Source organism: Catenulispora subtropica (assembly GCF_039531675.1).
Lineage (GTDB): Bacteria > Actinomycetota > Actinomycetes > Streptomycetales > Catenulisporaceae > Catenulispora > Catenulispora subtropica.
In genome coordinates this window covers 1-114,433 of record NZ_BAAAQM010000018.1, presented here as the reverse complement: position 1 = coordinate 114,433, position 114,433 = coordinate 1, and the positions used below count along the sequence as shown (strand labels likewise).

Here is a 114,433-nt window from a genome sequence, read left to right as displayed (position 1 = left end):
GTGCCGGCCGAGCCGACGCTGATCAAGACGGTGCGCGGCGTCGGCTACCGCCTGGATCCGCCCCGTGCTTAGGCCGAAGCCGCCGCGGGCGGCGAGACGGGCGGAGCTGCCGCGGCGGGCGGAGCGCGAGCGGCAGCGGCACCGGCGGCCGCTGCGCCTGACCGGGCTGCGGATGCGGCTCCTGGCGGCGTTCGCGGCGGTGGCCCTGCTGACGTCGGCGGCCGTGACCGGGGTGTCGTACGTGCTGACGCGGCAGTCGCTGATGGTCCGCATCAACGAGACGTCGGTGCAGCAGTTCGACGCCGCGGTCAACCAGTACAAGCAGCAGATCGACGGCTCCGAGACCACCTCCAGCGAGCTGCAGGACCTGGCGATCGACCTGCAGTCCTCGGGCGGCAACAACTGGGTCCTGTTCAAGGACCAGGTGCGTCCGGCCACGACCAACGACACGCTCACCTACGAGGCGGTCCCGGCCGGTTTGCGCGCCAAGGCGCGCACGGGGGCGGTGGCCTGGCAGCGCACGAAGGTGAACGGCCAGCCCTTCCTGATCCTCGCCAGTTCGGTCCAGCCCCGGAACGTCGAGGTCTACGACTTCGTGAGCCTGCAGCCGCAGCAGGAGGACCTGAACCGGCTGGCGCAGAACTCGGGCATCGCCTCGGCGGTCGCCATCGCCATATCGCTGGCGCTGGGCCTGCTGGCCTCCCGCGGGGTGCTGCTCCCGCTGCGGCGCCTGGGGATCGCCGCCCGCCGCCTGGGCTCGGGCAAGCTCGACACCCGGGTCGAGGTGCGCGGCAACGACGAGGTCGCGGACGTCTCACGCACCTTCAACGAGACCGCCGACGCCCTGGAGCGCTCGATCGCCGAGCTGCGGTCGCTGGAGGCCTCCTCGCGGCGCTTCGTCGCCGACGTCTCGCACGAGCTGCGCACGCCCCTGACCGCGATGACCGCCGTGACGGACATGCTGGAGGAGGCGACCGACGTCGGCGACGAGAGCGCGCCGGCCGCGCAGCTCATCGTCGCCGAGACCCGGCGGCTGGCCCGCCTGGTGGAGGACCTGATGGAGGTCTCCCGGTTCGACGCCGGCACCGCGGAGCTCCGGCGCGAGGAGGTGGACCTGGTCGCCCTGGTCCACGGCTGCCTGGCCGCCCGCGGCTGGACCGGGAGGGTGGCCCTGAACGTCCCCGAGAGCATGCCGGTCGCCGTCGACCAGCGGAGGATCGACGTGATCGTGGCCAACATGGTGGGCAACGCCGTCAAACACGGCGGCGACGGCCCGGTGGAGCTGTCCATCGGGGTGCACCACCAGAACCTGCTGCTCCAGGTGCGCGACCACGGGCCCGGCATCCCGCCGGACGCCCTGGAGCACATCTTCGAGCGCTTCTACAAGGCCGACAAGGCCCGTGGCCGGTCCGAGGGCAGCGGGCTGGGCCTGTCGATCGCCTACGAGAACGCGCACATCCACGGCGGCGAGCTCAGCGGCGGCAACCACCCCGAGGGGGGCGCGGTGTTCACGCTCCGCCTGCCCCTGCGGGAACCGGGAGACCTGACATGAGGCGACGATGGCAGACGGCGGCGGTACCGGCCGCCGTCGTGGCACTGACGGCGGGCGCGTGCGGCGTGCAGCCGACCGGGGTGAACGTGGCCAGCACGCCGCTGTTCAGCGTCTCCCACACCTCGGACTCGCCCCCGGCGTCGTCGGCCGGCGGGAACGAGAAGGTGACCCTTTTCCTGGTGCCGAGGGACAACGCCAGCGTGTACCGGGTCACGCGCTTCGTCGCCAAGAAGCCGAGACAGGCCCCCGATCTGCTGCAGTACCTGTCGACGGTGACCGAGGACGAACAGGCCAGCAACCTCGACACCTCCGTGCCGCCGGACGTCGAGCTCATGGCGACCGACAGCGCCCATGAGTTCGTGGTCCTCAACCCGCCGAAGCTCGGCTCCGTCGCGTTGAAGCAGATGGCGTGCACCTTCGACGCGTTCTGGCGCCAGCAGCAGCCCTACGACGGCCAGAAGTACTCGACCCAGTTCATCTTCCCCAGCGGCTCGAAGTACGACTGGGACGACTGTCCCTCGGTCTTCCAGGACAACAGCCCGGGTCCGACCGCGCCCCCGGCCAGGGGGACCAAGCCGGTCGGCTCCCCCAGCCCGTTCGGCAACTGAGCACAGCGCGACGGCCGCGCGACCCCCGATGCGGGAGTCGGCGCGGCCGCCGGAAAAAGTCACCTATCGTAACCGGCCGTTCGCCGGAGTATGTCCGTGCCCTGATCGCACGGGTGGCATCCAAGCCGCCGGTCTTCACTGTCTGCGGCCCGGGTTCGGCGTTCAGTGGAGCGTGGGGTGCGGCCGGCGGAGCGTCCGCCGGCCGCCTTCGGGTGCCGGTTCCGGGAACCGGTCCGGGGCTAGCCCAGCGGCAGGCCGCCGAGGCCGCCCCCGCCGCCCAGCAGCGGCAGGCCGCCGGCCAGGCCGCCGATCACCGGCAGGCTCTTGACCGGGAGGGCGTCGGTGACGTTCGACAGCGGGCCCTTCGCCGCCGGGGGCGAGGCCGCCGGCTGCGGGGTCGCGGCGGGCGGCGGGACCGCGCCCGGCGCAGCGGGGGCGGCGGGGGCGCCGGGGGCGGCGGGAACGGGCATGGTGGCGGCGGTCTGGGCGGCCTTCGCCGCGGAGGCCGCGTGGGCCGCGCTCTGGTGGTCGTCGTCGACCTTGCGGCTGCGGGTCTCGGCCGACGGCGCCCCGAAGCCGAGGCTGGACAGGCCCGGGATCGCCTGCACGCCCGGCCCGGCGGCGTCCATCGCGTCGGAGAGCTGGCTCAGCCCCGGCAGCCCGGCGATCGGCACCCCGGCGATCTGGCCGGGGTTGTGGGACAGCAGACCCTTCACGGCCGACAGGGCGTTGGTGGACAGCGGGAGGCCGCCACCGCCGAGCCCCGACAGACCGGGCACGGCGGCACCGGCCGGAGCGGCCGCGACCGCCGCCCCGACGGCGGCCAGGCCGACGGTGCCGGCGGCGACGCTCAGACCGCGGAGCGCGCTGGGGGTGACCTTCGACATCGGTGATACCTCACGAACTGACGCAGTGGACCGCGACCGCGGTGTGCGATGCGGCGAATACGCAAGGTACCGAAACGACAAGGCGGATCCAACACGTCCTCCGCCGAAAAGGTGAGTTCCCTTCTCACATAACAGAACGGTTTCCGCGGTTCTCCGGGACGGTTCCGGCGGACCGTCCAGCCTTAAGCAGGGTTCGAAGACACCTCGTCGCGCAGCGCTTCGTACGCCGGCTTCACCACGCCGTTGATCAGCTCCAGGCGCTGGTCGAAGGGCAGGAACGCCGACTTCAGAGCGTTTATCGTGAACCACCGCATGTCGTCCAGGCCGTAGCCGAGGGCCTTGTGCAGTTCGGCGAACTCACGCGTCATCGAGGTCGAACTCATCAGCCGGTTGTCGGTGTTCACCGTCACCCGGAAGTGCAATTCCCGGAGCAGCCCGATCGGGTGGGTCTCGTACGAGACGGCCGCTCCGGTCTGGAGATTGGACGTCGGGCACATCTCCAGCGGGATCCGCTTGTCGCGCACGTACGCCGCCAGCCGCCCGAGCGTCGCCCGGCCCTCGGCGTCCACCAGGATGTCGTCCATGATGGTGTTGCCGTGCCCGAGCCGGTCCGCGCCGCACCACTGCAGCGCCTCCCAGATCGAGGGCAGCCCGAACGCCTCGCCGGCGTGGATCGTGAAGTGGAAGTTCTCGCGCCGCAGGTACTCGAAGGCGTCCAGGTGCCGGGTGGGCGGGTAGCCGGCCTCGGCCCCGGCGATGTCGAACCCTGACACGCCCCGGTCCCGGTGCCGCACCGCGAGTTCGGCGATCTCCTTCGAGCGCGCGGCGTGCCGCATCGCGGTGAGGATCGTGGTGACCTTGATCGGGCGGCCGGCGGCCGCGGCCCGCCGCTCCCCCTCGCGGAAGCCGGCGTCCACCGCCTCCACGACCTCGTCCAGGCCCAGCCCGGCTTCCAGGTGCTGTTCGGGCGCGTACCGCGACTCGGCGTACACGACGCCGTCGGCGGCGAGGTCCTCGGCGCACTCGGCGGCCACCCGGAACAGCGCGTCGGCGTGCTGCATGACGCCGACCGTGTGCTGGAAGGTCTCCAGATACCGGGGCAGCGACCCGGAGTCGGCGGCCTCGGCGAACCAGCGCCCGAGGCCCTCGGCGGTGCCGTCGTGGTCCGGCAGGCCGGCGTATCCGTACTGGTCGGCCAGTTCGATGACCGTCTGCGGGCGCAGACCACCGTCGAGGTGGTCGTGCAGCAGGGCCTTCGGAGCCCTGCGGATCAGCTCTTCATCCATGACCAGACATTACCTGGTCGAGGCGACCACGCGGTCCAGCACAAGCGGCTGCCGCGTGAACTCCGTGCCCACGGCGGCGATGTCGGCCGCGCCCGCGAGGCTCTCCAGGGCGGAGTCGAACATCTCCGGGGTGTCGGTGTGCAGGGTGAACAGCGGCTGGCCGGCGGCGACCGCGTCACCGGGCACCGCGTGCCACTGCACGCCGGCCCCGGCCTGGACCGCGTCCTCCTTGCGGGCCCGGCCCGCACCGAGGCGCCAGGCCGCGACGCCGACCTTGTACGAGTCCAGGCCGACCAGCACACCGTCGCGGTCGGCGGTGACCACGTGGGTCTCCTTCGCCGTCGGCAGCTCGGCGTCCGGGTCGCCGCCCTGGGCGCCGATCATGCGCTTCCAGGCGTCCATCGCCGAGCCGTCGTCGAGCTTGGCGGCCGGGTCGACGTCGCCCAGGCCGGCCGCGTCGAGCATCTCGCGGGCCAGCGCCAGCGTCAGCTCGCGGACGTCCGCCGGACCGCCGCCGGCCAGCACCTCCACCGACTCGCGCACCTCCAGCGCGTTGCCGGCGGTGCGGCCCAGCGGGTTGTCCATCGCGGTGATCAGGGCACTGGTCCGCACGCCGTGATCGGTGCCGAGCGCGACCATCGTCTCGGCCAGCTCGCGGGCGTGCGCGAAGTCCTTCATGAACGCGCCGCTGCCGCACTTCACGTCCAGCACCAGCGCGCCGGTGCCCTCGGCGATCTTCTTCGACATGATCGAGGAGGCGATCAGCGGTATCGACTCGACGGTGCCGGTCACGTCGCGCAGCGCGTAGAGCTTGCGGTCCGCCGGGGCCAGACCCTCACCGGCCGCGCAGACCACGGCGCCGGCGTCTTCCAGCACGGCCAGCATCTCGGCGGTCGACAGCCAGGCCCGCCAGCCCGGGATCGACTCCAGCTTGTCCAGGGTGCCGCCGGTGTGGCCCAGCCCGCGCCCGGACAACTGCGGCACGGCGGCCCCGCACGCGGCGACCAGCGGCGCCAGCGGCAGCGTGATCTTGTCGCCGACCCCGCCGGTGGAGTGCTTGTCGACGGTGGGCCGGGACAGCATGGAGAAGTCCATCCGCTCGCCGGAGGAGATCATCGCCTGCGTCCAGCGCGCGATCTCCCGGCGGTTCATGCCGTTCAGCAGGATGGCCATCGCCAGCGCGGCCATCTGCTCGTCGGCCACCCGGCCGTCGGTGTAGGCGGCGAGGATCCAGTCGATCTGCTCGTCGGTGAGCTCCGCGCGGTCGCGCTTGGCACGGATGACGGTGATGGCGTCCATGAACTGTCCCTAGCTGAGGTTGTCCGGCCCGAAGGCCAGCGGAAGGAGGTCCGACATCGTCGTCGGCTCCGCATCGGGTCCCAGGTCCACCAGCAGACCGGGCCCGCCGAACTCGAAGAGGAGCTGCCGGCAGCGGCCGCACGGCATCAGCGCCGCGCCGGCGCCGTCGACACAGGCGAAGGCCACGAGCCGCCCGCCGCCGGAGGCGTGGAGCGCGGACACCAGCCCGCACTCCGCGCACAACGTGAGGCCGTAGGAGGCGTTCTCCACGTTGCATCCCGAGACGATCCGGCCGTCGTCCACCAATGCCGCCGCGCCCACCGGGAACTTCGAGTACGGCGCGTAGGCGTGCGCCATCGCCTCACGTGCCGCGGTGCGCAGGGCGGGCCAGTCGATCTCCATGGCGGTCAGCGTAACCGCTAACCCTTGATGTAGGGCTTGCCATCGGCGGCGGGTGCGCGCACCCGGCCGATGAGTCCTGCCACCGCGAACAGCGTCGCCACATACGGCAGCGTGCTCAACAGGTCCGAGGGGATCGGCAGCTGCAGCGACGAGGTCTGGTCCGCCAGGGCGGCCGTGAAGCCGAACAGCCCCGCGGCGGCCAGCGCGCCGAACGGCGACCAGCGGCCGAAGATCACCGCGGCCAGGGCGATGAACCCCTTGCCGTTGGTCATCGACTCGGTGAAGTTGCCGACGTTGCCGACCAGCCAGGCGCCGCCGAGGCCGGCGAACGCGCCGCCCAGCATCACGTTGCGGTAGCGCAGGCGCAGCACCTTGACGCCGACGGTGTCGGCGGCGGCCGGGTGCTCGCCGACCGCGCGGGTGCGCAGGCCCCAGCGGGTGCGGAACAGCCCGAGGTGCACCAGCACCACCAGGATCACCGTCACGTAGATGACCAGCGGCTGGTCGAACAGCACCGGGCCGACGACCCAGATCGAGGCCAGGCCCGGAATCCGGAAGGAGTCGAACTGCGTGACGCTGTTGTACGAGCTCTGGTTGGTCTGCATCAGCGACTTGTAGAGGAAGCCGGTGACGCCCAGGGCCAGCAGGTTCAGCACCACGCCGAGCACGACCTGCTCGATCAGGTAGCGGATCGCCAGCACCGCCAGCAGCAGGCCCATCAGCGCGCCGGCCAGCGTCCCGGCGATCACGCCGATGAACAGGTTGTGGGTGGCCGAGCCGACCAGCGCGGTCATGAAGCCGCCGAACAGCAGCTGGCCCTCGATGGCCACGTTGACCACGCCGGAGCGCTCGCCGACCACGCCGCCCAGGGCGCCCAGGACCAGCGGGACCGCGGCCACCACCATCGAGTTCAGCAGCGACGGGATGATCAGCCGCTCGCCGCCCTTGGGGTCGGCGGCGCTCCAGGCCATGAAGGCGAAGGTGAAGCAGAACAGCACCAGCGAGGTCGAGGCCAGGCGCCAGAGGCGGGGCAGCTCGACGGCCAGGCGGGCGATCCCGGCCAGGACGCAGACCAGGGCCAGCGCCACGATCACCGGACGGGCCGGGAAGACCCAGTCCGGCACGTGGGTGCCCTGCTTCGAGATCAGCGTCATCCCGAAGGTGGTGTCGGCGCCGTGGGCGGTGCGCGAGCCCAGCCCGAAGGCGAACAGCGCCACCACGCCCATCACGATCTGCGCGGCGCCGGCGGCGCGCCGCCGGGCGTCCGCCTCGGGGGCGGCCAGGGCCGCGGGGGCGGCGATCGTCGCGACGGCCATCAGCGAACCTCCACCTTCGAGGCCGGGTCGGCCGTCCTCATCACGTACGTCAACGCGCGCTCAGAACGCATTCAGACCACCGGCTCCACCGCGGAGTCGACGGCCGCCGGCGGGGCCGCCGAGGGCGCCGCGCCGCCGCGGGTGCGCCGCACGTCGCGCAGCCGGAAGATCTCCTGCACCAGCATCGGCGCCGCGACGAAGACCACGATGACGGCCTGCAGCACGGTCACCACGTCGTGCGGCACCGTGGGCTGGGTCGAGGCCTCCATCACCCGGCCGCCGGCGTTCAGCGCGCCGAACAGCAGCGCCGCCAGCGCCACGCCGACCGGCTTGCCCCGGCCCAGCAGCGCCACCGTGATGCCGGTGAAGCCGATGCCGTTGTCCAGGGTGTTGGTCATCGCGTGCGAGGCCGACAGCGTGCCGGTCACCTGGGTCACCGCCACCAGGCCCATCAGGGCCCCCGCGATCAGCATCGCGTAGACCTGGGTGCGGGCCACCGAGATGCCGGCGGTGTTCGCCGCGTCCGGGTTCGAGCCCACGGCCCGCAGCCGGAACCCGAGCGTGGAGCGGGACATCAGCCACCACACCAGGACCACGGCGACGATCGCGAGCAGCGTGGACAGGTTCACCTCGGGGCTGCTGCCGTGGATGTGCGGCAGCAGCGCGGAGTCCTTGACCGGCTTGCTGATCGCGTCCTGGCGCTTGGGGTCGTGGAACGCCTTGGTGCTGATCAGCCAGGCCAGGACGCCCAGGGCGATGTTGTTCAGCATGATCGAGCTGATCACCTCGTGCGCCCCGAAGCGCGCCTTGAGCAGCCCGATCAGCCCGCCGACCAGTCCGCCGCAGAGCATGCCGACGACGATCGCCAGCAGCACGTGCAGCGGCAGCGGCAGCGAGACGGTGAAACCGATCCAGGTGGCGCCCACCGCGCCGATGATCAGCTGGCTCTGGCCGCCGATGTTGAACAGGCCGGCGCGGAACGGCACGGCCACCGCCAGGCCGGCGAAGACCAGCGGAGTGGCGTTGACGATGGTGTTCTCGATCGGCCGCAGGGCCTGCGGGGCGTCCGGGTCGTAGACCGCGCCCTTGAACATGTCGGCGTAGCCGCCGGAGACCTTGTCCCAGGAGTCGCGGAAGGCGTCGCCCGGGACGCTGGTGACGTAGCCCCACTCGTGCAGCAGGTGCTGGTCCGACACGATCATCAGGATCCCGCCGATCACCAGCGCCAGCGCGAACGCCAGCACCGTGACGGTGACGGTGTTGGCCGTGGTGATCCCGACGAGAATTCGCTTCAGCCGGTTACTCATCGGCGGTCTCGCTGCTCTCTTCGGCGCTGTCTGCCGCGCTCATTTCGGCGGGGGCTTCCTCGGACGCCGCGCGCGGCGCCGGCACGTCGGCCTCGGCCTCGGACTGGGCCTCGGACTGGGCCTCAGGCTCGGTCTCGGCCTCAGGCTCGGCCTCAAGCTCGGCCGCGTCCTGGCCGGACCCGTCCTCGCCGACGCTGCCGGCCATCAGCAGGCCGAGCTCCTCGTTCGACGTGTCCGGCGGGACGATGCCCACGATCCGGCCCCGGTACATCACCGCGATCCGGTCCGACAGCGCGGTGATCTCGTCCAGCTCGGTGGACACGATCAGCACCGGCTTGCCGGCGTCGCGCTGCTCGATGATCCGCTTGTGGATGAACTCCATGGCGCCGACGTCCACCCCGCGGGTCGGCTGCGAGGCGACCAGCAGGCTGGGGTCGCGCTGCAGCGCACGGGCCACCACGACCTTCTGCTGGTTGCCTCCGGACAGCGACGACGCCGGGGTCTGCGCGGACTCGGCCCGGATGTCGAACTCGGCGAGCCGGTCGGCGCCGTTCTTCGCGATCGCGTCCAGGTCCAGCATCAGCGCGTTCCCGAAGGGGGCCCGGTCGGCCTCGTCCAGGACCAGGTTCTCGGCGATCGAGAAGTCCGGCACCAGACCGTCGTGCTGGCGGTCCTCCGGAACGTGCCCGAGGCCCTGGCGCAGCACCTGCCGCGGCGTGGCGCCGACCAGCTCGCGGCCGCGCAGCAGCGCCGACCCCTCGGCCGGGCGCAGGCCGGTGATCGCCTCGACCAGCTCGGTCTGCCCGTTGCCCTGCACCCCGGCGATCCCGAGGACCTCCCCGGCGTGCAGGTCGAAGGAGACGTCGTCGACGGCCAGGAAGCCGCGGTCGTCGCGGACCTTCAGGCCCTGCACCCGCAGCGCCACCTCGCCGGGCTCGCGCGGCTCCTTCTCCACGACCAGCCGCACGTCGCGGCCGACCATCAGGGAGGCCAGCTCGCGCGCGGTCGCGGTGGGCTCGGCGTCGCCGACCACCTTCCCGCGGCGGATGACGGTGATCCGGTCGGCGACCGCCCGGACCTCGTTCAGCTTGTGGGTGATGAACACGACCGACTTGCCGGCCGCCTTCAGCCCGCGCATGACCGTGAACAGCTCCTCGGTCTCCTGCGGGGTGAGCACCGCGGTGGGCTCGTCGAGGATCAGCACCTCGGCGTCCCGCATCAGGGCCTTGACGATCTCGACCCGCTGCTGCACGCCCACCGGCAGGTCCTCGACCAGCGCGTCGGGGTCCACCGGCAGGCCATAGCGGGCCGAGACCTCCTTCACGTCCTGGCGGGCCTTGCGGCGGTCCAGCCAGCCCAGCGGGCCGCCGCGGCTCTCCTCGTGGCCCAGCACCAGGTTCTCGGCGACGGTGAAGACCGGGACCAGCATGAAGTGCTGGTGCACCATGCCGATCCCGGCCGCGATCGCGTCGCGCGGCGACTTGAACTCACGTGCCTCCCCGTCCACCACGATCTCCCCGGAGTCCGGGGTCAGCAGACCGTAGAGGATGTTCATCAGGGTCGACTTGCCGGCCCCGTTCTCGCCCAACAGGCAGTGGATCTCACCGGGTTCGACGGTCAGGTCGATGGCGGAGTTCGCCGCCACCGACCCGAACGTCTTGGTGATGCCACGGAGTTCCAGTCGCATCAGGTTCTGTCGCTTCCCGAGGGGGTTACTTCGGCTGGCTCGGCGAGTTGATCTTGACGGCGCCGGAGGTGATCTGGCCCTTCAGCGCGGTGATCTCGGCCTGCAGGTCGCTCGGGATCGAGGAGCCCAGGGTCTTGCCGTAGACCAGATCGGTGCCGCCGTTGGAGAGGTCCAGGACGTCCTGGCTGCCGCCCTTGAAGTTGCCGGCCGCGGCGTCCTCGACGACCTTCTTCACCGCAGTGTCGATGCCCTTGGTGACCGAGGCCAGGAACACGCCGCAGTCGTCGGCGTCCGAGACGCAGCCGTCGGTGTCGACCCAGATCACCTTGGCCTTGCCGCCCTTGGCCGCCGCGGTGGCGCCGCGGCCGGCACCGCCGGCGACCGCGAAGACGATGTCGGCGCCCTGGTTGATGAACCCGTCGGTCAGGGACTTGCCGACGTTGGTGTCGGTGAACGACTTGGAGAACGAGCCGCCGCTGGGGCTGGTCTCGTCCCAGCCCAGGACCTTGACGCTCTTGCCCTTGACCTTGTTGTAGTACTGGACGCCCTCCCAGAAGCCGTCCATGTAGATGGTCACCGGCGGAATGTTCAGGCCGCCCCAGGTGGCCACCACGCCGGACTTGGAGGTGCCGGCGGCCAGGTAGCCGGCCAGGAACGCGCCCTGGGCGGTGTTGAACTGCAGGCCGTGCACGTTCGGCTCGGGCTTGTTGGTCTTGTCGTTCGCCGAGCTGTGGTCCACGATCGCGAAGTTCTGCGAGGTCTTGGCCTCGGCCTGGGCGTTGGTGGCGTCCGCCATCAGGCCGCCGACCGTGACGATCAGGTTGCAGTTCTTGCCCTCGAGCGCGGTGATGTTCGGGACGTAGTCGTTCTCGCTGGTCGACTGCAGGTACTGGACCTTCGCCTTCCCGTCCTTCTCGGCGGCCTGCATGCCGGCCCACGCCGAGGCGTTGAACGAGCGGTCGTCGATGCCGCCGGTGTCGGTCACCATGCACGCGGAGAAGTTCGCGTTCGAGGTGCCGCCGGAGCTCGACGACGTGGCGGACGAGGCGGACGAGGAAGCCGAGCTCGGCGCCGAGCCGGTGGAGCTCGACGAACCCGAAGCAGCGGGCGTGGACTTCGAACCGCAGCCCGCGGCGGCCAGGGCCACCACGGCCGCGGCGGAAGCGATCCTGGTCATGTTGGTGGTGCGCACGGCTCCCCCTCCAGATCTTTTCGATAACACAGCCACGATGTGGACGACGGTAGACAGCGTAAGCAGGCGCGACCTACCGGTCAGTCAGTTCAGCGGTTGCGGAGCCACATCGCAATACACCTGTGATCCCGGAACGTGAGATCGTTTTCGGCAAGATCGCACGACGCTTCCGAGCGATTACGGGGCGCACTCGCCTGTCACCGGCGAAGGCGGGTGAAAGGGGCGCGGGGTGACAACCCGTGGTCGTCGGGGGAAGAACGGGCATCACCGGCGGGGTGCTCCCGCCGCGCCCCCGTCACCTTCCCGTCGTGGTGCGGTCGCCGGGGCGTTCCCAGGGTCCGCTCAGCCGATCCAGTCCGCTCAGCCGGTCCGGTCCGCTCAGCCGATCCAGTCCACCAGGGCCGCGGTGGCCAGCATCCGCACCCCGGCCGCGATCGCGCCCTCGTCGGCCAGGAACGTGCCCTGGTGCAGGTCGCGCACCGCCTTGTCGCCGGGGGTGCGCACGCCCAGCCGGGCCATCGCGCCCGGCACCCGCTGCAGGTACCAGGCGAAGTCCTCGCCGCCGAGCGACTGCGGAGTGCTGACCACGGCCTCGGCGCCGAGCGAGCGGGAGGCGGCGGTGCGCAACAGGGCCACCGACTCGGCCTCGTTCACCACCGGCGGCACACCCTGCACGTAGTCCAGGGTGTGCTTGACGCCGAACTTCGCGGCGATCGCGTCGATCAGCTCGTGGACCACGTCCGGCGCCTGGTTCCAGGCGTCCTGGTCCAGGGTGCGGATGGTGCCCCGGGCGGTGCCGCTGCTGGGGATGGCGTTGGCCGCGCTGCCGGCCGAGATCTGGCCCCACACCAGGGACAGGCCGGCCCGCGGGTCGATGCGCCGGGACAGCGCGGCCGGCACCTCGGCGACGATCGAGGCCAGGGCGTAGACCAGGTCGGCGGTCAGGTGCGGGCGGGAGGTGTGGCCGCCGGGGCCGTCCAGGGTCAGCGAGACCATGTCGCAGGCCGCGGTCAGCGGGCCGGTGCGCAGTCCGACGTGGCCGACGTCCAGCCGCGGGTCGCAGTGGATGGACAGGATCTTGCTGACCCCGTACAGCGCGCCCTCGGCGACCATGTCCAGGGCGCCGCCGGGCATCGACTCCTCGGCCGGCTGGAAGATCAGCCGCACCGGGCGCCGCAGGTGGCCGGCGCGGGCCAGTTCGGCCAGGGTCAGGCCGGTGCCCAGCACCACGGCGGTGTGCACGTCGTGGCCGCACGCGTGCATCACGCCGGGCACCCGCGAGCGGAACTCCAGCTCGTTGTTCTCCTCGATCGGCAGCGCGTCGATGTCGGCGCGGAAGGCCAGGTACGGCAGCTTCTCGGTGCCCGGCGGGACGATGTCGCAGACCAGGCCGCTGCCCACGCCGCGCACCCGCGGGCTCAGGCCAGCCCGCTCCAGTTTGGCCGCGATGGCCGCGGTGGTGCGGAACTCGGCCCGGCTCAGTTCCGGGTTGGCGTGCAGGTCGCGGCGGAAGAGGACCAGCTCGGGTACGAGGTGTCCGGCGATGTCCAGGACGTGCGTGTGCTGATCCGGTGCCGGAGTCGGTGCCGGATGCAGTGACGGTGCCGAGTCGCTCGCGACCGGCGCTTCGTGGGCCAGGTCCATTGGCCAAGGGTAGGCCCGTCCCCTCGTGCCGCGCTGCAAGTCAGTCAAATGATGCGCTGATCGGGTGAAGAAGATCACGGTTTTCTGACCCGATCGGAGGATTGCGGTATGGCCCGAGTGGGTAGGAAGGGCACTCGCCGCGTTCCGCGTGCCAGGGTTGCCGATTGTGAAGACCCGCCGGCCCGCCCTCCCGCCGCTGTCGCTGCCGCTGCCGTTGCCGCTGTCCGGCACCCGCCGCCGCGCCGGCGCGGTGCGCGCGGTCCAGGCCTACGCCTCGTCCCCGAGCGCCCCGGCCGGCGGCACCATGGAGTTCCGCGTCTCGGTGCCGAGCCGGGCCGCGTGCTCGGTGGCGGTGCGGCGGATCGGGACGCCCGTTCCGACCCCGGCGGTGCGCTTCGCCGGCGAGGACCAGGACGGCGCCTCGGTGGCGTGGGTCCGGGTCGGGTCCGGGGCCGCCGCGCCCCCGCTCGCCGACGGCGTGGGCGTCCCGCTGACGTGGTGCGACTGGGAACCGTCGCTGCTGCTGGACATCCCGGAGTCGTGGCCGCCGGGCCTGTACGTCGCACGCTTCAGCGTCGAGGCGCCGCTGCTGTCGGCCGTGGCGCTGCGGGGCCGGAGCGCCTACGTGCCCTTCGTGGTGCGGGCCCCGCTGGCCGCCGGGTTCCCGACGCTCGTGATCCTGCCGTTCGCGGAGTACGCGGCGGCGAACCCGTGGCCGACTCCGGAGGTGCGGCGGGCGCGGGCGGTGTCGCTGGACCGGCCGTTCGCCGGGAACGGCCTGCCGCAGGCGTTCGCCGCCGACGCGGCCTACGTGGAGGCGATGGTGGACACCGACTTCGCGACCAGCCTCGACCTGCACGCCGGGTTCGTGGACCCGGGCGCGTATCGCAGGATCCTGTTCCGCTCCGACGTGTGGTCGCCGGAGATGCGCGCGGCCGTCACGAAGGCGTCGCTCGGCGGCACGGACGTCGGCGGACTGGACGGAGTGCCGCCGACGTCGGTGGACTTCGTGCCGGGTCCGGACGGACGCCGCGACAGGGTCCTCATCCGCTACTGAACCAGCATCCGCGCCAGCAGGTTCGCGGTGGCGCGCTGGATGCGCGAATCCGCGATCCCGTGCGCGGACAAGCCTTTCGCCCAGTGGAACGTGCCGCCGTCGAAGACCAGTCCGCCGGCTGGCGTGCGGTGCAGGACAGTGTGCTGAATTCGCGGCCGGCCCTGTCCGGTGTAGGGGGAGGCGGCGAGGATCTCGACGCCGTCCGGACTCCGCACCCAGGGCTGCACCTGATCGCACTCGCCCCACAGCAGTTCGGGGATCCGCTCGCCGTCGCGCACGCCGGTGCCCTCCCAGAACCAGTGCCCCGCGTTGTCGACGACGAGCGGAGCGGTGCCCTTCAGCGTCGAGACGTACTGCGCGCCGAGGACGGCCTGCTCGGGGCGGCCGATCTGGCGCCACTGGGCGGTGCGCTCGTTCGCCGAGGCGGCACCGGGGTCGGGGCGGTTCTTGTAGCAGACGACGGTACGGCCGCCGTCTTCGAGGCGGATACGCCAGTACACGTTGTTGGCGGCCAGAAACGCGACGTGGGTGCCGTTCGCGATGGCCTTGTCGAGCGCGTCGCGCATCGGAGCCGACCAGTACTCGTCGTGGCCGGGGAAGATCAGGGCCCTGTGGCGGGTCGGGTCCACCGTGCCGTCGTGCAGGTCCGCACTGTCGGCGTACCCGACGGTCTTGCCGTTGGCGTCGGCCCAGATCTCGATCCACTTGGCGAAGGCGGTGTCCAGGTCGAAGTTCGCCGGCAACCCGGTGACGTGGTACGGCCGGTCGTGGCTGACCTTGGTGGCGGCTTTGCCCTCGGTGTAGATCTTGCCGTCTTCCCAGGCGTAGTAGAGGCTCGCGCCGGTCTTCTTGTCCTTGGGGTACTCGTTGTAAGCCTGGTAGGTGGGGAACGGCAGACCGACGAGGATGTCGTGCGCGGTCGCGTCGTCGCGGACCACGAAGGGGACGCAGGTCTGGAGGCCGTCCTCGGTCCGGAGCTTGGCCACGTGGATGCCGCTGCGCCAGTCGGCGGGGACGTCCAGGTGCCAGGTCGGGGTCCAGGAGCAGGTGATGGTGCGGGTGGACAGGTCCAGCCGGGACCAGTCCTGGGTCGCGCCTTCCAAGGACTCTGTTTTCAGAACGCTGAGATCTTCTGCGCCGACCCGGAACACCTCGACGGTGAACGGCTGGGGCGGGTTCACCGAGACCATGAAATCGACACCGTCGCCGCGGTTCACGCTGGTGGCCGAGGCGTAGGCACGGATCCGGCCCTCGACGTCGCTGCTCGCGCAGGTGCCGCCGGACTTGGGCGACCAGACCGGCTCACCGGCCGGGCTCACGTGCTCGGCGGGAGCGACCTCGCGGGGGGCCGGGACGGGGTGTCCGGGATCGTGCGGCTTGGCCCGGAACAAGCCGGTGACCTCCCGCTTGGCCTTCGCCGCGACGCGTCGGCCGTACTTGCCGATCCCCATGTTGACACCCATTGACGCCGCCGATCGGTGTGGCCTGATCCCTGTTGCCCGCTGATCTGTCTGCCCAGATCTGCGACCATGGTAGTCGCGGTCTCAGGCCAGTCGAGTTGGCCTGAGACCGCGCTGGGCGTGTCACATCACGAGCCGGCCACCGGCCCGGCCGGATCGATCACGTCGACGACGTGTCCGGCGGCGTCGCGCAGCGTGAGGGTGTAACGGCCGGCGCCGTCGATGACGGACCGGTCCACGAGGAAGACGTAGTAGCCGTAGTCCTCACCGCTCACGCGGGTGATCGGCTGCGGAGCGGTGCCCCGATCGCCGACGGTGAGGGTGACCGTCGCCACCTTCGTGCCGTCGACACGGCCGGCCAGTTCCGTCAGGGTCCCGCCGACGGTCGTCGAAGGGTTCTCGACGAGCGTGCCGGGTCCGGACACCTGGTCGAAGGTGCCGCAGGTCATGGGGCTCGAGGCATCCGGGAACGTGCCGGGCGCCCGGTCGCCCCACTGCAGACCCAGCGCCTCGCAACTGGCCGTGCCGGCGTGGCCCTGCTGGGACTGCGGGAGGTGGTTGTTCGGCTCCCCCGGGCTGGACGGGCGTTCGTCCTTCGGGTAGACGAACCGGTCGCGGACCAGGCGCCAGTGCCGGCCGTTGAGGGTTCCGGAGGCCACCACCCGGTAGTCGTCGTGGGGGTTCGGGGCGACGACCGGCCCTTCCCGGTCCTCGAAGGTCCCGGTGGGGGCCATGATGGGCTTGGTCGGGCTGGTCGGGCTCGTCGGGCTGGTCGGGCTCGTCGGGCTCGTCGGGCTCGTCGGGCTCGTCGAGTGGGTCGGGCTGGTCGCGGCCCCGGCGGCGGCATGGGCCTGCCCCTCGCCGGAGCGAGCGGTACCGGCGCCCCCGGCGAACACCGCCACCGCGGCCACCGGCAGTACCGCCAGCGCGGCCACGCCCGAGGTCAGTGCGAGCCGGCGGCGGTGACGCACCGCGGTGCCGTGCCGCATCACGGCCTCGATCGGCGAGGCCGTGATCACCAGCTGCTCGACCTGCTCGCCGAGGGCGGCGTGCAGGTCATCGTGCTCTGATACGTGGTTCATTCCCCATCCTTCCTCATGGTGGGAACCTTGACGGGGTCGCTCACACCGTGGCCGAAGCCGCCACCGAGCGCCGGGTCGGTCCGCAGCTTCGCGAGCGCCCTGGCCGCCTGGCTCTTGACCGTGCCCTGCGAGCAGCCGAGCACCGCGGCGACCTCCCGTTCGGACAAGTCCTCCCAGTAGCGCAGCACCACCACCGCCCGCTGCCGTGCGGGCAGCGTGCCCAGCGCCGTCATCAGCGCCGACCGCTGCGCGATCCCCTCGTGGGGCTCGTATCCCCGCGCGTCGTGCGGCGCGGCCACGAGGTGCTCGGGCACCCTCCGTTTCCGGAACCGCCCGGCGTTGGTGTTGACGAGCACGCGCCGCACGTAGGCGTCGACGTCGTCGGCCCTGCGCACCCGGCGCCACGACGCGTAGACCTTGGTCAGCGCGGTCTGCGCCACGTCTTCGGCGAGGAACTGGTCCCCAGTCAGCAGGAACGCGGTCCGCACCAGCCCGGGCCACCGTGCCGCCATGAAGGCCTGGAACTCCGCGTCGGCATCGGCCCCGGTCCCGGCGCTCTCTTTCGCGCCGCCCGGTTGTTTTCGCATTCGCGACCCCCTTCCGCCCTACCAGAGCACGAGGGGGTCGGGATGGGTTGCCTGCCCGCGTGCGGGAACGGCGAAGGCCCCGGCGCCTTCTGAGCGGCCAGGGCCTTCGCCGGGTTGTGGGCGGCGGTTAGAACGCGTCCGCCGGCACGTACGTCCCCCACACGTCGCGCAGCGCGTGGCTGACCTCGCCGCCGGTGGCCCGCGCGGCGAGGGCCTCCCGCATCGGGTACAGGACGTTCTCGGTGTCGGTCTCGGCGGCGCGCTTCATCTCGTCGAGGGCCTTGGTGACGGCGACGTTGTCGCGCTCGGCGCGCAGCTTGGTGAGGCGCGCGGCCTGCTGGGCCTCGATCGCGGGGTCGACGCGGAGCGGCTCGTAGGGCTCCTCGACGTCGATCGTGTACTTGTTGACGCCGACGACCGTGCGCTTGCCGCTGTCGATCTCCTGGGCGATCTGGTAGGCGGAGCGCTCGATCTCCTGCTTCTGGAAGCCGGCCTCGATGCCGGCGACGGCGCCGCCGAAGTCCTCGACGCGGGCCATCAGCTCCAGCGCGGCGGTCTCGACCTCGTCGGTGAGGGCCTCGATGGCATAGGAGCCGGCGAACGGGTCGACGGTCTTGGTGACGTCGGACTCGTAGGCGATGACCTGCTGGGTGCGCAGGGCGAGGCGGGCCGCCTTCTCGGTGGGGAGGGCGATGGCCTCGTCGAAGGAGTTGGTGTGCAGCGACTGGGTTCCGCCGAGCACCGCCCCGAGGCCCTGGAGGGCGACGCGGACCAGATTCACCTCGGGCTGCTGGGCGGTGAGCTGCACCCCGGCGGTCTGGGTGTGGAAGCGCAGCATCATCGACTTGGGGTTCTCGGCCCCGAACTCGTCCCGCATCACCCGCGCCCAGATCCGCCGGGCCGCGCGGAACTTCGCCACCTCCTCCAGCAGCGTGGTGCGCGCCACGAAGAAGAAGGACAGGCGCGGCGCGAAGTCGTCGACGTCCAGCCCGGACGCGACGGCGGCGCGCACGTACTCGATGCCGTTGGCCAGCGTGAACGCGATCTCCTGCGCGGGCGTGGCCCCGGCCTCGGCCATGTGGTAGCCGCTGATGGAGATGGTGTTCCACTTGGGGATCTCACGGTGGCAGTACTGGAAGACGTTCGACACCAGCCGCAGCGACGGCTTCGGCGGGAAGATGTACGTCCCGCGCGCGATGTACTCCTTCAGGATGTCGTTCTGGATGGTGCCGGTGAGCTTGCCGCTCGGCACCCCCTGCTCCTCGCCCACCAGCTGGTACATCAGCAGCAGCACGGACCCCGGGGCGTTGATCGTCATCGACGTCGACACCTCCCCCAGCGGAATGCCGTCGAACAGCACCCGCATGTCCTCCACCGAGTCGATGGCGACCCCGACCTTGCCCACCTCCCCGGCGGCTATCGCCTCATCCGAGTCGTATCCCATCTGCGTGGGCAGGTCGAAGGCCACCGAGAGCCCCATCGTCCCGGCGTTGATCAGCTGGTGGTACCGCCGATTCGACTCGGCCGCCGTCCCGAACCCGGCGTACTGCCGCATCGTCCACGGCTTCCCGGTGTACATCGACGGATACACACCCCGCGTGAAGGGAAAGCCCCCCGGCTCCCCCAGCTTCTCCGCCGGATCCCAACCGCTCAGCGCGGACGGGCCGTACACAGGCTCGATCGGCAGGCCGGACTCGCTCAGCGATGACACGTTCGGGCTCCTTAAAGGCTCCGGGGCTCGCGGCAGAGGGGTACGCGGCCTCCTGTCCGCAGGGTATTCCGTCCGCCTTGAAGCCACCAACGGGCTGGGTTGAGGCGTGCGTCACTCGGCGTGACGAGCGAAGTCCCGACGCCGCACTCCTTCGGCGAACCGCGGGACGGACTTCGCCAGTACGGTCAACAGCCCGTCCAGTGTCCTCGGCTCCCGACGGTGCTGCTCGACCTTCGCGGTCAGAGTCTCCAAGACCACGCCTGGAGATGTCTCCAGCAGCTCCACCAGGTACTCGTCCGGGTGCAGCACTCGTGCTCCGGTCTCGGGAACCAGCCTCGGGAAGTCCTTCAGGTTGGTCGTGACCAGGACTTCGGCTTCGGAATGGACGGTGGCGGCGAGAACGTGCCGGTCCTTCCAGTGGTTGGCCATATCGCCGACCCGGTGCTCGAAGCCGACGACGACGGAGTCACCGAACGCCCCTCGCAGAGCCGACAGCAACCGGCCGGCTGATTCTCGTCCGACCACCGGTTCGAGATTGCGACGCAGTTCGTCCAGAACCAGCTCCGACCACAGCGGACCGAACACGTCGGCCTCGGCCAGCCGCAGCAGCACGTCTCGCAACGTCGCGGGGTACAGGACGCAGGTGTCCAAGAACGCGGTCTGCATGATGTCAGCGCAGGTGCTTCATCGGGTGGTCGTCCGTCGACGCCCCGGCCTCCTCGTCTATGCGCAGCATCTCTTCGATCCCGGCACGCCGCTTCTGTCCACGCCGCTCGCGGTAGGCGAGGACGGACTCCCGGGAGACCCGGCGGTGCACTGAGGGACGTGTGTATTCGATCTCGCCGTCCTCGGCGAGCCTGACCACCGTGGGGCGGGAGATCCCCAGCAGCTCAGCAGCCTCTCCGGTGGACAGGTCCTTGGGCAGCGAGGCGATCACGACCGCGCCGGTGTCGCGCATTATCCCCAGGACCGACCGTAGCGCGGCGTTCACTTCGGACGGCAGTTCGGACGGCAGCGGCTCCCCTGCGTCGAGCAGCGCCGCCAGGGCTCGCAACGCCTCGCCGTGGTCGGGCTCCGGGAAAACCGTGGTGCGCTCCAGCATTTCGGTCACACCTCCATCATGCTTCGTTTTCGTTTGAAACGAAACACTCGGAGCCGCTTCCTACGCCATACCAGTGACGGCCCACCCCTACCGATACCGCACCGGCAGCGACTTGATCCCGTTGATCCACGCCGACCGCAGCCGCCGCACGTCACCGTCCGGCGCCAGGCCCGGGGCGAGCTCGGCCAGGGTGTCGAACATCAGGTTGATCTCCATCTTCGCCAGGTTCGCGCCCAGGCAGTAGTGCGGGCCGCCGCCGCCGAAGCCCAGGTGGGGGTTCGGGTCGCGGCTGATGTCGAACGTGTGCGGGTCGGGGATCACGGTCTCGTCGTAGTTCGCCGAGGAGTACAGCATCACGACGCGCTGGCCGGCCTTCACCTCGACGTCGCCGACGGAGGTGTCGGCCAGGGCCGTGCGCTGGAAGGAGATGATCGGGGTCGCCCAGCGGACGATCTCGTCGGCGGCGGTCTTCGGGCGGGACGTCTTGTACAGCTCCCACTGGGCCGGGTTGTCGAAGAAGGCGCGCATGCCGTGGGTGATGGCGTTGCGGGTGGTCTCGTTGCCGGCGACGACGAGCATCAGGACGAAGAAGCCGAACTCGTCGTCGTTCAGCTTGCCGAAGCCGTCGCCGCGGTCGGCCTCGATGAGCTTCGTGACGATGTCGTCCTCGGGGTGCTCGCGGCGTTGGGCGGCCAGGCCCATCGCGTACATCAGCAGCTCGATGGAGGCGTTCTTGCCGTCCTCCTCGCTGACGTTCAGGTCCGGGTCGTCGTAGCCGGTCATGGTGTTCGACCAGGTGAACAGCTTCCAGCGGTCCTCCTGGGGCACGCCGATCAGGTCCGCGATCGCCTGCAGCGGGAGCTCGCCGGCCAGGTCGGTGACGAAGTCGCCGCCGCCCTTGGCGACCGCCTCGGCGACGATGCGGCGGGTGCGGTCCTTCAGGACCGACTCCAGGGCGTTGATCGACCGGGGCGTGAAGCCGCGCTGGACGATGTTCCGCATCTTGGTGTGGTCCGGGGCGTCGGCGTTCAGCATGATGACCTTCTGCATGTCCAGGTCGGCACGCGTCACCTGCGGCCCGTAGCGGACCAGCGCCGTGTTCGGGGAGGAGCCGAACAGCTCGGGGTGGGTCGAGACGTACTTCACGTCCGCGTGGCGCGAGGCCACCCAGTACCCCTCGTCGCCGAACGGCTGCCGGGAGCCGGGGGTGGCGCACCACCACAGCCTCGCGGTGCGGCGCAGCTCGGCGAACTCCTCGAACGGCATCCGCTCCTCGTAGAGGTCCGGATCGGTGAAGTCCCGGTCGACCGGGATCGCGGGCTTGGTCGAGACAGACATGCGGCGCCTCCCGGCCGTGGGTTCTGACGGACTGTCAGCTACGGATCGAAGGGCACGGTAATAACGCGTTCTAGTTTTCGCAATAGCCATCCGCGGCGAGCCGCCCGCTCCCAGCCCGCCCTCTGCCGCGCGCCGCTGACCGGCGAATTTAAGCCAACGAATTCGTTGGCAAATCCCTCACGAGGGCGAACGCGCCCCCTTCGGCGCCGGAGCCCTGAGGAGTTGGTCACACTCGGCTTGCGAGTCCGTTTTGTCCACTTGATGATCGTTAGCATGACCGCTGGCACCGAAGCCTGTCCGCATGTCAAGACGGCGCACGGTAACGGTAGCCGTCTCGTCAGCTACTTCTCCTGAGAGGCTGGGCATGGCAAGCGGAGCAAAGGGCGCCAGGGGCACCCTCTACCGCGGCCGGGAAGGCATGTGGAGCTGGGTGGCGCAGCGCGTCACGGGCGTCCTGGTGTTCTTCTTCCTGTTCGCACACGTGCTCGACACGGCCCTGGTCCGCGTCAGTCCGCATACCTACGACCAGGTCATCGGCACCTACAAGAACCCGATCGTGAACCTCCTCGAGGTCGGGCTGGTCGGCGCCGTCATGTTCCACGCGTTCAACGGCCTGCGGCTGATCGCCGTGGACTTCTGGAGCAAGGGGCCGAAGTACCAGCGGCAGCTGCTCTGGATCGTCGTCGGCGTCTGGGCCGTGCTGATGATCGGCTTCCTGGAGCCGATGATGCAGCACACCTTCCACGAGTGGTTCGGGTGGTGATCCGCTAAATGTCCTCGCACGTCGCACTCGAGCCGCCGCGCACCGGCAATCCGGGCCGTTCGCAGCGCGTCCGCACCCGCAAGGGCCCGGGCAAGGTCACCCGGGGCAACTTCGAGCTCTACTCCTGGCTGTTCATGCGGGCCTCCGGCGTCCTGCTGGTCTTCCTGGTCCTCGGCCACCTGTTCATCATGATGGTGACCGACGGCGGCGTGGAGAAGATCGGCTTCGCCTTCGTCGCCGGCCGCTGGGCCTCGCCGTGGTGGCAGTTCTGGGACCTGCTCCAGCTCTGGCTGGCCATGCTGCACGGCACCAACGGCATGCGCACGGTCATCAACGACTACGCCGACAAGGACCGCACCCGCGCGATCCTCAAGGGGCTGCTCTACACGGCGGCCGTGCTGACGGTCTTCCTCGGCACCCTGGTCATCTTCACGTTCGACCCGAACATCAAGGGCTAGGCACGCGCATGGCACCCCAGATCCACACTTACGACACGATCATCGTCGGCGCCGGCGGCGCGGGCATGCGCGCGGCCCTGGAGGCCTCCAAGCGCAGCCGGACGGCCGTGCTGACGAAGCTCTACCCGACCCGCTCCCACACCGGCGCGGCGCAGGGCGGCATGTGCGCCGCCCTGGCCAACGTCGAGGACGACAACTGGGAGTGGCACACCTACGACACGGTCAAGGGCGGCGACTACCTGGTCGACCAGGACGCCGCCGAGATCATGTGCAAGGAGGCGATCGACGCCGTCCTGGACCTGGAGAAGATGGGCCTGCCCTTCTCCCGGACCCCCGAGGGCAAGATCGACCAGCGGCGCTTCGGCGGGCACACCAAGGAGCACGGCAAGGCTCCGGTGCACCGCTCCTGCTACGCCGCCGACCGCACCGGCCACATGATCCTGCAGACGCTGTACCAGAACTGCGTCAAGCAGGACGTCGAGTTCTACAACGAGTTCTACGTCCTGGACCTGCTCCTGCACACGGACGCGGACGGCACCAAGCACGCGGCCGGCGTCGTGGCCCTGGAGCTGGCCACCGGTGAGATCCACATCTTCCGCGGCAAGGCGGTCATCCTGGCCACCGGCGGCTTCGGCAAGGTCTTCAAGACCACCTCGAACGCCCACACCCTGACCGGCGACGGCATGGGCATCGTGTGGCGCCGCGGGCTGCCGCTGGAGGACATGGAGTTCTACCAGTTCCACCCGACCGGCCTGGCGGGCCTGGGCATCCTGCTCACCGAGGGCGCCCGCGGCGAGGGCGGCATCCTGCGCAACGCCGACGGCGAGCGCTTCATGGAGCGCTACGCCCCGACCATCAAGGACCTGGCGCCCCGCGACATCGTCGCGCGCTCCATGGTGCTGGAGGTCCGCGACGGGCGTGGCGCGGGCCCCAACAAGGACTACGTCTACCTGGACCTGACGCACCTGCCGGCCGAGCAGATCGAGGAGAAGCTGCCGGACATCACCGAGTTCGCCCGCACCTACCTCGGCGTGGAGCCGACCACGGAGCTGGTGCCGGTGTACCCGACGGCGCACTACGCGATGGGCGGCGTGCCGACCAACGTCGCCGGCGAGGTGCTCGCCGACAACGACACCGTCGTCAAGGGCCTGTACGCGGCCGGCGAGGTGGCCTGCGTGTCGGTGCACGGCTCCAACCGCCTGGGCACCAACTCGCTGCTGGACATCAACGTCTTCGGGCGCCGGGCCGGCATCAACGCCGCCGAGTACACCGAGCACGCCGAGCTCCAGCCGCTGCCGCCGGAGCCCGAGCAGGCCGTGGTCTCGATGGTCGAGGGGCTCCGCACCTCCACCGGCCACGAGCGGGTCGCCCAGCTCCGGGCCGAGCTGCAGACCACGATGGACCAGAACGCCGGCGTGTACCGCAACGACGAGACGCTCGCGCAGGCCGAGAAGGACGTCAAGGAACTGCAGCGCCGGTACCAGAACGTCGCGGTCCAGGACAAGGGCAAGCGGTTCAACACCGACCTGCTGGAGGCCGTCGAGCTGGGCTTCCTGCTGGACCTGGCCGAGATCCTCGTGCTCGGCGCCCGCAACCGCACCGAGTCCCGCGGCGCCCAGGCCCGCGAGGACTACCCGACGCGGGACGACGTGAACTGGCAGAAGCACACGATGGCCTACCGGGAGAAGGACGGAAAGGGCGGGTACCAGATCCGCCTGGACTACAAGCCCGTCATCGTCACCCGTTACCAGCCGACGGAGCGTAAGTACTGATGAGCACCGCGACAGTGCAAGACAAGGTGGCGACCTCGGCCTCGGGCAAGGCCGGCGTGGAGCTGATGACCATCACGGTCCGCATCAAGCGCTACAACCCGGAGGTCGACAGCGAGCCGCGCTGGGTCGACTACCAGGTCACCGCCGACCCCACGGCGCGCATCCTGGACTCGCTGCACGCGATCAAGTGGGAGCAGGACGGCTCGCTGACCTTCCGCCGCTCCTGCGCCCACGGCGTGTGCGGCTCGGACGCGATGCGGATCAACGGCAAGAACCGGCTGGCGTGCAAGGCCCTGGTGAAGGACCTGAACCCGGCCAAGCCGATCACCGTCGAGCCGATCCAGGGCCTGCCGGTGCTCAAGGACCTCGTGGTCGACATGGAGCCGTTCTTCCAGGCCTACCGCGACGTCAAGCCGTTCCTGATCGCGCACGGCAACGAGCCCACGCGCGAGCGCATCCAGTCGCAGAAGGACCGCGACCGCTTCGACGACACCACCAAGTGCATCCTGTGCGCCGCGTGCACCACGTCGTGCCCGGTGTTCTGGACCGACGGGCAGTACTTCGGCCCGGCGGCGATCGTCAACGCACACCGGTTCATCTTCGACTCCCGCGACGACGCGGCGAACGAGCGCCTGGAGATCCTCAACGACCGCGAGGGCGTGTGGCGCTGCCGGACCACGTTCAACTGCACCGAGGCGTGCCCGCGCGGGATCCAGATCACGCAGGCGATCGCCGAGGTGAAGCGGGCGCTGATCACCCGCAGGGTGATCTGACGCGGGCGGTGATCTGACCCGAATGGTGGTGCGGCGGCCCGCTGGAGGTGACTCCGGCGGGCCGTCCGCCGTTAGGGCGGCATGACTATCTCTATCGTGCGCCGTGCCGGAGCCGCCGCGGCCGCCGCGCTGCTGTCCGGGGCCGTGGCGGCCGCCGGAGCTCCGAGCGCCGCGGCCGCTTCCTTCCACGTCATCGGCGGCTTCCACCTGAAGCGGGTGCAGAGCATCGACGGCAGGACGGAGACCGCACTGCTGCTGTGCGAGTCCAGCTCCTTCGGCGCCAGGCCGGGGAGGATCCACGGGTTCGGGAATCTGAAGGACCCGACCGCGGCCTGTGCGGAGCTGGCCGCGGCGCACGGCGACTTCGCGGCGCTGGACGTCCACCCGACCTGGCTGGCGCCGATGCTGATGGCCCCGGTGCACGTCGAGGCGCACGGGACGTGGAAGGGCGCCGAGGTCCACTACGCCCACGACTTCCCCAACAACGGCGCCCTGGCCAAGCAGTCCGGAGACGTGTTCGCGTTCTGACCCGCGGGGCGGCGTCAGCCCCGCCGCTTCCCGATCCGCTCGTTCTCCTCGGCGATCGCCCGCTCGACGGCGGCGCGGTCGTCGGGGTCCAGCGGGCTGAACACCACGGCCGCGCCCGGGAGCGCGCTGTTGCCGGGCGCGGCCCGCAGGCCGTCGAGCAGGATGGCGACCAGGCGGTCGGTCAGCAGGTCCGGGTCGACGGTCGGCGGGTAGTTCGGGCGGCTCATCGAGAGCATGCCCGCGAGCATCTGGATCTCCAGGAAGCCGACGTCGCCGCGCAGCTCCCCCGCGTCCTGGGCGGCCTGGTAGACGCCCTCGACGGCGGTGACGGCCGCGCGCATCGCGGCGGCGACGCCCGGCTCGTCGATCAGGTCCAGCCGCTCCCGGAAGATGACCGGCAGCGCGGGGCCGATGCCGAGGCCGGCGACCGCCCGGACGAGGCGCTCCCAGGCCGGCCGGGCTCCGTGGGCGGCCTCGTCCGCCGCCTCGGCGGTGCGCACCGCGTCGGTCATGCTCTCGAAGATGTCGACGATGACGCCGCGCAGCAGCGCGTCCCGGTCCGGGAAGCGCCGGTACAACGTGCCGATGCCGACGCCCGCCCGCTTGGCGATCTTGTCGAGGGCGACGGACGTGCCCTCCTCGACGAAGACCTCGCGCGCCGCCTCCAGCAGCGCGCGGCGGTTGTCCTCTGCATCGGCTCGCATGGCGCGCAGCGTAGTGCCCGGGACGGAAGGGACGAAAATCCACGCGGCCCCGCGCCGCGGCCGCTTCGCCGGAAGGAGGGCCGCCGGCCCGGCGTCAGAGCCAGCCGCGCTGCTGCGCCGCCTGGACCGCCTCGGTGCGGTTCCGGGCGGCGGTCTTCTGGATGCAGGCCGACAGGTAGTTGCGGACCGTGCCCTCCGAGAGGTGCAGGCGGCCGGCGATGTCGGCGATGGTGGAGCCGTCGGCGGAGGCGGCGAGGACGTCGCGCTCGCGCGGGGTCAGCGGGTTCTCCCCGGCGGCCAGCGCGGCGGCGGCCAGGTCCGGGTCGATGACGCGCTCACCGCGCAGCACCTTGCGGATCGCGGCGACCAGCTCGGCCACCGGCGCGTCCTTGACCAGGAACGCCGACGCCCCCGATTCCATCGCTCGCCGCAGGAACCCGGGCCGGCCGAAGGTGGTGAGGATGACGATCTTCACGTCCGGCAGGGCCCGGTGCAGCGCGTCGGCCGCTTCCAGCCCGGTCATCCCCGGCATCTCGATGTCCAGGAGCGCGACCCGCACGCCGGCGGACTTCGCGGCGGCCACCACCTCGTCGCCGCGGCCCACCTCGGCGACCACGGCGAGGTCGTCCTCGAGGTTGAGCAGCGCCGCCAGGGCGCCGCGCACCATGGCCTGGTCCTCGGCCAGCAGCAGGCGCACGACGGGCGGCTCGGGCGGCTGGGGCGACTCGGGCGGCTGGGGCGACTCGGTCATGCGGGCCAACCTATCGTCGCCGGACGACGCCGCGCACGAGGAGACCGGCGCTGACCGGCCCGGAGCAGGGCGCCGAGTTCGACGGCGGATATCAGCGATCGATCAGGATCCGAGTGCGGGCCCGGCCCGGCCCACCGCGGGTTCGCCGGCCCGTCAGACTCCGCCGCGGCCGGTACGCAGCGCGGCGCCGTGCGCCCGCTCCAGCCGGGCCGCGGTCGGGCCGCGGCCAGTCAGACTGGCGCCGCGGCCACCAACCGGAAGTCCCCGTCCGGCCCTCCGACCGCCAGCCGCCCCCCGACCGCGTCGAGCCGCTCCCGCAGGCCCGCCAGCCCGTTCCCCCCGAACTCCTCCACCGTTCCGGCCGTGGCGGCCAGCCCTCGCCCGTTGTTCCGCACGGTGAGCACCGCCTCCCCTCGCGCGCGCTCCAGCGCCACGCTGACGCGCGTCGCGCCGCTGTGGCGGATCACGTTCGTGACCGCCTCGCGCAGGCTCCACGCCAGGGCGGCCTCGCAATCCGGGTCGAACTCGCCGGTGGCGGCGGCGACCGCCTGGTCGGCCTCCAGCTTGATGCCCGCCGCCTCCAGCGCGGTGGCGGCCGACGCCACCTCGACGGCCAGGGTCGCGCGGCGGTAGCCGCTGACCGCCTCACGGATGTCCGTGAGCGTCTGCCGGGAGACCTGTTCGATCTCCTCGACCTCCTTCAGCGCGGCGTCCAGGCGCGGGAGCGGGGTGTCGGCGGCCGCCTCGCGGACCTTGTGCATCATGCGCTGGGCCAGCTCGGCCTTCAGTGTGATCATCGACAGCGAGTGGCCTGTCAGGTCGTGCAGGTCGCGGGCCATGCGCAGCCGCTCCTCGCTGACGGCCAGGTGGGCCACCGCCGCGCGGGCCTCCCGCAGCTGGCCGATGACCAGGGCCAGCTGGCGGATGCCGATGGTGGACATGCCGGCGAAGAACGTCGGCAGGGCCAGCTCCAGCCAGTCGGTGGAGGTGGCGCCCGGGGCCAGCACCACGCACAGCGTCATCAGGGCGAACACGATCAGCACGCCCCGGAGCGCTCTTCTCCCCTCCAGTGGAAGAGCCAGTCCGGTGCCGGTGCCGACGTAGACCCACATCCCGGCCAGGTCGGAGTTGATGCAGGTGCAGGTGACGAACGCGATCACGCCCATCCCGAACAGCACCGGCCGCGCCATCCGCGGCGTCCGCATCGGCGTGCCCAGCTCGCCGTACCGCGGGTAGACCGCGTACGACAGCAGTCCGTAGCACCCGACGAACACCCCGGCGACCACGTAGTTCAGCAGCTTCCACTGCGGTGTGTGGGTTGAGTGGACCACTTTCACCAGCGGATCCACCATGTAGACCAGCCAGATCGCTGCGAACAGCCACTTGTAACGCCCCGGCTGGCCCACCTTCGGCGTCGTCATGTCGATGGCCGGGTCCAAGAACTCCGTCCGCGCGCCCACGTCCACCGCCTCCTCGCCTCAGGCCCGGTCCGTCACCGATCCCCCGCCCCTGATCGCGGGGACGGGGGATCCGCCGATCATGTCACTGTTCCTTGGCCGACCGGTACGACAGGACGGCGAGTCCGGCGAACAGCGCGCCCCAGGCCAGCACGATCCCGACCGAGGTCATCGAGACCTTGCCGGTGGCGATGATGTCGGTGCCGAGCTTGTGCGCCTGGTAGGTCGGGAACCACTTCCCGATCTTGTCCAGCAGGCCCTCCAGCGGGAACCACAGGCCGCCGAGGATGGCCATCGGGAAGAACACCAGCATCACGGCCGGCTGCGCGGTCTCCGGGTCGAAGCGGTAGCCGATCGCCACCGCCAGCGAGACGAACACCACCGAGGCGGCCCACAGCAGCACCGCGATGGCGGGCCACTTCCAGGCGTCCATGTGCACGTGGAACAGCGTGGCGCCGAGCAGGAACACCACCAGCACCGACGGGATGGTGGTGACCAGCGAGGTCACGATCTTGCTGAACACGTAGCCCCCGCCCGGCAGCGGGGTCAGGCGCAGCTGCCGCGTCCACCCGGTCTTGCGCTCGGTGGCGATCCGGATCGAGTTGTTCATCAGCGCGCCGGCCATCGCCCCGTACGTGGCCATGGCCAGCATGTAGTAGGCCTTGAACTCGACCCCGGAGGTGTCCTTGGTGCTGTTGCCGACCGCCAGATACAGCACCGCCGGCATGGCGATCGCGAAGATCAGGAACCGGGTGTTGCGGATCACCCGCAGCACGTCCAGCTTCGTCAGCGTCATGGTCGCGCTCATCGGGCCGCCTCCAGGCTCTGCGTCTCGGTGCCCCCGGCGACGCCGCCGGCGTGGCCGTTGTCCTCGGCGGTGATCGCCAGGAACGCCTGCTCCAGGCCCAGCGCCTGGATCTCGATGTCAGCCGGCCGGTACCCGGCGTCCAGCAGCGCGTACAGCGTGGCGTCCGAGTCGGACGTCTGCAGCCGCACGATGTCCGCCTGCCGTTCCACGTGCACCAGGTTCGGCAGCCGGTGCAGCACCGCGTCCTGCACCCCCGGCAGCCGGAACGACAACCGCTTGGCGCCGGCGCTGGCCTTGATCTCCGCGGCCGTGCCGTCGGCCAGCAGCCGCCCCTTGTTGATGACGATGACCCGCTCGGCGAACTGGTCCGCCTCGTCGAGGTAGTGGGTGGCGAACAGCACGGTCTTGCCCTCCAGCGCCCGCTCCCGCATGGTCGCCCAGAACGCCTGCCGGTTCTCCACGTCCATACCGGTCGTCGGCTCGTCCAGCACGATCAGCGGACTGTCCCCGATGATCGCCATCGCGAACTGCACCCGCTGCTGCTGCCCCCCGGACAGCTTGTCCACCCGGCGGTCGGCCAGATCGGCGATGTTGGCCCGCTTCAGCGCCTCGGACACCGGGATCGGCCGCGGGTGCAGCTTCGCCCACAGCTGCACCTGCTCCCGGACCGTCACCTCGCTCATCAGCCCGCCGGACTGGAGCATCGCCCCGACCCGGCCGTGCTTGATGGCCTGGGCCGCGGTCCCGCCGAACAGCGCCACCCGCCCCGAGTCGGGCCGGCTCAGCCCCAGCAGCATGTTCAGCGAGGTGGACTTCCCTGCGCCGTTCGGCCCCAGGAAGGCGATGGTCTGCCCGGCGCCCATCGTCATGGTGAGGCCGTTCACGGCGTGCACCGGGCCCTGCGGCGAGGCGAAGGTCTTGCTCACGTTCTCGAACTCGACTACCGCCCCGTCCGGGCTTCGAGTGTCTCGTGGCATCTCAGGTGTTCCTTCTGGTGTGGTCGATCGTTCCCCTTCGTCATCCATGACACCAGCGCGACCTGCGCCGGAACCATTGCGAAACCTCGTGAACCGGGCATGACACCTGTCATGCCCGGGGACGTGACTACTGCGCGAGCACCGCCCGGTACAGCTCGCTGACGTGCGCGGCCTGCTCGGCGACCCCGTACCGCTCCAGCGTGCCCGGCGGCGTCGACCGGTCCACCGGGCTCAGCCCCGCGGCCTCGCGGATGGCGGCGGCGAACGCGTCCGGCCGCGAGGGCACCCGCGCGGCCCGCTGCCCCAGGCCGGCTAAACCGTCCAGGGCCGGCGAGTCGGCGTACACCGCCGGCAGCCCGCAGGCCACGGCCTCCAACGGCGCCAGCCCGAACGTCTCCGACGGCGACGGCGAGGCGAACACGTCCATCGCCGAGAGCAGGTCCCGGATCTCCAGCACCCCGCCGCCGACGTCCCCGGCGAAGTGCGCGCGCCCGGGCAGCAGGGCGGCGGCCAGCCGCTGCAGCCGCGCCCGGTCCGGCCCGGCGCCGACGATCAGCAGGATCGCGCCCTCGATCCGGCTGGCGGCGTCGATCAGCACCTCGAAGTGCTTGTCCGGGTCCAGCCGCCCGACGCCGCCGATCACGAACGCCTCGGAGTCCACCCCGAGCATCTTGCGGACCAGGATCCGGGCGTCGGCGTCGAACCGGAACTCCCGGGCGTCGATGCCGTTCTCGATCACCTCGACCCGGTCGATCCGCCAGGCCCGCAGGTAGTCCGCGACCGCCTGCGACACGGCGATCGTCACCCGCCCCATGCGCTCGGAGGCGCGGTAGAGCGCCCGGACGCTCAGCAGGTCCTTGGGCTTGCCCTCGATCTTGGTGCGGCCCAGCGAGTGCTCGGTGGCGACGATGGCCCGCACGCCGGCCATCCGCGCGGCCAGCCGGCCGTACAGGTGCGCCCGGTACAGGTGGGTGTGCACGAGGTCGAAGCCGCCCTCGCGGATCAGTGTGACCAGGTGCATCAGCGACGCCATGTCCCGGTTCGACGGCATGCGCAGGTCGTGGACCCGGAACCCGTCGGCGCGGATCCGCTCGCCGACGAGCCCGCCCTCGGTCAGGCACGCCACCTCGCAGTCCTCGGGCAGATGAGGCAGCAGCGTGGCCAGCTGGCGCTCCGCGCCGCCGGAGGCCAGGCCGGTGATGACGTGCAGGACTTTGGTCATGCGGGACCGCCTTCCTTCTCCCGCACGCCGGGTGCGCGGATCCGGCGGCCGGCCCGGGTCCGCCGTCGCGGGCGCCGACGCGGGGACGGGCCGAGGTCGTGGGTCCGGGCCGCAGGATCCGGGGATGCGGGGGCGCGTGCCGCCGCACGCGCAGGAGGGGCTCGCGGGGCCGTCGCGGGCTCGCCGATGGTGCGAACATCCGGGTCCGGGGCGCCGGTTGAACGCGGCCCGGCAGCGGGGTTCGCCGGAGGCTGGTCGGGGGCAGGACAGGGGGCCCGGTTAAGCCGGGCTCGCTGCCGTGCGCACACGCCGAATCGTCGAGCAATGCCCTCGGTTCCCCCCAGGATCCGCCGTCGGCCGTCCCCATAGCGGGATACTAAGAGCCCTCTTTTAATGTGACAACGGCCCCGGCGGGCGACAGGGCCGCTTCGTCCGTTGTTCTGCCCATGTCAACCGATCCACACCGGCCGCGACCGGCTTCGGAGCAGGTGGCGCGGGCCGCCCGCCGGACCACGCCGGGGCGCCGGCCGAGCCGCCCGCGACCGCCGCTCATCCCGGTCTCAGTGCTTTGACGCCGGAGCGCCCAGCAGACCGCCCAGCAGCGATCCGTCCCAGCCGGCCGACGGTGTCGTCGTCGGACCGCCCGAGGTCGCGCCGCCGGTCGGCGTCCCGCCCCGGGTCGGCACGGGGCTGCCGGGCCCCCCGGCCGTCCCGCCGGCCTGGCTTCCGGTGGGCTGGTTCGGCACCGACGTCCCGCCGCCGGTCTGCGCGCCGCCGGCCGTCCCCCCGGCCGGCGCCGAGCCGGTCGGGGCACCGCCCGCGCCGGTGCCGCAGACCACCCGGTCCTGCGCGGCGTAGGAGGTGTGGAAGACCTGGCGGACCGGGTCCTGGCCGGCCTTGCCGAGGATGCGCGTGACGTCGACCTGGAAGCCGGGGACGCCGTCGTTCGGGACGCAGGACGCGCCCGAGCCGGTCGTCGTCCGCGGCGGTACCGGCGCGTAGTGCGGCGACATCTCGGTCTGCACCGAGTCATAGGCCTTCTGTCCCAGGACCGCGACCGTCACGGCGTTGTCGGTGGTGCTGGTCCACAGGTACAGCGGGGCGCCGGAGTCGTTCTGGAACTTCAGGTCCACGTCCGGGAACGCCACCGCGGCCTCCATCCCGGGCGGGAAGTGGTCGGCGACCGTGGCGTGCGGGTGGTGCTCGACGTCCTTCAGCCCGGCCAGGTACTCCGCGTTGAACAGCGCGGTGGCGACGAGCGAGGTGCCGGCGCCGGCGTCCTGGGATCCGGCGGTTCCGGCGGTTCCAGCGGTTCCAGCGGTGCCAGTCGGCGCCTCGCTCCGGTCCGTCACCGCCGGCACGAAGCCGTTGGCCACTGTGCGCGGGCCGAGCACCTGGTTCAGGCTGAAGGTCTGGCCGGGCTGTACGATCCGGCCGCGCAGCAGGTCGGCGGCGTGCTTGACGTTGGCGGTGCGCGGCGCGGCGGCGGCGAAGGGCGCGGTGTAGGTGCCCATCACGTCCCGGATCCCCAGCGCCCGCGCGGCGTCCGTGGTCAGCGCGGGCGGCAGCGGCCCGATCGGCACCGCGGCCACCCGCTGCGCGGCGGAGGTCTTGGTCAGCACCGGGATCACGGCGTTCTGGATCGCCAGGGGTGCGAAGCCGACGCCGTTCTTGCCGGGGATCAGGACCGGCTTGCCGCCGCTCACGGTGAACGCCGCCTCGGTCGGCGGCTGCTCCAGTCTGGCCAGCGCGTCGTGGTCGATCTCGCCGCGCATCGCGGCGCCGTCCAGCTTGGGGATGAGGCCGCCGCGGCCGTCGGGCACGATCGCGAGGTAGCGGCCCAGCACGGCCGGCTTGTAGGTGGTCTTGATGCCGCCCGTGACCAAGGTGACCGGCCCGGACATGGCGGGCCGCGCCAGGTCCTGCATGGCCTGCGCGACCACGGCCGGGGTGACGGTCGGCTGGACGTCGTGCACGATCAGGGCGACCGGCGCCGCGGGGAAGCCGCCGGAAGTCCGGGGCCTGGCGACAGGACTCTGATGCGCTCCGGCCGGCCCCGGTCCGCTCCGGTCCGGGATCGCGTCACCGACCAAGGCCATCGCCGGACCGGTCGCGTCCGAGGCGCCGAGCGCCGACGGCGGACCGCCGCGCCCCAGCGCCGCCACGTGCAGCGAGGCCACCCCGTCGTCGAAGGCGTCGGCGACCGCGGACACCGCCGCGTCCAGGTCCACCTGCCGTCCGGGGCGCGGCGCGATCGGCGTCGGCACCCCGCCGGGGAACGTCACGGCGCCGTCGATCATCGCCTTGTCGAAGCCGGCGGTGACCGTGGCGAGCGCGGCGCGCAGCGTGGCACGGTCCACCGTCACCCGCAGCGGCACGTCGCGGCTCCTGCCGACGAGCGCCGACAGCGCCACCGCCGGGTCGTCCCGGCCGGACGCGGCGGCGGCCACGGTCCCGGCGTAGTCGACGTGCAGGCCGGAGGATTCCGGCGCCAGCTGGAACGTGACGCCGTCGGCGGTCAGGGTCATCGGCGCGGACAGCTTCGGGGCCAGCGCCGCGGCCAGCTTCGCCTCGGCGGTGGCGCGCGACAGCCCGCCGATGGCGACGCCGTCCACGACCGTCCCCTTGGGCACCTGGCCCTCCAGCGCGAGCGCGGCCGCGTACACGCCGCCGCACGCCAGCGCGCCGACCACCGCCGACACCAGCAGCAGGCGGCCGCGGCGACGGCCGGCGAGCCGGGTGCGGTGGTGGTCGGGATGGTGGTCGGCCCAGTGCTCGGTGGGCAGGACCGCGGTGTCGTCGTCACGCGGCGGGGCCTGGCGCGGCACCGTCCCGGAGGCGGGCGCGTGGGTCGCAGCGCTCTGCCGCGGCGGCGGCGCGGTCTGCGGGCCGGTCCGCGGCGGCGGCACGGGCCGGGGCGTCACCCCCGAAGTCGCGATGCGGCGGAAGTCGGCCGCCGAGAAGGCCGCGGCGCCCATCGGCACCAGCGACTCGGTCGCCGGGTCGTAGAACGACGACTCGCCGGAGGAGTCGTGGAAGATGCCGCCGAGGTAGCGCATCCCGACCGGGCTGCGGCGCGCGGCGTCGTAACCGGGGAACTGCGTCGGCACGCCGTACCGGCCGGCCGGCGGCGCGGACGCGGCGTGCTGGCCGGGAACCGCACCGGCCTGCGGCGCCTCGGCGCGGGGTGCGGCGCCCGCCGGCGCGGCACCGGTCGCGCGCTGCGCCTCCAGCTCGCGGCCGATGGCGTCGAAGTCCCCGAAGAACTGCTCGACGGTGTCGGACAGCAGGTCCGCCTCAGCCCGGCTGGCCAGGTCCGGCGGCACCGAGGCGGTGAGCCGCGCGGAGCGCTGCGCGACCAGCCCGCCGCCGAACGCCGCCCCGGGCATCGGCACGACCATGGTCGCCGTGGTCAGGGCCAGCACGTCCCCGGGCAGCGCGTTCGGCCGCGCCTTGCTCACCTTGTGCAGCATCTGCGACGCCTCGACGACCGTCTCGATCGGCGCGTCCGAGCGCAGGGTGGTGGCCGGGACCGGTGGCGAGTCCGGAAGCTTGATCCGCAACAGGGCGCTGGCCTGCTCGGCCGGGACGACACGCAGCGGTCCCTCGGTCGGCCCCCACTGCGGTTCGCCCCCAGGGCCCCCGGGACCGCCGGGGTTGCCAGGGTTGCCGGGATTACCAGGGTTGCCACGGCTACCGGAACGCCCGGGACGGCTCGGGCCCCCCGCTCCACCCGGAGCTCCCGCGCCACCGCCTTCCGATCCGGGGCCGGAAGCGCCGCGGGGCCCGAGCCCGGCCGCCTCCCGGCCGTCCGAGTAGCGCGGCCCCGGCACCCCGCCGCCCCCGCCGAATCCCCCCGGCTCCCCGAAGCCGCCCTGCGCGATCCCCGTGCCGTAGTCGAGTCCGGCGCCGTAGCCGAGCCCGGTGCCGGCGTCCCGGAAAGCGGACGCGTCGTGGGCGCCGGTCGAGCCCGGCGCGGTGGCGGCGCCGAACGCCGGCTCGCCGGCGACCGGCGGCACCTCGTCGCGGAACAGCGGCTCACCGCCGAATCCGTAGTCGGGGGCCTGGTCGGGATCGACGTCCCGCGCCGGGCGTCGGAGAAACTCGTCGTTCAAAATCGGTCGCCTCTGTCAAGGTCGGTCGCGCAGGGCCATCGGGCAGGGCCTACTAGCTGTGCCATCTAGCAGCGCGCCACCGGCCACCGAGAGTGTTGCTCTGATCACAGTACTGTGATCTGCGGTGGTCACAGGGGCGTACGGGTGACATTGCCATGGCCATGCGGCGCTGACCCGCCGGAATCCGGGCAGGCTTCACCCGATCGAGCGAGGTGTGTTCCGCTTGAGTTCCGGTGCCGTCCCCGGATCAGGGGACGGAGATCAGCGCACCCGGTCCACCGGCCGGTTCGCCGCGGCGCGGGCGATCCGGTCGGTCAGCTGCCACTGGTAGACGACCACGCCGACGCCGAAGGCGACGACCAATCCGCCGTAGACGAAGATCTGGGCCGCGGTGTCGTTCGCGAGGATCACGTCCCCGGCGTTGCCGGCGCCGAACATCAGCAGCCCCACCACGGCCAGCCAGCCGCCCGCCGCGGCGCCCACCGCCCGCGGCCGGCGCAGCACCTTCCCCGCGACCAGCAGCAGTGCGGCGAACAGCGCGAGGCCGATCACGGCGCCCAGCGGGAACGCGAAGCCCGCCGAGCCGCCGGTGCCGGAAAGCGGGTCCCCGGCGTCCAGCAGCTTCGGCCCGGACCCGCCGATGCGGACGGTGTAGCCCTGGACCATCGTGCCGATCAGGCCGACGATCAGGCCCGCCCCGCCGAGCCCGCAGAGCAGGAGCACACGGCCCGGACCGCCGGGACCGTCGGCACCGCCGGAACCGTCGGCACCGCCGGAACCGCCGGAACCGCCGGAACCGCCGGCTCCAGGCCCGTCCCCGCCGACGCCGAACCGTCCGGCCAAGACCAGTCCGACCGCACCGACCAGGCCGGCGAGCACGATGATCCCGCCGACCCAGGCCTCCACGACACCCGACACGTCCATCGCCCCGATCAGCCCTGCCCGGTCTCGAGACCGGCGAACAGGTCCTTCTCGAGTTCGCTGTCGGACCGCTCGGCGTCACCCTTCACGATCTGGAAGTACTCGTGCGCCATGAACTCCATGCCGATGGCGTTCGACAGCGCGAAGAAGCCCTCCTCCATGGAGATCTGCGTCGGGTAGGCCCGCATCCCCTCGCGCTTGTTCTCGGTGTGGGCGCTGCCGTCGATGCACGTCGTCACCAGCGCGTCGTCGGTGCCGAAGGGCAGGTCGTCGACGGAGTCCACGGCCAGGAAGCCACTGGTGTCACCGGCCTCCTTCATCATCCGGATGCCCTCGGCCAGCACGCGCTTGGGCACCGCGGTCCAGTAGATCTTCGCGATCTCCCAGGCGGCGCCGAGCTCCGGCGCGTGGGCGGGGTCGGCGGCGAGCTCCGCGGCGCGCATCGCCACGCGGTGCGCCTGGATGTGGTCGGGGTGGCCGTAACCGCCGTTCTCGTCGTAAGTGACCAGCACCTGCGGCCGGATCTCGCGCACCACCGCCACCAGGTGCGCGGCGGCCTCGTCGAGGTCGGCGTTCCAGAAGGCGCGCGGCTTGTCGTTGGCCGGCGTGCCCATCATCCCGGAGTCCCGGTACCGGCCGACGCCGCCGAGGAACCGGTGGTCGTCCACCCCGAGCGCGGTCATCGCGTTGGCCAGCTCGACCACCCGCACGTCGGCCAGCCGGTCCTCGCGGTCGGCGGCCAGGTGCGCCAGCTCCGGCACCAGGATCTCGCCCTCCTCGCCCGCGGTACAGGTGACCACGGTGACGTGCGCGCCCTCGGCGGCGTAGGCGGCCATCGTGGCGCCGGTGCCGATGACCTCGTCGTCCGGGTGGGCGTGGACCAGCAGCAGGCGCCGGGCCGCGGTGGGGGTCGCGGGCGGCGGGGACGCCTCCGACGGTGCAGTGGGGTTCGCGCTCATGACGTCAAGGGTACGCACTCCTCCCCCGCCGCTCCTGGAACAGCCCGGTAAGGGGCGATACGCATAGCATGACTGGCATGGCAGACACCCCCTCGTTCCCGCGGCACTCGGCCCGCACCCAGCGCTTCACCCTCGGCGTGCCGCGCGCGTTCAGCATCGCCCCGGACGGCTCCCGCATCGCGTTCCTGCGCGGCAAGCACGGCACGGACACCGCGACGTGCCTGTGGGTGCTGGACCCGGCCACCGGCGAGGAGCGGCTCGTCGCGGACCCGGTCGCGCTGCTCGGCGGGGCCGGCGAGGAGCTGACCGACGAGGAGAAGGCGCGGCGGGAGCGGTCGCGGCAGGGCGCGGCGGGCATCGTCGGCTTCGCCGTCGACACCGAGGTGCGGACCGCGGCGTTCGCGCTGTCCGGCCGGCTGTTCGTGGCCGACCTGACCGGCGGGACCGCGCCGGCGGTGCGCGAGCTGCCCGTCCCGGCCGGGGTGGCCGACCCGCGCCCGAACCCGGCGGGGACCCACGTGGCTTATGTGGCCGGGGGCGCGATGCGCGTCGTCGGGGTGGACGGCGGCGACGACCGCGCTCTGGCCGAGCCGGAGTCGGACACCGTCACCTACGGGCTGGCCGAGTTCATCGCCGCCGAGGAGATGGACCGGTTCCGCGGCTACTGGTGGGCGCCGGAGGGGGACCGGCTGTTCGCCGAGCGGGCCGACTCGGCGCCGATCCAGAGCTGGTACATCGCCGACCCGGCGAACCCCGGCCGGACGCCGGCGGAGGTGCGGTACCCGGCGGCGGGGACGGACAACGCGAAGGTCTCGGGCGTGGTGCTGGGGCTGGACGGCTCGCGGCAGGACGTGCACTGGGAGGCCGCGTCGCCGTACCTGACGGCGGTCCACTGGTCGTCCGCCGGGGATCCGGTGCTGGGGCTGATGAACCGCGAGCAGACGCGCGTCACCTACGCGCTGCTCGACCCGGACAGCGGCATGGTCACCATGCACAGCGAGGAGTCGGACCCGCGGTGGGTGGACATCTTCCCGGGCGTTCCGGCGTGGATCTCGGGACCGGACGACGGCGACGTGGAGTACTCGGCGTCGCTGGTCACGATCGGCGCGCGCGAGGGCGCGAACCGGCTCCTGCTCGACGGCGAGCCGCTGACGCCGCCGGAGCTGCAGGTCCGCGCGGTGCTGTCGGTGGGCGAGCACGGCGTGCAGTTCACCGCCTCCGCCGACGACCCGGCCGAGGTGCACGTGTTCCTGGCCTCCCGGGACGGCGTGGTGCGTCAGCTCACTGAGACGTTCGGCGTGCACTCCGCGGTGTTCGGGGCCGACCTGGCGGTGGTCAGCTCGGTGGTGTTCGCCGAGCCCGGCACCGTGTCCCGGGTGGTGCGGCTGGACGAGGACGGCGACCTGAAGGACCTGTGCACGGTGCGCAACGTCGCCGACGTGCCGGAGCTGAAGCTGAACGCGACGATGGTGCGGCTCGGAGGGCGGGCGCTGCGCGGCGTGCTGGTGCTGCCGAACGGGCACGTGGCGGGCACGAAGCTGCCGGTGCTGCTGGACCCGTATGGCGGCCCGCACGCGCAGCGCGCACTGGCCGCCCACAACAGCCACCTGGCCTCGCAGTGGCTGGCCGACCAGGGCTTCGCGGTGCTGGTGGTGGACGGCCGCGGCACCCCGGGCCGGGGCCCGGAGTGGGACCGCGCGATCCACCACGACTTCGCCGGGCCGACGCTGCAGGACCAGGTCGACGCGCTGCAAGCGGCCGCCGCCGAGAACGCCGACCTGGACCTGTCGCGGGTGGCGATCCGGGGCTGGTCCTACGGCGGCTACCTGTCGGCGCTGGCCGCGCTGCGCCGCCCGGACGTGTTCCACGCCGCGGTGGTCGGCGCGCCGGTGACCGACTGGCGCCTGTACGACACCTGCTACACCGAGCGCTACCTGGGGCACCCCGACTTCGAGGAGGAGGTGTACCGGCGGAACTCGATCGTGGTCGGGACCGAGCCCAGCGACTGGGCGCCGCAGCACCGGCCGATGATGGTGATCCACGGGCTGGCCGACGACAACGTAGTGGCCGCGCACACGCTGCGGCTGTCGTCCGCCCTGCTGGCGGCGGGGCGGCCGCACGAGATGCTGCCGCTGTCGGGGGTCACGCACATGACGCCGCAGGAAGTGGTGGCGGAGAACCTGATGCTGCTGCAGGTGGACTTCCTGAAGCGGACGCTGGGGTAGTCGCGGAGTGATCTCCGCCTAGCCCTCGCGGGGTAAACCCCGATGCGCCGCACCGGCTCGATAACGACTGGTGCGGCGCGTCTGCGCCGTCGGTAGCCTGGCGCTGATACCCACCGGGCGGGTGGAACAGAGGCTGGGGGCACCCATGGCAGACGGCGTACTCGACGGCCGCTACCGCTTGCGCACGTTGCTGGGCCGGGGCGGCATGGGCGAGGTCTGGCGCGCCCACGACACCCGCATCGGCCGCGAGGTGGCGGTGAAGATCGTGACCCGCGGCGGCCTCAGCGACGAGGCCCTGGCCCGCTTCGACCGCGAGGCCCGCATCGCCGGCAACGTCTCGGGCCCGTCCATCGTCACCGTGCACGACTACGGCCACGACGAGTACGGCGGCGAGACGGTGCCGTACCTGGTGATGGAACTGGTCGCCGGCCGCACCATCGCCGAACGCGTCCGCGCCGACGGGCCCCCGTCCCCCCGGACCGCCCTCACCTGGACCCTCCAGGTCTGCGAAGCCCTGACGATCGCCCACGCCGCCAACATCGTCCACCGCGACATCAAGCCGAGCAACGTGATGGTGACCGACTCCGGCGCCGTGAAGGTCCTCGACTTCGGCATAGCCCGCTTCATGGAGCACCAGCAGACCCGCACCGGCCTCACCGCCGCCGGCATGGTGATCGGCAGCGCGGAGTACATGTCCCCGGAGCAGGCGCAGGGCCACCGCGTCGATGCCCGGTCGGACCTGTACTCCCTGGGCTGTCTGCTCTTCTACACCCTGACGGGCCGCGCGCCGTTCGAAGCCGACTCCCCGGTGGGCCTGGCGTACCAGCACGTGAACAAGCAGGCCGAACCGCCGAGCCGGTACCGCATCGGCATCCCGCCCGGCGTCGACGGCCTGGCGCTGGAGCTGATGGCGAAGGACCCGGACGTACGTCCGGCCGACGCGCAGTCCGTGGGCGACCGGATCCGGCGGCTGCTGACGGCGGAGGAGAAGGCGGAACAGGCTCCGGGTGGCGGCGGCGCTGCCGCGGCGGCTGGGGCTGGGGCGGCGGGGATGGCGGCGGGGATGGCGGCGGGGGCGGGTGCCGGGCCGAGCGGGACTCTGGTCGGGCCGCCCGCGACGGGACAGACCGTGCCCGGGCAGCCGACCGGACAGACGCCCGTCGGCCAGACCGGCGCGACGCCCACGGGGCAACCGACTGGGCGAACCGGACCCGCTTCTGCAGGGCAGCCGGTCGGCGCCACCGGTTCGAGCGCCGCCGGGCAAACGGGAGCGGCTTCCACCGGGCAGCCGGTCGGCGCCACCGGGTCGACCGGCGCCGGGCAACCCATCGGCCAGCCCGGCCAGCCCGCTCCGGGTCAAACGGGCTCGACCGCCGCCGGTGCCTTCTCCGGATCGCCCGTCGCTCAGGCCGGCTCCCCGACCTCTGGCGCCCCCTCTGGTGGCCCGGCCAGCCGCGACACCGACTTCTGGATGCCCGGCCAGGACACCCAGGTCACCCAGGTCCGTCACTACCCCGGCGAGAGCGGGGGCCGCCCTCCGGGGCCACCTGTCTCCGCGACCGCCGGTCCGCCGGCCGAGGCGCCCCACTCGCGGCGCTGGTTCATCGCGGGGGCGACCGCCGTGGCGGTCAGCGGCGCGGGCGTCGGGGCGTGGCTGGCTCTCGGGGGGAAGTCGTCCGACAAGAACAACAGCGTCGGATTCAGTCAGGTCTCCGGCAACTCCTCCTCCGCGCCGCCGCCCAGCGGTTCGGCTTCCGCTTCCGACAAGGCGAGCGCTCCCAGCTCCAGCGCTGGCGGCTCCAGCTCCGCCGCCGCCAGTCCGAGCTCCAGCGCGTCGGGTGCCAGCAGCAGTACATCTTCGGCGCCGCACAACCCCACGCCCGTCTCCTCGCTCACCGGCCATGGCGACGACGTCCCCCACGTCGTCTTCCGTGCGGACAGTCAGCTGCTCGCCAGTTGCTCCTTCGACCACACCGCCAAGTTGTGGGACGTCTCCGATCCGACGAAGCCGCGGCTGCTCGGGACCTGCAAGAAGCACACCGACCAGGTGTGGAACGTCGCGATCAGCCCGGACGGCCACACGCTGGCGACGAGTTCGATGGACCAGACCGTGGTGCTGTGGGACATCCGGGATCCGAGCGCGCCGCAGGTCTCCGCGCAGGTGAACCTCGGCAACAAGCTGAACGGGGTCGCCTTCAGCCCCGATGGCGGGTACCTGGCCGTCGGGACGTGGGGAGGTACCACGCGGCTGATCGACCTGAGCCGGCCGACGGATCCGAAGGGCCAGTACACGCTGTCCGGGCACACCGGCCTGGTGTACGGCGTCGCCTACAGTCCCGACGGGGCCACGCTGGCGACGGGCTCGTTCGACAAGTCGGTGCGGTTGTGGGACGTGAGCACCCCTTCCGCGGCCAAGCCGCTCGGCTCGTCCACCGCCCACAAGGACCGCGTCTTCGATCTCGCGTTCCACCCCTCCAAACCCCTGCTGGCCGTCGGTTCGGCCGATCACTCGCTGATCCTGTTCGACACGTCGGACCTGATGAATCCGGTCGTGGTGAAGAACCTCGGCGAGGATGAAGAAGTCACCGGCGTCGCCTTCAGCCCGGACGGCGACACGGTCGCCAACGGCACTGGCAAGAGCGCGCAGATCCTCCTGGCCGACGTCACCACGCCCGCCGCGCCCCACGTTTTCGATCCGCTCACGGGGCATAAGGGCTACACCTACGGCGTGGCGTTCAGCCCGGACGGCCGACTGCTCGCCAGCGGCTCGGAGGACCACACCATCCGCTTGTGGCGGTTCTGACGGCGGTTCAACCTGTCCGGGTGACCGCGCGTCTACCTGACGTCATCACCCGGGAAGGTGGGTCGCATGAACCGTATTTCCGCATTGACCGTAGCCGGAGCCCTCGCAGCCGTCGCCTTGGCGGCCGGGTGTTCGAGCGCTGCGAGCAAGAACGCGCCCGGATCGCAGGGTTCGACGACGTCCGTCGGCAGCACCAGCGCCTCCGACACGACCGGCACAGCGGGCGCCACCGGCACCCCGGGCTCGCCGACGTCCTCCACGCCCGCCAACCCCGGCAGCACGACCTCGAGCGCCCCCGCCTCCTCCCCCGGCGCCGCCCCGACCCACGCGGCGGGCACCAAGTGCACGGCCACCGAGATGCCCTCCGGCACCTGGAAGCTGGTCGAGGGCGGTAACGGCGCGGGCCACGTCGCCGCCGACATCGCCCTCCAGAACACCTCGACGCACTCCTGCACCGTCGCCGGCTACCCGGCGATCTCGATGCTCGCCTCCGACGAGCACCCGCTCCCGACCAACGTGGTCCACTTCCCGGCCGCGGTCACCACGCTGACCGTCGCGCCCGGCGGCTGGATCCACTCGGAGATCCGCTACTCCCCGAACGTCCCCGGCCCAGGCGAGCCCACCACCGGCAACTGCGAACCGGAGACCGTGCACGCGCTGGCCCAGTTGCCGGGCGACTCGGCGTGGGCGAAGGTGACGCTCCCCGATCCGACGACCGTGTGCGAGAAGGGCACGCTGCAGGCGAAGCCGTTCATGAGCGGCCCGTCGAGCCCGGTCGGAGGCTGACCAGGCGGAGCCGCGCCGGCACCGACACCGACACCGGCACCGGCACCGGCACCGGCCAGCGGAACAGGCGGAAGGGGCGCCGCGGAGACTTCCCGCGGCGGCCCTTCCGCCGTTCACATCCCGAGAGCCCGGGCGCTCAGCCCTTCGCCTTCGCCGCGCTGCCCCGCGAACGCCCGCGGATCTGCGCGCTCAGCTCCACCTTGCGGATCCGCACGGTGTCCGGCGTGACCTCCACGCACTCGTCCTCGCGGATGAACTCCAGCGCCTGCTCCAGCGACAGCTGCCGCGGCGGGATCAGCGTCTCCGTCACGTCCGAGGTGGACGAGCGCATGTTCGTGAGCTTCTTCTCCTTGGTGATGTTCACGTCCATGTCGTCGGAACGCGAGTTCTCACCGATGATCATTCCCTCGTAGACCTCGGTGGTGGGCTGCACGAACATCGTGCCGCGCTCCTGGAGGTTCATCATCGCGAACGGCGTGGCGTTGCCGGCGCGGTCCGCCACCAGCGAGCCCGAGGTGCGGGTGCGCAGCTCGCCGTACCAGGGCTCGTAGCCCTCGAACACCGCGTGCGCGATGCCGGTGCCGCGGGTCAGGGTCAGGAACTCGGTGCGGAAGCCGATCAGGCCGCGGGAGGGGACGACGAACTCCATGCGGACCCAGCCGGTGCCGTGGTTCGTCATGGTCTCCATGCGGCCCTTGCGGTTGCCCTGGATCAGCTGCGTCACCGCGCCCAGGAACTCCTCGGGGGCGTCGATGGTGAGGCGCTCGACCGGCTCGTTCAGCTTGCCGTCGATGGTCTTGGTGACCACCTGCGGCTTGCCGACGGTCAGCTCGAAGCCCTCCCGGCGCATGGTCTCCACCAGGATGGCCAGCGCCAGCTCGCCGCGGCCCTGCACCTCCCAGGCGTCCGGGCGCTCGGTGGGCAGCACCCGCAGCGAGACGTTGCCGACAAGTTCGCGGTCCAGGCGGTCCTTCACCAGGCGCGCGGTCACCTTGGTGCCCTTGGTCGGGCCCCGGCCCACCAGCGGCGAGGTGTTGGTGCCGATGGTCATCGAGATGGCCGGCTCGTCCACGGTGATCAGCGGGAGCGGGCGCGGGTCCTCGGGGTCGGCCAGGGTGTCGCCGATCATGATCTCCGGGATGCCGGCGATCGCGATGATGTCGCCGGGGCCGGCCTGCTCGGCCGGCTTGCGCTCCAGCGCCTCGGTCATCAGCAGCTCGGTGATCTTGACCTTCTCGATCGTGCCGTCGTGCCGGCACCAGGCCACCTGCTGGCCCTTGCGGATCTCGCCCTGGTGCACCCGGCACAGCGCGATGCGGCCCAGGAAGTTGGACGCGTCCAGGTTGGTGACGTGCGCCTGCAGCGGCGCACCCTCGGTGTAGGCCGGCGCCGGGATGGTCTCCAGGATGGTCTTGAACAGCGGCAGCAGGTTGTCCGAGTCCAGCTCGCCGCCCTGGCCGTTGCCGGAGGAGCCGGGCACGGGCCGGGTCAGCGAGGCCTTGCCGTCGCGGGCGATGGCGTAGACGATCGGGAACTCGATCTGCTCCTCGGTGGCGTCCAGGTCCATGAACAGCTCGTAGGTCTCGTCCACCACCTCGGCGATGCGCGAGTCGGGGCGGTCCACCTTGTTGATGACCAGGATCACCGGCATCTTCGCGGCCAGCGCCTTGCGCAGCACGAACCGGGTCTGCGGCAGCGGGCCCTCGGAGGCGTCCACCAGCAGCACCACGCCGTCGACCATGGACAGGCCGCGCTCCACCTCGCCGCCGAAGTCGGCGTGCCCGGGGGTGTCGATGATGTTGATCACCACGTCCTCGCCCTCGGGGCCGCGGTAGTGCACCGCGGTGTTCTTGGCGAGGATCGTGATGCCCTTCTCACGTTCCAGGTCGTTGGAGTCCATGGCGCGCTCGTCGACGTGCTGGTGCTCGCCGAACGCGCCCGACTGCCACAGCATCGCGTCGACCAGCGTCGTCTTGCCGTGGTCGACGTGCGCGACGATCGCCACGTTCCGGATGTTGTCGCGTGTGGGCATGCGGGAGCGCTCCTTGGCAGAAGGGGATACCTACCCATGGTACGGGGTCGGGAATCCTCCCGCTCACCCTCAGTGCGCGGCCCTGTGTGGCGCTGGTCGCACCGGCGGCGTGACGGCGGTCACGTCCCGGCCACCGGGAGCGCCGTCATCGTGGTCTGGGTGCTGGTCAGGACGCCGCCGGGCACCGCGAGCCAGCACGCGTCCAGCCCGTTGGAGAAACTCGGGTCGTCGTATTTCCAGCGCACCCTGCCGGTGGCGATGTCGACGGCGTAGAGCGTCCCGTTGCTGGTCATCCCGTACGCGTGGCCGTCCGCGGTCTGCAACGGCAGGGCGCCGAAATTGTCGAAGGTGTTGCCGGTCCCCGTCGGCGGCAGGACCGCCCACAGCATCTTCTGGGTCTTGGCGTCCGCCGCGTACATCCCGTGGCGGCCCAGCCCCAGCACGATGTCGCCGCCCGGCCCGGTGAGGACGGCCAGCAGCGTGTCGGGCACGCCCCCGCTTTTCGGCAGGTGCACCTCCCAGGCCAACTCGCCACTGGTGGGGTAGACGCCGAAGAAGCTGGGAGTCATCGAATTCTGCATGAACACATAGCGGTCGGCGGCGTAGCAGACCTGTTCCGGGTGATCAACCTCGTAGTCGCTGCCGTTCTCGGTGTGGTGCTTCCACACTTGGGAACCGTCCTTGAGCGCGAGGGTGTAGACGGTGAAGTCCGGGTTGTCCGCGGCCCCGCCCACGACCATCACCTGGGTGCCGATGCTCGGGATCAGCAGATTCTTGTACTCCGGGCCGGTCTGGGACCACAGGGTCTTGCCGGTGGCCCGGTCCAGGGCCCACACGAAGTCCGCGTTTTTCCCCATGTCGGCGCTGCCGACCACGAACACCGCCGAGCCGAGGACCCCACGGATCGACGGGGCCAGCCATTTCTTGTCCGGCAGCGGCACATTCCACTTGGTTTTGCCGGTCGTGGTGTCCAGCGCCGCGATGTTCGAGATGGTGTCTTCTCCCCCCACCACCAGGAAGACCAGGCCGTCGGCGGTGGCGCCCAGCCCCGCCCCGGCCCCGCCGATCAGGTCCTTGTTCTGCCACACCTGTTTGCCCGCGCGGTCCACGGCGACGATTCCCGTGTCGACCTTGCCGAGGATCGCCAAGCCGTTCGCGTACGCCATGGTGTTGACTCTGTCTGAGCCGTCGACTGGCTGGGTCCACAGCGGCTGGGCGGCCGGACCGTCCAGGACGCCCGGTTTCCCGGCCGGCGCCGGGAGCGGGCCCGGCGGGACCCAGGGCTTGGTGACACCGGTCACGGTCGACGGCGTGGTCTCGGCCGGCAGGCTCGGGGTTTCGAAGGCTGTGTCGGAGGGGGTAGCCGAGGCACCGTCGGTGGCACTCGTCCCCGACGACGAGGCGTCGCCCGGGGTCGCGGCGGCGCCGGACGCCGTGGCGGAGCCCGAGGGCGACGGCGAGGTCGGCCCGGACCCGCCCGGATCGGCCGAGGGGTGCTTGCCGCCGCCGGAAAGGGCGGCCGCGATACCGCCGCCGGCCACGACCACCGCTGCGCCGCCGGCCAGGGCGAGCAGGACTTTGCGACGGCCGGGGTCGGCCAGGGTCGGATCCGGCACCGTAGGTACGGCAGGCACCGTAGGCGCCGGGATGTCCGAGGGCGCCGGGAATCCCGGGGCCGCCGGAGACCCCGGCGGAACTCCCATCGGAAGGGGCGTCGCGGCGGTCGACGGATACGGGTCCGCCGGCCCCGAACCCGAACCGGACACCGAACCGGACGCCGAGCCAGGCCCCGACCCCGGCCACACCGGCGTCGCCACCGGCAGCGCCGCCGTCGGCCCGTTCGGATCGCCGTCGCCGCCGGCACCCGTGGTGATCACCGCTGCGGCCGCGTCGACGCCGGCCAGCACCGCCGCCGGCAACCACGCGCCGCCCTCGGTGGGCGGCGCCGTCCGCGCCACGAAGTCGATGATCTGCTGGGGCGTGGCCCGCGCCGCCGGGTCCTTGGCGAAGCAGGCCGCGACCATCTCCATCAGCGCCGCGGGCACTCCGCTCAGATCCGGCGTGCCGCTCGCGACCCGCTGCACCTGCTCCGGCGCCGGGCCCGAGCCGAACGGCGCGCGCCCCGTGGCCGCGTAGACCAAGGTGCCGCCGAGGGAGAACACGTCGCTGGCCGGCGTGACCTGCCGGCCCAGGGCCTGTTCCGGGGACATGAACGCGGGCGAGCCGACGATGGTCCCGGTCGCGGTGAGGCCGGCGGCGGCAGCGGCGTCGACGGCCGAGGCGATGCCGAAGTCGATGACGTGCGGCCCGTCGGCGGCCAGCAGCACGTTGCCCGGCTTCAGGTCGCGGTGGACCAGTCCGGCGGCGTGCACGCTCACCAGCGCTTCGGCGATCCCGGCGGCGAGCACGGACACCGTGCGCTCCGGCAGGGGCCCGTACGCCGCGACGGCCGCGGACAGCGGCACGCCGGGCACGAACGCGGTGGCCATCCACGGCGGGTCGGCGTCCGGGTCGGCGTCCACGACCGGCGCGGTGAAGGCCCCGCGGACCGATCGGGCCGCGGCCACCTCGGCGCGGAACCGCGCGCGGAAGCCGTCGTCGCGGGCCAGCTCCGCGATCACCACCTTCACCGCGACGGTCCGGCCGGCGCCCGACCGTCCCAGGTAGACCGCTCCCATCCCGCCGGCTCCGAGCCGGCCCAGGAGCGTGTACGGGCCGACTCGTTCCGGGTCGCCGGGTATGAGCTTTTCCATGGTGTGCCCCCATGTACTTCGGTAATAGTGCGATTCGGAGCGGATTCGCGGCGGAGGGTCACCTACCGGCCGCGTTCACGGCCGTGACCAGGCGGCCGGCCACCGCGTACAGCCGACCCCCGCCGGCGTCGAACATCAGCTGGCTGCCGGCTTGCCGCGGGTCGCTGTACTTCCAGCGAGCCTGTCCGGTGTCGGCTGCCAACGCCCAGATGTTCTGTCCGGTGTCGCCGACATAGACGTTCCCGTCGGCGGTCTTCATCGGGCTGGTGGTGCTGAAGGACTGGTTCGAGGCGGTCAGCTGGGCGATCCAGCGCGGCGTGCCGTTGGAGGCGTCGAGGGCGTACAGGTGTGAGAACCCTGCGACGTACACCGTCCGGCCGTCCGGCGAGGCGAGCGGCGCTCCGAACCGTTCGTCCGCCACGGCGCTCTTGAAGGTCCAGGCGTGGGCGCCGGTCTGGACGTCGGCGGCGATCAGCTGGTCGCTCCCATAGAAGAACTTGCCGGAGGCGTAGGCGAACTCAGTAGTGCCCGACGACAGGAACCCGTCGGTCTTCACCGTGTCCTTCCATCCGGCCGCGCCCTTCGCGGCCGCGTCGTGGACCTGGACTTGGAGGGTGGAGTCGTCCGGCTGGCTGCCCGCCAGCCAGTGCGTGCCGGTGGTCGGCACCAGGACGTTCACGATGTCCCGGCCGGCCACGCGCCAGAGCTGATTGCGCTTGGCGTCCAGGGCGGTCACGAAGCCGTGCCGGTCCGCGCCGGTCTCAGTACCTTCCATGCCGCTGAGATAAACGCCGTCGCCGACCGCCCACACCGTGTCCGTCAGACCGTCGGAGTCGGCCGGGGCGAAAGTCCAAGCGGCCTTGCCGACGGACGTGTCGATCGCCACGACCTCCGCGGCGAGGCTGCCCGCCGGGATCAGCACCGTGTAGACCATGCTCCCGCTCACCGTCGGCTGCGCGGCGGTGCCGAGCGTCGAGAAGTTCAGCGTGGCGAAGCGGGACTTGCCGTCCGGGCCGAGGAAGGTCACCTCGCTGCCGATGCAGACCGCGGTCTGCCCGGCGATCGCCAGCGACGCCACCTGGCTGGGCGCGGTGTGCGTCCACGCCGGCGCCGCGCTCGGCGCTTTCGCGACGTCCAGGACGGTGGTCGGCGGCGCGGCCGACGAGGAGGACGCCCCGGAGACGGGCTGGACCCCGGGCCCGGACGACGACCCGTGGCCGCCCGGTCCGCCGCTGGAACCGCTGGAACCGCTGCCGGCCAGCGCCGCCCAGGCCGCCGCCCCGCCGCCGAGCACCACGGCCGCCGCACCCGCCGCACCGAACACCACCCTGCGGCGCGCGATGCCGCCGGCGACGGTCCCCTGATCCGACACGGCGGATCGCGGATCCGCCATCGGCACGGTCGGATCGAGGGATCGGGCGGCGTCGCCGATCTCCCGGCTCCGGTCCCCGGGCACGGCACCCGCACCGGCGGCGCCCGGGTCCGGCACCGCGGCCGGAACCGGCAGAGCGTGGATCGCCTGCCCCGCGGCGACGATGTCCGCGGTGAGCGCCGGCGGCAGCCAGCTCCCGGCGGCCACCGCCGAGGCGCGCCGTTCGAGCTCCTCGACCAGCTGCCGCGGGGTCGGGCGGGCGCCGGGGTCCTTGGCCACGCAGGCCGTCACCAGGTCCGTGAGCGAGCCCGGCAGGGCGCTGAGGTCCGGCTCGGTGTTCGCCACCCGGTACAGCAGCACCGCCGGGCTGCCCTCGCCGAACGGCCCGCGGCCGCCGGCGGCGTAGACCAGCGTGGCGCCGAGGGAGAAGACGTCGGAGGCGGGGGTCAGCCGGTGCCCGAGGGCCTGCTCCGGCGACATGTAGCCGGGCGAGCCGATCACCGCGCCGGTCGCGGTCAGCCCCGACGTGCCCTCCACGGCCCGGGAGATGCCGAAGTCGATGACGTGCGGCCCGGTCGCGGCCAGCAGCACGTTCGCGGGCTTGAGGTCGCGGTGGATCAGCCCGGCCGCGTGGATCCCGGCCAGAGCCTCGGCGATCCCGGCCGCCAGCATCCGCAGCGCGGGCTCCGGCAACGGCCCCCGGCTCGCCACCGCCCGGTGCAGCGACACCCCGGGCACGAACGCGGTGGCCATCCACGGCATCGCGCCGTCCGGGTCGGCGTCCACCACCGGTGCGGTGAACGCCCCCGAGACCGCGCGCGCCGCGGCGACCTCCGAGCGGAAGCGGTCGCGGAACTCGCCGTCACGGGCCAGATCCGGCCGCACCACCTTGATCGCGACAGTGCGTCCGCCGACCGAGCGGCCCAGGTACACCGCGCCCATGCCGCCCGAGCCCAGACGGCCGAACAGCAGGTACGGCCCGGCCCGGCGCGGATCGGCGTCGTCGAGTGGTTCCACGCGTGTTCCTCCCCCGTGCCCACACCACCGTAGCTCGCAGAATCCTGTCAGGGCCCTGGCAAGTGCGCCAGTGCCCGTCACGCGGCGGGTGGGCACGGCCGGCGATCGCGCCGGTCACACCGCAGGTCACACGGCGGCAGCCGTGGCCGCCGTCTGCGCCGCGATGTCGGCGATCAGCACCGGCGGCAGCCACCCTTCGGCCAGCGGGCCCGGGCCGCGCCGGTCGATGAAGTCCAGCACCTGGCGCGCGGTGGCGCGGGCGTTGGGGTCCTTGGCCAGGCACCCGCCGATCAGTTCGGCCAGCGCCGGCGGCAGGAAGCCCAGGACCGGCGAGGCCTTCGCGAGCCGGCCCGCCATCTCGGCCGCGGGGCCGTCCCCGAAGGGCGGACGGCCGGTGGCGGCATAGTAGAGCGTGGAGCCGAGCGCGAACAGGTCGGCGGCGGAGGTCACGCTGCGGGCCTGCGTCTGCTCGGGGGCCAGGAACGCGGACGAAGCCGGAGCGTCCAGCGCGCGGGCCACGACGCTGCGCTCCATCAAGTGCAGCCGGTCCGGGGCCAGCAGCATCTTGCCGGGCGCCACCCCGCGGTGGACCATGCGGGCGCCGTGCACGATCAGCAGCGACACGGCGATCTCCCGGGCGACCGCGAACAGCACCGGCTCGGGCAGGGGGCCGCACTCGGCCACGGCCCGGGACAGCGGCACGCCGGCCACGAACGCGGTCGCCACCCACGGCGGCTCACCGTCCGGATCGGCGTTCAGGACCGGCGTGGTGGACATCCACGAGTACAGGCGGGCGCTGGCGACCTCGGCCCGGAGCCGCGCCCGGAAGGCGGGGTCCCCGGCCGGCTCGCCGCGCACCAGCTTCAGCGCCACCGAGCGGCCGGCCTCCGAGCGGGCCAGGTAGACGCTCCCCGTCGCCCCGTCGCCCAGCCTGGCCTGGAGGGCATAGCCGGCCACATGGCGCGGATCGTCGTCGCTCAGGTTCTCCATGGTCGTGCCCCGTTCCCCGTTCGGTGTCCCTCTTTCAGTGGAAACACCATCCCCGTCGGCGTTGTGAGGAGCATGATGCCAGGACCCTGCCGGTGGAGGGCAGCCCCGCGGAGCAGGCCTCGATCAGCCGCCGATAGGATGTGACGTAGATCACGTTTCCGCTACTCCGGGTGACGCGTTCTATGGAATCTGATGCGCAGTCCACTAGAGTTCGCGCAGCTCCACAGAGCTCTGCCAAGCCGGAAAACGCTCCACATCACCACAAGAGTTCCAAGACATCGCAAGACATCACAGTGTAAGAACATTGCCCGTCTGGGAGACGACAAGTCGATGGCGACTGACACCATCGCGCCCGGCCCCGAGGCCCCCGCCCCGCTGAGCCCGGCGCGCGCAAAGATCGAACAGAGGACGCTGCGCACAGACCGGTGGTGGCTCAGTCCGCTGCTGACGATGCTGGTGCTGGTCGCGTTCATCTTCTACGCAACATTCCGCGCGTTCCAGAACGCGGATTACTACGCGGACGGCCTCATCTCGCCGTTCTACAGCCCCTGCATCTCCACCAACTGCGTCCCGGACTCCCCGCTGGGCGGGTTCACGCCGTTCGGCGACTGGTGGAAGCTCTCGCCGGCGCTGCTCATCCTGATCTTCCCACTGGGCTTCCGGATGACGTGCTACTACTACCGCAAGGCCTACTACCGCGCCTTCTGGCAGTCGCCGCCGGCCTGCGCCGTGGCCGAGCCGCACGGGAAGTACAGCGGCGAGACCCGGTTCCCGCTGATCCTGAACAACGCGCACCGGTACTTCTTCTACGCGGGCCTGATCTTCAACGTGATCCTGACCTGGGACGGGATCCTGGCCTTCCGGAACGCCGACGGCGAGTGGGGCCACATGAGCCTCGGGACGCTGGTGCTGCTGGCGAACGCGACGCTGCTGTGGCTGTACTCGCTGTCGTGCCACTCGTGCCGCCACGCCATCGGCGGGCGGTTGAAGCACTTCTCCAAGCACCCCCTGCGCTACAAGGGGTGGACCCTGGTGTCGAAGCTGAACCACAAGCACATGCTCTTCGCGTGGATCTCGCTGTTCGGCGTGGCACTGACCGACGCCTACGTCGCGCTCGTCGCGAACGGCACGTTCAGCAACCCGACGTTCTTCTAAGGATCAGCGCAAATGACTGAGAACATCGAGCGCCACTCCTACGACGTGGTGGTGATCGGCGCCGGCGGTGCGGGGCTGCGGGCCGCGATCGAGGCCCGCCAGGCCGGCAAGCGCGTGGCCGTCATCAGCAAGTCGCTGTTCGGCAAGGCGCACACCGTGATGGCCGAGGGCGGCGCGGCCGCCGCCATGGGCAACGTGAACCCCAAGGACAACTGGCAGGTCCACTTCCGCGACACGATGCGCGGCGGGAAGTTCCTGAACCACTTCCGGATGGCCGAGCTGCACGCCAAGGAGGCTCCGGACCGGATCTGGGAGCTGGAGACCTGGGGCGCGCTGTTCGACCGCACCAAGGAAGGCAAGATCAGCCAGCGGAACTTCGGCGGGCACGAGTACCCGCGGCTGGCGCACGTCGGCGACCGGACCGGGCTGGAGCTGATCCGCACGCTGCAGCAGCGCGTGGTCGCGTTGCAGCAGGAGGACAAGGCACAGAACGGCGACTACGAGTCGCATCTTCGGGTGTTCGCCGAGACGACGATCGTCCGGCTGCTGAAGGACGCGCAGGGGCGGATCGCCGGCGCGATCGGCTACTACCGGGAGACCGGCCGGTTCGTCCTCTTCGAGGCCCCGGCGGTGATCCTGGCGACCGGCGGCATCGGCCGCAGCTACACGGTCACGTCGAACTCGTGGGAGTACACCGGCGACGGCCACGCGCTGGCCCTGCTCGCCGGCGCGACGCTGGTGAACATGGAGTTCATCCAGTTCCACCCGACCGGCATGGTCTGGCCGCCCTCGGTGAAGGGGATCCTGGTCACCGAGTCGGTGCGCGGTGACGGCGGGGTGCTGCGGAACTCCGAGGGCAAGCGCTTCATGTTCGACTACGTGCCGGACGTGTTCCGCAAGCAGTACGCGGAGACGGAAGAGGAAGCCGACCGCTGGTACACCGACCAGGAGAACAACCGGCGCCCTCCGGAGCTGCTGCCGCGGGACGAGGTCGCGCGGTCGATCAACGCCGAGGTCAAGGCCGGCCGCGGGACGCCCAACGGAGGTGTCTACCTGGACGTCTCCTCCCGCCTCCCGGCTGAGGAGATCCGGCGCCGGCTGCCCTCGATGTACCACCAGTTCAAGGAGCTGGCGGACGTCGACATCACGGCCCAGCCGATGGAGGTCGGGCCGACGTGTCACTACGTGATGGGTGGCGTCGAGGTCGATCCGGACACGCAGGGGACGAAGGTTCCCGGGCTGTACGCGGCCGGTGAGTGTGCGGGCGGGATGCACGGCTCCAACCGGCTCGGCGGCAACTCGCTGTCCGACCTGCTGGTGTTCGGCCGTCGCGCCGGCCTGCACGCCGCGGAGTACGTCGACTCCCTCGAAGCCCCGCCGGCGATCGTCGAAGCCGACGTCGACGCCGCGGTGGACGAGGCGCTGGCCCCGCTGAACAACTCCGACGGCGAGAACCCGTACACGCTGCACCACGACCTGCAGGTCACGATGAACACGCTGGTCGGCATCATCCGGAAGCCGGGCGAGGTCAGCGAGGCGCTGACCAAGCTCGAGGAGTTCAAGCCGCGGCATCACAAGGTGGGGTCGACTGGTGGACGGCGGTTCAATCCGGGATGGCACGTCGCTCTGGACCTGCGGAACATGCTGATCGTCAGCGAGTGCGTGGCGAAGGCGGCGCTGGAGCGCGAGGAGTCCCGGGGCGGGCACACCCGGGACGATTTCCCGACGATGTCCGCGAAGTGGCGGCAGGTGAACCTGATCTGCTCGCTGAACGAGGACGGGACCGGTGTGGATCTGAAGCACCAGCCGATTCCCACGGTGCGGCAGGACCTGCTGGAGCTGTTCGAGATCTCGGAGCTCAAGAAGTACTTCACAGACGAGGAGCTCGCGGGGCTAGGCGGCGGTGGGGACGCCGCGGCCGCCGAGGCTGAGGTCGTCGAGACTGAGGTCGTCGAGACTGAGGTCGTCGAGGGTGAGGCGGAGACCGCCGAGGTCAAGGCTGAGACCGGCGAAGCCGCAGCCGAGGCCGGTGAGGCCGCAGCTGAAGCGGGCGACACCGAGGCCGATGCTGAGGCTGAGGCTGAGGCTGAAGCTGAGTCCGAGCCGGCGATCCCCGAGCAGAAGTCCGAGTCCGCCGAGACCGCCGCCGAGGAGAAGTGACATGGGGTACAAGGGGAAGTTCAAGGTATGGCGCGGCGACGCCTCGGGCGGGGATCTGAATGACTTCGAGGTCGAGGTCAACGAGGGCGAGGTCGTCCTCGACGTGATCCACCGGCTCCAGGCCACCCAGGCCCCGGACATGGCGTGCCGGTGGAACTGCAAGGCCGGCAAGTGCGGGTCGTGCTCGGCGGAGATCAACGGGAAGCCGCGCCTGATGTGCATGACGCGGATGTCGACGTTCGAGGAGGACGAGACCGTCACGGTCACGCCGCTGCGGACGTTCCCGGTGATCAAGGACCTGGTCACAGACGTCGGCTTCAACTACGCCAAGGCCCGCGAGGTGAAGTCGTTCACCCCGCCGGCGGACCTCAAGCCCGGCGAGTACCGCATGCAGCAGGTCGACGTCGACCGGTCGCAGGAGTTCCGCAAGTGCATCGAGTGCTACCTGTGCCAGAACACCTGCCACGCGGTGCGCGACCACGAGGAGAACAAGGAGAACTTCGCCGGTCCGCGCTACCTGATGCGGGTCGCGGAGCTCGACATGCACCCGCTGGACACCGCCGACCGGCAGAAGGCCGCCCAGGAGGATCACGGGCTCGGGTACTGCAACATCACGAAGTGCTGCACCGAGGTCTGCCCCGAGCACATCCACATCACGGACAACGCGCTGATCCCGATGAAGGAGCGCGTGGTGGACCGGAAGTACGACCCGCTGGTGTGGCTGGGATCGAAGATCCGGCGGCGGTCGTCTTCGGATGCGTGAGCGGCTGAAGAACTGAAGTGAAGCGCATGGTGCCGCGGTCCTAGGACCGTGGCACCATGCGCTTGAGTGACGAGTCTGCGATAAAGGACTTATGTCTTCGACCCCCCAGAGGCTGCACCCGGAGCAAGTCGTCTCCTACCTTGAGCGGATCGGTGTGACCGGGCCCCTCGAGCCCGACGCGGAGTCCTTGCGCCGCTTGCACAGCGCACATCTGCACACGGTTCCCTTCGAGAACCTGAGCATCCATCTGGGCGAGGACATGTCGCTGGACGTCGGAGCGCTGTACGAGAAGATCGTGACGCGGCGCCGGGGCGGGTTCTGTTACGAGCTCAACGGGTTGTTCGCGGTGCTGCTGGAGTCCCTGGGCTATCGGGTGCGGCGGATGTCGGTGCGGACGTTCAGTCCGGACCACGGCTTCAGCCCGCCGGCCGACCACCTGGCCCTCCATGTCACGGACCAGGACGGCACCGCCTGGCTCACCGATGTCGGTTTCGGCCGCCACACCGAATATCCGCTCCGGTTCGACGACCGCGGCGAGCAGGCGGATCCCGGCGGCCTCTTCCGGATCACGGAGTACGAGGACGGCGAGCTCGACGTGCTGCGGGTGGGCGAACAGCAGTACCGGATCGATCCGCGGGCGCTGGCACTGAGCGATTTCAAGGTCGCGATGTGGTGGCAACGCACGTCGCCCGAGGCGCTGTTCACGCGGAACCTGATCTGCTCGGTGCTGACGGACGACGGCGGGCGGGTGTCGCTGAGCGGGCGGAGGCTGGTGACGACCGCCGCCGATCCGGCCGACCGGACCGAGAAGGAACTCGGGACCGACGGCGAGGTGCTGGCCGCGTACCGGGAGCTGTTCGGGATCGAGCTGGATCGCGTGCCCGAGGTCCGCAAGTCCACGTGATCCGCCAGGGCGGGTCAGGGTCTAGGCGAGCTCGAACCACACGATCTTGCCCCGCCCCGTGGTACGGGTCCCCCAACGGTTCGCCAGTTGGTTGACCAGCTGCAGGCCGCGTCCGCCCTCGTCGGTCTCCTGGGCGCGACGGACTTGGGGCACGACGTCCAGGCCGTCGCCGACCTCCACCAGGAGGCGGTCCGTCTTGAACATGTCGAGTGAGACCGGGGAGCGACCGTACCGCTGGGCGTTCGTCACCAGCTCGCTGACCAGCAACTCTGCCGTGTCACTGAGACTGGCCATGTTCCATTCGGTGAGTTTTTCCCGGACTTTGCGGCGGGCTTCCGAGACGGAGGACGGATGGACGTCCAGGTGCCAGTGGACCTTGCGGTCCGCGGGGATGGACTGGACCTGGGCCAGCAGGAGGGTCGCGTCGTCGGACGTGTCGCCCGTGATGCCCAGGACGTCCGTCACCGCGTCGCAGCACTCTTCCAAGGAGTCCGGCGGACAGTTCGCCAGCAAGGCCGCCATCACCCCGATTCCCTCGTCGATGTCGCGGCCCTTGTCCTCGACCATGCCGTCCGTGTAGAAGGCCAGGCGGGAGCCGTCGGGGATGTCGAATTCCTTGGTCTCGAAGACCCAGCTGCGGTAGGCGCCGCCGCCGACGCCCAGGGGCGGGGAGGGCGGCACGTCGAGCCCGCCCACGGTGCCGTCGGGAGCCATGAGCAGGGGGGGCGGATGGCCCGCGCGGGAGACGGCGAGTCTGCCGATGGCCGGGTCGTACACGGCGTAGATGCAGGTCGCCAGATGGTTCTCGGAGAGGGAGGCGCCGAGTTCGTCCAGTTGGTGCAGGACCTGGGCCGGTGAGAGGTCCAGGCCGGCGAGCGTGCGGGCGGCGGTGCGGAACTGTCCCATGATGCCCGCGGCGCGGACGCCGACGCCCATCACGTCGCCCACCACCAGGGCCACACGCGCTCCGGACAGCTGGATCACGTCGAACCAGTCGCCGCCCACCTCGGCGCCGACGGAGCCCGGGAGGTAGCGGTAGGCCACCTGGACGCCGGGCAGGCTCGGTATGCGCTGCGGCAGCAGGGCCCGCTGGAGCATCAGGGCCGTGGTGCGCTCCCGGAAGTACAGGCGGCCGTTGTCCATGGAGACGGCGGCGCGGGTGGTGATCTCCTCGGCGACTTCGATGTCCTCCGGTTCGAAGGGCGCGCTGTCAGGGTGGCGGTGGAAGTGCACCACGCCGAGGAGCGCTTCGCGGGCCCAGAGCGGCACCAGGATCGAGTCGCCGCCGGCGGGCTGCCAGAGCAGGGTGCCGTCGGTGGCGCGGATCGGCTCCTTCGCCACGGCGCTGATGCCGGCGGCCGAGTGCCAGGCCGCGCCGCCGAGCATGCGGTCGCTGATGTCCGGGTCGGTGGACCAGGCGCTGAAGCCTTCGGCGCGGACCGGATCGGTGATCGGGTCACGGCCCTGGTACACCAGCACGCGGCGGCGGCGGACGGGGGCCAGCCAGACCGGGCCGACGGGGCCGATGCGTTCGTCGAAGACCTCTTCCTTGATCTCGATCACGATCGCGTCGGCGAAGTCCGGGACCGCGACGTCGGCGAGTTCGCGGGCGGTCCGTTCCACGTCCAGGGCGGTGCCCATGCGGGAGCCGGCCTTGTTCACCAGGGCCAGGCGGCGGCGGGCGCCGGCGGCCGCGGCGGCGGCGCGGTGACGGTCGGTCACGTCCAGGATCAGGCCGGACAGCCCGATGACCTCGCCGTCCGGGCCGTGGAGGCGGTTGTAGCTGACGGACCAGACCCGTTCCTCTTCGGAGGCCGGGGTGAAACCGCCGTACTGCTCGTCGACGACCGGGACGCCGGTCTCCAGGACCTGGTCGGGGATCTCCTCCAGGCGGGGGTCGAGCTCCGGGAGGACTTCGCTGATGCGCTTGCCGATGTGCTCGGAGACCGGGACGCCGTTGATCCGCTCCAGCGCGCGGTTCAGGCGGATGTAGCGGCCCTCCTCGTCGAAGACCACCACGCCGACCGGGAACTGCTCGAACAGCGAGTCCAGGACGGCGCGGTCGCGGGTGATGCGGACCAGGTCCTCGGCCGAGTTGGCGTAGCCGAACACCAGGATGTGGTGCTGGTCGTCGCGCAGTCCCATGAGGTGCACGTCCACCGGGACGCCGGTGCCGTCCGGGGTGATCGCCTCCAGCTCGCCGCGGGCGTCGTCGCCGGAGCGGATGGCCTCGACCATGGCGTCGGCGGCTTCGGCGTCCTCGGGACGGAACATCGCGCGAAACGGCTTGCCGAGCATGGCGGTGCGGTCCCAGCCGAGCAGCTCCTCGGCGTTGAGGCGGTACTCGCGGATGGCGCCGTCGCCGTCGAGCATGAAGGTGGCCGAGCGGATGCGTTCGATGACACCGGCCATGCGGCCCAGATGGCGCTGCGCGTCGCCTTCGGAACCCTGCTCGAAGACCGAGGTGGTCATGGCCCAGCCGCCGCTGCGCCAGCCGGGGTTGTCCAGCCGCTCCCGGTGGGGCTGCTGCTCCTGCGGCTGGTCGGGCATGGACGGGTGTCGATTCTGTCGAAGGGGCCGGGTGACGGGCCCGGTTCTTCCGTGATCCTTCCCGGAAAGCCGCTTCCTCAAGCAGTTGATCCGACTTTCACACTATGAGAGCAGTCACAGCGTCCGCCGGGTTTGACCTGCTCACCAAGCGGTGGCGGCGAGCTCTTCGACGACGGGGATGTCGGGGGTCAGCCAGTCCAGATCCAGCAGGTTCCCGCGGGGCACCCAGGACAGCAGATCGTGGTCCTCCAGCGGACGGGGATCCGGCTGGTCCGGGAGCAGACGGGCCAGGTAGACGCGCAGAACCAGCCGGTCGTCGATGCGCGCGTCGGCGCCGACCCGGGCGCCGACCGCCACCTCGACGCCGAGCTCCTCCCGGCATTCGCGGACCACGGCCTCCGAATCGGTCTCGCCGGGCTCGACCTTGCCGCCGGGGAACTCCCACTTCCCGGCCAGACGGGGCGGGGCGGAACGGCGGGCGCAGAGCACGGTGTCGGCGCGGACGACGGCCGCGCCGACGACGATCACGCTGGTCTCGGTGGTCATTGTGCCGAGTCTAGGCGCGCTTGCGGGCCCAGCGGCCGGCGGACCGGGACAATGGGGGCATGCGTATTCTCGAGCAGGAGGAGATCCACCGGCGGCTCGCGGATCTGCCGGAGTGGACGGGCGGGGCCGAGGAGCTGACCCGGGTCTTCGCCGCCGGGGACTTCCCGGCGGCGATCGGGCTGGTGGACCGGGTGGCGGTGGCCGCCGAGGAGATGAACCACCACCCCGACATCGACATCCGCTGGCGGACGGTGCGGTTCCGGCTCTCCACGCACTCCGCCGGCGGCGTCACCGAGCTGGACCTGGAACTCGCCGGACGGATCGAGGCGCTGATCGGCGGGACGGCCGCGGCCGCCGCCGGCTAGCCGAAGATCGCGTTCGCGATCCACCACACCGCGGCGGCGCAGGCGCCGGCGCAGGGCAGCGTGAAGACCCAGGCGAAACCGATGTTGCGGGCCACGCCCCAGCGCACCGCCGAGCGGCGCTTCGTCGCGCCCACGCCCATGATCGACCCGGTGATGATCTGGGTGGTGGAGACCGGGGCCTTCCACACGAAGGCGGTGAAGTACAGGACGCCGGCCGCCACCGTCTCGGCCGCGAAGCCGCGCGGGGGGTCCAGTTCGATGACCTTGCGGCCCAGCGTGCGCATGATGCGCCAGCCGCCGGAGTAGGTGCCCAGCGAGATGGCCGCGGCGCTGCTGAACAGCACCCAGTTCGGGACGCCGGACTTGCTGGTGGCGTGACCGCCGGCGATCAGCGCCATCATGATCACGCCGATCGTCTTCTGCGCGTCCTGGATACCGTGGCCCAGGGCCATGGCGGCGGCGGACAGGGTCTGCGCCATCCGGAAGCCGCGGGAGACCCGGCCCGGGTGCGCCCGGCGGAAGGCCCACAGCAGGCCCACCATCAGGAAGTACGCCAGGACGAAGCCGACCACCGGGGAGGTGAACATCGGCAGGATGACCTTTTCCCAGACCCCGTGCCACTCCACGGTGATGCCGGCGGCCAGGCCGGCGCCGATCATGCCGCCGATCAGGGCGTGCGAGGAGGACGAGGGCAGGCCCAGCCACCAGGTCACCAGGTTCCACACCACCGCGCCGACCAGCAGCGAGAACACGATCACCAGACCGTCGGTGCCGGTCGGGGTCTTGATGATGCCCTTGGTGATGGTGGACGCCACGCCGCCGCCCAGCCGCAGACCGATGTAGGAGCCCAGGAGGTTCATCACCGCGGCCATGATCAGCGCGATCCGCGGGGTCAGCGCCCGGGTGGACACCGAGGTGGCGATGGCGTTCGCCGAGTCGTGGAAGCCGTTCGTGTAACTGAAGCCCAGGGCGACGACGATGACCGTCGCCAGGCCGAGCCAGGCCACTCAGGACTCCTTGACGACGATGGACTCGACCGTGTTCGCGACGTGCTCGAAGGCGTCGGCGGCGGCCTCCAGCGAGTCCACCACCTCCTTGAGCTTGAGCACGGTCAGCGCGTCGTACTCGCCGGAGAACAGGTGCGCCAGCAGCTTGCGGTAGGACTGGTCGGCGGCGTTCTCCAGCCGGTTGACCTCGATCCAGTACTCGGACAGGTCCTTCATGCCGCGCAGCTTGCGCATCGCCTGCGCGGTCAGCTCCGAGGCCCGCACCAGGGTGTCGACCTGCTCGGCCACGCCGCTCGGCAGGGTCTCGACGCCGTACAGGTTGACCAGGTCGACCGCTTCTTCCATCTCGTCCATGACGTCGTCCAGGGACGAGGCCAGGGCGTAGATGTCCTCCCGGTCGAAGGGCGTGATGAACGAGGAGTTCAGGGTGTTGTAGATCTTGTGCGTCGTCTCGTCGGCCACGTGCTCGGCGGCGCGCATCCGCTCGGCGATCTTGGAGCGCTCGCCGGCCGCGGACGGTCCCATCGCCCCGAGGAGCTCGGTCAGCAGGTTGGCGCCGACCACGAGATTGTCCGCCTGCTCGGCAAAAAGGTCGTAGAAGCTGGTCTCCCTGGGGGTCAGACGCAGTTTCACAGGAAGTCTCCGGGTCTTCAGTCGCCGTTAATCCGGCCGGGGGCTGATCGTCTTGGCTTGTTCGCCGCAAAGATGCTAGGTGCTCAACCTACCCAGCGCACAACCGGGCCACTAGCGTGGCCGCCGTGGCCGGGCCCGTTTCCCGCTCAGCGACGATCTCCACGCCCGAAGATGTGATCTTCGCCATCCTCGCCGGCCCCCTCCGACCCGTCGCGATCGACGGGTCCGGGACCGTTCAGCGCGCGCTGTCCGCGCCGGATCGGCCGGCGCTCGGAGCGCGGTTCGGGATGGCGATGAGATCCGGGCCGCCATACCGGATCCGGAGCATGGTTCGTCGAGTTCGGCGCTACGAGTTCGGCGCTACGAGTTCGGCGCTACGAGTCCGGCGCTACGGGTTCGGCGCTACGAGCCGGAGTCTCGAACCCGTTGCGGACGGTTCGCCGCGGACCGAGGTCACCGAGACCTGCGACCCGCGCCCGGCGCCGACACCGTGGCTGTCGGTGCGGACCGGTTTCCGCGCCGTGACGCGGCGGCTGCTAGGGAGCGGACTCTCCAGCGCCTGCGCTCGGCCGCCGAGTCGCAGGCCTGGCGGCCGGGCCGTTCTTGCCGGGCGTCAGGCCCAGCGCCTGGTCGATGACCGCCCAGTCCAGACGCTTGCCGGCGGTCGGGTGCGCGGCCACGGCCTGCAGCAGGTCTCCGTAGAGGGTGATCTCGTCCAGTGCCGTGGAGTCGATGGCGGTGGGCACGGCGCCGTAGCGGCCGTACGCCGAACCAGAGTCCTGCCGGTTGAGCATCATGGCTGAAATCACCGCCCGCCTCGGTCGTCGCGGCCCTTGGGTCCCCGACGGTGGAGCCTATTCCGCGACCGCGCGGCAGGGTATGGCCCAACAGGACTATTTGTGAGTGCCCGAAGGGCTAGAGGGGCGGGCCGACGGCGTGGGGGCGGCCGGGGCGACGGTCGGCGTGGCGACCGTGACCGGCGTCCCGAAGCCGAACAGCTCGGTGGCGGAGGTCACCTGCGCGACGGCCTTGGCCGGGCCGGGCATCGTGAAGGAGAACACGGCGACGAAGCGCCGCAGCCGGCCCTGCTCGTCGAGGTAGGCGTCGAACGGGACCTTCGTGGTGGTGAACGCGCGCGCGGCGTTGGCCAGCGCCTTCTTCGCGGCGGCCACGTCGGCGGCCGGGACGGCTTGTGCGGCGGGAGCCGCGGGGAGGGCCTGGCCGGCGGGCCGGGCGGGGGCCGCCGCCGGAGCGCCGGCCGGGGTCGGCGTCGACGCCGCCTGCTTCAGGTCCAGCGTGCCCTGGTAGTGCGCGACCGGGACGCCGCGGACCTGGTCCTGGCCGACGAACTTCACCCCGGGCTGGACGCCGGCCAGCATCGCGAACTCCAGCGCCGGGTCGGTGACGCCGCCGGAGACCAGGTTGCCGTCGGAGGACTTGGCGGCGTCGACCCGCGACCAGGGCTTGGCCGGCGTCGCGGCGTTCGAGGGGACCGAGCGCATGTAGAGCACGCCCGGGGTCAGCACCTCCTCCAGCCCGCCGTTGGCCAGCGTCAGGTCGATCTTGCCGGTCTGCCGGCCGAAGTCGTACTGGCCGGTGCCGTGCATCGTCGCGGTCTGCGCGGGCTGGGCCGGGGTCTTGCCCTGCGCGGGCGTCGCCGGGGTGGCCATGGTGAGCAGGGAGTCGACCTGCGCGGTGCCGGCCCGGTCGGTGGCGGGGCCGGCCGCGGTGACGGCGGCGACGGGCGTGGTGTGCAGATCCACTGTGCTGTGGCCCCGGCCGCCCGCGGCACCACCCGACGAGAACATGTTCATGGCGCTCACGGCGATCACGGCGAGTCCGCTGACCGAGGAGACCCCGATGGCGATACGGCGACGGTTCACGGATTCCCCCTGGCTGGGTCGCGAGGCGTGCGGTTCTCGGCTGCCCAACGAGCCCGGCCAGGACGGGTTACGTGAATCGGCGTGCGCGCCACCGGAATGGGCGACTCCCCCGCCGGGCGGAGGCTAGCGCGCGGCGTACTCCCGCAACGCCTCGGCGGTCTCCTCGTCCGCCGGGAAGAACGTCTCCAGCGTCAGCTCGGCCAGCGTCAGGTCGACCGCGGAGCCGAACACCGCGGTGGTGCTGAAGAAGCTCAGAACCCGGCCGTCGCGCCGGAAGCGGAACGGCACGACCACGCCGGCGTAGATGTCCGGCTCGGGGTCCGGCTCGGGGTGCGGATACGCCACACACTCCTTGAGCAGCTTGGTGAGTTCGGCGTCCCCGGAGGCCGCGGCGCGCCGGCTCAGCGCGCGCAGGAGGCGGTCCCGGGCCTCCCCGTGGTTCACGAGATGCGGGGCCAGGCCCTCCGGGTGCAGCGTGATCCGCACGGTGTTGCCGCCGCCGGCCAACAGCTGCGGGGAAACCATGTCGGTGAAAATCCCGACGGTCTTGTTGGCCTCGATGATGTTGGAGTGCTGGTCCAGCATCAGGGCCGGATACGGCAGGTGGCCGGTGAGCACGACGTCGATCGCGCGGCGCGCGGCCGCCATCTCCGGACTGGCCAGCGGCCGGGCCTTGAACTCCGGGGCGTAGCCGGCGGCCACCAACAGCTTGTTCCGGTCGCGCATCGGGATCTCCAGCTCGTCGGCCAGGCGCAGCACCATGTCGCGGCTGGGCTTGGCGCGGCCGGTCTCCATGAAGCTCAGGTGGCGCGTGGAGACGCCGCTGGCCGAGGACAGGTCGAGCTGGCTGACGTTGCGGGTGCGGCGCCAGGCCTTCAGCATCGTGCCGAAGTCGGCCGCCGGGGAACCCTTGACGGCGGGGCGGGGCGCGGCGAGGGTCGCGGTGCTCATGAACACCAATGTACGGAGCGCGGGCCCACTGTTCGATTGCCGCCGGGGCCGGACAGGACGATGCTTGGGGGATGGCGGCCAGGGGGGATGCGCGGCCGGCGGCCTCGGGAACGGTGCTGCACGGACGCGGACACGAGCTCGATACCATCAGGACCTTGATAGCGGCGGCGCGCGCCGGCACCGGCGGCGTGCTGGTCGTCGAGGGTGAGCCGGGCGCGGGCAAGAGCGCGCTGCTGGAGGCGGCCGCCGCGGTGGCGGCGGACTTCGAAGTGCTGCGCACGCGCGGGATCCAGTCGGAGGCGGAGCTCGCCTTCACCGGTCTGACCGAGCTGCTGGCCCCGCTGACGGAGCTGGCCGGCGGCCTGCCGCCGGAGCAGCACCGCACGCTGCGCACGGCGCTCGACGCCCGCGGCACCGCCGCGGTCGGACAGCTGCCGCTGGCGACGGCGGTGCTGGCGCTGCTGACCGCGGCCGAGCGCCGGCGCCCGGTGCTGGCGCTGGTCGACGACGCGCACTGGCTCGACGGCTCGTCGCTGGCGGCGGTGGGCTTCGTCGCGCGCCGGCTGGCGACGGCGCCGATCGCCCTGCTGGTGGCGCGGCGCGGCGCGGAGCCGAAGATCGGCGCGGCCGACGCGGTCGAGGTGCGGCTGCGCGGACTCGGCGCGGAGGCCGCGCGCGGGCTGCTGGCGGATCTCGGCGTGGAGGCGCGCGCCGGGGCCGCGAACCTCAGCGACCTCAGCGTCGAAGAGGAACCGCGGGACGACCCCGACGAGCGGCGCGAGGCGTCGAGTTCCCCGTCCTCCCCCCGCGAGCCGTGGCCGGCCGCGGCGCACCTGCGGCTCGCGGCGGACGAGTTCGACCGCCTGCTGGCCGAGACCCGCGGCAATCCGCTGGCGCTGATCGAGATGGCGCGGCTGGCGGCGTCCGGGGTGCTGGACCTGGCGACGCTGGCGGGCGGGCGCGAGCCGCTGCCGTCCGGCGTGCAACTGGCCGGGCTCTACCACGACCAGGTGACGACGCTGCCGGAACGGACCCGCCGCGCGCTGCTGACGGCCGCGGCGTCCTTCACCGGCGACGCGGCGCCGATCCAGGCCGCGCTGTTCGCGGCGCGCCTGGATCTCGGGGATCTGGCGCCGGCCGAGCAGGCGGGGTTCGTCGAGCTGACCGACGGCACGGTGCGCTTCGCGCATCCGCTGCTGCGCTCGGCGGTCTACCACGGGGCGGCCGACGCGGACGTGCGCGACGCCCACGACCGCTTGGCCGCCGCCCTGGCCGCCGCCGCGGGCCCCGCGGCACGCGAGCAGCGTGCCTGGCACCGCAGCTACGCCACCGACGGGCCGGACGCGGCGGCCGCGACCGCCCTCGCCGAGGTGGCCGCCGCCGCCGCCCGGCGCGGCGCTCCGACCGCGGCCCGGCAGGCGTATCAGCGGGCCGCGACCATCGCGCCGGACCCGACGCCGTATCTGATCGAGGCGGCGGTGTGCGCACGGGTGGAGGGCGACGTCGACGCGGCGCTCGACCTGCTGGACGCCGCCGAGGCGACCCTGGAGAAACAGACATCTGATATAGAGGTGCCGGCCGGACCGTCCGGCGCGCCGGCGACCGGTTCCGGCGTCCTCCACACGCGCATCCGCACCGAGCGGTCCCGTGTCGACCTCTCCCGCACCGACCCGGCGCGCCTCATGACCGATCTCGCCGCGGCCGCGGAGACCGCGCCCGATCCCGCGCACGCCGCCGACCTCACCGTCGCCGCCACCGCGGCCGCCGTCCTCGGCGCGCACTACGGCCAGGCACGCGCCCTGGCCGCGCTCGCCGTCGAGCGGGCCGTCCTGCCCGCCACGAAGGCCGCGGCCGCCGCCGTGTCCGAGCACGTGGCCCTCCTGCTCGGCGAGCCCGCGCCCGACGAGCAGGCGCCGCTGCCCGATCCCACCGACCTCGACATGCCGCTGGAGACGATCGTCTACCCGGCCTGGACCGCGGCCCTGCGCGGCGTCCCGCACCCGCGGCTCGCCCTGGCGCTCAAGGCCGCCCACGACGCCGGCGCCCGCTCCCGCCTGCCCGCGCTGCTGACCATGGCGGCCGAGCTGGACCAGCGCGCCGGGCACTGGGACGTGGCCCGCGGCCGGGCGCTGGCCGCCGCGGACCTCGGCGCCGACCTCGGCCAGCCGCTGTGGCCCGCGCTGGCGCTCGCCGTGGCCGCGCGGATCGCCGCCTACCGGGGCGACCGCGCGGATTTCGCCGATCTCGAGGCCCGCCTCGCCGCGCTCCCGCCGGTCCCCGCGGACCATCCCGCCGAGTTGGCCTTCCGCCACGCCCGCACCGTCCTGGTCCTCGACGAGGACCGCGAGGCGGCCGCTACGGAACTGCAAGCCATCGAGGACACACTCCACACCCACGGTGTCCGCCACCCGGCCTTCATCCCGGTCCGCGCCGACCTGGACGAGCTCCTCAACCGTGATCCCGAGCAGGATCGGCAGACGCCCGACCCGTTCCAGTCAGCGCGTCGCGACCTTCAGGCCGCACGCCGGCTCCGCGATCGCCGCCACCACGCCGAGGCACGGGCGCTGCTCGAACCGGCGCACGACACCTTCCGCCGTCTGCGGGCCCGCCGGTGGGAGGCGCTGTGCGAGGAAGAGCTCACGCACCTCGTCGCGGCCAAGACCCCGGAGCCCAAGGGCCTCACGCCGTACGAGACGCAGGTGGCGCGGCACGTCGGCGCCGGACGCACCAACAACGAGACCGCGGCCGCGCTGTACATCTCTCCGAAGACCGTGGAGTACCACCTGCGCAACCTCTACAAGAAGCTCGGCATCCGCTCCCGGACCGAGCTGGCGCGCATCGTCGCCACCTGGGAGGGCGACACCCGGTAGCTACATGGCCACCAGCGACACCCCGATGAAGTGCAGGGAGAACGCCGCGATCGTGAGCGTGTGGAACACCTCGTGGAACCCGAACCACCGCGGCGAGAAGTCCGGGCGCTTGGTGCCGTAGACCAGGGCGCCGAGCGAGTACAGCACGCCGCCGACGATCATCATCACCAGGATCGCGACGCCGCCGGCGTGCAGGAACTGCGGCAGGAAGAACACCGCGGCCCAGCCCAGTGCCACGTAGCACGGCGTGTAGATCCACCGTGGCGCCCCGAGCCAGAACACCCGGAACGCGATCCCCACCAGGGCGCCGCCCCAGACCACGGAGAGCAGGGCACGCTCAGCCGTCCCGTGCAGGAGCAGCACGGTGAAGGGCGTGTACGTCCCGGCGATGATCAGGAAGATGTTGGCGTGGTCCAGGCGCCGCAGGATCGCCTCGCCTCTCTGGCCCCAGTTGCCGCGGTGGTAGAGCGCCGAGGTGCCGAACAGCATCACGGCGGAGAACGCGAAGACGGCTGAGGCGATCCGGGCCCGGCCGCTGTCGGCCAGCGCTATCAGCACGATTCCGGCGGCCAGCGCCAGGGGCGCGGCGAACAGGTGCAGCCAGCCGCGCAGCTTCGGCTTCACCGGGGCGACGGCGTTCGATACGGCTTCGGCAAACGACGGCGGCGTCATGTCACCGGAGAGTAACTTACGGGACCGTAGGTTTGGAAGGGCCGTCCGAGGACTGGGAGGAATCGGTCCAGAAGCGCCAGGCGGGCGCTCGGAAGGCGCCGGAGGGGCGCTCGGGTCCCGGGACGCCGCGGCGCTCCGAGTGTGACGAACTAGCCATTGCCGACTATCCACCATGTGGACTGCCGTGGGTACACTCCCAAATACCCTCATCATTTCGACCGGGCCGCTACCAGTGCGGATGGGACGTGGACCCGGTGCCTTAGGAGCGCGCCATGACTGACGTGTCCAGCAAAACCATGCCCGCGAACGGGCCCGCCTCGGCGATACCGGGCTTGGACGACGCCCCGACCGGCCACGCGGCCCTGAAGGCGTGGGTCGCCGAGATCGCGGAACTGACCCAGCCCGACGCCGTCGTGTGGTGCGACGGCTCCGACGCCGAGTGGGACCGCCTGACCGCGCTGCTCGTCGAGCAGGGCACCTTCACCCGGCTGAACGAGGCCAAGCGCCCGAACAGCTTCTACGCCAAGTCCGACCCCAGCGACGTCGCGCGCGTCGAGGGCCGGACCTACATCTGCTCCGAGCACGAGGCCGACGCCGGCCCCACCAACAACTGGATGGCCCCGGCGGAGATGAAGGGCATCCTGGACGGCCTGTTCGCCGGCGCGATGCGCGGCCGCACGATGTACGTCGTGCCGTTCTCGATGGGCCCGATCGGCTCGCCGCTGTCGGCGATCGGCGTGGAGCTGACCGACTCCCCGTACGTGGTGGTCTCGATGCGCGTGATGACCCGGATGGGCCGCGCGGTGCTGGACGAGCTCGGCCCGGACGGCGAGTTCGTCAAGGCCGCGCACACCGTCGGCGCGCCGCTGGAGCCCGGCCAGGCCGACGTGCCGTGGCCGTGCAACGAGACGAAGTACATCACGCACTTCCCGGAGACCCGCGAGATCTGGTCCTACGGCTCCGGCTACGGCGGCAACGCCCTGCTCGGCAAGAAGTGCTACGCGCTGCGCATCGCCTCGGTGATGGCCCGCGACGAGGGCTGGCTGGCCGAGCACATGCTGATCCTGAAGCTGACGCCGCCGAGCGGCGAGGCCAAGTACGTCGCCGCGGCGTTCCCGAGCGCCTGCGGCAAGACCAACCTGGCGATGCTCACCCCGACCATCCCGGGCTGGAAGGTCGAGACCGTCGGCGACGACATCGCCTGGATGCGCTTCGGCGACGACGGCCGGCTGTACGCGATCAACCCGGAGGCCGGCTTCTTCGGCGTCGCCCCGGGCACCGGCCGCGCGACCAACGCCAACGCGATCGACACGCTCTACGCGAACTCGGTGTTCACCAACGTCGCCCTGACCGACGACGGCGACGTGTGGTGGGAGGGCCTCACCGAGGACAAGCCGGCGCACCTGACCGACTGGAAGGGCCGGGACTGGACCCCGGACAGCGCCGAGCCGGCCGCGCACCCCAACGCCCGGTTCTGCGTCCCGGCGGCGCAGTGCCCGACCATCGCCCCGGAGTGGGAGGACACCAAGGGCGTCCCGATCTCGGCGATCCTGTTCGGCGGCCGCCGTGCCACCGCCGTCCCGCTGGTGACCGAGTCCTTCTCCTGGCAGCACGGCGTCTTCCTGGGCGCCAACGTGGCCAGCGAGAAGACCGCCGCGGCCGAGGGCACCGCCGGCGAGCTGCGGCACGACCCGTTCGCCATGCTGCCGTTCTGCGGCTACAACATGGGCGACTACTTCGGCCACTGGCTGAACATCGGCCAGAAGGCCGAGGCCGAGAAGCTGCCGAAGATCTACTACGTCAACTGGTTCCGCAAGGGCGAGGGCGGCAAGTTCCTGTGGCCCGGCTTCGGTGAGAACAGCCGCGTCCTGAAGTGGATCGTGGAGCGGCTGGAAGGCACCGCGGCCGGGACCGAGACCCCGATCGGCGTGCTGCCCACCAAGGACGCGCTGGACCTGTCCGGCCTGGACGTGACGGACGCCGACCTGGACGTGCTGCTCAGCGTCGACAAGGAGACCTGGAAGCAGGAGGCGGCCCAGATCCCGGCGCACTTCGGCCGGTTCGGCGACCACCTGCCGACCGAGCTGAACGCCGAGTACGAGGCGCTGCTGGAGCGCCTGGAGGCGTAGTCCCGGCCCGTTCCCGGAAAGCCCCGGGAGACCCCGGCCCCGCTTCGGTTTTCGGAGCGGGGCCGACTCGTGCGTACCCTGGACGGACACGGTGTCTTCACGAAACCCGCACTGAGCGGTTCGCCCAAGCCCGTGTCGGGACGTACCACGTCTCCGATAGCCTCGGTGCGTCCATCCAGCCCCTGGTAAGAAAGGCGCCTTGCTGTGAGCCTGCGAGACGTCGCCTACAGCGTCTACGAACGGCGCCTGGCGGCTCGCCTGCACTCCGACGTCCAGCGCGGCAAGAAGAAGGTCCCGCGGCACATCGGCGTCATCATGGACGGCAACCGCCGCTGGGCCAAGCAGATGGGCGAGCAGATCGCCACCGGCCACCAGCGCGGAGCGGACAAGATCCACGAGGTGCTGGACTGGGCCGAGGAGGCCGGGGTCGAGACGGTCACGCTGTGGCTGTTCTCCACCGACAACTTCAACCGGCCCGCCGATGAACTCGCCGACCTGCTGCGGATCATCGAGGGCTCGGTGCGCTCGCTGGCCGACACCGGCCGCTGGCGGGTGCACCCGCTGGGCGCGCTGGACCTGATGCCGGCCGACTTCGCCCGGCACCTGAAGGAGATCGAGGAGCAGACCCGGGACAACCCGGGGATCCACGTGAACGTCGCCATCGGCTACGGCGGGCGGCGGGAGATCGCCGACGCGGTGCGCTCACTGCTCGCCGACGCCGCGGCCCGCGGGACCTCGATCGAGGACCTGGTGCAGGTGCTGGACGTGGAGCACATCACAGAGCACCTTTACACGCACGGGCAGCCGGACCCGGACCTGATCATCCGAACCTCCGGGGAACAGCGGCTGAGCGGGTTCATGCTCTGGCAGAGCGCACACAGTGAGTTCTACTTCTGCGAGGCGTACTGGCCGGCGTTCCGGAAGGTCGATTTCCTGCGGGCGTTGCGCGACTATGCGAACCGGCACCGGCGTTACGGAGTCTGAAGAGGCGGCGTCGCGAAGCGACTCCTCGACGGGCGGTGGCTGGCGAGGAGTGGGCGAAACCTCTTCTCCTGCCTCTCTAGTGGTGTGTTCGAACCGCGAGACAGCGCCCTCATTCTGTTACGTAGCGTCATCATCACAGCTCAGAACCGTGACGAGAGGTGACCGCTGGTTTAGCCCCAACAGGTGACGGGAACTTCCACATCGTGCCGGAGGAGCAAGGTCGACTCACACAGATGGCTGTGACGGGTCTGCTCCCCGGCGTTTGTCACTTCTGGGGAGACAGACAACAGTGGCAGCTACCCCTCGCCGCCGCGCCTCCACCAAGGCCCGGCGCCGCACCCACGTCCTCGACACCAGCGTCCTGCTCGCCGATCCGTCGGCACTGACCAGGTTCGCCGAACACGAGGTCGTCGTCCCGGTCGTCGTCGTGACCGAACTCGAGGCGAAACGGCACCACCCCGAGCTCGGCTACTTCGCCCGCAACGCGCTGCGGATCCTGGACGAACTGCGCATCCAGCACGGGCGCCTGGACGCCCCCATCCCGGTCGGCACCGCGGGCGGCAGCCTGCGGGTCGAGCTCAACCACACCGATCCGACCGGCCTGCCGCCGGGCTTCCGGCTCGGCGACAACGACTCCCGGATCCTGGCCGTGGCCTGCAACCTGCAGGCCGAGGGCCTGGACGTGGTGCTGGTCAGCAAGGACCTGCCGATGCGGGTCAAGGCCAGCGCCGTGGGGCTGGCGGCCGAGGAGTACCGCGCGGAGATCGCGCTGGAGGCCACCTCGGGCTGGACCGGCATGGCCGAGCTGGACATCCCGGCCGACGCGGTGGACGAGCTGTTCTCGTCCGGGACCGCGGACGTCGCCGAGGCGGCCGAACTGCCCTGCCACACCGGCCTGGTGCTGCTGTCCGAACGCGGCAAGGCGCTGGGCCGGGTGACCGCCGACAAGAAGGTGCGGCTGGTGCGCGGCGACCGCGACGTCTTCGGGCTGCACGGCCGCTCGGCCGAACAGCGCGTGGCGCTGGACCTGCTGCTGGACCCGGACGTCGGCATCGTCTCGCTCGGCGGGCGGGCCGGCACCGGCAAGTCGGCGCTGGCGCTGTGCGCGGGCCTGGAGTCGGTGATGGAGCGCCGCCTGCACCGCAAGGTCGTGGTGTTCCGGCCGCTGTACGCGGTCGGCGGCCAGGAACTGGGCTACCTGCCCGGCACCGAGAACGAGAAGATGTCGCCCTGGGGCCAGGCCGTGTTCGACACGCTGTCCGCGCTGACGTCCCAGGCCGTCATCGACGAGATCGTGGACCGGGGAATGCTGGAAGTGCTCCCGCTCACACATATCCGGGGCCGCTCCCTGCACGACTCCTTCGTCATCGTCGACGAAGCGCAATCCCTCGAACGCAATGTGCTACTGACCGTGTTGTCCCGGATCGGTACGGGATCGCGTGTCGTTCTCACCCACGATGTAGCGCAGCGTGACAATCTGCGTGTGGGGCGTTACGACGGAATCGTGTCGGTCGTGGAAAAGCTCAAGGGACACCCCTTGTTCGCCCATGTAACTCTCACCAGAAGTGAGCGGTCGCCGATCGCAGCTTTGGTGACAGAGTTGCTGGAGGAACTGGCGGTCTGAGTGCGGACCCCCGCCGTGCTGGGGTTATCACGCTGCGTTCACCGTGACGCAGGACACGCAGGAACAGGTTGAAATCGGGCGAATGGCCCTGCATCGTCGAATGCGTAAGACCCCGCGTCTGGCAATCGCAATCGACGATCCAGGGCCATAGGCCGCCGGCGCCGTAGGGATGGAAGTGGGATTTTCGCCCACTCCGTCCCGACGCATTCGACGCAATCAGTGATTGCATTGTCACTATCCGTCACGGATAGAAAGTCGAGCCGCAGCGGGGTGAACCCACTTCGGAAGGCTCCCTTTGTTCTCCGTGCGGAAATCTGTCTCCGGCCTGCGCATGTCCCGAACCAAGGCGCTCGCCGTCACCGGCGCCCTCGCCGTGACCGGTGCGTTCATCGCCACCGGCGTGGCGGCGCACGCCTCCTCCAACGACAACCACAAGGTCACCGCGGCCGTCTCCACCGCCAAGGCGGGCCAGGACAAGGCCGCCGCGGACCTCATCGCCCAGCGCGCCGCCGCCGACGCCGTCGCGAACCGTGACGCCAGCCGCGCCCCGGTCGACGCCGCCGCTGACAAGGCCGCCGCTGACAAGGCCGCCGCTGACAAGGCCGCCGCCGACAAGGCTGCCGCCGACGCCGCCGCCAAGGCCGCCGCGGACAAGGCTGCCGCGGACAAGGCCGCTGCCGACAAGGCCGCCGCGGACAAGGCCGCCGCCGCGAAGGCCGCCGCTGACAAGGCCGCCGCCGACGCCGCCGCGAAGAAGGCCGCGGACGCCGCCGCCGCGAAGAAGGCGGCCGACGCCGCCGCCGCTGCCAAGGCCGCGACCCCCGTCTACGCGAACAACCTGGACGGCTGGATCAAGCAGGCGGTCGCGATCCTGAACGCCAACGGCACCCCGACCTCGTACAACGCGATCTACCAGGCCGCGATGCACGAGTCCGCGGGCAACCCGAACGCCGTCAACGGCTGGGACTCCAACGCCGCCAAGGGCACCCCGTCCATCGGCCTGCTGCAGGTCATCCAGCCCACCTTCAACGCGTACATGCTGAAGGGCCACGGCAACATCTACAACCCGGTCGACAACATCATCGCCGGCGCCCGCTACGCCGCCGACCGCTACGGTTCGCTGGACAACGTGGTGGCCGCGCGCTGCGGTGGCTCCTGCTGGTTCGGTTACTGAGCCGAATCAGGCCATCATCCTCCGTCACCGTCTCGCACGGTGACGGAACCACAACTCAGTGCACTGTGATATTCCCGACCCTCTCCCGGCTTGTCTTCGATCAGGCTTCCGGGAGAGGGTCGATTTCTGGAAGACCCCGCGCTCGGGCTCGCGGGAGATACGTCCACGCGGGATGTTGATCCACCGGGGGGTGGATTGGCGGCGATGCGGCCGCCACTTCGATGCCCATGCGCCGCTCCGTTTCAGGGAGCCGGCCAGCTTCCCACACGCCACGGATGGGTCCGTGCTGTGCGGAAACGGCCGCGAAAAGGGGTGAGGCACTGCGAAAGGCACTGTTTTGTCCGGCCATACCGGCACTGAGCACGACCACCAGCACCACACCCCGGGGGACTCCTCGGACTCCCCGAAGCACCGTTTCGGGGACACCGCTTCGACGGTCGCGGGCAAGACCGTCTCGCTGATCACGGCGAAGCTCCCCACCAAGGCCTCCCGAATAGTCGCCGCCGCGACGGTCGGGACCCTGGTCCTGGGCGGCGCGGGCACCGCGTACGCGGTGCACCAGAACGACGTGACGAGCCACGACAAGCAGGTCACCGCCGAGGCCGCCGCCGTGAAGCTGGCCGCGGACCAGAAGGCGGCCGCCGACAAGGCCGCCGCGGACGCCGCCGCCAAGGAGGCCGCCGACGAGGCGGCTGCGGACGCCGCCGCGAAGGCGGCCGCCGACAAGGCCGCCGCGGACGCCGCCGCCAAGGCCGCTGCCGACAAGGCCGCCGCGGACAAGCTCGCCGCCGACCGTGCGGCAGCCGCGGCCGCCGCGAACCGGGACGCGCAGCGCCAGCAGTTGCCGTCCAGCGCGCCGAGCACCACCAGCGCGCCGAAGCCGACCGCCACGCCCAAGCCGACGACCTCGACGCCGAAGCCGCCGGTGGCCTACGGCTCGGCGTACGACATCGCGAAGTCGATGGTCCCGGCGAGCCAGTTCGGCTGCTTCGCCAACATCATCCAGCGCGAGTCCGGATGGAACGTGCACGCCACCAACCCGGGCTCCGGCGCGTACGGCCTCGGGCAGGCGCTGCCGGGCAGCAAGATGGCCTCGGCCGGCTCGGACTGGCGGGACAACCCGGCGACGCAGATCAAGTGGGTGCTGTCGTACATGGACTCCCGCTACGGCTCCCCGTGCGGCGCGTGGTCCTTCTGGCAGTCCCACAACTGGTACTGATCCGCTGACCGGTAGCACTCCCTGACCCGGAACACCGGTTTTCGTACGACAGATCCCCTGATGCCCCGTTCGGCGCAGACACCCTGCGCGCGCACGGGGCATCACTGCTTTTTAATGCAGGTATGCCGTCCTCGCCGATCGCCCTGATCCGACCGATACTGCTGCGCGACCCGCACGAGGAGGGGCGCACCGCGACCACCCTCGAGCTGTTCTTCGACCTGGTCTTCGTGGTCACCATCAGCGCCATCGCCACGGAGTGGCACCACGCGGTGATCGGCGGTCACCTGGAGCACGGCGTGGTGTCCCTGGTCGAGATGGTGTTCGGCGTCTGGTGGGCGTGGATGGGTTTCACCTGGTTCGCGAACTTCTTCGACCCGGACGACGTGCCCTACCGGCTGATGGTGCTGGTGCAGCTGCTGGCGTCGCTGGGCCTGGCGTCCGGCATCCCGGACGTGTTCGAGCACGACGACTTCCGCATCGTCGTGGGCTGCTATGTGGTGATCCGCCTGGTGATGGCGACCCAGTGGCTGCGCGCCGGCCGGGCCAACCCCGAGCTGCGCCGCTACTGCCGGCGCTGGGCGGTCGGCATCTGCGTGGTCCAGGTGGGCTGGGTGGCCTTCGGCTTCGGCCTGCACGACCTGACCCCCTTGCAGACCCTGCCGTTCTTCCTGCTCGGCGCCATCGTGGAGCTGGCCGTGCCGATAATCGCGCAGCTGGTGGAGACGGCACCGATCCCGCACCCCGAACACGCCGAGGAACGCTACGGCCTGTTCACGATCATCATCCTGGGCGAGATGGTCCTGGTCGCCTCCGACACCTTCAACACCGCCCTGCAGGACCACACCCACCTGGCGACCCTCCTGCTCGGCGCGGTGAGCGCGGGCATCCTGGCCTTCTGCCTCTGGTGGCTGTACTTCGACTTCCTCGGCGACTACGACCTGCGGAACATCCGCACGGCGTTCATCTGGGGCTACGGCCACTACTTCATCTTCGGCGCCCTCACCACGGTGGGCGGCTCGATGGCGGCCCTGCTGGAACAGGTGACGAACCCCGGCGAGGGTCCCGGCCGCACGACGATGGCCCTGATCCTGACCATCCCGATCGCCCTGTTCCTCGCGACGGTGGCCCTCCTGCGCCGGGTGAGCGAGACGGCGTTCTGCCGCCGCTGGCTGACCGCCGCGGCGGCCGTCCTGGCGGTCGGCACCACCGCGGGCGCGGCCTGGGGCCCCACGGCGACCCTGGTGTCCGTATGCGCCACGACCGCCGCCTTCCTCGCCTCGGAGATCGTCACGAAGGGGAAGGCGGCGGCCCGGACGCCGGTCAAGCAGGGTGCTGCTTAAGCCAGCGAGTCTTCGGCCTCGAGCGTCACGGCGACACTGTTGACGATGGCAGCGATCTTAACCGCTTCCTGCACCGTCTCGCGCGAGGCACCGGCCTTCACGAGCACCTGCTCATGGGACTCCAGACACCGCTGGCAGCCGTTGATCGCCGAAACAGCCAACGACCACAACTCGAAGTCCAGCTTGTCCACCCCATGACTGGCCATGAGATTCATCCGCAACCCGGCCCGCAGGTTCTGGTACTCGGGATCCCCGAGCAGATGCATACCCCGGTAGTAGACGTTGTTCATCGCCATCATCGCCGCAGCCCCCTTGGCGGCGACATAAGCGACATCCGACAGACGCCCCTTCGCCTCCGCCGACAACTCCGCGATGACCTTCGGATTCCGCGACGCGATCGCGGTCGCCACAATCGCCCCCCACAGCTGCTGCTCAGTCAACTTCGAGGTGTTCACCATCGAGCTGAGGTTCAGCTTGACGTCCTTGGCATACTCCGGCAGATCTTCCTTCAGGACTTCGTAGCCCATGGCAGCGACCCCTCAGGCGTTCAGAAGCTCACGAACACTGAGCGTCTCGTCGCCCGCCTTCCAGTTGCACGGGCACAGCTCATCCGTCTGCAGCGCGTCCAGCACCCGCAGCACCTCGTCCACGTTCCGCCCCACCGACCCGGCCGTCACCATGACGAACTGAATCTCGTTGTTCGGGTCGATGATGAACGTGGCCCGGTCAGCGACACCGTCCTTGTTCAGCACCCCGGCAGCAGCCGAAAGCTCACGCTTCACGTCCGCCATCATCGGGAACGGCAGTTCCCGCAGGTCCTTATGGTCCAACCGCCACGCCCGGTGCACGAACTCGTTGTCGACGGAGACACCGAGCACCTGGGTGTCCCGGTCCTGGAACTCCCCATTGAGCTTGCCGAACGCGGCGATCTCGGTCGGACAGACGAACGTGAAGTCCTTGGGCCAGAAGAAGACGACCCTCCACTTGCCCTCGTAGGACTTGTCCGTGATCTGCACGAACGCGTCCTCCGGGTTCGCCTGGTCGATGTCGACCACCGAGGTCAGGTTGTAGGACGGGAACTGGTCACCGATGGTCAGCACGGCCACGGGAATCTCCTTGCAGTGAGGGGTTGCCTTGAAGCGCGCTCAAGCGGGCCGGGAGCCGGCGAACGCGACGTGACCAGGCTGTCAGATCGGGATTGATCAGTGAAATAGGCGCGAGCGCGATTTGCGATAGGAAGATCCGATCAATCGCTCGCATCTGGACTGCCACCTGCGGCAGTGCTGTCACACTGGGAGCAGCGACACTCCGCAGTGTGAACCACCTTCCGTCATCTGACGAATCCCCGCCAAGATGCGAGACTCGATCCCGCCCAGCCTGCGAAGCAGCGATCAGCTGATCTGCGGCCATTCTGTGTCCGGGATGCAGCTCTCGGAGCTGTCCCAAAACATGTGATCCCACTCGCGTCCGACGAAGACAGGTCGGCTTACGACGACATCGCCAGCCCGTTGCGCACGCAACACCACGCCGAGACCTACGGCCGCGGGATCGTTGCTCACGGAGTAGCGTGCGCCAGCGTCATGCGCGGTGGCGTAGTCGATGAACTCCGCTTCGAGCTCGGAAGGCACCCGGCCCACAAGCCGTATGCCGCCCAGCGCTACTTGGGGACCGCTGCGGCCGTTGACCGCCACACAGAAGACCTGATCAGAAACAGTGGAGTACACATCAGCGGCATAGAGCCTTGGCCCAGTCCGCACGAACTCAAGCGTCCGACCCGTTACGCCATGAGGCAGGTGGTGCCGACGGAAGACTCTCAGGTCATGACCGATAGCCACTTCGAGATCGGCGCAACTCATTCCGAATCGGATCGGACCTACACTCTCGAAGGGAACGAAGCTCCACTGCAAGCGGCAAGCTTCGTCGAGGACGTCGCGGACTGTCACGGCACCTAACTCCCGCGCACATCATCAGGGCTCACGGCGCCCTCCACCAGTACGGTTTGATCTAATGCCACTGCGACACCCAACGCAACGACCGGCCTAACGACTCGTAACAAAATGAGCGCGGCTCGGCTGCGTGCGGTACTTGTGCGGCCACGTCGACAGGGCGAAATACCTGTGGCCCCGCAAGACCGAGTTGGGCAGACTGTCGGGGTGGACGATCAAGAATCCAACGTCGACACCAGCGCTGTCCAGGATGTTGCCGTGGTTGCCGATCGATGATGGCTGACACAGTACGCGCGGCTCGCCGGATGTCGTTCAACGCCGATGCACTGACCTACAAACGGGGCAGGCCACGCTACCCGGACGCGATCTTCGAGTTGCTGACAGATCGATGCGGACTACGGCCCGGCGCGCGGGTGCTAGAGATCGGTGCCGGAACGGGCCTGGCGACCGAGCCGTTGTTAGCGGCCGGCGCGCACGTGGTCGCGGTCGAGCCCGGCGAGAGCCTGGCCGCGATCCTCGCCGCCGATCACGCGTGCGACCGGCTGGAGATCACTGTCAGCGACTTTGAGGCCGCAGATCTGCCAGGCGGGTTCGACCTCGCGGTGGCGGCGACAGCGCTGCATTGGCTCGACCCGGCCACCTCGACCGCGAAGATCGCCGGGCTGGTGCGTCCGGGCGGCTGGCTGGCGGCGTGGTGGAACGAGTTCGGCGACCCCAAGCGGCCGACTCTCTTCCGCGACCGGCTCGATGAGGTCTACCACGATCTGCTGCCCGGCAGGACCGGCTACCGGGACAGCCGCTCTCACGTGCTCGACACCGACCGGTGGCGCGGGCAGTTGACCGCGGGCGGCTACTTCGGCGACGTCTCCGTCGAGATCATCGAATGGAGTCAGATCCTGACCGCTCAGAGTGCGCGGGACCAGTGGTCCACGTTCCCGAACATCGCAGAACTCGCCCCGCCGAACCGCGCAGAGTTTCTCACTCGCCTCGGTTCGCTCGTCGACGAGCTCGGCGGCCAGGTCGCAGACCCGCGCCTGACGGTCATCTACACCGCTCAACGCGTCCATGGCTCGCCATAACCCACGTCCGCAGCTGTCCAGCAGAGCACCCCGACTTCCGCGAAGATCTACGGCTACAGCGGCCGGAGTCACAGCAACGGTTTCAGCCGTCGCCAGCAGATGACGGCACAGCCGAGTGTGACGAAGGCATGGTGGATGTCGCGGCCTGGAACGGCGGCGGCAACCTGTGGCTCGCCCACGGCACCGGCACCACCATCACCGGCCAGCCAGCCGACCCCGACACCCTCGGTGTGTCCGCGGGCACGAATCCCGTGCTGACCGCACTCAGCAACGGCGACATCCAAGCAGCCTGGCACGGCGCGGACACCCAGAACCCCGACGGCAGCCTCTGGCTGGCTCAGATCACCGGTGACACCACGATCCTCGGGCAGCCCGCCGACCCCGACGTCCTCGGCATGGCCGCAGGCACCAGCCCGTCCATCGTCACCCGCACAGACGGCTCGTGGGAGGTGGCCTGGAACGGCGGCGGCAACCTTTGGCTGGCCCACGGCACCGGCACCACCATCATCGGCCAGCCAGCCGACCCCGACACCCTCGGCATTGTGTAGTCGCCTGGTCACTTGACGAAAGGCATCGTCAAAGTTTTGTGATCGAAGCCCTGTGGCTGCGGCTCTGGACTGGGTCGCAGCCACAGGGCTTCACCATGTTCACCACGATTCGCCAGCGTCGTCACAGCACCCCACAAACACCTTCGGTATAAGAGGACAGATGGCCTGCAAAAACTCGCGTGAGCTACAGAGCCGCACCCATTAGCATCTGCCGACCAGCAATCACAAAGGAGGCGGGACCATGAGCAAGTTCCGGATCAACGTCTGTCTGCCGGCCTCCGCGACTGCCGACGTCGAAGTAGCGCTCACCACAGCCATGGCACCGTTCGACATGAACTTGAGCGCCGACTACAACCCTGACGGCATGTGGGACTGGTGGCGCATCGACGCCGGCGAGGACCAGCGGTTCGTCGTCAAGCCCGAACACGACGGCGACCCCCGACTCATCCATAGTGATCCGGACGCCGTCGGATACCAGCGGCAACCGCTTCGCTGTGATGGCGGCCCCCGTGGGCTGCTCGACTTCAACGCATCCCGCCGCGAAGCCCTTGCCCAGGCGCTATCCCAATGGGAAGCCGAGCAACAAGACTTCCAGCGCCTCGTAGCCGACCATCCTCCGGCGCATCCGCTGACTGAGTTCCTGGCCCGCCACGCGGCCGATCCCGACATCTATCCCCGCGAACAGGCTGTCGCAGACCACCACACGCAGCCCCTCGTACAAGCGCTCAACCACGGTTCTGCCTGGGACCGCTACCCAAACCTCGGCCTCTGGGTGCTCGGCCCCAACAGCGATCCGATCAGTAGCTTCACGCAAGACCCACAACCCGGCTTCGCACACGCAGAAGCGTGGGCCATCATGGCGACCGCCTTGCTCACCCTCAACGGGGAGTGGATCGAGTCCGACCAGCTAGGATCTTTCACTGACGTTCGCACCGGCGAAGACAAGTATGACGCGTATGCCCGGCAGGCCACTGACTACCTTGCCGCTCTAGACGACGACTGCATCATCGTCCGGCTGCTCTGTCACTGCTAGAGAGATGCCTCCACAGCACAACCCAAGAGCGAATGCCCTGGTCCGGAAGAAGACCACTCGCCACAGGAAGAATATCCGTGGTGAAGAAGGCTCTACCGCCCCAGGCAGCTTTCGACGCATGAGGCGGTCCGAGGGCGAGGCCGACCAAAACCTGACCCCGCGGCTAAGACCCGGGACGCCACATCGGTCGTTGCCGCCAAGGCACGCAGCTCCGGCCGGGTGTCGATCGCCGAGCTGGGACGCGGTCAGACGCAGGTCGCGGACGCGGCATTGGTATTTCTTCGGCTCGGCATCCTGAATGTGGCGTCAGCCCGTGAAGACGTACCACCCGGCGTAGGGGCCCGCAACGTGCTGGCAGTCCCAGTGGCCGAGCATCCCTTGTTCCCTGACGTAATTGAAGCACCAGCTGGAGGCTGTGTAGGGGCCGTAGTTGTTGTCGTCGCCGGTGATCGCGTACCAGCCGCCGTGAGGCCCGTTCACCCACTCGCAGTCCCAGACGCCTATTTCGCCGGCCACCTGGACGGCGCGGACGCACTTGCTGGAGTTGACGTACGGGCCCCACGGTCCGCCGGTCTGCGCACGGGCTGTGGTAGCGGTACCGGCCAGCGCGGCCATGGCCAGCGTCCCGATCGAGGCGAATGCGGCGATCCTACTCTTCATTGACAGCCTCCTGGCATATAAGGAACTGATGGGTCAGGATTTACTGTGCAGCCTGTTAGGCATGGTGCGGCGTGAGGCTGCTGCCATCAATGATTGGTCGACGCCCCTGGTGGCGCACGGATCCCGTCCGTTCCCGTCCGTGCCCTGCCGTAATGCCGAGGTGCGGGTGCCGCCTGACACGGCGTGAAGATCTGGCGCGCCTGAGCAAACTCAAGGGGTCGCTAGCCCGCAATTCGAGATGCGGAAAAGGGACAAGGCGTCCGGTGAACGAGTCACACAGGAGGCCTTGTCCCTACTCAAGGTTCAGCTGCTCCAGACAAGCCCGGTACGTTCCTAAGCGAGCTGCGACCACGCCTTGTCCGTCAACGCCGCCGCATCGGCCGGGGAGTGCCACGCGTCGCCGCTGGCGAAGCGTAGCCGGACGGTCAGGTGGGCCGAGGTACGTTCGCAGGTCATGACGAGGACCTGGTCCGGGGGCTCCGGCTGGCCCTGGGCCACGGGCGTGTAGTGGACCAGGCAGTTCACCTGGCCGAAGGTCTCGACGTCCTGGTCGGGCTTGGCCATGCCGATCTGGGCCGGGTCGACGTAGGGGTAGTACGGCTTGGGGGATTCGGCGCGGACGGCTTCGAGGGTGACCCAGTTCTGCAGGCTTGCGTCAGTATATTGACGCACCACCGCGGTGGCGCCGCCGTAGGCGTCGGAGAGGTTCTTGGTGCTGGTCGTCTCGGTGGTGGTGATGCGCTTGATCGTGGCCGGGTCGACCTTGTTGTTCTTCGCCGCTGGGGTGTAATCGGCCAGCGCGGCCGGCGCGGACAGGGACTCGTGGCTGGCGCCGAGGCCGCCGCTGCCGCCGTCGCTGCTGCGGGTCAGCAGCAGGGGGATGCCGGCGACGAGGGCGCCGACGACCGCGCCCACCAGGCCGACCATCCACGGGCTCGGCACGCGTGGGCTCGGGGACGACGGCGCGGCGGGTATCTGGGGGCCCGGCAGGGTGGGATCGGCCATGGGAGTCCTCCGGTGGTCAATCGGCCGGGTGGCCGCGGTGGAAGAGGTCTTGGATCTCATACCGTAGCGACCCGCTCCCCCAAGGCCACCCATCGCCGTGGCACTGGATCCCAACGTCAGTAACGAATTACGTACTTTTACGCACGTCGTACGTATGGCGCGGCGACACCGGACGCCCAGGACGAGTCAGGCCTTTGCGTCAGCGACCAAGGTAGCGAACTCCTTGCCCCAGTCCGGCAGCCCGCCGTGGGCGTCATAGATCTCGAAGGTCTTCCCCGTAGCCTCCGCCGATCCGAGCGCCGCGACCGCCGCAGCGGCCACCGAAGCCCGGCTGGTCTGCCCGTCCCCGGTGTCCCCCTGCTCCAGCCGCACCCCGGCGGCGGGGCCCGACGTCAGCCACCCCGGCCTCACGATCGTGTACCGCGCACCGCTGGTCCGCAGCGCCTCCTCACCACGCGCCCGCGCGGTGATGATGCCAGCCATCGCAGGGTACTCATCCGCCCGCGTGATGTAGATCTGCGAGACGAGGACCACGTGGGCGCCGGTGGCGGCCGCGGCGTCGCCGACCGCCGCCACGCCCCGGTGCATCACCGCCTCCGAGCCACGGTCGTCCGTCGGCGGTTCGACCGACACCACCACGCCCGCGTACCCGGCGAGCTGCGCGGGCGTGAAGCCGTCGGACAGGTCCACGACCGCGCTGTCGGCTCCGGAGGGAACGTTGTGCGGGCGGCGGCCGGCGACCGTGACGCCCGCTCCCCGTTCCAGGAGGGACGCCACGACCAGCCGGCCGGTGCGGCCGGAGCCGCCGATCACCAGGTAGGTCGCGCCGGCAAGGGAATCAGCAGAGCTCATGGCGCCATTCTCTGATCATTCCCGCGTCTATGGCGGGATCTAGTGCTGGATCGCGACTTCCGGATACGCCGCCGAGTTCCCGTCGAGCAGCGGCTCGGGGCAGCCCTTCAGGGTCTTTTCGAAGAAGGCTGCGACGTAAGCGCGAGTGATCTGCACGCCTCGGAGAGCGTCCAGCGGATATCCCGGCAGCGGGATCCCCGCCTGCTGCGCCAAGAGCGGGACGTCGGTGAACGCCGCGTGTGATGCCCCGGCCACCGCGAACCACCGCTTGTAGCCGTCCAGGTCGGCCCACGTGTCGCTCCAGCTGCTGTCGCTGCCTCCGGCGGTGTGGTCCTCGTCCCGGCCGAGCATCATGAACGCCCGTCCACCCAGGGCGCCGGACGGCACCACGGGGTAGAACGTCCCGTCCATGTTCACCCCGGCGCTGATGCGCGGGTCGTCCTCCATCGCCGCGGGCGCCGCAGCGCCGCCGATCGAGTGGCCCGCCATCCCGATCGCGTGCCGGTCGATGAGGTGACTCAGCTTCCAGACACGCCCGCCGAGGAGCTGGTCGATGAGGAACTTCACATCCACCCCGCGGTTGGCGGTGATCTGCTCCGGCGTCGGCTTACCCGGACCGCCGCCGCAGGTCACACATGGCGAGATGCTGCCGTCGGCCAACTGTTCGCCGCTGTCCTCCCCCGGGTGGCCGACCAGTGCCACCACGAAGCCGCGGCTGGCGAGATCGGTCGCCAGCGCGGTCAGGGTGGCACGCGGGTTCTCCAGCCCCGGCGAGAGCACCACCAGCGGGAACTTGCCCGGCGCGGCCTTGGCGCCGGTGAACGCCCCGGTCTGGACCGAGGCCACCTCCTCGGCCGTGACCCCGAAGCCCGGAGGGACCCGGTCCTGCACGAAGCCCTGTGCCTCGCCCAGGCTCATGTACGGCGCCGGCTGCCCGGTCCCCTGGCGCGCCGGGTAGAACATCGAGACGGTCAGCTGCCGATACCCGGATGCGGGCACCCACGGGTCGAGTCGGCTGGTGTCGGTCAGGTGCAGCACCTCCTCACCGGCCGCATACGGACCCGTCGACGCGGGCAGCGAGAACTGCAGCGCGGCCGGCGCGACCGCTGCGGCAGCCGCAGAGGACGCGGAGGACGCGGCGGGGGCGGCGTACGCGGCACCGGACGCGGCGACCGTGGCGACGGAGACGGACAGTGCGACGATCGCGGAGGCCGCCAAGCGGCGTCGTGAAGTAGCCATGGCTCGAAGTTACGAGACGGCCGCGTACCACCGAATCAGCCCACAGATGTGCGTTTCGAAGCCGTCATCCCCGGGATGCAAAGCACGTCATCCCACGGAGGTAGTACCTCAGCCGACGACCGCCTGCGCGTCGATCTCGACCAGCATCGGCTCCTGCGGCAGCTCCACGAAGACCGTCGTCCGGCAGGGCTTCACCGAGTCGGCGCCGATGTTCGCGGCGATGAACTCCGCATACGCCTCGTTCATCGCGGCGAAGTGCTCCCGCGTCGTCAGGTACACGCGGAACATGACCACGTCCTCGATCGTCCCGCCGCCGGCCTCGATGATCGCCTTCACGTTCTCCAGCGTGCGCGTCGTCTGCGCCTTCACGTCCCCGCGGAACAGGTACTCGCCGGTGGCCGGATCCTGCGGCCCCTGGCCGGAGACCTGCAGGATCGGGCCCTTGCGCACGCCCTGCGAGAAGCTCCAGGCCGGGGCCGGCGCGCCGTCGGTGCGGATCTCGGTCTTCGCGGAGTTCATCAGGCTGCTCACTTTCTTTCGGTGGGTGAGGAGGGGAGACGGTCCTCGGGCGCCCCGGCGTCCGCCGAGACGGCCCGCGCCGTCTCCAACAACTGCGGCAGCAGTTCCAGTACCTGCTCGTACGGCGCCACCACGTCCGGCACCGAGATCGACACGGCGGCCACCGCCCGTCCGGACGCGTCCCGCACCGGCGCGCCGATGCAGTTGATGAACGTCTCGTGCTCGGCGTGGTCCTGGGCCCAGCCCTGCGCCGCCACCGTCTCCAGCTCCGCGAGCAGCTGCTGCGGTCCGGTGATGGTGTGGGGGGTGTGCGGCGTGAAATCGATGCCTGCGACGGCCCGGCGCCGCTCGGACAGCGGCAGGTCCGCGAGCAGCACCTTGGCCACGGCCGTGTTGTGCAGCCCGGCCCGCAGACCGACGCGGGAGTACATGCGCACCTTGTGCCGCGAGTCGTACTTGTCGATGTAGACGACCTCGCCGCCCTCGTACGCCGCCAGGTGCACGGTCTGTCCGGTCGCGGCGTTCAGCGCGGCCAGGTGCGGCGCCGCGATGCGCCGGATCCCCCGCTGCTCCATCGCCAAGCTGGCCAGCGCGAACAGGCCGGCGCCGAGGTGGTAGCGGTAGTCGGCGTCGCGGTAGACGAAGCGCTCGTCCTCCAGCGACTGCATTAGCCGCAACGCGGTCGTCTTGTGCACGCCGAGCACCTCGGCGAGCTGGTCCAGGGAGCGTTCGCCCTCGCCGAGTTCGGTGAGCAGGCGCAGGGCCCGAGTGACGGTCTGGCTCATGACGCGGCCTCCGCTTCCGTGACGCCGTCGACGGTGATCCGGGTGGCGCTCCATCGCGCGGCGGGCGCGTCGAGCAGCGCGAGGCGGGTGATGTCGCCGAGTTCGCCGACGTCGCCGTGGGCGACCAGCGCGGAGGCGGCCGCCAGGTGGCCGAGCCTCAGGCGCCGCCGCTGGTCGAACCCGTGCAGCGTGCCCGCCAGGTACCCGGCGGCGAAGGCGTCCCCGGCGCCGGTCGGTTCGACGACGTCGACCGCGAGCGCCGCCTCGGACACCGTCCCGCCGTCGGAGGTCGACGCGGTCACCCCGCGTCCGGCGTCCTTCACGACGATCGTGCCCGGCCGGGGAAACAGAGCTCTGATTTCGCCGGGCTCGCCGGTGCCGAAGGCCTCCTCGGCTTCGTCCGCGCCGAGGAAGACGACGTCGGCGGCGTTCACGAACTCCCGCAGCACCGCCGGGTCGCGATCCCGCCACAGCGTCGGGCGCCAGTTCAGGTCGAAGCTGACGAGTCGTCCCGCGCGCGGTGCCGCCAGAAGTTCCCGCACCATGGCCGAGCAGGTCTCGGACAGGGCCGGCGTGATCCCGCTCAGGTGCACGAGCCGGGCACCGCTCAGCAACCGGGCGGTGCCCGGCTCGCCCAGCGTCGCCGCCGACATCGCGGACGCGGCCGATCCCCTGCGGTAGTAATGCAGCCTGCTGCGACCCGCGACGCCGATCTCCTTGAAGTACAAGCCCGTCGGCAGCACCGGATCGACGATCACGCCGGAGGTGTCCACGCCCCGCGAGGCCAACTCGCCCGTCAGCCGCCGCCCGAACCCGTCATCCCCGACCCGGCTGACCCAGGCGCTCGGCACTCCCAGGGCATGCAGGGCGCACGCCACGTTGGACTCGGCCCCGCCGACCGACACGGTGAACGACCCGACGCCTTCCAGCGGTCCGGGCACGTCCGGCAACAGCGCGGCCATCGATTCGCCGACGCACACCGCCCACGGAGTCCCCTCCCGCACCGGCCTCACCCGCCCCTCGTCACGATCCCGCGGCGTTGACCGCCGTTCCGCCCGAATGCTAGAACCGAAGCACAGCATACGCAACGAGCGTTGCGAATAATGCAATCACCCAGGCAGCGGAGGTACCGCATGGCCCACTCGACGTTCGGCAGCCGCACCGAGGCCGCGGGGGCCGACCGCTCGCGGGTGGACGCGCTGGCCGACGAGCGGCTGGACTGGCGGTTCAAGGCCCTGCCACCGGAGTCCTGGGGCAGGACGGTGCAGGCCTACCTCGCCTCCGAGCCGCGCCTGGCCGATCTCGGCACCCCGCTGCTGACCCTCGACGCCGGCGCTCTGGACCACAACCTGCGCACCATGGCCGCGTGGTGCCGGGACGCCGGAGTCACCCTCGCCCCGCACGGCAAGACCACGATGGCCCCGGCGCTGTGGCTGGCGCAGCTGGACGCGGGCGCGGTCGGCGTGACTCTGGCGAACCTGCCGCAGCTGCACGTGGCGCGGGCGTTCGGCGTGCAGCGGCTGATGCTCGCCAACGCTTTGGCCGACCCGGCGGGGCTGGCCTGGATCGCGGGAGAACTCGCGACGGATCCGGACTTCGCGTTCGCGGCGTGGGCCGACTCCGTCGAGACGGTCGCGCTCATGGACACCGCGCTGCGTGCCGCGGGAGTCGGCTCCGGACCGGATCCGGACACCGACCGGCCGGTGGAGGTGCTGGTCGAGCTGGGCCGGTTCGGCGGCCGGACCGGTGCTCGCAGCGTGGCCGAAGCGGAGGCCGTGGCGGCCGCGGTGAAGGCCGCTCCGACGCTGCGCTTGGCGGGCGTCGCAGGGTACGAGGGCGCGATCGCGCACGACGCGTCGGCCGAGGAGCTGAACGTGGTCCGTGCCTACCTGCGCGACCTGGCCGAGCTGCACCGGCGCCTGCTGCCGGATTACGAGACGGGGCATCCGGTGGTCACCGCGGGCGGCAGCGCGTACTTCGACACGGTCGCCGAGGTGCTGGCACCGCCGGCTCGCGAATCAGGGGCCGAAGTCATCCTGCGATCCGGCGCGTACCTCATCCACGACGACGGCTTCTACCACCGCATCTCGCCGCTCGCCCGCGGCGCCGGCCCGGCCCCGTTCCGCGCGGCGATGCACGGCTGGTCCCGTGTGATCTCCCGCCCGGAGCCGGCGCTGGCGCTGCTGGACGGCGGCAAGCGCGACTTCCCGTTCGACGAGGGCCTGCCGGAACCACAGCGGCTGCGGGCCGGCGCAGACGTGTCCGGCATGGTCACCGCGATGAAGGACCAGCACATGTTCCTTCGCGACGCCGTCGGCGCCCCGCCGGTCGGGTCCGTGGTCCGGCTGGGGCTCTCGCATCCGTGCACGGCGCTCGACAAGTGGTCGCTGATCCCGGTCGTGGACGACGCCGACGGGGCCGATCCGAAGGTCGTCGATCTGATCAGGACGTACTTCTGATGGCACAACTCGTATTCCGCGGCGCGACCGTGGTGGACGGCACCGGGACGGAGCGCTACCGCGCGGACGTCGCGGTCCGTGACGGCGTCATCGCCGAGATCGCCCCCACGGACACCGCATCGGACCGGCCGACCGCGCCCCGGATCGTCGACGCCGACGGCCTGGTCCTGACCCCCGGCTTCGTCGACATGCACGCCCACTCCGACCTGCGCACGCTCATCGACCGCGAGCACCCCTCCCGGGTCACGCAAGGCGTCACCTGCGAAGTCCTCGGCCAGGACGGCCTGTCCTACGCCCCGGTCGACGACACGACCCTGCCCGCGCTCCGCCGTCAGATCGCCGGCTGGAACGGCGATCCCGAAGGCTTCCCCTGGGACTGGCGCACCGTCGGCGAGTACCTGGACCGGTTGGACCGGGGCATGGCCGTCAACGCCTGCTACCTGGTCCCGCACGGCACGGTGCGGATGCTGGCGATGGGCTGGGACGATCGCGAACCCGGCCCCGACGAGCTGCGCCGGATGCGGGAACTGGTGGCGCAGGGCATGCGCGAAGGCGCGGTCGGCCTGTCCAGCGGCTTGTCGTACCCGCCTGGCATGTATGCGGGCACTGACGAACTGGTCGAACTCTGCGAAGTGGTCGCGGCGCACGGCGGCTATCACTCGCCGCACCAGCGTTCCTACGGCGCCGGGGCGCTCGACGGCTACGCCGAGATGATCGAGATCTCGCGGCGCTCCGGCTGTCCGCTGCACCTGGCGCACGCGACCATGAACTTCGGCGTCAACGCCGGCCGCGCGGCCGAACTTCTGGCCCTGCTCGACGCCGCGATCGCCGAGGGCTGCGACATCAGCCTGGACACGTACCCCTACCTTCCCGGCTCCACCACCCTGGCCGCGCTGCTGCCGAGCTGGTCGGCCGAGGGCGGCCCGGACGCGACGCTGGCCCGGCTGGACGATCCGGCCGCCCGGGAGCGGATCCGGCGCGACGTCGAGGAAGACGGCAGCGACGGCAACCACGGGATGGTCGTCGACTGGCGGACGATCCAGATCTGCGCCGTCTCCGATTTCTCCGGAGTCCGCGACGCGGGATTCGGCTCGGTGATCGGGCTGAGCGTCGCGGAGATCGCCCGGGAGCGCGGCGTGACCGGCACCGAGGCCTTCTTCGATCTGCTGCGCGCCGACCGCCTCGGCACGACGATCCTGCACCACGTCGGCAACGAGGAGAACGTACGCGCCATCATGCGCCACCCCGCGCACACAGGCGGCAGCGACGGCCTTCTGGTGGGCGCCCGGCCTCATCCGCGCGCCTGGGGCACCTTCGCGCGGTACCTCGGCCACTACGGTCGCGATCTCAAGGTTCTGACGCTGGAGGAGTCGGTCGAGCACCTGACCGGCCGTCCGGCCCGACGGCTGCGGCTGGAGCGGCGCGGCCTGATCCGCGTGGGCTACCACGCGGACCTGGTGCTGTTCGATCCGCTGACGGTGCGCGACGCCGCGACGTTCGACGAGCCGCGCACACCCGCCGTCGGGATCCACGAGGTCCTGGTCAACGGCGTCCCGGTGCTGTCCGGCGGCGAGCCGACCGGCGCCCTCCCCGGCCGTGCGCTGCGCCGCACGGAGAAAGGCGTGTCAGCGCTGTGACATTCGACCTCCCGCACCCGGGGTTCCGGGCGGCGTTGGCCGCGGCGCCGGTCATAGCCGTGGTCCGCGCACCGTCGATCCCCGACGCCCCGGCGCTGTGCGCGGCGTTGGCAGCCGGCGGCATCACGTGGACCGAGCTCACGTTCAGCACTCCGGACGTGGTTCCGCACCTGCGGGCCGCGGTCGCCGCGGGCCATCGGGTCGGGGCGGGGACCGTGCTCACCGCCGCCCAGGCTCGCGAAGCCGTCGAGGCCGGAGTGGCGTTCCTGGTGACTCCGGGGCTGCGACCGGACGTGGCGGACGTGGCGCACGAGACGGGCGTACCGGTCGTCCTCGGCGCCCTGACGCCGACCGAGGTTGCCACGGCCCTCGATCTCGGAACCGCCGCGGTGAAGATCTTCCCGGCGCGGGCCTTCGGCCCCGGCTACTTCAAGGATCTGCGCGGACCCTATCCCGGCCTCCCGCTGGTCGCCTCCGGCGGCGTCAACGCGGGCAACGCGGCCGCCTTCCTGGCCCAAGGCGCCTTGGCGGTCTGTGCGGGCACCGACGTCGTCCCGCCGGACGTCGTGGCCGCCGGGGACTGGGACGAGATCACGAAGCGTGCGAAAGCCTTCACCGCCGCGTCGGGTTCGCCGAGCTGATGACCGCCATAGGCCGACCATCACTTACGCCGGCCAGTCCCGCTGGTTAGCGTGGCGATCGTGAGCACCTCCGCCGAAGCCGTGGACCAGATCGCCGCCCTGTTCGCCGGCGAGGGCGGCGCCGAGTACCTGGGCGAGCCGGTCACGCAGGCCCAGCACATGTTCCAGGCCGCGGCGCTGGCCGAGCGTGAGGGCGCGGCGCCCGCGCTGGTCGCGGCCGCGCTGCTGCACGACGTCGGCCACTTCACCGGCGCGGCGCACGGCCGCGATCTGATGGCCGGCCGCGACAACCGGCACAGCCACCAGGGCGCGGACTGGCTCGCCGCGTGGTTCGGCCCGGAGGTCACCGAGCCGGTGCGGCTGCACGTGGCCGCCAAGCGCTACCTGTGCGCGGTGGAGCCGGACTACTTCGCCGAACTCTCGGAAGCGTCGGTCTACACGTTGTCGGCGCAGGGCGGCCCCATGTCGCCGGAGGAGGTCGCGGAGTTCGAGGCCGGGCCCTTCGCCGAGGACGCCGTGCGGCTGCGGCGCTGGGACGAGGCGGCCAAGGAACCGGACGCCGACGACCCGGGCTTCGAGCACTACCGCGAGCTGCTCACGAAACTGGTTCGGCAGTAGCGGCTGATCCGGCAGTAGCGGTTGGAGCGGCCGAAAGGGCAGTAGCGGCAGAAGCGGCTGGAGGAGCTGGAGCCGCCGAAGCGATCGCCGGATCCGCCGCCAGCGCGTACCAGCGCTCTGAGAAAGCGCCCCACACCCGCCGCAACTCGTTCTCGGCCGCGGCGATGTCGTCCAGCACCGCCTCAGCGTCGATGATCGGATCGGACACCGACCACAGCCGCGTCTCCGCCGCCAGCACCTCGGGGTGGAACTGCACGGCCCACACCCGCGACCCCATGCGGTAGGCCTGATGCGGGAAGCCGTCGGCACAGTGCATCAACGGCACCGCGCCGTCGGGCAGCACCGAGATCTCGTCGCCGTGCCACTGGACGGTGCGAGCACCCACCGGCAACGTGTCGAACAGGTCATCAGGGGTCGGATACCTGACCGGCGTGCACAGCCCCACTTCGCTCCGCGCCGCCCGCCGCACCTCGCCGCCGCAGGCGACCGCGAGCAGCTGCGCCCCCAGGCAGATGGCCAGCGTCGGCAGGTCGCGGCGCACCGCCTCCCGCAGCAGCTCGAACACCGGCGGCCACCAGCCGATCGGCTCGTACGCGGCCTGGGCGCCGCCGAGTACGATCAGGGCGTCGTGCCCGGACAGGTCGGCCGGCAGGTCCTCGCCGTTCCAGGGGTGGCGCAGGTCCAGCTCGGCGCCGAGCGCCGCCAGCCGGTCGCCGACCAGACCCGGGCCGGTGCCGTCCTCGTGCTGGATGATCAGGATCCTCATCGGCCCAGCATCCGACGCCGCGGCGCCGCTCGTCTAGAGGGGCTCCCTCACCGGAAGACGGGAGATTGATCACAATTCACCCCAAGTTCGGCATAGCGCGATAACCTGGATCTATCAATCAGGTCCGCGCACGCCGGGAGCCCCACCATCGCCGCACCCCTCCGCACCCCCACGATCGCCCAGCTCAAGGCGTTCGCGACGGTCGCCGAGCACCTGCACTTCCGCGACTCGGCGGCGGTCCTCGGTATGAGCCAGCCGGCGCTGTCCGGGGCGATCGCGGCACTGGAGGAGAACCTGGGGACACAGCTCGTCGAGCGCACCACGCGCAAGGTTCTCCTGACGGCGTCCGGAGAGCGGGTCGCGCGCCACGCGCAGCGCGTGCTGGCGGCCATGGACGACCTGGTCGAGGAGGCCGCGGCGGCGCGCCGGCCGTTCACCGGGACCGTGAAGCTCGGCGTGATCCCGACGCTGGCGCCGTACCTGCTCCCGGCGCTGCTGCGGCCGTTGAAGAAGCGGTTCCCGGAACTGGATCTGTTCGTGCATGAGGAGCAGACCGCGGTGCTGCTGGAGGGCATCGGCTCAGGGCGGCTGGACGTCGGCCTCCTCGCGTTGCCGTCCGGCGCGCAGGGCCTGGACGAGGTGCCGCTGTACGACGAGGACTTCCTGCTCGTGGCGCCGGAGCACACGCTGCCGCCGGGCAACGGACCGGTGCCCCGGGCGGTCTTGAAGGAACACGAGATCCTGCTGCTGGAAGAGGGGCACTGCCTGCGCGATCAGGCGCTGGACGTGTGCGCCGAAGTCGGGGCCGGCGACTCGGGCGCCACCCGCGCCGCGTCGCTGTCGACGCTGGTCCAGCTGGTGGCCGGCGGCATCGGCGTGACGCTGCTGCCGGAGACGGCGGTCGCGGTGGACGCGCGGCCCGGCTCGGGGCTGGAGGCACGGCGGTTCGCGGGTGTCGCCCCGTCGCGGCGGATCGGGTTGGCGTACCGGGCGTCGTCGGCGCGGGCCGAGGAGTTCGCGGGCCTGGCGGCGGCGATGCGCGAGGCGGTCACGGCGGCCGGGCTGCCGGTGCGGTTGTCCGACGCCGCGAAGCCGGCCGGCCACGGAGGGGAAACGTCCCGGCTGGGAAGGGGGAGCTGACCCTTCATCTGTCCCCGCCCCAGGTGAAGCGCCAGCTCCCGACCCAAGAGAGCATTTTGCTGAGAACTCCGAGCCACGCCAAGGTTTGTTGCCGATCGGTTATCAACTTTTGCGGCACGATGACCGATTCGTGACCGTGCGTCGCGGCCCGGCGGCGCTCCGGCGGCCGTCGCAGTCGCGACGCGCCCTGCTTCAATGAAACGCATGACCTCTCGCGCGACCCCGGTCCCGCCCGCGATAGCCGCCCTGCCCCGCGACCCGCGCGGCTACCCGATCCCCGCCATCACGCCGCGCGACGCCGAAGGCCGCCCGACGTTCGCCATCACCGGCACGGCCCGCACGCTGATCTGCGCGGTCGAGCGGCGCTGCTCGATCTGCGGCACGCCGATGCCGCCGGGGCCGGTGTACCGGGTCATCGCCGCCGCCGAGACCGAGGCCCTGTCCGCCGCCCGCGCGGCCGGCCGGACCGCCGCCAACAAGGCACCGTCCCCGGAACCGCCGGGACATCGCGAGTGCATGCTGTTCGCCGCGTTCACGTGCCCGTTCCTGGCCCGGCCGAACGCGCGACGCGGCCAGGACGCGCACGTCTTCGGCGAGTCGCTGACCCGCGGCACCGCGCGCGGTTCGGCGACGGACGGCGAGAGCGGCGAGCGGATCGGCGGCGCGGTCGCCGGGTTCGCGGACTACGAGTTCCGGTACGTGCCGGGCGAGCAGGTGGCGTTCCTGTTCACCGGTCTCAGCGAACTGCGACCGCACCACCTGGGCGCCGACCAGATTCCCGAGCTGGAGGCCGCGTTGGCGGGCTTGGCACGGGGGCTGGCGGAGGCGTCGGCCATGCCGGTGGACGAGGCGTGTCCGGCCTACCTGCTCGACGACGAAGCGGCTGCCGAGGCCCACGCGCGGGAGATTCTGGAAGCTGCGATGACGCGGGAGCAGAACGGTTCCTGAGCCGCCCGGCGGAACCGCCGATCGCGGCGTTATCGAACCGTGACATACTCTTCGGTCAACCTCTGGTCCCGACCCACGTCTTACGGGTGACACCGAAACGGGGAAGGACCCGAAGATGAGCCAGCTTGCTTCGCGTCGCGTCATCGTGACCGCCGCCACCGCCGCTTCCGTCGCATTGCTGGCCACGGCCTGCGCGAAGTCGACGCCGCAGTCCTCGTCCGGCCCGGCGCCGGCGCCGGCTGCCGCGTCGACATCCGTCGGCGACGCCGCCCCGGTCGCCGTCGCGGGGACCCCCTCGCCGGCCGCCCCGGCTCCGGCCGCGGCCACTCCGCAGTACGCCGCCGGGACGCCACTCCTGTCCGACGGTAGCCGAATCGTTATGATCGGCGGGACGCCGGTGACCTTCCCGACAGAGGTCTCCGAGGCGGCCTGGTCGCCGGACGGCAGCCGCGTCGCCTTCATCGACGGCGCCGGGAACGTCGCCACCGCCCGGCCCGACGGCAGCAGCCTGGTGGTGATGGCGAAGCCGGATCAGGGTTCGAAGCTGTCGACGCCGGCGTGGCGGGGCGGGGCCGTGCTCTACACCGAGCAGAACGCGGCCGGGACACACTTCGTGCGACAGGCGCGGGTGGCCGGGCAGCTGGACCACTCGGACAGCCAGGAGCTCTACACCATCGGCCCGGACGATGTGCACGACATCGCCGACACCTCGAACCCCGCGGGAGCGGAGAACGTCGGCGTGGAGATCACGACCACCTCGGTCCTTTTCCAGACGCACGGCGCGAAGGGTCCCGAGGTGTGGTTCCACCAGGAAGACAGCACCGCCCGTGGCGGGGTGAACCCGGCCCTGAAGCTGACGGACGGCGCCTGGCCCGCGCTGAGCACCGACGGCAAGGTGGCGTTCGTCGGAACCGGTGGTCAGATCGATGTGCTGGCCTCCGACTCCCTGTACACCGCGCGGAACGCGAAGCCGGTGAAGATCGGCGACGGCGCCGCTTCCGTATCCCACCTGGCCTGGACTCCCGACGGCAAGAAGGTCGCCTACTCCACGGCCGACGGCATCATGGAGATCTCGGTCGACCAGCCCGGCGCCGCGCAGCGACTCTCCTCCAAGCCGGGAGTCGTCTCCTTCCTGCCGGCCGCCGCCGACGAGGTCGTCACCCTGTCCGGCTCCTCGCCGACCGACCTGGTCGGCGCCTCGATCGCGGCGTCCCGGCACCGCTGGCTGACTCAGACCAAGAACACTCCCGCTCCCGCCGGCGCCGGCCCGCGCGGACCGTGGGCGATGTCGGTGACGATCGTCGCGGCCGACGACCCGGCCACCGCCCAGAAAGAGCTGTCGTGGGCCGGTCTCTACGGCCCCACGCTGCTGACCACCGGCCACGACGCCTTCGACACCCGCCTCACCGCCGAGATCAAGCGTGTCCTCGGCGCCAAGAACACCGACGCCCAAGTGCAGCAGTACTTCCCCGCCCTCGACAGCGTCTACCTCGTGGGCGCCCCCGGCGCGATTCCGGCGAGCGCCGACGCCGCCGTCAAGGCTCTCGGCTTCAAGCCGGTGCGGGTCACGACGGCCCCGAAGCCGGACCCGGCGCACACCGACCCCGCGACCGTGGCGATCGTCGACCAGGGCGACACGGCCGCCGCGAACGAGGCCAAGGCCGAGGGCTGCCGCGTGATGACCCTCAGCGGCGGCAAGCTGTCGTCGTCCGACAGCGCCTACCTCACCGGCCTCGACACCAACTACACAAACTCCGCACCGCGCATCATCGCCTTCGGCGACAAGGCCGAAGCCGCCGCCAACACGCTGCGCCTCAAGCGCTTCGCTCCCCCGGCCGAGGCCCGGAGCACCACGCACGCGGACTTCGTCGCCGCGAGCGCCGACGCCGGCCCGCTGACCATCGTGCCGTCGACGTCGCCGACCGACTTCCTGCTCGCCTCCCTCAGCGTCCCGGCCACCGGCTACCACGACGACAGCGTCTCAACCGTGATCATCGACCCGGCCCAGGGCATCTCCCCGACCCTCAAGGCGCTGCTGGACGAACGCTCGGCGGACGTCGACGAGGTCGACGTCGTGGACAGCAGCGGCACACTGTCGCCCGCACTCCTGGGCCAGATCAGCACACTGATCAGCGGCCCGCTCGGCGCGCAGTCGATCGCGAACCAGACCGCCGACGCCCTGCTGAAGGCCCGGCAGAAGTAGTCAGCACAACGACGAGGCCCCGGTCAGCCAGCTGACCGGGGCCGTACCGTTTCCCTTCGCGGATCACAACGCCGAGAACGCTCCGAGGCCCTGGAGCAGCACCGCAGCCCCGCCGACGGCCAGAACGCCGCCGACAGCGCGCAGCATGCCGACGTCCGGCACCGCTCCGGCACGACCGCGGCGCCACTGGCGCTGGGCGGCGTTGAAGTGCTGAACCGGTTGCCGGTCCAACCCACCGGTCAGCAAGCGCATGCACTTGTCCGCGTAGCCGCGCAGGTTGGCGGCCAACGCGGCGCCGTGAGCGAGTGCCGCGGCACCCCACAGCAGCATGAACCAGTTCACGAACACCACCCCCTTGGTACCTCGGCCCATCAGCGTCGGGACGCATCCGCGTTCTGTCAAACGGTCAGGCCAGGCGAGCCGTCACGCCGTCGGGGGCTTCGATCCGATCCGCAGCGTCGGCCCCGTCACTCCACGACCCTGCGACGGCTACACCCGTTCACAAGCCACGCCAGACTGTGTCTAAGCACAGGGCCACGCTCCTGGGATTCCAGTGTTGGGGACGCCCCTGCATTCGTCTCGCTCGAACCGCCGGGTCATTACAGGGACGCACCTACCATGATCCTTACTACTGACGACCCCGAACACGCTGCCGCCGAACTTGAAGCGCTACTCATCGCGTGGGCATGAGCCCCAGACGAGACGAGACGAGATATCCACCACCTTGTCCATGGTGATAAACCTCAGGTGCGGGTACTTCTCGGCAAGGCGAAGCGTGCGCCGGGGATCAGTCCGGTACCGTGTCAGCCGGTCGAGGATCTCCCGCTTCTGCTCCGTGGTCCCGGTCAATCTCTCGTTCGGTGTGAGCACGCTCAACGCTGTCCCCCTCAAACCAGTAACGATGCTGTTCGATCAATTTCCTGTGTGACGGCAGTAAGCCGTCCGGTAGCGCGTCGATGTCGAAGAACCCGGCGTCAAGGACTTCCTTCGGGTCCGGGATGTAGATTCCGCCGACGAATTCGCCGAGGAACACGACTTCGGCGCGGAGCTTGAAACCAGTCACCAGCGCGACCGGCTCAGATCGGGTCTTCACCTCATAGCCGGTCTCTTCTCGCGCCTCTCGCACGATCGTCTGATCCCAGGTCTCGCCACCCTTGGCGTAGCCGGTGACCAGTCCCCAGGGCCGTGAGGGCTTCCACATGCGTCCCTTGATCAGAAGCACTTGCCCGTGCTCGTCACGGACGAGCCCGGACACGCCGACGATGAACTTGGGTTGTGTGGCCCACAGGATGCGCCATTGCACGCCGCCCGCGTGGCGGCCGATGAAGGTCCAGATCTTCTCTCTCATCGGATCAGCCTGTCAGGGCTCACCATGACGGCGCGGACTAACGCGCCGGACGCTGAACACCGGATGCGGTGTCCTAGCGGAACGACTGGTAGGCGAACCCGAGCATCACCAGTGCGACAATCACGCCGAGGGTCTTCACGGTGTGTTCCTCCTGCGGTTTGGCTGCGCTCAGGAAGTCGGTTGCGGTTGGAGTGCTCATGCCGCCCGACCCGTCCCGAACAGGGAGAACATCAGGGTTTCTCGGAGCATGACTATGAAGATCGGCGGGTCGCCGCTGGCTTTGGCCCAAGCCGCCGCCTACCGCCTGCCCACCGGTCGCAGCCTGGCCGACTACCTGCGCCTGCTGCGGGAGGATCACGAGGAGATCCTGGCGCGCAACGCTCCGGCGGGCCGTGCCGCACCGATGGCGGCGGCCTGGTCGCCGGCCATGGCCGAACGGGAGGCCACCAGCCCCGCCGACCGGCCGATCGGCATGAGGGCTATCGCCCCTTGACACCGCCGAAACCGGCAGCCCAGCGGCCCGGACCGGTGTCCGGAGCCGGTACGGGACGGTTCGCGGGGGTCGACGACCGAGTCGGGAATCAGGGTTCTGGGTAAGTACCGGCTCGGCGTCGGGTGACCCCGGACGCCCCCGGCCAGGCCGGGGACCGACCTCGTCGCGCCCGGCATCCGCGCACTCGTCCGATGGGAGATCCTCAGTGCAATTTCGTAGTGCCGTAGCCACCCTCGGCACCGGGCTCGCCGCGACGACCATGGTGGTCGCCGGCGCCGGCCTAGCCCACGCCTCCACGCTGGCCTTCGTCTCGAAGACGTGCATACCTCAGGGAGCAGGAGTCGTCGACTGCGTCGCCAATGTGACCGGCGGCACCGCTCCGTACACCTTCCACTGGAGCGACGACCCCTGGGACGACGGTAACGGGTCGGAGGGCTACTGCAACGCTGGCCACGCGGACACCGTCACGGTCACGGTCGTCGACGCCACCGGCGCGACGATCACCGGGACCATCAACTTCTTCTGCAAGGGCGGCCCGCCGCGGTGACGCCGCGGCCCGGCCAACCGGTCGCAGTGAACTGAGCCACGCCGAACTGAGCCACGCCGAGACGGCAGGACGCGCTCTCGCCCGGGAGCGCGTCTTCAGCACCGGCGGTGGACGATGCAGTGGCCGCGCTTCGCCGGCACAGTCTGGTCGAGCTGACCGGTTCGCGTGAATTAAGTCATTAGACAGAGTGTGCGGCGGTCGATGGATCTACCGTGTCTGATCCGCCAGGGTGGTGCTGTCGCTGGTGCTCGTCTGCGAGCACCCGGAGTAGGCCCGTGATCTGCGGTTCCGTGCCGACCTCTTCGCTTGACGGACAACTGAGCCAGCCTCGCGGCATCCGACACCTTCCAGCCCTGGAGGATGCAGTTCCCGGTCTCGTCGTCGTAGTAGACGGTCGGAGACCCGCCGTTCTTGCTGTCGGGGTCCTTACCGAGCATGTGCAGTGCCATGGTGCCCTCCGTTGTGGTGGCTGACGACTGATGAGTCACAGCTTGCCGCGACTGCTGATCCAGAGATCAGGAACTTGCTCGAACTTGCTCCGGCAAAAACGAAGCCCCAGCACACACGATCGTGTGCCGGGGCTGAACGTCAAGGCTCGTCAGAGCCATAGCTCACGCAGTCGGTGGCTTCGATCCGATCCGCAGCGTCGGCCCCGTCGTGTCCGTGAAGAAGTCATTCCCCTTGTCGTCCACCACGATGAACGCCGGGAAATCCTCCACCTCGATCCGCCACACGGCCTCCATGCCCAGTTCGGCGTACTCCAGCACCTCGACCTTCTTGATGCAGTCCTGGGCCAGGCGGGCGGCCGGGCCGCCGATCGAGCCGAGGTAGAAGCCGCCGTACTCGGCGCAGGCGTCGGTGACCTGCTTCGAGCGGTTGCCCTTCGCCAGCATCACCATCGAGCCGCCGGCGGCCTGGAACTGGGCCACGTACGAGTCCATGCGGCCTGCCGTGGTCGGGCCGAAGGAGCCGGACGCGTAGCCCTCAGGGGTCTTCGCCGGGCCGGCGTAGTACACCGGGTGGTCCTTCATGTACTGCGGCATCGGCTCGCCGGCGTCGAGGCGCTCCTTGATCTTGGCGTGGGCGATGTCGCGGGCGACGACCAGGGTGCCGGTCAGGGACAGGCGGGTCTTCACCGGGTACCGGGACAGCTCGCTGCGGATCTCGGCCATCGGGCGGGTGAGGTCGACGCGGACCACCTCGTCGTCGAGGTGCTCGTCGGTGGTCTCGGGGAGGAAGTGGCCGGGCTCGAACTCCAGCTGCTCCAGGAAGACGCCGTCCTTGGTGATCTTGCCCAGGGCCTGGCGGTCGGCGGAGCAGGAGACCGCGATCGCGACCGGGAGGGAGGCGCCGTGGCGGGGCAGGCGGATCACGCGGACGTCGTGGCAGAAGTACTTGCCGCCGAACTGGGCGCCGATGCCGATGTGCCGGGTCAGCTCCAGCACCTCGGCCTCCAGCTCAAGGTCGCGGAAGCCGTGGCCGGACGGCGAGCCCTGCTTCGGCATCCCGTCCAGGTAGCGCGCCGAGGCGTACTTCGCGGTCTTCAGGGCGAACTCGGCGGAGGTGCCGCCGATCACGATCGCCAGGTGGTACGGCGGGCAGGCCGAGGTCCCCAGGGAGCGGATCTTCTCCTCCAGGAACTTCATCATGGCCTTGGGGTTCAGGATCGCCTTCGTCTCCTGGTACAGGAACGACTTGTTCGCCGACCCGCCGCCCTTGGCCATGAACAGGAACTTGTACGCGTCCCCGTCCGCGGCGTACAGCTCCACCTGCGCCGGCAGGTTCGAGCCGGTGTTCTTCTCGTCCCACATGGTCAGCGGCGCCATCTGCGAGTAGCGCAGGTTCAGCCGCGTGTAGGCGTCGTAGACGCCGCGTGCGATGTGGGCCTCGTCGCCGCCGGAGGTCAGCACGTTCTGCCCGCGCTTGCCCATGACGATCGCGGTGCCGGTGTCCTGGCACATCGGCAGGACGCCGCCGGCCGAGATGTTGACGTTCTTCAGCAGGTCCAGCGCCACGAACCGGTCGTTCGGCGAGGCCTCGGGGTCGTCCAGGATGTTCCGCAGCTGCTGCAGGTGCCCGGGCCGCAGGTAGTGCGCGATGTCGTGCATCGCCGTCTCGGTGAGCAGCCGCAGCGCCTCCGGCTCCACCTGCAGGAACGTCCGGCCGCCGGCCTCGACGGTGCTGACGCCCTCGGTGGTGAGCAGGCGGTACGGGGTCTCGTCCGGCCCCGCGGGGAGGAGGTCGGCGTACTCGAAGTCAGGCATGTGCCCAGCGTACTCACGGCTTCGGGACCGTTCGGCGGTGCGGCTGTGCCGTCGGCCACACCGGGCGCCCGGAGCCCGGGCTCCGCTTGAAGCTAAACGTCATACGTCTTACCATCAGACGCATGATGATATCGCTCGACCGCCCCGGCACCGGCCCGAAGCCCGGCCGCACCGACGCCGAAGGGCCCCTCGAGCAGCTCCACAAGATCGAGCGCCTCGGCGAGCCGACCCGGCCGGCCGAGCCCGAGGAGCGTCAGCAGCAGAACCTGGCCGGCGGTGCGCTGATCCTGGCCGGGATCATCGTGGTCGCGGCCAACCTGCGCCTCGGCGTCTCCTCCACCGGCCCCCTGCTGGACCAGCTCCGCGACCGTCTGCACCTCGGCGGCGCCGTCGTCACCCTGCTGCCCACGCTGTGGGTCGTGATCTTCGCCTTCGCCGGTCCGGCCGGCTCCTCCCTGGCCCGCCGCCACGGCGCCGGCTCCGTGCTGGCCGCCAGCCTCGCCATCCTGGTCGCCGGCTCCGCGGTCCGCGGCATCCCGGACATCCCCGGCCTGCTCGCCGGCTCCGTGCTGGCCGGCATCGGCATCGCCCTGGGCAACGTGCTGCTGCCGGTCGTGGTCCGCACCTACTTCCCGCACCGCGTCGGCGCCGTCACCGGCATCTACTCCACGATGATCGCCCTGGGCTCGACGGTCGCGGCCGGCATCGCCGTCCCGCTGTCCGACACGCTCGGCGGCCCCTCCGGCGGCCTGGAGTTCTGGACCGTCCCGGCGCTGGCCGCGCTGGTCCTGTGGACGGCCAGCCGCACCCACCGCCGCGACCGCGACATCCGCGCCGCGCACCCCGCGCACGGTCCCGGGCAGCCGCACATCCCGCTGGCCGCCGCCGCCCGGTCCAAGCTCGCCTGGGCCATGGCCTTCGCGTTCGGGCTGCAGAGCATGGTCGGCTACGTGGTCATGGGCTGGCTGCCGACGGTGCTGCACGAGAGCGGCATGTCCCAGGCCGGCGCCGGCACCGTGCTGAGCCTGATGTTCGCGGTGAACGCGCCGCTGTCCTTCGTCGTGCCGCTGACCGCGGCCAGGCTGCGCAGCCAGCGGCCGCTGGCCCTGGCCCTCGGCGCGGTCTTCGCCCTCGGCTTCGTCACGCTGATGGTCGCGCCGGTCACCCTGGCCTACGTCGCGGCCGTCCTGATCGGGATCGGCATGGCCGCCTTCCCCCTGGTCCTGACCATGATCGGGCTGCGCGGCGGCACCCCGACCGGCACCGCGGCGCTGTCCGCGTTCTCCCAGTCGGCCGGCTACCTCATCGCCGCCTTCGGCCCGATCATGTTCGGCCTGCTCGGCCACGCGCTGCACTCCTGGACCGTCCCGCTGGGGATCATGGTGGTCGTCGTGCTGGCCCAGGCGGTGGTCGCCGGCTACGTGGGGTCGCCCGAGCGCGGCACGTTCGCCCCGGCCGACTCGATCACCGAGCCCGCCAACTGAGAGACTGCACGTTGTGGCGAACGGACTCACCGGCATCCAGCGCGGCTCCCTGGTCGACGAGGTCATCGACAAGCTCCGCGAGCAGATCGGCAGCGGGGCCTGGCCCGTGGACACCCGCATCCCCACCGAGCCGGAGCTCGTCGAGGCGCTGAACGTGGGCCGCGGCACGGTCCGCGAGGCGGTCCGCGCCCTGGCCCACGCCGGCCTGCTCGAGGTGCGCCGCGGCGACGGCACCTACGTGCGCGCCCGCTCCGAGCTCTCCGGCGCCCTGCGCCGGGAGATCCAGGCCACCACCTACGACCACGTCCAGGAGGTCCGCCGCGCCATCGAGGTCGAGGCCGCCCGGCTGGCCGCGCGCCGCGCCACCCCGGCCGACCTCGAGTCCTGCGACGAGGCGCTGGCCGCCCGCGACGAGGCCGCGCGCCGCGTGGAGCAGGCCGCCCTGGACGACGACAGCTGGGTCGACGACTGGGTCGAGGCCGACGCGCACTTCCACACCGCGCTGGTCGCCGCGGCCGGCAACCCGCTGCTGCTCGACCTCTATCTGGAGATCGGCAGCGCCCTGCGCACGGTGCTGCGCGAGCGCGCCCGCCGCGACGACTTCGACCGGTTCCTGGTCGCCGGGCACGGATCGCTGCTGGAGGCCATCAGGGCCGGGGACGCGGAGGCCGCGGTGCGGGAGGCATCGCTCAACGTGGAGACGAGCGGAGAGCTGGAGTTGTAGACGGCTGGGTGCCGCGGCCGAAACCCGCTGCGCGCGCCTCCCCCGTATAGTGCGAAAGGTGAGCGTTCCCGCAGCCAGCGCCTCCAACGATCCCCACCACGCCATGCGCGCGTCCGACGCGGACCGTGACCGCGTCGCCGACGCCCTGCGTGAGGCCTATGCCGAGGGCCGCCTCGACGTCGACGAGCACAACGAACGCATCGATCGCGCGTACAAGGCGAAGACGCTCGGGGAGCTCACGCCCCTGCTGTCCGATCTGCCGCAGCGCCACATCACGGCGGCCCCGGCCCCGACCGCCGGCGGCGCGATCGGCTCGCAGCCGCCGATGCCGGCCGAGTACGCACCCGGATCCAAGATCACCGCGGTGTTCGCGGAGCAGAGCCGCGGGGGCCGGTGGATGGTGCCGTCGCAGACGACGGCCGCGGCCGTCTTCGGCTCGGTCACCATCGACCTGCGCGAGGCCGTGCTCACCCAGCGCGAGGTGGTCATCATCGCCAACGCCGTGTTCGGCTCGATCCAGATCAAGGTGCCGCACGGCGTCGTGGTGCGGGACGAGGGCACCGCGATCTTCGGCTCGCGCACCGGCTCGGACCGCAACGCGGCCGGGGACGTGCCGGTGACGCCGGACTCGCCGGTGGTCATCGTCCGCGGGGTGGCGCTGTTCGGCGAGGTGTCGGTGAAGTACCCGAAGATCTCGAAGCTCGGCAAGTTCCTCGGGCGCTGAGACGGTGCCGAGGTCGCTGGCGAGCTCGGGCGCTGAGACCGGCGCCGGGGTCGCTGCCGAGCTCGGGCGCCGAGGCCGGTGCCGAGTTGGCGCTGAGACCGGCGCCCGGTTCCGCACCGAGGCCGTCCCTCACGTCGCGGCGCTGACCACGCACGCCGTCCCGTAGGCGCAGATCTCGGTCCCCAGCTCCCCGGCCGACGTCTCGAACCGCATCGCCAGGACCGCGTTCCCGCCGCGGCTCGCGGCCTCGTCGGTGAGCCGCCGCATGGCCTCCAGCCGGCTGTCGACGAGCATCTTGGTCTGGCCCTTGAGCTCCCCGCCCTTCAGCGACTTCATCGCCGAGCCGAACGAACTGGCGACGTTGCGGGCCCGCACCGTCAGGCCGAAGACCTCCCCGAGGACCCGCTCGACGCGGAACCCGGGGAGGTCGTTCATGGTGCTCACCAGGACGTCGATCGACGGATCCTGGCCGCCGCTGAAGTCAGAGCTCATGGAAACAGCCTGGCCACAAGCCGCGCGAAAGGCTCGTCACGTGGGCGAACGGGTTAGTTCGGTGCTGTGGGGGGGGTCGGTGCTGGAAGTCGGTGCTGAGGGTCGGCACTGGAAATCGGTACTGGAGATCAGTGCTCGGCCTCCCGGTCCGGTCCGGCCTCACGCACCTCCTCGACCTTCCGCATCGCGTCCCGCAGCTCGCCGATCCACTCGCCCGCGTTCTTCTCCACCAGACGCACGCACCACGCCAGCGCGTCGCTCCGGCTGCGCGCGACCCCGCCGTCCACCAACGTGTCCAGCAGCGCCCGCTGCGGCTGCTTCAACCGGGTCATCACCGGCACGGACAAGTGCGTGAACAGGCGCCCGTCCTCCCCGCACCGCACGCCCCACGAGACCTTGCGGCCGAACTTGTGCTCCGCGTCCCGGGCCACGGCCATCCGCGCCTCGCGCGTCCGCTCCCGGAACTCCTTGATCCGCCCCTCGACCGCGGCGGCCTTCTCCGCGTCCGAGGCGCCGTCAGCGTACGCGGGCTCGGATATCCGCCCGACGACCGTGATCTCCTCACGGTCGACCGTCACCTCGGGGGCGCCCTCGAACAGGTCCTCCGGCAGCCGTCCCGTGAACCATCCTCGTGTCTTCTCGATCAGTTCTTCACGTGTAGCCATGTATCTACGATTACACGATTACAGCGACTACGACAGCCTTGACGGCGCACAAAGAAAGGCCGGGCGTTCGCCATGAGCGAACGCCCGGCCCGTTCCCCCTGGTCCCCCCAGGGAGGTCTGCGAGACCTGCGTGATCTGTGCCGTGATCGCTGCGTCGGAATTCAGCGCACGCGCTTCACCGTGAAATAGGGAGTCCTCTCCAGGTGCCTGCCAAGCCTGACGGGGCTGTGACCCGTGACTGGCCAGAGTTCCACGGGTCCGTGCGGTGGACGTCGCACCGTCCACATCCAGCGCCGCGAGCCGCCGTGCCGAACCGGTCCACACTCCGGATCCGCAGGGGCGCCGCCGCCTGGTGGTACTCGCCCGGCGCGCTCGGACCCGGCGTCCACGATCGCGATGGCCGTCGCGATCGGGGCCGGCCGGTCGAGCTCCGGACGGTGGCGGCGTGTGCGGTGCCGCCGGGTTCAGAGTAGGGCGGCGGCGAGCGCGCCTGATCCGTCAGGCGACGTAGAAATACGCATCACAATGACTAGGAGAACCCGATCCCGCCCTACGTCCTTCGTCCGCGGGATCGGTACCGGCTGAATCCCGCCGCCGTCCGTGTAACACCGGCCCGGGACCGCGCGTCGGTAGGGGTGGACTGTCCGATAAAGGAAGCGCGGTGGCCATGGCGAAGCACGACGACGAGTTCCTGGAGTTCGCTTCAGCGCGGACCTCGCATTTGTTCCGGACCGCGTACCTCATGTCCGGGGACTGGCACCAAGCCGAGGACCTCGTGCAGGAGACACTCGGCAAGGTCTTCGCGGTCTGGGGACGCAAGCGCCGGATCGAGAACCCCGACGCCTACGCCCAGACCGTGCTGACCCGGACCTTCATCTCCGCCAAGCGCAAGCGGAGTTCCCGGGAGATGCCCTCGTCGCAGATTCCCGAGCGCGAGTTCCACGAAGCCGACGCGACCCTGCGTATGACCCTGCTTGCCGGCCTGGCGGAACTGCCCGCCAAGGACCGGGCGGTGCTGGTGCTCCGGTTCTGGGAGGACCGCAGCGTGGAGGAGGTGGCGCACATCATGGGCGCCAGCTCCGGCGCGGTGCGGACCCGGACCAACCGGGCGCTGGCCAAGCTGCGGGGGACGCTGGGCGACCGGCTCCCGGATCTCGCACTCATCTGAGAACCCACACACGGCTGAGAACGAAGGACACGAATATGAGTGACGACCTGACCCGCGCCATGCGGGCGACGGCGGAGAACCTGACGCCGGACATCGGCAGGCTGACGGCCGGCGGCGTCGAGCGCGGCGTGCGCAAGCGCCGGGCGCGGCGGATCTCGCAGATCGCGGGCGCCGCGGCCAGCGTGACGGCGGTCTTCGGGGTGGTGGCCGCGGTCGCGCCCGGGTCCCACGACGCACCCGCGTCGGCCGCGGCCGGCGTCGCGCCGGGAGCGGTGGCGGCAACCTCGCCCGCCGCGCCGGCCTCGACGCACAGCGCGGCGGTGGGCGCCACGCCCACCCAGGACCCGTCGACGGCGAAGTCCCCGTCGGCCTCCCCGGCGCTCCCCGCCGCGATCCCGCCGCAGCCGGCCCCCTCGGCCCCGCCGGTCAGCGGCGAGGACATGGTGAAGCTGCTGAAGGAGCAGATCGCGGGAATGGGCTTCAGCAGCGTGACCGTGCTGAACAAGGCCGACACGAAGACCGCGGGCGGCCCGTTCGCGGTGCTGAAGGTCTCTTTCAGCGCCGGCCAAGGCGACGTCTCGGTCAGCCTGGAGGACCAGGCCTGGGGCAACGTCCATTACGGCAGCCCGCTGCCCAAGGGCGTCACCATCCACACCCTGGCCGACGGCTCGCACGTGGTGATCTACAACGGCCTGCAGTGGCCGGCGGGCAACGGCGACCCGTCCGCGAAGCGCCTGGACGCCACCTGGTACCGCAACGACGGCGTCGCGGTGAACGTCGAGGCCATCAACGAGGTCGTGGAGAAGGGTGCCACGACCGCGACCGCGGTGCCCCTGACGCCGGACCAGGCCGAGAAGATCGCCACCGCGTCGGTGTGGGACGCGGCGGCGAAGTCCAAGGCGTACCAGGGATGGCTGGACTACCAGTCGGCGATGGCGGCGAACGGCAAGCCGGTCTCCCCGAACGGCTCTACGCCAGCTGGGAGCGGAGCTCACTGAGCTCGGTCGTAGGGGCCTGACACACGAAACCCCGGCACACATACGCGGTCGGTTCGCCAGCGATGGCGGGCCGGCCGCGTAGCAGTTCCGGGGCCTCCGCGGCGTCGGGAACCTCGCCGGCCGGCGGCGTCACGGCGATGACGAGGCCGGGTGCTGTGGCGGCCAGCGCGGCTTGGTGCATCGCGCGCAGACCCGCCGCCTTCTCGGCATCGGCCGCCTCGCCGACGACCGCCACCTCGCGCGGACCGTCCACCAGCGCCTCCGCCACCGCGAGCCCCCAGCCCGCGAACCGCGGCGCCCGCTCCGCCAGCGCACCGGTGAAACGCAGGGCCTGCTCGGCGGCCTCCCGATGGCGTCCGGAACCGGTGAGGGCGCCGTAGGTCAGCAGGGCGCCGGCCGCGGCCGACGTGCCACCGGGCGTGGCGTTGTCGGTCGGATCCGCCGGACGGAAGATGAGCGCCTCACCGTCGGAGGCGGTGTCGTAGAAGAGGCCGTCCTCATCGCGGAACTCGTCGAGGACGACGTCGAGCAACTTGCCCGCGAGACGGTACCAGCGGGTCTCACCGGTGACGGCGTACAGGGCGAGCAGACCCTCGGCGACGTCGGCGTAGTCTTCGAGGACACCCGGGTTCTGCTGACCCGCGACGCCGTCCCGCGAGGTTCGGGTGAGACGGGACGCCTTGTCGTCCCAGTGGACGCGCTCAAGCATCTCAGCAGTCTGCCGCGCGGCGTCGACCAGCTCGGGCCGGCCGGTCAGCGCACCGGCCTCGGCCAACGCGGCCACGGCTAGGCCGTTCCACGCCGCCACGGCCTTGTCGTCCCGGCCGGGCGCGGTGCGCTGCTCACGGCGGGCTTCGAAGAGCCGGGCGCGGACGCTCTGGTAGCGCTCGGCGTCGTCAGGGTCCTGCAACAGCTGGAGCACCGACAGACCGTGCTCGAAGGTGCCTTCCGGCGTGACGTTGAAAGCGGACGCGGCCCAGGCAGCGTCCTCAGCACCCAGAACCGCCATAAGCTGGTCGGCGTCCCAGGCGTAGAACTTGCCCTCGACACCGTCGGTGTCGGCGTCCAGGGAGGAGGCGAAGCCGCCGTCGGGGCCGAGCCGGAGCTCGCGCAGCATCCAGTCAGCGGTCTCGTTCACGACGCGCAGCGCGAGCGCATCCCCCGTCGCCCGCCAGAGGTGCAGGTAGACCCGCAGAAGCAGGGCGTTGTCGTAGAGCATCTTCTCGAAGTGCGGCACGACCCACTCGGCATCGACCGAGTAGCGCGCGAACCCACCACCGAGCTGGTCGTACATGCCACCGCGCGCCATCGCGGCACACGTCGCCTGCACCATGGCCAGCGCAGCGGGCTCACCGGTCCGCGCATGATGCCGCAGCAGATGCTCCAATGTCATCGACGGCGGAAACTTGGGCGCACCCCCGAACCCACCCCGCTCCGCATCGAACTCCCGCAGCAACACCCCTACAGCAGCCCCCAGCGCCTCCCCATCAGGCACCCCCTCAGCCCGCGCCACCACCCGCGCATTATGCGCAAGCTCCGCCACGAGACCGTCCCCAGCCCGCAGCACATCCTCCCGAATCTCCCCCCAAGCCCGATCCACGGCGACCAGCAACTGCCGGAAGGAAGGCATCCCGTGCCGCTCGACCGGCGGGTAGTAGGTCCCGGCTTGGAAAGGCTTCCCCTCCGGCGTCGCGAACACCGTCATCGGCCACCCGCCACCACCGGTCATGGTCTGCGTAGCAGCCATGTACACGGCATCCACGTCGGGCCGTTCTTCGCGATCGACCTTGACGCAGACGTACTTCTCGTTCATGAGGGCGGCGATGGCTTCGTCTTCGAAGCTCTCGTGCGCCATGACGTGACACCAGTGACAGGCTGCGTAGCCGATGGAGATGAGGAGGGGGACGTCGCGGCGGCGGGCCTCGGCGAAGGCCTCTTCGCCCCAGGGGTACCAGTCGACGGGGTTGTCGGCGTGCTGGAGGAGGTACGGGGAGGTGGCGTCGGCGAGCCGGTTCATGACTTTATCCTTGCACGTTCGATAGCCAGGGCCAGGCGCCGACACCGCCGGTTCAGCCGCCGCGCAATCCCCATTCGTCCAGCCCTGAGTAGATGACAGCCTTCAACGCTCCTGGGTGCCTCAAGACCTCTGCTTCGCCTCGATAGACCGCCACGAGCGAGTCGGCACCGCGCCACCAGGTGTCCCAGAGTCCTTGGACCTCCGCGATCTCCTCCAAAGCTTGGAGATTCAGATCATCAACCGCGATCCCCCGGACAACCTTGATCGTGTCTGCCCACAGGGCAGCATGCCGGGCCAGCGCGATCGATTCGATCCAACCCTCGATGTCGCGATGAAGCGCTGTCCACCCGCCGTCGCCGAAGAGGCCGAACTCGCCTGAAGGCCCAATGGCGAATAGATATGGGATAGCCGAACGCTGGGTACCCACCTCGAAGCACCAACCGTTGGACTCGAGGGTGGGCACATCCGCACTGAGATAACGTGGCCCGCCGTCATAGACCGGCGACGGGGGCAACACCAGCCCGCCCCATCGCGCCTCGAAGTCAACCACCCGATCGATTTGTTCGGCAGGGACCCCCGCCGCCAACCATCGATCGCGTTCTTCGTTCAACGGCAACGGATCCATGCGGATGCCGTGCATGCGCACAAAGGTCGCTGCCCGCCGGGTCAGCCCAGTCGGCACGTCGCCGATGTTGCGTTCCATCAGGCCGCCTGATCTGGATGCCCGATTACTGGCCTATTTGACTGACGTGACACCAGTGACAGGCTGCGTAGCCGATGGAGATGAGGAGGGGGACGTCGCGGCGGCGGGCCTCGGCGAAGGCCTCCTCGCCCCAGGGGTACCAGTCGACGGGGTAGTCGGCGTGCTGGAGGGGGTAGGGCGAGGTCGCGGCAGCCAGTCGGTTCACGGTGTCAGCCTCCCATATCCGCCTCGGCCCGGGCCGTGCTCCCAGTTGTACGGCGCCATCGCCGGGCACGGAGGGCTTTGACGTAATGATTACGTCAAACTATCATTGATGCATGCTTTACCCGACGCCTCCGCTCCACGCCGACGACCAGCGCGTACTCGGCGAGATCGAGCACGCTCGGGAGAGTTTGAAACACCAGGTGAGCACCTCGCCGGCGAAGTGGACCGCAGGATTGCGGAAGTTCCTCACGGCCGACGCCGTCGCGGCGTCGAATTCCATCGAAGGCTTCAAGGTTTCGACGGTCGACGTCGAAGATCTGCTCGACGGCGAACGCGATGTAGACGTCTCCGACGAGAACCGTCAGGAGACACTTGCCTATCAACAGATGATGACGTACGTCCAAACGCTGCATGATTCGGCTGACTTCAGCTACAGCAAAGGCCTTCTCAACGGGCTGCACTGGATGCTGCAAGGTCACCGACACAGCAACCGGAAGCCGGCCGGGCAATGGCGTCGCGGACCTGTCTACGTCACCGATGCCCGCGACCCCAGCATCGCCGCGTACACGGCTCCGGACGCCGCTGACGTCCCTGGCCTCATGCATGAACTCATCGACTGGCTGAACAGCGACGACCGAAGCCACCCCCTCGTACGCGCGGCTATGGCGCACTTGGATCTGGTGTCCATCCATCCCTGGGCTGACGGCAACGGGCGTATGTCACGATCGCTGCAGACGCTCATGATCGCGCGCGAAGGCGTTCTCGCCCCGGAGTTCTCGTCCGTCGAGGCATGGTTGGGACGGCCTGGCAATACCTGGGAGTACTACCGCGAGCTTGCACGTCGCGGCGCCAAGTACCTTCCGGACCAGGACGTCTCCAGTTGGGTCCGCTTCAATCTCACGGCGTATCACCAGCAAGCTCAAACGGTGCGAGGCAGGTTCCATCGTTCGGGTCAAGTGTGGACCGAATTGTCGGCCTTCGCGGCGAGCACGGGCCGCGATGAGCGGATCGTGTCCGCCCTTCATGACGTGGCGATGGCTGGGCGCGTCCGTCGTTCTCGCTATGAGCATGCCGAGAATCTCAGCATGCAGCAGGCCCAGCGGGACCTACGCGACCTCGTCACGGCTGAAGTGCTCGAACCCGTCGGCCGCACACGGGCCCGCTACTACAAGGCGGGCGCGAGATTCCCTGAACAAGCGCTTCACATCGCGCGCACGCCCATGACCCTGTCCGACCCGTACTCGCGGTGACCGTCGGTCGTAATGCGATACCGCTCCTGGGATGACCTGGACTGGCGACAGGCCCTCGGCGGCTACCTCGATCTGCTCGGCACATCGACATCGATTCACTCCCAGAAGTGACTACTCCGATCGGCATGGCGAGGTAGCGTCACCGGTGTGGGCACGCTGAGCGATAACGTGGACTTCCCCTTCTCGACTGTCGTCTTCGGCGTCGAAGTGAACGTGACCGGTGTCGACGAGGGGCCGGGGCCCGGTATCGCGGCGGTCTGCCGTCGTGACAAGGGACCACAACGCATCGGAATCCTGGACCTGCCGCTGCCCTTGCCATCACCGCCGCCGGCCGGGTCGGAGTGGATCGCGGCCCACCGCCACTGGCTCACCGGAGCGTAGACGTTGAGCGAGTATCAGTACTACGAGTTCCTTGCCGTGGATCGGCCGCTCACCGACGACGAGTACGAGCACGTGTGCGGGTTGTCGACACGGGCGGAGATCACCCGCACCCGGTTCGTGAACGAGTATCAGTGGGGCGACTTCCGAGGAAGCCCGTCTGCGCTGATGGATCTCTGCTACGACGCGCACTTGTACTTCGCGAACTGGGGCACGCGGATCCTGATGCTGCGTCTGCCGCTGTCCTGGCTCGACCTGGATACCGCAGCCGAATACTGCAACGACGAAACCTTCAGCGCCCGCCGCAGCGGAAAGAACATCGTGCTGGAGTTTCAAAGCCAGGACGAGAGCGGCGACGACCGGGGGTACGAAATCCCCGGCTCACTCGGCTTGTTCGTCGCCATACGGAACGAACTATCCGCAGGTGATCTGCGTCCGCTCTACCTGGCCTGGCTGGCCGGCGCCTACTACCTCTGGGACGGGCACGAGGACGACCAGTCAGACGGCAGCCAGGATAACGGCTACGGAGTCGAACCACCTGTGCCGGCGGGCCTCGCGCAGTTGACAGCGCCCCAGCGTGTGTTGGCTGACTTCCTCCGCGTAGACCCAGACCTGCTGAAGGCCGCAGCGGAGACCTCGGCGCCGATAGTTGATAAGCCTGCCTCCGACCAGGACGCGGCCGTGGACGCCTGGATCGGTGGGCTCACCAAGAAGCAGAAGGACGACGCCCTTCGCAGCTTGCTGTCCGACGACCACACTCGTGCCCGCAAGGAAATCCTGCGGAGCCTTCGGCCACGCGCCCCCAAGCCCTCCACCGTTCGACGCAGGGTGTCCTCGCTCTTGGCAGCAGCAGCTTCCCAGGCCGACATCCGCGAAGCGGAGCGGCAGCGGGAACTCGAGCGGCAGCGGGAGCTGCGCGAACAGGAGGCTCAGCGCCAGCGTGAAAGCCGGCTCGCCATGCTCGCGGACCGCGGTGAGCGGCCGTGGGCCGACGTCGCGGACCTGATCGCCGCGAAGAAGCCGGCCTCATACGACGCCGCCGTCCGGCTGCTCACCGACCTCGCCGAGATCAGTCGCCGCCGCAGGCGATCCCCGCAGTTCGCCGAGCGGCTTGCGGAACTGCGCGCGACTCATCAGCGCAAAGCGGGTCTCATCGAACGGCTGGACGCCGCCGATCTACCGTGACTTCGCGATGGACAACGGTCTGACCCGGCCGAACGCGGCGGTTGGCGACTAAATTACTTAGCGCGTCAGGTGGTACCAGTGACAGGCCGCGTACCCGATGGAGATGCGGAGTCCGCGGCAACGTCCTTCGGCGCGCGTGGTGTGGCGGGGCTACCCGAAGTACTGGTGTGCGGTTTCCGGCGGCTCGGCTTCCTTCCACCTCTTGATGATGCCGCTGACGACGGTCAGGAAGTCGGTGACGGCGCCGGCTTCGGGGTTGCTGACGTCCCCGTCGCCTTTGCGGAAGCTCATGGTGCCGATCGGGGCGCCGGTGGCGTCCACCGGGCGGAAGGTCGCCGTCCGGACGTCGAGGCCAACGTGTCCGGAGGGGCCGTTGGTGGACTCCCACTCGTAGACGGCGCTGGCGCCGTCGTACCCGATTCGGGTGATTCTTACTGAGTAGGCCACTGCCCGTCCTTCCAAACGCTCATATGTACTTGGCACCGTATCCCACGCCGTCCCTGGCGGCCGCGGTCTCGTCCCAGGTGTGGCCGGCATCGATGGCCGCCTGGTGGGCGGCGCTGTAGCTCTGGCTGCCGTGCTCGATCATCCATGAGGACTCGGCGAGCTCGTGGCGGAGCAGGTCGATGTCGGCCGGGTGGGGGATGCCGTCCTGCAGGCGGAGCCAGGCCTCGGCCATGTGGGGGTTGGCGTCGAAGACGCTGACGCGGCTCTCGCCGTACATGTCCAGCTCGTGCTCGTCGACGAAGACGTGCTTGAAGATCTGCTGGATGTCGGCGGCGCTGAAGCCGTGCTCGGCCGCGGTGGCCGCGACCTTGTCCAATTGCGGATCGGCCCGAATGGCGTCGTAGGCGAGGTCGCCCCACTCGCTCATGAAGTCGACCGCGCCGCGGGCCCGGCGGACCACGGAGCCGCCGGTCTGGAGAATCTCCGCGCTGTCGCGCAGGATCCCGGCACCACTGCGCAACAGCCCGGCCATGCCGACGAGCAGGTCCTTGGCGGCGCCGCCGACCGCTCCGGCGATGTGCAGGCCCGCGCCGAGCATGCCGCCGGCGCGGAAGGCGTCGGCGACGGCGGCC

At 70.8% G+C, this 114,433-nt stretch carries 101 protein-coding genes and 2 pseudogenes (1 of these 103 cut by a window edge); 44 read left to right on the top strand and 59 right to left on the bottom strand.

Features of this window, described 5'->3' with window-relative positions; translation table 11 throughout:
• The 3 genes in view from ABD466_RS17625 to ABD466_RS17615 are tightly spaced (each overlapping or abutting the next) and all read left to right on the top strand, a layout consistent with a single transcriptional unit that may run on beyond the window.
• On the top strand, positions 1-72 hold the final stretch of the coding sequence (locus ABD466_RS17625; RefSeq protein WP_344658155.1) for a response regulator. 609 nt of this gene lie to the left of the window's left edge; 72 of the gene's 681 nt are visible here — the last part of the coding sequence; the start codon falls outside the window, past its left edge; the stop codon is at positions 70-72.
• Positions 65-1,552 carry an ATP-binding protein gene (locus ABD466_RS17620; protein ID WP_344658154.1) on the top strand — a complete coding sequence of 496 codons (1,488 nt, stop codon included), beginning with the start codon at positions 65-67 and terminating at the stop codon, positions 1,550-1,552. The genes ABD466_RS17625 and ABD466_RS17620 overlap by 8 nt, the downstream gene beginning before the upstream one ends.
• Positions 1,549-2,160: a hypothetical protein gene (locus ABD466_RS17615; RefSeq protein ID WP_344658153.1), complete on the top strand. Its 612-nt coding sequence runs from the start codon at positions 1,549-1,551 to the stop codon at positions 2,158-2,160. Before ABD466_RS17620 ends, ABD466_RS17615 begins: the two co-directional genes overlap by 4 nt.
• A 239-nt stretch (positions 2,161-2,399) precedes the next feature.
• Here ABD466_RS17615 and ABD466_RS17610 read toward each other — a convergent pair whose 3' ends face one another.
• The 9 genes from ABD466_RS17610 to ABD466_RS17570 form a co-directional block, all read right to left on the bottom strand.
• Positions 2,400-3,047, bottom strand: a complete 648-nt coding sequence (locus ABD466_RS17610; protein WP_344658152.1) for a hypothetical protein — start codon at positions 3,045-3,047, stop codon at positions 2,400-2,402.
• A 182-nt stretch (positions 3,048-3,229) separates the two neighbouring features.
• Positions 3,230-4,333, bottom strand: coding sequence for an adenosine deaminase (locus tag ABD466_RS17605; RefSeq protein ID WP_344658151.1), 1,104 nt, complete (start codon positions 4,331-4,333; stop codon positions 3,230-3,232).
• Positions 4,334-4,342: 9 nt separating this feature from the next.
• Positions 4,343-5,632 carry a thymidine phosphorylase gene (locus tag ABD466_RS17600; protein WP_344658150.1) on the bottom strand — a complete coding sequence of 430 codons (1,290 nt, stop codon included), beginning with the start codon at positions 5,630-5,632 and terminating at the stop codon, positions 4,343-4,345.
• Positions 5,633-5,641: 9 nt separating this feature from the next.
• Positions 5,642-6,034 carry a cytidine deaminase gene (locus ABD466_RS17595; protein ID WP_344658149.1) on the bottom strand — a complete coding sequence of 131 codons (393 nt, stop codon included), beginning with the start codon at positions 6,032-6,034 and terminating at the stop codon, positions 5,642-5,644.
• A 17-nt stretch (positions 6,035-6,051) separates the two neighbouring features.
• Positions 6,052-7,350, bottom strand: coding sequence for an ABC transporter permease (locus ABD466_RS17590; RefSeq protein ID WP_344658148.1), 1,299 nt, complete (start codon positions 7,348-7,350; stop codon positions 6,052-6,054).
• A 71-nt stretch (positions 7,351-7,421) separates the two neighbouring features.
• Positions 7,422-8,657 carry an ABC transporter permease gene (locus ABD466_RS17585; RefSeq protein WP_344658147.1) on the bottom strand — a complete coding sequence of 412 codons (1,236 nt, stop codon included), beginning with the start codon at positions 8,655-8,657 and terminating at the stop codon, positions 7,422-7,424.
• Positions 8,650-10,344 carry an ABC transporter ATP-binding protein gene (locus ABD466_RS17580; RefSeq protein ID WP_344658146.1) on the bottom strand — a complete coding sequence of 565 codons (1,695 nt, stop codon included), beginning with the start codon at positions 10,342-10,344 and terminating at the stop codon, positions 8,650-8,652. The genes ABD466_RS17585 and ABD466_RS17580 overlap by 8 nt, the downstream gene beginning before the upstream one ends.
• Positions 10,345-10,369: 25 nt before the next feature.
• Positions 10,370-11,536, bottom strand: a complete 1,167-nt coding sequence (locus ABD466_RS17575) for a BMP family lipoprotein (RefSeq protein ID WP_344658145.1) — start codon at positions 11,534-11,536, stop codon at positions 10,370-10,372.
• A gap of 378 nt (positions 11,537-11,914) precedes the next feature.
• Complete coding sequence (locus ABD466_RS17570) at positions 11,915-13,180, bottom strand: amidohydrolase (RefSeq protein WP_344658144.1); 1,266 nt, start codon at positions 13,178-13,180, stop codon at positions 11,915-11,917.
• 166 nt (positions 13,181-13,346) lie between these two features.
• Between ABD466_RS17570 and ABD466_RS17565 the strand changes: the two genes are divergently transcribed.
• Complete coding sequence (locus tag ABD466_RS17565) at positions 13,347-14,237, top strand: N,N-dimethylformamidase beta subunit family domain-containing protein (RefSeq protein ID WP_344658143.1); 891 nt, start codon at positions 13,347-13,349, stop codon at positions 14,235-14,237.
• Here ABD466_RS17565 and ABD466_RS17560 read toward each other — a convergent pair.
• The 7 genes from ABD466_RS17560 to ABD466_RS17530 all read right to left on the bottom strand — a co-directional run bounded on the left by ABD466_RS17560 (position 14,231) and on the right by ABD466_RS17530 (position 21,517).
• The gene (locus ABD466_RS17560; RefSeq protein WP_344658142.1) at positions 14,231-15,688 is read right to left on the bottom strand and encodes a N,N-dimethylformamidase beta subunit family domain-containing protein; all 1,458 of its coding nucleotides are present in this window, start codon (positions 15,686-15,688) and stop codon (positions 14,231-14,233) included. The two genes, ABD466_RS17565 and ABD466_RS17560, sit on opposite strands and share 7 nt — an antisense overlap.
• A gap of 137 nt (positions 15,689-15,825) precedes the next feature.
• Entirely contained in the window at positions 15,826-16,779 is a 954-nt protein-coding gene (locus ABD466_RS17555; protein WP_344658141.1) for a hypothetical protein, read from the bottom strand.
• Entirely contained in the window at positions 16,776-17,366 is a 591-nt protein-coding gene (locus ABD466_RS17550) for a SigE family RNA polymerase sigma factor (RefSeq protein WP_344658140.1), read from the bottom strand. Before ABD466_RS17550 ends, ABD466_RS17555 begins: the two co-directional genes overlap by 4 nt.
• A 127-nt stretch (positions 17,367-17,493) precedes the next feature.
• Positions 17,494-19,077, bottom strand: a complete 1,584-nt coding sequence (locus ABD466_RS17545; protein ID WP_344658139.1) for an acyl-CoA mutase large subunit family protein — start codon at positions 19,075-19,077, stop codon at positions 17,494-17,496.
• A gap of 111 nt (positions 19,078-19,188) precedes the next feature.
• Positions 19,189-19,743, bottom strand: coding sequence for a VapC50 family PIN domain-containing toxin (locus ABD466_RS17540; RefSeq protein WP_344658138.1), 555 nt, complete (start codon positions 19,741-19,743; stop codon positions 19,189-19,191).
• A gap of 4 nt (positions 19,744-19,747) precedes the next feature.
• Complete coding sequence (locus tag ABD466_RS17535) at positions 19,748-20,179, bottom strand: helix-turn-helix domain-containing protein (protein ID WP_344658194.1); 432 nt, start codon at positions 20,177-20,179, stop codon at positions 19,748-19,750.
• A gap of 87 nt (positions 20,180-20,266) precedes the next feature.
• Positions 20,267-21,517 (bottom strand): cytochrome P450, encoded by a 1,251-nt coding sequence (locus ABD466_RS17530; protein ID WP_344658137.1) that lies wholly within the window; start codon positions 21,515-21,517, stop codon positions 20,267-20,269.
• A 364-nt stretch (positions 21,518-21,881) separates the two neighbouring features.
• Between ABD466_RS17530 and sdhC the strand changes: the two genes are divergently transcribed.
• The 5 genes from sdhC to ABD466_RS17505 all read left to right on the top strand — a co-directional run bounded on the left by sdhC (position 21,882) and on the right by ABD466_RS17505 (position 25,811).
• Positions 21,882-22,280, top strand: coding sequence for a succinate dehydrogenase, cytochrome b556 subunit (sdhC, locus tag ABD466_RS17525; RefSeq protein ID WP_344658136.1), 399 nt, complete (start codon positions 21,882-21,884; stop codon positions 22,278-22,280).
• 8 nt (positions 22,281-22,288) lie between these two features.
• Entirely contained in the window at positions 22,289-22,738 is a 450-nt protein-coding gene (locus ABD466_RS17520; protein ID WP_344658135.1) for a succinate dehydrogenase hydrophobic membrane anchor subunit, read from the top strand.
• A gap of 8 nt (positions 22,739-22,746) precedes the next feature.
• Complete coding sequence (gene sdhA, locus ABD466_RS17515; protein WP_344658134.1) at positions 22,747-24,510, top strand: succinate dehydrogenase flavoprotein subunit; 1,764 nt, start codon at positions 22,747-22,749, stop codon at positions 24,508-24,510.
• Positions 24,510-25,283, top strand: coding sequence for a succinate dehydrogenase iron-sulfur subunit (locus tag ABD466_RS17510; RefSeq protein WP_344658133.1), 774 nt, complete (start codon positions 24,510-24,512; stop codon positions 25,281-25,283). The genes sdhA and ABD466_RS17510 overlap by 1 nt, the downstream gene beginning before the upstream one ends.
• Before the next feature lie 81 nt (positions 25,284-25,364).
• A complete protein-coding gene (locus tag ABD466_RS17505; protein ID WP_344658132.1) occupies positions 25,365-25,811 on the top strand; it encodes an SSI family serine proteinase inhibitor in 447 nt (148 codons plus the stop codon).
• 14 nt (positions 25,812-25,825) lie between these two features.
• Here the strand turns inward: ABD466_RS17505 and ABD466_RS17500 are convergent, their stop codons facing one another.
• From ABD466_RS17500 to mshB, 9 genes are all read right to left on the bottom strand, one after another.
• Positions 25,826-26,515 (bottom strand): TetR/AcrR family transcriptional regulator, encoded by a 690-nt coding sequence (locus tag ABD466_RS17500; RefSeq protein ID WP_344658131.1) that lies wholly within the window; start codon positions 26,513-26,515, stop codon positions 25,826-25,828.
• A 94-nt stretch (positions 26,516-26,609) separates the two neighbouring features.
• Positions 26,610-27,266: a response regulator gene (locus ABD466_RS17495; RefSeq protein ID WP_344658130.1), complete on the bottom strand. Its 657-nt coding sequence runs from the start codon at positions 27,264-27,266 to the stop codon at positions 26,610-26,612.
• Between the two features lie 230 nt (positions 27,267-27,496).
• The gene (locus ABD466_RS17490) at positions 27,497-28,726 is read right to left on the bottom strand and encodes a sensor histidine kinase (RefSeq protein ID WP_344658129.1); all 1,230 of its coding nucleotides are present in this window, start codon (positions 28,724-28,726) and stop codon (positions 27,497-27,499) included.
• A gap of 82 nt (positions 28,727-28,808) precedes the next feature.
• Positions 28,809-29,531: an ABC transporter permease gene (locus ABD466_RS17485; protein WP_344658128.1), complete on the bottom strand. Its 723-nt coding sequence runs from the start codon at positions 29,529-29,531 to the stop codon at positions 28,809-28,811.
• Complete coding sequence (locus ABD466_RS17480; protein ID WP_344658127.1) at positions 29,528-30,508, bottom strand: ABC transporter ATP-binding protein; 981 nt, start codon at positions 30,506-30,508, stop codon at positions 29,528-29,530. The genes ABD466_RS17485 and ABD466_RS17480 overlap by 4 nt, the downstream gene beginning before the upstream one ends.
• Before the next feature lie 127 nt (positions 30,509-30,635).
• Positions 30,636-31,730, bottom strand: a complete 1,095-nt coding sequence (locus ABD466_RS17475) for a glycosyltransferase (RefSeq protein ID WP_344658126.1) — start codon at positions 31,728-31,730, stop codon at positions 30,636-30,638.
• Positions 31,731-32,290: 560 nt separating this feature from the next.
• The gene (locus ABD466_RS17470; protein WP_344658125.1) at positions 32,291-35,845 is read right to left on the bottom strand and encodes a VanW family protein; all 3,555 of its coding nucleotides are present in this window, start codon (positions 35,843-35,845) and stop codon (positions 32,291-32,293) included.
• 261 nt (positions 35,846-36,106) lie between these two features.
• Entirely contained in the window at positions 36,107-36,769 is a 663-nt protein-coding gene (locus ABD466_RS17465) for a hypothetical protein (protein ID WP_344658124.1), read from the bottom strand.
• An 8-nt stretch (positions 36,770-36,777) separates the two neighbouring features.
• Positions 36,778-37,725, bottom strand: a complete 948-nt coding sequence (gene mshB / locus ABD466_RS17460; RefSeq protein ID WP_344658123.1) for an N-acetyl-1-D-myo-inositol-2-amino-2-deoxy-alpha-D-glucopyranoside deacetylase — start codon at positions 37,723-37,725, stop codon at positions 36,778-36,780.
• A 68-nt stretch (positions 37,726-37,793) separates the two neighbouring features.
• On the opposite strand from mshB, the gene ABD466_RS17455 reads away from it, so the two are divergent.
• From ABD466_RS17455 to ABD466_RS17445, 3 genes are all read left to right on the top strand, one after another.
• A complete protein-coding gene (locus ABD466_RS17455; protein WP_344658122.1) occupies positions 37,794-39,950 on the top strand; it encodes a prolyl oligopeptidase family serine peptidase in 2,157 nt (718 codons plus the stop codon).
• A 145-nt stretch (positions 39,951-40,095) separates the two neighbouring features.
• Positions 40,096-42,753 carry a protein kinase domain-containing protein gene (locus tag ABD466_RS17450; RefSeq protein ID WP_344658121.1) on the top strand — a complete coding sequence of 886 codons (2,658 nt, stop codon included), beginning with the start codon at positions 40,096-40,098 and terminating at the stop codon, positions 42,751-42,753.
• 66 nt (positions 42,754-42,819) lie between these two features.
• Positions 42,820-43,539 (top strand): DUF4232 domain-containing protein, encoded by a 720-nt coding sequence (locus ABD466_RS17445; RefSeq protein ID WP_344658120.1) that lies wholly within the window; start codon positions 42,820-42,822, stop codon positions 43,537-43,539.
• Positions 43,540-43,675: 136 nt separating this feature from the next.
• Here ABD466_RS17445 and typA read toward each other — a convergent pair whose 3' ends face one another.
• From typA to ABD466_RS17425, 4 genes are all read right to left on the bottom strand, one after another.
• Complete coding sequence (gene typA / locus ABD466_RS17440) at positions 43,676-45,571, bottom strand: translational GTPase TypA (protein WP_344658119.1); 1,896 nt, start codon at positions 45,569-45,571, stop codon at positions 43,676-43,678.
• Positions 45,572-45,690: 119 nt separating this feature from the next.
• Positions 45,691-48,324, bottom strand: coding sequence for a protein kinase domain-containing protein (locus ABD466_RS17435; protein WP_344658118.1), 2,634 nt, complete (start codon positions 48,322-48,324; stop codon positions 45,691-45,693).
• Positions 48,325-48,382: 58 nt separating this feature from the next.
• Positions 48,383-50,713, bottom strand: coding sequence for a protein kinase domain-containing protein (locus tag ABD466_RS17430; protein WP_344658117.1), 2,331 nt, complete (start codon positions 50,711-50,713; stop codon positions 48,383-48,385).
• 126 nt (positions 50,714-50,839) lie between these two features.
• Positions 50,840-51,703: a serine/threonine-protein kinase gene (locus ABD466_RS17425; protein ID WP_344658116.1), complete on the bottom strand. Its 864-nt coding sequence runs from the start codon at positions 51,701-51,703 to the stop codon at positions 50,840-50,842.
• A gap of 330 nt (positions 51,704-52,033) precedes the next feature.
• Here ABD466_RS17425 and ABD466_RS17420 point away from each other — a divergent pair, with 330 nt between their 5' ends.
• From ABD466_RS17420 to ABD466_RS17405, 4 genes are all read left to right on the top strand, one after another.
• On the top strand, positions 52,034-52,858 hold the full coding sequence (locus ABD466_RS17420; protein WP_344658115.1) for a hypothetical protein: 825 nt from the start codon (positions 52,034-52,036) through the stop codon (positions 52,856-52,858).
• Between the two features lie 12 nt (positions 52,859-52,870).
• Positions 52,871-55,018, top strand: a complete 2,148-nt coding sequence (locus ABD466_RS17415; RefSeq protein ID WP_344658114.1) for a fumarate reductase/succinate dehydrogenase flavoprotein subunit — start codon at positions 52,871-52,873, stop codon at positions 55,016-55,018.
• 1 nt (position 55,019) lies between these two features.
• On the top strand, positions 55,020-55,781 hold the full coding sequence (locus tag ABD466_RS17410; RefSeq protein ID WP_344658113.1) for a succinate dehydrogenase/fumarate reductase iron-sulfur subunit: 762 nt from the start codon (positions 55,020-55,022) through the stop codon (positions 55,779-55,781).
• A 91-nt stretch (positions 55,782-55,872) separates the two neighbouring features.
• Positions 55,873-56,685 carry an arylamine N-acetyltransferase family protein gene (locus ABD466_RS17405; RefSeq protein WP_344658112.1) on the top strand — a complete coding sequence of 271 codons (813 nt, stop codon included), beginning with the start codon at positions 55,873-55,875 and terminating at the stop codon, positions 56,683-56,685.
• A gap of 21 nt (positions 56,686-56,706) precedes the next feature.
• On the opposite strand, the gene ABD466_RS17400 is transcribed toward ABD466_RS17405, so the two are convergent.
• Positions 56,707-59,235 carry a SpoIIE family protein phosphatase gene (locus ABD466_RS17400; protein WP_344658111.1) on the bottom strand — a complete coding sequence of 843 codons (2,529 nt, stop codon included), beginning with the start codon at positions 59,233-59,235 and terminating at the stop codon, positions 56,707-56,709.
• A 141-nt stretch (positions 59,236-59,376) separates the two neighbouring features.
• Positions 59,377-59,781 (bottom strand): (deoxy)nucleoside triphosphate pyrophosphohydrolase, encoded by a 405-nt coding sequence (locus ABD466_RS17395; protein WP_344658110.1) that lies wholly within the window; start codon positions 59,779-59,781, stop codon positions 59,377-59,379.
• Positions 59,782-59,840: 59 nt separating this feature from the next.
• On the opposite strand from ABD466_RS17395, the gene ABD466_RS17390 reads away from it, so the two are divergent.
• Positions 59,841-60,146 (top strand): 4a-hydroxytetrahydrobiopterin dehydratase, encoded by a 306-nt coding sequence (locus ABD466_RS17390; protein WP_344658109.1) that lies wholly within the window; start codon positions 59,841-59,843, stop codon positions 60,144-60,146.
• On the opposite strand, the gene ABD466_RS17385 is transcribed toward ABD466_RS17390, so the two are convergent.
• The 5 genes from ABD466_RS17385 to ABD466_RS17365 form a co-directional block, all read right to left on the bottom strand.
• On the bottom strand, positions 60,143-61,153 hold the full coding sequence (locus tag ABD466_RS17385; RefSeq protein WP_344658108.1) for an inorganic phosphate transporter: 1,011 nt from the start codon (positions 61,151-61,153) through the stop codon (positions 60,143-60,145). The two genes, ABD466_RS17390 and ABD466_RS17385, sit on opposite strands and share 4 nt — an antisense overlap.
• A complete protein-coding gene (locus ABD466_RS17380; RefSeq protein ID WP_344658107.1) occupies positions 61,154-61,786 on the bottom strand; it encodes a DUF47 domain-containing protein in 633 nt (210 codons plus the stop codon).
• Positions 61,787-62,322: 536 nt separating this feature from the next.
• Complete coding sequence (locus ABD466_RS17375; protein ID WP_344658106.1) at positions 62,323-62,595, bottom strand: hypothetical protein; 273 nt, start codon at positions 62,593-62,595, stop codon at positions 62,323-62,325.
• A gap of 84 nt (positions 62,596-62,679) precedes the next feature.
• Entirely contained in the window at positions 62,680-63,669 is a 990-nt protein-coding gene (locus ABD466_RS17370; RefSeq protein ID WP_344658105.1) for a hypothetical protein, read from the bottom strand.
• Between the two features lie 123 nt (positions 63,670-63,792).
• Positions 63,793-64,620: a helix-turn-helix domain-containing protein gene (locus tag ABD466_RS17365; protein WP_425558670.1), complete on the bottom strand. Its 828-nt coding sequence runs from the start codon at positions 64,618-64,620 to the stop codon at positions 63,793-63,795.
• Positions 64,621-64,628: 8 nt separating this feature from the next.
• Between ABD466_RS17365 and ABD466_RS17360 the strand changes: the two genes are divergently transcribed.
• Entirely contained in the window at positions 64,629-67,490 is a 2,862-nt protein-coding gene (locus tag ABD466_RS17360; protein WP_344658104.1) for a helix-turn-helix transcriptional regulator, read from the top strand.
• Here the strand turns inward: ABD466_RS17360 and trhA are convergent, their stop codons facing one another.
• The gene (trhA, locus tag ABD466_RS17355) at positions 67,491-68,162 is read right to left on the bottom strand and encodes a PAQR family membrane homeostasis protein TrhA (RefSeq protein WP_344658103.1); all 672 of its coding nucleotides are present in this window, start codon (positions 68,160-68,162) and stop codon (positions 67,491-67,493) included.
• A gap of 296 nt (positions 68,163-68,458) precedes the next feature.
• On the opposite strand from trhA, the gene ABD466_RS17350 reads away from it, so the two are divergent.
• From ABD466_RS17350 to ABD466_RS17325, 6 genes are all read left to right on the top strand, one after another.
• Positions 68,459-70,291, top strand: coding sequence for a phosphoenolpyruvate carboxykinase (GTP) (locus tag ABD466_RS17350; RefSeq protein ID WP_344658192.1), 1,833 nt, complete (start codon positions 68,459-68,461; stop codon positions 70,289-70,291).
• A gap of 204 nt (positions 70,292-70,495) precedes the next feature.
• Positions 70,496-71,275: an isoprenyl transferase gene (locus tag ABD466_RS17345; RefSeq protein WP_344658102.1), complete on the top strand. Its 780-nt coding sequence runs from the start codon at positions 70,496-70,498 to the stop codon at positions 71,273-71,275.
• Positions 71,276-71,564: 289 nt separating this feature from the next.
• Positions 71,565-72,899 (top strand): RNA 5'-3' helicase PhoH2, encoded by a 1,335-nt coding sequence (gene phoH2, locus ABD466_RS17340; RefSeq protein ID WP_344658101.1) that lies wholly within the window; start codon positions 71,565-71,567, stop codon positions 72,897-72,899.
• Between the two features lie 331 nt (positions 72,900-73,230).
• Complete coding sequence (locus ABD466_RS17335; protein ID WP_344658100.1) at positions 73,231-74,073, top strand: lytic transglycosylase domain-containing protein; 843 nt, start codon at positions 73,231-73,233, stop codon at positions 74,071-74,073.
• A gap of 337 nt (positions 74,074-74,410) precedes the next feature.
• Positions 74,411-75,292, top strand: a complete 882-nt coding sequence (locus ABD466_RS17330; RefSeq protein WP_344658099.1) for an aggregation-promoting factor C-terminal-like domain-containing protein — start codon at positions 74,411-74,413, stop codon at positions 75,290-75,292.
• Between the two features lie 122 nt (positions 75,293-75,414).
• The gene (locus tag ABD466_RS17325; RefSeq protein WP_344658098.1) at positions 75,415-76,632 is read left to right on the top strand and encodes a low temperature requirement protein A; all 1,218 of its coding nucleotides are present in this window, start codon (positions 75,415-75,417) and stop codon (positions 76,630-76,632) included.
• On the opposite strand, the gene ahpD is transcribed toward ABD466_RS17325, so the two are convergent.
• The 3 genes from ahpD to ABD466_RS17310 form a co-directional block, all read right to left on the bottom strand.
• Complete coding sequence (gene ahpD, locus ABD466_RS17320) at positions 76,629-77,159, bottom strand: alkylhydroperoxidase, AhpD family (protein WP_344658097.1); 531 nt, start codon at positions 77,157-77,159, stop codon at positions 76,629-76,631. The two genes, ABD466_RS17325 and ahpD, sit on opposite strands and share 4 nt — an antisense overlap.
• Before the next feature lie 12 nt (positions 77,160-77,171).
• On the bottom strand, positions 77,172-77,738 hold the full coding sequence (locus ABD466_RS17315; RefSeq protein ID WP_344658096.1) for a peroxiredoxin: 567 nt from the start codon (positions 77,736-77,738) through the stop codon (positions 77,172-77,174).
• A 285-nt stretch (positions 77,739-78,023) separates the two neighbouring features.
• Complete coding sequence (locus ABD466_RS17310) at positions 78,024-78,575, bottom strand: hypothetical protein (RefSeq protein WP_344658095.1); 552 nt, start codon at positions 78,573-78,575, stop codon at positions 78,024-78,026.
• Between the two features lie 308 nt (positions 78,576-78,883).
• Between ABD466_RS17310 and ABD466_RS17305 the strand changes: the two genes are divergently transcribed.
• From ABD466_RS17305 to ABD466_RS17295, 3 genes are all read left to right on the top strand, one after another.
• Complete coding sequence (locus tag ABD466_RS17305; RefSeq protein ID WP_344658094.1) at positions 78,884-79,657, top strand: class I SAM-dependent methyltransferase; 774 nt, start codon at positions 78,884-78,886, stop codon at positions 79,655-79,657.
• Positions 79,658-79,785: 128 nt separating this feature from the next.
• Entirely contained in the window at positions 79,786-80,205 is a 420-nt protein-coding gene (locus ABD466_RS17300; protein WP_344658093.1) for a hypothetical protein, read from the top strand.
• Positions 80,206-80,446: 241 nt separating this feature from the next.
• Positions 80,447-81,238 (top strand): hypothetical protein, encoded by a 792-nt coding sequence (locus ABD466_RS17295; protein WP_344658092.1) that lies wholly within the window; start codon positions 80,447-80,449, stop codon positions 81,236-81,238.
• 306 nt (positions 81,239-81,544) lie between these two features.
• Here the strand turns inward: ABD466_RS17295 and ABD466_RS17290 are convergent, their stop codons facing one another.
• The 7 genes from ABD466_RS17290 to ABD466_RS17260 form a co-directional block, all read right to left on the bottom strand.
• Positions 81,545-81,898: a hypothetical protein gene (locus tag ABD466_RS17290; RefSeq protein WP_344658091.1), complete on the bottom strand. Its 354-nt coding sequence runs from the start codon at positions 81,896-81,898 to the stop codon at positions 81,545-81,547.
• 333 nt (positions 81,899-82,231) lie between these two features.
• Positions 82,232-82,903: a hypothetical protein gene (locus ABD466_RS17285; protein ID WP_344658090.1), complete on the bottom strand. Its 672-nt coding sequence runs from the start codon at positions 82,901-82,903 to the stop codon at positions 82,232-82,234.
• A 186-nt stretch (positions 82,904-83,089) separates the two neighbouring features.
• Complete coding sequence (locus ABD466_RS17280; protein ID WP_344658089.1) at positions 83,090-83,755, bottom strand: SDR family oxidoreductase; 666 nt, start codon at positions 83,753-83,755, stop codon at positions 83,090-83,092.
• Between the two features lie 39 nt (positions 83,756-83,794).
• Positions 83,795-84,994 carry an alpha/beta hydrolase family protein gene (locus ABD466_RS17275; protein WP_344658088.1) on the bottom strand — a complete coding sequence of 400 codons (1,200 nt, stop codon included), beginning with the start codon at positions 84,992-84,994 and terminating at the stop codon, positions 83,795-83,797.
• Between the two features lie 108 nt (positions 84,995-85,102).
• A complete protein-coding gene (locus ABD466_RS17270) occupies positions 85,103-85,513 on the bottom strand; it encodes a RidA family protein (protein WP_344658087.1) in 411 nt (136 codons plus the stop codon).
• 8 nt (positions 85,514-85,521) lie between these two features.
• Positions 85,522-86,298, bottom strand: coding sequence for an IclR family transcriptional regulator (locus ABD466_RS17265; protein WP_344658086.1), 777 nt, complete (start codon positions 86,296-86,298; stop codon positions 85,522-85,524).
• Positions 86,295-87,302, bottom strand: coding sequence for a sugar kinase (locus tag ABD466_RS17260; RefSeq protein WP_344658085.1), 1,008 nt, complete (start codon positions 87,300-87,302; stop codon positions 86,295-86,297). The genes ABD466_RS17265 and ABD466_RS17260 overlap by 4 nt, the downstream gene beginning before the upstream one ends.
• Positions 87,303-87,431: 129 nt before the next feature.
• Between ABD466_RS17260 and ABD466_RS17255 the strand changes: the two genes are divergently transcribed.
• The 4 genes from ABD466_RS17255 to ABD466_RS17240 are packed head-to-tail and all read left to right on the top strand — an operon-like array spanning position 87,432 to position 91,653.
• Positions 87,432-88,757, top strand: coding sequence for an alanine racemase (locus tag ABD466_RS17255; protein WP_344658084.1), 1,326 nt, complete (start codon positions 87,432-87,434; stop codon positions 88,755-88,757).
• Positions 88,757-90,394: an N-acyl-D-amino-acid deacylase family protein gene (locus ABD466_RS17250; protein WP_344658083.1), complete on the top strand. Its 1,638-nt coding sequence runs from the start codon at positions 88,757-88,759 to the stop codon at positions 90,392-90,394. The genes ABD466_RS17255 and ABD466_RS17250 overlap by 1 nt, the downstream gene beginning before the upstream one ends.
• Positions 90,391-91,035 (top strand): bifunctional 4-hydroxy-2-oxoglutarate aldolase/2-dehydro-3-deoxy-phosphogluconate aldolase, encoded by a 645-nt coding sequence (locus ABD466_RS17245; protein WP_344658082.1) that lies wholly within the window; start codon positions 90,391-90,393, stop codon positions 91,033-91,035. Before ABD466_RS17250 ends, ABD466_RS17245 begins: the two co-directional genes overlap by 4 nt.
• A 60-nt stretch (positions 91,036-91,095) precedes the next feature.
• Entirely contained in the window at positions 91,096-91,653 is a 558-nt protein-coding gene (locus ABD466_RS17240; protein ID WP_344658081.1) for a phosphonate degradation HD-domain oxygenase, read from the top strand.
• Here ABD466_RS17240 and ABD466_RS17235 read toward each other — a convergent pair.
• Positions 91,631-92,419, bottom strand: a complete 789-nt coding sequence (locus ABD466_RS17235) for a type 1 glutamine amidotransferase (RefSeq protein WP_344658080.1) — start codon at positions 92,417-92,419, stop codon at positions 91,631-91,633. The two genes, ABD466_RS17240 and ABD466_RS17235, sit on opposite strands and share 23 nt — an antisense overlap.
• 147 nt (positions 92,420-92,566) lie before the next feature.
• On the opposite strand from ABD466_RS17235, the gene ABD466_RS17230 reads away from it, so the two are divergent.
• From ABD466_RS17230 to ABD466_RS17220, 3 genes are all read left to right on the top strand, one after another.
• Positions 92,567-93,559, top strand: a complete 993-nt coding sequence (locus ABD466_RS17230) for a LysR substrate-binding domain-containing protein (protein ID WP_344658191.1) — start codon at positions 92,567-92,569, stop codon at positions 93,557-93,559.
• Positions 93,560-93,763: 204 nt separating this feature from the next.
• Positions 93,764-94,507: a hypothetical protein gene (locus ABD466_RS17225; RefSeq protein ID WP_344658079.1), complete on the top strand. Its 744-nt coding sequence runs from the start codon at positions 93,764-93,766 to the stop codon at positions 94,505-94,507.
• Between the two features lie 115 nt (positions 94,508-94,622).
• Complete coding sequence (locus ABD466_RS17220) at positions 94,623-96,710, top strand: TolB-like translocation protein (RefSeq protein ID WP_344658078.1); 2,088 nt, start codon at positions 94,623-94,625, stop codon at positions 96,708-96,710.
• A 63-nt stretch (positions 96,711-96,773) separates the two neighbouring features.
• On the opposite strand, the gene ABD466_RS17215 is transcribed toward ABD466_RS17220, so the two are convergent.
• From ABD466_RS17215 to ABD466_RS17205, 3 genes are all read right to left on the bottom strand, one after another.
• Positions 96,774-97,112, bottom strand: a complete 339-nt coding sequence (locus tag ABD466_RS17215; protein ID WP_344658077.1) for a hypothetical protein — start codon at positions 97,110-97,112, stop codon at positions 96,774-96,776.
• 385 nt (positions 97,113-97,497) lie between these two features.
• On the bottom strand, positions 97,498-98,058 hold the full coding sequence (locus tag ABD466_RS17210; protein ID WP_344658076.1) for an NUDIX domain-containing protein: 561 nt from the start codon (positions 98,056-98,058) through the stop codon (positions 97,498-97,500).
• A gap of 73 nt (positions 98,059-98,131) precedes the next feature.
• The gene (locus ABD466_RS17205) at positions 98,132-98,257 is read right to left on the bottom strand and encodes a hypothetical protein (RefSeq protein ID WP_344658075.1); all 126 of its coding nucleotides are present in this window, start codon (positions 98,255-98,257) and stop codon (positions 98,132-98,134) included.
• Positions 98,258-98,305: 48 nt separating this feature from the next.
• On the opposite strand from ABD466_RS17205, the gene ABD466_RS17200 reads away from it, so the two are divergent.
• Complete coding sequence (locus tag ABD466_RS17200) at positions 98,306-98,551, top strand: hypothetical protein (protein WP_344658074.1); 246 nt, start codon at positions 98,306-98,308, stop codon at positions 98,549-98,551.
• Between the two features lie 205 nt (positions 98,552-98,756).
• Positions 98,757-99,098 carry a hypothetical protein gene (locus ABD466_RS17195; RefSeq protein WP_344658073.1) on the top strand — a complete coding sequence of 114 codons (342 nt, stop codon included), beginning with the start codon at positions 98,757-98,759 and terminating at the stop codon, positions 99,096-99,098.
• Between the two features lie 611 nt (positions 99,099-99,709).
• On the opposite strand, the gene ABD466_RS17190 is transcribed toward ABD466_RS17195, so the two are convergent.
• Positions 99,710-101,362, bottom strand: a complete 1,653-nt coding sequence (locus tag ABD466_RS17190; RefSeq protein ID WP_344658072.1) for a fumarate hydratase — start codon at positions 101,360-101,362, stop codon at positions 99,710-99,712.
• A 122-nt stretch (positions 101,363-101,484) separates the two neighbouring features.
• On the opposite strand from ABD466_RS17190, the gene ABD466_RS17185 reads away from it, so the two are divergent.
• The 3 genes from ABD466_RS17185 to ABD466_RS17175 are packed head-to-tail and all read left to right on the top strand — an operon-like array spanning position 101,485 to position 104,294.
• Positions 101,485-102,846 carry a CynX/NimT family MFS transporter gene (locus ABD466_RS17185; protein WP_344658071.1) on the top strand — a complete coding sequence of 454 codons (1,362 nt, stop codon included), beginning with the start codon at positions 101,485-101,487 and terminating at the stop codon, positions 102,844-102,846.
• Between the two features lie 13 nt (positions 102,847-102,859).
• Entirely contained in the window at positions 102,860-103,570 is a 711-nt protein-coding gene (locus ABD466_RS17180) for a FadR/GntR family transcriptional regulator (RefSeq protein WP_344658070.1), read from the top strand.
• A gap of 58 nt (positions 103,571-103,628) precedes the next feature.
• A complete protein-coding gene (locus ABD466_RS17175) occupies positions 103,629-104,294 on the top strand; it encodes a DUF1707 SHOCT-like domain-containing protein (protein ID WP_344658069.1) in 666 nt (221 codons plus the stop codon).
• 129 nt (positions 104,295-104,423) lie between these two features.
• On the opposite strand, the gene ABD466_RS17170 is transcribed toward ABD466_RS17175, so the two are convergent.
• Complete coding sequence (locus tag ABD466_RS17170; RefSeq protein WP_344658068.1) at positions 104,424-104,786, bottom strand: YbjQ family protein; 363 nt, start codon at positions 104,784-104,786, stop codon at positions 104,424-104,426.
• A 128-nt stretch (positions 104,787-104,914) separates the two neighbouring features.
• On the bottom strand, positions 104,915-105,451 hold the full coding sequence (locus ABD466_RS17165; RefSeq protein WP_344658067.1) for a hypothetical protein: 537 nt from the start codon (positions 105,449-105,451) through the stop codon (positions 104,915-104,917).
• Positions 105,452-106,118: 667 nt separating this feature from the next.
• Between ABD466_RS17165 and ABD466_RS17160 the strand changes: the two genes are divergently transcribed.
• The gene (locus ABD466_RS17160; RefSeq protein WP_344658066.1) at positions 106,119-106,619 is read left to right on the top strand and encodes a SigE family RNA polymerase sigma factor; all 501 of its coding nucleotides are present in this window, start codon (positions 106,119-106,121) and stop codon (positions 106,617-106,619) included.
• A gap of 35 nt (positions 106,620-106,654) precedes the next feature.
• Complete coding sequence (locus tag ABD466_RS17155; RefSeq protein ID WP_344658065.1) at positions 106,655-107,617, top strand: hypothetical protein; 963 nt, start codon at positions 106,655-106,657, stop codon at positions 107,615-107,617.
• Here ABD466_RS17155 and ABD466_RS17150 read toward each other — a convergent pair.
• The 3 genes and pseudogenes from ABD466_RS17150 to ABD466_RS17140 all read right to left on the bottom strand — a co-directional run.
• The gene (locus ABD466_RS17150) at positions 107,589-109,634 is read right to left on the bottom strand and encodes a thioredoxin domain-containing protein (protein ID WP_344658064.1); all 2,046 of its coding nucleotides are present in this window, start codon (positions 109,632-109,634) and stop codon (positions 107,589-107,591) included. The genes ABD466_RS17155 and ABD466_RS17150 overlap by 29 nt on opposite strands.
• Before the next feature lie 52 nt (positions 109,635-109,686).
• Positions 109,687-110,337, bottom strand: coding sequence for a hypothetical protein (locus tag ABD466_RS17145; RefSeq protein WP_344658063.1), 651 nt, complete (start codon positions 110,335-110,337; stop codon positions 109,687-109,689).
• Between the two features lie 43 nt (positions 110,338-110,380).
• Positions 110,381-110,542: pseudogene (locus ABD466_RS17140) on the bottom strand (DUF255 domain-containing protein); the annotation flags it as partial.
• 112 nt (positions 110,543-110,654) lie between these two features.
• On the opposite strand from ABD466_RS17140, the gene ABD466_RS17135 reads away from it, so the two are divergent.
• The 3 genes from ABD466_RS17135 (at position 110,655) to ABD466_RS17125 (ending at position 113,354) form a co-directional block, all read left to right on the top strand.
• A complete protein-coding gene (locus ABD466_RS17135) occupies positions 110,655-111,791 on the top strand; it encodes a Fic family protein (RefSeq protein ID WP_344658062.1) in 1,137 nt (378 codons plus the stop codon).
• A gap of 147 nt (positions 111,792-111,938) precedes the next feature.
• A complete protein-coding gene (locus tag ABD466_RS17130) occupies positions 111,939-112,172 on the top strand; it encodes a hypothetical protein (protein ID WP_344658061.1) in 234 nt (77 codons plus the stop codon).
• A gap of 3 nt (positions 112,173-112,175) precedes the next feature.
• The gene (locus ABD466_RS17125) at positions 112,176-113,354 is read left to right on the top strand and encodes a hypothetical protein (protein WP_344658060.1); all 1,179 of its coding nucleotides are present in this window, start codon (positions 112,176-112,178) and stop codon (positions 113,352-113,354) included.
• A gap of 150 nt (positions 113,355-113,504) precedes the next feature.
• Here ABD466_RS17125 and ABD466_RS17120 read toward each other — a convergent pair whose 3' ends face one another.
• A complete protein-coding gene (locus ABD466_RS17120) occupies positions 113,505-113,801 on the bottom strand; it encodes a hypothetical protein (protein WP_344658059.1) in 297 nt (98 codons plus the stop codon).
• 19 nt (positions 113,802-113,820) lie between these two features.
• Positions 113,821-114,433, bottom strand: a pseudogene (locus ABD466_RS17115) (hypothetical protein); the annotation flags it as partial.

Excerpts from the sequence above, each read along its gene's own strand:
- ABD466_RS17615 (WP_344658153.1), top strand. The coding sequence starts at position 1,549 with ATGAGGCGACGATGGCAGACGGCGGCGGTACCGGCCGCCGTCGTGGCA.
- ABD466_RS17610 (WP_344658152.1), bottom strand. The coding sequence starts at position 3,047 with ATGTCGAAGGTCACCCCCAGCGCGCTCCGCGGTCTGAGCGTCGCCGCC.
- ABD466_RS17605 (WP_344658151.1), bottom strand. The coding sequence starts at position 4,333 with ATGGATGAAGAGCTGATCCGCAGGGCTCCGAAGGCCCTGCTGCACGAC.
- ABD466_RS17600 (WP_344658150.1), bottom strand. The coding sequence starts at position 5,632 with ATGGACGCCATCACCGTCATCCGTGCCAAGCGCGACCGCGCGGAGCTC.
- ABD466_RS17595 (WP_344658149.1), bottom strand. The coding sequence starts at position 6,034 with ATGGAGATCGACTGGCCCGCCCTGCGCACCGCGGCACGTGAGGCGATG.
- ABD466_RS17590 (WP_344658148.1), bottom strand. The coding sequence starts at position 7,350 with ATGGCCGTCGCGACGATCGCCGCCCCCGCGGCCCTGGCCGCCCCCGAG.
- ABD466_RS17585 (WP_344658147.1), bottom strand. The coding sequence starts at position 8,657 with ATGAGTAACCGGCTGAAGCGAATTCTCGTCGGGATCACCACGGCCAAC.
- ABD466_RS17580 (WP_344658146.1), bottom strand. The coding sequence starts at position 10,344 with ATGCGACTGGAACTCCGTGGCATCACCAAGACGTTCGGGTCGGTGGCG.
- ABD466_RS17570 (WP_344658144.1), bottom strand. The coding sequence starts at position 13,180 with ATGGACCTGGCCCACGAAGCGCCGGTCGCGAGCGACTCGGCACCGTCA.
- ABD466_RS17560 (WP_344658142.1), bottom strand. The coding sequence starts at position 15,688 with ATGGGGATCGGCAAGTACGGCCGACGCGTCGCGGCGAAGGCCAAGCGG.
- ABD466_RS17555 (WP_344658141.1), bottom strand. The coding sequence starts at position 16,779 with ATGAACCACGTATCAGAGCACGATGACCTGCACGCCGCCCTCGGCGAG.
- ABD466_RS17550 (WP_344658140.1), bottom strand. The coding sequence starts at position 17,366 with ATGCGAAAACAACCGGGCGGCGCGAAAGAGAGCGCCGGGACCGGGGCC.
- ABD466_RS17540 (WP_344658138.1), bottom strand. The coding sequence starts at position 19,743 with ATGCAGACCGCGTTCTTGGACACCTGCGTCCTGTACCCCGCGACGTTG.
- ABD466_RS17535 (WP_344658194.1), bottom strand. The coding sequence starts at position 20,179 with ATGCTGGAGCGCACCACGGTTTTCCCGGAGCCCGACCACGGCGAGGCG.
- ABD466_RS17530 (WP_344658137.1), bottom strand. The coding sequence starts at position 21,517 with ATGTCTGTCTCGACCAAGCCCGCGATCCCGGTCGACCGGGACTTCACC.
- sdhC (WP_344658136.1), top strand. The coding sequence starts at position 21,882 with ATGGCAAGCGGAGCAAAGGGCGCCAGGGGCACCCTCTACCGCGGCCGG.
- ABD466_RS17520 (WP_344658135.1), top strand. The coding sequence starts at position 22,289 with ATGTCCTCGCACGTCGCACTCGAGCCGCCGCGCACCGGCAATCCGGGC.
- sdhA (WP_344658134.1), top strand. The coding sequence starts at position 22,747 with ATGGCACCCCAGATCCACACTTACGACACGATCATCGTCGGCGCCGGC.
- ABD466_RS17510 (WP_344658133.1), top strand. The coding sequence starts at position 24,510 with ATGAGCACCGCGACAGTGCAAGACAAGGTGGCGACCTCGGCCTCGGGC.
- ABD466_RS17505 (WP_344658132.1), top strand. The coding sequence starts at position 25,365 with ATGACTATCTCTATCGTGCGCCGTGCCGGAGCCGCCGCGGCCGCCGCG.
- ABD466_RS17500 (WP_344658131.1), bottom strand. The coding sequence starts at position 26,515 with ATGCGAGCCGATGCAGAGGACAACCGCCGCGCGCTGCTGGAGGCGGCG.
- ABD466_RS17495 (WP_344658130.1), bottom strand. The coding sequence starts at position 27,266 with ATGACCGAGTCGCCCCAGCCGCCCGAGTCGCCCCAGCCGCCCGAGCCG.
- ABD466_RS17485 (WP_344658128.1), bottom strand. The coding sequence starts at position 29,531 with ATGAGCGCGACCATGACGCTGACGAAGCTGGACGTGCTGCGGGTGATC.
- ABD466_RS17480 (WP_344658127.1), bottom strand. The coding sequence starts at position 30,508 with ATGCCACGAGACACTCGAAGCCCGGACGGGGCGGTAGTCGAGTTCGAG.
- ABD466_RS17475 (WP_344658126.1), bottom strand. The coding sequence starts at position 31,730 with ATGACCAAAGTCCTGCACGTCATCACCGGCCTGGCCTCCGGCGGCGCG.
- ABD466_RS17465 (WP_344658124.1), bottom strand. The coding sequence starts at position 36,769 with ATGGACGTGTCGGGTGTCGTGGAGGCCTGGGTCGGCGGGATCATCGTG.
- mshB (WP_344658123.1), bottom strand. The coding sequence starts at position 37,725 with ATGAGCGCGAACCCCACTGCACCGTCGGAGGCGTCCCCGCCGCCCGCG.
- ABD466_RS17455 (WP_344658122.1), top strand. The coding sequence starts at position 37,794 with ATGACTGGCATGGCAGACACCCCCTCGTTCCCGCGGCACTCGGCCCGC.
- ABD466_RS17450 (WP_344658121.1), top strand. The coding sequence starts at position 40,096 with ATGGCAGACGGCGTACTCGACGGCCGCTACCGCTTGCGCACGTTGCTG.
- ABD466_RS17445 (WP_344658120.1), top strand. The coding sequence starts at position 42,820 with ATGAACCGTATTTCCGCATTGACCGTAGCCGGAGCCCTCGCAGCCGTC.
- typA (WP_344658119.1), bottom strand. The coding sequence starts at position 45,571 with ATGCCCACACGCGACAACATCCGGAACGTGGCGATCGTCGCGCACGTC.
- ABD466_RS17435 (WP_344658118.1), bottom strand. The coding sequence starts at position 48,324 with ATGGAAAAGCTCATACCCGGCGACCCGGAACGAGTCGGCCCGTACACG.
- ABD466_RS17425 (WP_344658116.1), bottom strand. The coding sequence starts at position 51,703 with ATGGAGAACCTGAGCGACGACGATCCGCGCCATGTGGCCGGCTATGCC.
- ABD466_RS17420 (WP_344658115.1), top strand. The coding sequence starts at position 52,034 with ATGGCGACTGACACCATCGCGCCCGGCCCCGAGGCCCCCGCCCCGCTG.
- ABD466_RS17415 (WP_344658114.1), top strand. The coding sequence starts at position 52,871 with ATGACTGAGAACATCGAGCGCCACTCCTACGACGTGGTGGTGATCGGC.
- ABD466_RS17410 (WP_344658113.1), top strand. The coding sequence starts at position 55,020 with ATGGGGTACAAGGGGAAGTTCAAGGTATGGCGCGGCGACGCCTCGGGC.
- ABD466_RS17405 (WP_344658112.1), top strand. The coding sequence starts at position 55,873 with ATGTCTTCGACCCCCCAGAGGCTGCACCCGGAGCAAGTCGTCTCCTAC.
- ABD466_RS17400 (WP_344658111.1), bottom strand. The coding sequence starts at position 59,235 with ATGCCCGACCAGCCGCAGGAGCAGCAGCCCCACCGGGAGCGGCTGGAC.
- ABD466_RS17395 (WP_344658110.1), bottom strand. The coding sequence starts at position 59,781 with ATGACCACCGAGACCAGCGTGATCGTCGTCGGCGCGGCCGTCGTCCGC.
- ABD466_RS17390 (WP_344658109.1), top strand. The coding sequence starts at position 59,841 with ATGCGTATTCTCGAGCAGGAGGAGATCCACCGGCGGCTCGCGGATCTG.
- ABD466_RS17365 (WP_425558670.1), bottom strand. The coding sequence starts at position 64,620 with ATGAGCACCGCGACCCTCGCCGCGCCCCGCCCCGCCGTCAAGGGTTCC.
- ABD466_RS17360 (WP_344658104.1), top strand. The coding sequence starts at position 64,629 with ATGTACGGAGCGCGGGCCCACTGTTCGATTGCCGCCGGGGCCGGACAG.
- trhA (WP_344658103.1), bottom strand. The coding sequence starts at position 68,162 with ATGACGCCGCCGTCGTTTGCCGAAGCCGTATCGAACGCCGTCGCCCCG.
- ABD466_RS17350 (WP_344658192.1), top strand. The coding sequence starts at position 68,459 with ATGCCCGCGAACGGGCCCGCCTCGGCGATACCGGGCTTGGACGACGCC.
- ABD466_RS17335 (WP_344658100.1), top strand. The coding sequence starts at position 73,231 with ATGTCCCGAACCAAGGCGCTCGCCGTCACCGGCGCCCTCGCCGTGACC.
- ABD466_RS17325 (WP_344658098.1), top strand. The coding sequence starts at position 75,415 with ATGCCGTCCTCGCCGATCGCCCTGATCCGACCGATACTGCTGCGCGAC.
- ahpD (WP_344658097.1), bottom strand. The coding sequence starts at position 77,159 with ATGGGCTACGAAGTCCTGAAGGAAGATCTGCCGGAGTATGCCAAGGAC.
- ABD466_RS17305 (WP_344658094.1), top strand. The coding sequence starts at position 78,884 with ATGTCGTTCAACGCCGATGCACTGACCTACAAACGGGGCAGGCCACGC.
- ABD466_RS17300 (WP_344658093.1), top strand. The coding sequence starts at position 79,786 with ATGGTGGATGTCGCGGCCTGGAACGGCGGCGGCAACCTGTGGCTCGCC.
- ABD466_RS17295 (WP_344658092.1), top strand. The coding sequence starts at position 80,447 with ATGAGCAAGTTCCGGATCAACGTCTGTCTGCCGGCCTCCGCGACTGCC.
- ABD466_RS17290 (WP_344658091.1), bottom strand. The coding sequence starts at position 81,898 with ATGAAGAGTAGGATCGCCGCATTCGCCTCGATCGGGACGCTGGCCATG.
- ABD466_RS17285 (WP_344658090.1), bottom strand. The coding sequence starts at position 82,903 with ATGGCCGATCCCACCCTGCCGGGCCCCCAGATACCCGCCGCGCCGTCG.
- ABD466_RS17280 (WP_344658089.1), bottom strand. The coding sequence starts at position 83,755 with ATGAGCTCTGCTGATTCCCTTGCCGGCGCGACCTACCTGGTGATCGGC.
- ABD466_RS17275 (WP_344658088.1), bottom strand. The coding sequence starts at position 84,994 with ATGGCTACTTCACGACGCCGCTTGGCGGCCTCCGCGATCGTCGCACTG.
- ABD466_RS17270 (WP_344658087.1), bottom strand. The coding sequence starts at position 85,513 with ATGAACTCCGCGAAGACCGAGATCCGCACCGACGGCGCGCCGGCCCCG.
- ABD466_RS17265 (WP_344658086.1), bottom strand. The coding sequence starts at position 86,298 with ATGAGCCAGACCGTCACTCGGGCCCTGCGCCTGCTCACCGAACTCGGC.
- ABD466_RS17255 (WP_344658084.1), top strand. The coding sequence starts at position 87,432 with ATGGCCCACTCGACGTTCGGCAGCCGCACCGAGGCCGCGGGGGCCGAC.
- ABD466_RS17250 (WP_344658083.1), top strand. The coding sequence starts at position 88,757 with ATGGCACAACTCGTATTCCGCGGCGCGACCGTGGTGGACGGCACCGGG.
- ABD466_RS17235 (WP_344658080.1), bottom strand. The coding sequence starts at position 92,419 with ATGAGGATCCTGATCATCCAGCACGAGGACGGCACCGGCCCGGGTCTG.
- ABD466_RS17225 (WP_344658079.1), top strand. The coding sequence starts at position 93,764 with ATGACCTCTCGCGCGACCCCGGTCCCGCCCGCGATAGCCGCCCTGCCC.
- ABD466_RS17220 (WP_344658078.1), top strand. The coding sequence starts at position 94,623 with ATGAGCCAGCTTGCTTCGCGTCGCGTCATCGTGACCGCCGCCACCGCC.
- ABD466_RS17210 (WP_344658076.1), bottom strand. The coding sequence starts at position 98,058 with ATGAGAGAGAAGATCTGGACCTTCATCGGCCGCCACGCGGGCGGCGTG.
- ABD466_RS17205 (WP_344658075.1), bottom strand. The coding sequence starts at position 98,257 with ATGAGCACTCCAACCGCAACCGACTTCCTGAGCGCAGCCAAACCGCAG.
- ABD466_RS17200 (WP_344658074.1), top strand. The coding sequence starts at position 98,306 with ATGACTATGAAGATCGGCGGGTCGCCGCTGGCTTTGGCCCAAGCCGCC.
- ABD466_RS17190 (WP_344658072.1), bottom strand. The coding sequence starts at position 101,362 with ATGCCTGACTTCGAGTACGCCGACCTCCTCCCCGCGGGGCCGGACGAG.
- ABD466_RS17185 (WP_344658071.1), top strand. The coding sequence starts at position 101,485 with ATGATGATATCGCTCGACCGCCCCGGCACCGGCCCGAAGCCCGGCCGC.
- ABD466_RS17170 (WP_344658068.1), bottom strand. The coding sequence starts at position 104,786 with ATGAGCTCTGACTTCAGCGGCGGCCAGGATCCGTCGATCGACGTCCTG.
- ABD466_RS17165 (WP_344658067.1), bottom strand. The coding sequence starts at position 105,451 with ATGGCTACACGTGAAGAACTGATCGAGAAGACACGAGGATGGTTCACG.
- ABD466_RS17160 (WP_344658066.1), top strand. The coding sequence starts at position 106,119 with ATGGCGAAGCACGACGACGAGTTCCTGGAGTTCGCTTCAGCGCGGACC.
- ABD466_RS17155 (WP_344658065.1), top strand. The coding sequence starts at position 106,655 with ATGAGTGACGACCTGACCCGCGCCATGCGGGCGACGGCGGAGAACCTG.
- ABD466_RS17150 (WP_344658064.1), bottom strand. The coding sequence starts at position 109,634 with ATGAACCGGCTCGCCGACGCCACCTCCCCGTACCTCCTCCAGCACGCC.
- ABD466_RS17145 (WP_344658063.1), bottom strand. The coding sequence starts at position 110,337 with ATGGAACGCAACATCGGCGACGTGCCGACTGGGCTGACCCGGCGGGCA.
- ABD466_RS17135 (WP_344658062.1), top strand. The coding sequence starts at position 110,655 with ATGCTTTACCCGACGCCTCCGCTCCACGCCGACGACCAGCGCGTACTC.